This is a genomic window from Rhizobium tropici CIAT 899, from assembly GCF_000330885.1.
GTDB lineage: Bacteria > Pseudomonadota > Alphaproteobacteria > Rhizobiales > Rhizobiaceae > Rhizobium > Rhizobium tropici.
Window position 1 is genome coordinate 461,373 of the sequence record NC_020062.1, and the last position, 113,820, is coordinate 575,192.

The window sequence follows — 113,820 nt, forward strand, 5'->3', positions numbered from 1 at the left end:
GTGACGTCTATGTGTCGACATCACGCTGGGAAGGGTGGTCGTTGGCAATATGTGAGGCGTTGCGATTTGGGCTGCCGGTCATCTCGACCGATTGTGAATTTGGCCCGAGCGATATATTGGTCGATAGACGCCTCGGCCTTCTCGTGCCGGTTTCCGGAGGCGAGGAGCTCGTCAGGGCGATGCTTTATTATTGCGACCATCTCGAGGAAGAGCGTGCGCATGCCGAATTTCGGCAAAACTTCATTGATATTTACGACACAGAACGCGTCGTGGATGTTCACGCAGATGCCTTGCGGATAGCCGCCATGGGACCTGCACCGCTGATTGCCTGAAAGATGACGGCATCATGAAACCCGGCGCCCCCGGGTCTTAGGGATATCATGCATAGACCCGCATGTAGTCGACACGCATGTGGGTTTGGCGATCCTGCGGCTGCAAAGGATCGGGGAAGGGGACATCCGAGCGCAGAGCAAGCGTCAGGAGCGGCCAAAAGACATCGTTCTGCGCGTCCATCTCTGCCGCGCGTCCGAGCGTCCACTCGATGAGCCCGCCGGTCTTTGGATCGGCGATTTGCTTGCGTTCGAAATAGAAGCGGCAGCGTGCACCTTCGATGAGCAGGCCATAGCGGAAATAGCCGGTTGTGATATCGACATCCGTGGGAACGCCCACGCCTTCGTGATGCTCGCCGGGCTTGCCCCATTCATGCAGATAGGCGCCGTATAAATCATGCTCCCAGCCCTTCTGCTCGACTATGTCGAGTTCGTTGCTCGTTGCGGGAAACAGAATGCTTCTGCCATTCATCAGCCAGAAAGCCGGAAAGCTCAAGGGATGGGCAGGAAACCACATCCGCGCCTCGAAATAGCCCTGTCGCCAACCCTTCAGGATCGTACCGTCAGGCTTCGCCGTCTGGATATTGCCCGATATCCATTGATATTCGGGAAGATTGTTGCCGTAATAGTTCGGCACCTGCATAGGGCGCCCAATATATTGAGCCGAGATCTGCAGTGCCTTGCCGTTGCTGGCGGATGGATCGTCGACGATCGCATAAGGATCGAACCCTTCCTCGCCACCGAAGCGGCTGAAGGCCGATCTGCCGTAAAAGCCGCTGTCGAAGGTTGTCGCCTTGGCCCCGGCATGCCAGATCGTCTGATCGAGCGCTGCGAAGTTTTCGTCGAAGATGACGGTGCGGCCTTCGGTCGGGTCCTGCTGTACCTGTGCCGCCGGATGACGGTTTGCAAGCAGCAGGCCGCCGGCCGCTGCCAACGATGCCGTGCCTATCAGCACGTTGCGCCGGGATGTCAGGCTTGGCATTGCTGCTTCTCCTCGATCGATTGCATCGTCCCTGACGGTTTAAGTTACGCGGCGACGGCTGCGTTCTTCGAGCCGGCTGCAAGAGCGCTGCCATAGATATCAAGCGTCTCATGGGCAACGCGGCTGATCGTCAGGCGGTCGAGATGAACTTGGCTCTTATCCTTCCACTCCTGCATTCGGGCGGGTTCCCCAAGCAGTTCGCAGAGCACGGCTGCCAAAGCGGGTGGATCGTGCGGCGGCACCAGTATTCCTGCCGCCCCGTATTCCAGGAGCTGCGGGATCCCGTCCACTTTGCTGCCGATAACCGCGCATCCTGCCTCGCGGGCTTCGGAGAGAACCAGCGGAGCCGGATCGGCATGTGACGGCAGCACAAAAATATCCGCCGCCGCCATCCAAGGGAATGGATCCTCCTTGGCGCCCAGGAAGGCGACGGCCGAAGCGCACTCCATCTTTGCCACCATTTCCATGTAGTTGGTTTGGAAGGGCCCTTCTCCGACGATAACAAGTCTGGCCTCGGGATGCTGTTCATGTGCCAGGCGAAAGGCCTCAAAGAGATCGGGCAGGCCTTTCCTCGGATGTAGGCCGCCGACAAAAAGGATGCTCGGAGATGGCAGATCGACCGGCGTTCTGCTGCGGCCTTCGGAGCGGACCGAGCCGATCGTCCCGTTAAGGACCACACAAAGCTTCGATGACGGTATACCCCGCCTGAGCATGGAAGCGCGCACGGCCTCGCTGACTGCGATGACGCGGTTTCCAAGGCCCATCAAGATCGCGCTCTTTTCGAATTCATTGTGAACAGTGGTGATGAGCGGAGTGCCCGACAATCTGCAAATCGGCCACGCCAGAACTGCACTTGTCATCATATGGGCATGAACGATATCGGGCTGCCATGCATGGACGTGCTTGCGCAAGGCGAAGGATGATTTCAAGAGATTGACCGGCTTTCGCTGGTGGTCAACCATTGCCGTTGCGACATTATTCTTGTGCAGCAGCGGGTCGAAATCACCGCCGCCGCTTGCAATACATACGTCATGTCCCAATTGGGCCTGTGCACATGCCAGATCGACTGCTGCATGGACATGTCCATTCAGCCTGTTCGTGTGATTCAGTATATGCAAGATCCGCATGAATGCACCTTATATAAGTGTGATAAATATAAACACGATATATCGAGGATGCTGACGTAGTATGCTTTAGCTGTCTCGGCATGGCAATGATAGAGCATCGTGTTTATATTATAGAATTCGCTGCTATCTCGAATGGTATTTCCAATTATACCGGAGTGCTGTTGTCAATGCTTATGGTATTGGCCTTTGCAGTGCTGCTTCTGCTTCCACCGTTGAAGCCCGTGCTGTTGGCTGATAGTTGAAGCCACCCTGACGGCCTAAGGATTCGAGGCCAAAAGCAAGGAGTTGTTGCATTGCTTGGGCAGCATGGCCAGCAGCACCCTTGCTATAGATGGGATATGCTTCTCCCAGCATGTCGCTTCCTTCCAATTTGAGATCACCCTCAAAAAGGCCGTTGGCGTAAACATGATCCCTGAAGTCACTCTCGGCGCGTTCTATCGAGCAGCCGATCTGGTTGCCGATGACCTCGACTGTGAAATAATCGCGATCATCGACCCGACCGTAGAAATCGGAGTACATCGTCAGGCGCTTCCAGGCGCCTTGATGCGAGAAATTATAGATGATTGGTTGCGAAAAGCCGCGATTGCCGGAAAAGCTGAAATAGAGGGAGATGAGGGTGATCGTCTCAAGCTTCCGGCCGGAATCGAGGCCACACAGCTTTTCGGCCATATGAATGGGTATGGTCGAGATAACACGATGTGAAGCCACGACCCTGTCTTGCAGTTGCAGGTGAAGCTGATCGTGGACCTTGCGGATCGTCTGCATGTCCGCTGCCAAATGAAATTGCGCGCCACGCCGCTCCAATCGTTCGACTGCAGCCCGGTAGAGGAATTGAAAACCTTCCTTCGGGCGAGCCATCTGCCGGTTTTTCGGTCCTTTGTGACTGCGTCTGAATGCCCGCGCGATCTGATTTTTCAAGGAGGCATGCTCGCTGATCCAAAGCATCCGCTTGCGGGCGAGATCGATGTCTATGCTTTCGACGGCAGCTCCATAGAAACGCTTCATGTAGGATTCCAGGCCGGAGCGATGCAGCAGGCGGCTCCCGATCCAAAAGCGGGCAAATTCTTTCGCGTTGCGCATCTTTCGCTGAAAGAGCCGCGCGAAAATGACCGAGGAGAAAATTCGGACTACTTCAGTGGCGCCGGCGCTGAAAATGTCATCGCGTACCGAAATCGGATAGGCAGTGATCATTCCCTGAGGGTTCAAGCGCGCCCATGTCGGTTCGATCGGAACATAGAGCGGCAGCAATTCCGGAAAATGGGCAAGCAACGGGGAGTCGTCCTGAAAGATCAGGCTGCCGATATCGAATGTATATCCTCCATGCGACCAGTCGATGTGATTGCCCCCGACATGGCCGTAGGTATCGACGATCAGGATACGCTGATAGCCCTGCTTTTGGAGGACCGAGGCGGATACCAGCCCAGAGATGCCTGCCCCGAGCACTATGGCATCAAATCTCTCTACTTCGGCGATAACATCGTTGGCGGCATAATGACCCGCATCGTTCATGGAAGCGTCCCCTGCTGCGGCTTTTCATGCACTAGATTAAATTTTGCTTATTGAAAGTCTAAGTCGAAAAGTGCTCGGAACTCACTTCATTAATGGTGTATCACAAATCTGTGTAAGTTCTATATGGAACAAAAATTCGAGTGAATACTCAATCTATATTGCAATTTTACTTGATATATCCGTATTTGTGTAGTTAGATCATCGGCGGATCGGCTCGTCTTCTGATGAGCGCCAGGTTTGATTGCGAATAAATTACGACTGTGTCGATTATTACTATTCCGGTGAACGCCGAGGGAGTTATCTCGTGCTGCGGCCAAGCCTCGACGATGTCTACAAGAATCTTGGCGAAATCGACCTGATTTCCACCGATGTATTCGACACACTGCTGTTGCGTCGCGGAACGTCGCAGCGTTCGCGCATTGCCGCCGGCGAAACCCGGTTTGCCCGCCTCCTGAAAGAAAAGGGACTGTTTGTCGAGAAGGCTGAACTGGTCAGGTGCCGCCTTCTCGCGCAGAAGTTCGCCTATCGTGCGCTCAACATGGGCGGCGGGGTTGGCGAAGTGCAACTGAGCGACATTATCTGCAGGCAGCTCCAATTGCTTGGCTTGCCGGACGATCTTGTCGGAGAGCGCATCGCCATAGAGCTTTCGGTCGAGAAGACGGCTCTTCGCGCAAACGCCTGGCTTGCCGCCCTGCTGCGGCAGTTTCGCGAGGCGGGAATCCGTATCGTCGCCGTCAGCGATACAGCGCTTTCCGCTGCAGAGCTTACGGTGCTGATCAATCATTTTCATGGCCCAGGCCTGATCGATCGCGTCTATTCAAGCGCCGACGCCCAGGCAAGCAAGCGCTATGGCGCATTGTTCGCCGCCATGCTCGAGAACGAGTCCGTTGCTCCATCTCGCGTCTTGCACATAGGCGATGACGATATCGCCGATTTTCGAATGCCGGCCTCGATGGGGTTGCGCACACTTCACCTGCCCAAGAGCCGGTTGGAACGCTACGCCTCGCGCCTGGACGGCGCAAAGACCGAGGCGATCAGTCGATTGGGGAGGCAGCCTTGGCGGAACGTCCCTCCGCCACCCACTCTAAGCGACAAGGTCTTGTTTGGCCGAGATGTCTTCGGACCGATCGTTGCAGAATTCTGCCTCTATATCTGGCTCTATGCTGCGCAGGCCAGACTTGGGCATGACACCGCGCTGCTCTTCTGCGCGCGCGGCGGCATCGGCATCCGCGAGGCGTTCGAGCGCGTCGTGCAAAAGCTGGGGCTTCCCCTCGATCTCAAGCGTGACAATATCCAGATTTCGAGGCTTGTCGCCGCGCGCTCGGCGGTCGTCCTTCGAAGCCCCGCGGTCCTGGATGAGCTTGGACGCGAATTCCAGGGTGGAAGCTTTGCAGATGTGGCTCGCGCCCTGGGCGGGCGTGCCTATGAATTGCCTGATACCTGGCGCCATATATTCGATCCCGCGCGGTTCTTCGCCCTTCTGGACACGGATGCTGGGCGAGACGTTCTCGATGACATTCGCAAGCAGAACGCTCTCTTTGCTCGCCACCTGGAACAGATCTCTGCCGGAGCGCAGCGCATCATACTTTGTGATACCGGCTTTTACGGCAGCACGCAGCGCCTGCTGTCTGCGGGGTTTCCTCAACAGCGCTTCGAGACGATCCAGTTTGCCCGGTGCAACTACAAGGGTCTGAGTGAGGATCATTTTCCCAGGGTCGCCGGCCTTGTCGTCGAGCAGAATCTCTATAACCCTTTCAAGCCGGAAACCGTCATTCTACGGTACTGGCAGATCATCGAAAGCCTGTTCGAGCCGGCACTCTCTTCCGTTCGTCATTTCAGTGAGACAGCCGAGGGTGCCGTCGTCTCCAATGCCGGGGATATCCGGTTCGGCGCGGTGGATCCGTCGGCCGGAAATCCGCTTCTGACTGGCGCGCTGCAATATATCGAACAGGTCGAGACGGGAGGCCAGGTTCTGCAGGATGCCGGGCGTGCGTGGCTTCGTCTGAAGCAGGCGATCATCAATCCAAGCCCCAGCGATGTTGTCGCGCTCGACGTCGGCGCCCGCTCCGTGGATTTCGGCCGCTCCGATCTTGTTCAAGTGCTCAATCATTCGCAGAAAGTCGCCCTGGCCGCGAAGCTGATGTCGGTGAAATCCCATCTTTGGCGCGAGGGCGCCATCGCTCGTGATTTTCCCCGCTTCAAGCCGCCGCTGCTTGCGGCGCTGGAAATGGCGCATGTGCTGCGAGGGGTCTCGGCCCGGCTGTATCGCTGAACAACGGAGGCTGCCAAGGATATGTACATGAGTGATATGGCGCATAACTGTCTCTCTAGGAGAGCGACGGATCCCGGATGGGGAACGGGGATCGTTCCGGCTCGCAAAGCCTCGGAGCGGCCGTCAGCGATGAGCTGCTTTCGACATCAGGTCTATGCGTTGCGCCGTCGCAGCCGCGGGCCGGGGCCCAGACAGACGGAGCATTAGGATCGCATGCTTGCGTTCAAAGCCTTCAAGGGAGCCGGTTGGCTCGTCGTTTCACGCTTTATCGGCCGCCTCGTCGATTTCTGCACGCTTCTGCTCTTCGCTCGTATCCTGACACCCGCCGATTTCGGCTTGGCGGCACTGGCAATGTCGCTTGTCGTGGTTGTCGATACGGTGTTGGAAGTGCCTGTCACGCAGGCGATGGTTCGGCTCGATATGGTCGACAAGAGTCACCTCGATACGGGCTTTACGCTGAGTGTCGTAAGAAGCGGCCTGATTGCGCTCATCGTCCTGGCCGCCGCCTGGCCCTTCTCGTTGATCAATCACAATCCGCAACTCACTCCGCTGATTGCCGTTCTGGCGATCGGGCCGATTGCCAGGGGTTTCTGTAGTCCGGCGATGGTACATTTCGTCCGGGAGCTCGGCTTTCGTCAGACCTTCCTTCTGGAATTCAGCGGAAAACTATGTGCCTTTGTCATTGCGATGATCACGGTCTTTTCGGGAGGCAGCTATTGGGCAATCGCCGCGAATTTCGTCACCAATTCAGTGGCGGCTGTGGTAGTTTCCTATCTGCTTGCACCATATCGGCCGGCGTTTTCGCTGCGGCGTCTCTCGGATTTTGCCGGATTCGTGGGATGGTTTAGTTCCGCACAATTGATTTCGGCGCTCAACTGGCAGTTCGATCGCTTTCTCATCGGTGCGACGACCGATAGCACGACGCTTGGACGCTACGCGGTTGCCAGCGATGTCTCCGTTGTTCCAACACAGTCTCTCATCGGTCCCGCACTGCAGCCAGTCATGGCTGCATTCTCGCTCATAACTTCGGATCGGCAGCGAATGCGTCTGGCCTTTCTAAAGGCGGCTCGGTTTGCAATGCTCATTTCCGTCCCGGCGTGCATTGGAATATTTCTGACGGCAGATCTCGTTACCGATCTCCTTCTCGGAGAGAAATGGAAAGATGCTGCTCCCTTACTGAGCCTTCTATCCTTGTCCGTGATCCCCATACCTTACTTTCAGACGCTGTATTCGGTCAGTCTCGCGCTTGATCGCCCGCATGTCCTCTTCCGGCTCAACAGCATCGATTTGTGCCTGCGGATCACACTGATATCGATTGGCTTCTATCTTTTCTCGATCACGGGCGTCAGCGCAGCAAGAGTGCTCCTTTCAACCATCATGTTCGCGTTCTATCTGCGTGAGGTGCGGCGGCAGCTGGAGCTTGGAATAGGGACCCAGCTGAAGAATCTCTGGAAAATCGGCGTTGCCGCCGCGGTGATGGTCCTATGGGTCGTCATGTTGCGCGACGCATTGGCCGGGCGTGCCTTGAACCACGTTTTCGAGCTTGCCTTCGTTGCGGGAACCGGCGCGGCGGCCTATGTCGGTACGCTGCTGGCGCTCGGCATGCGCCTGATCGCGGGCCAAGGGCGGTTCGAATTGGCCGATCGCCGGTGATCCTTCGCTTGTACCGCGCGTGAAGGATGGCTTCGTTACATCAAAGCCTGCAGAAGTCCGACGGTCGAACGGTTGCCGCCGTTCAGCCGGTAGGCGAGGCCGCGGCGGGCGTTCCGGTTCGGCAATATCATCGTGAGCAGGCAAAATGCCGCAATCGTCCCCTTGGTCTTCAGCGGGTATTGCTGGTGTTGGAGTTTTCGCAGCAGAGAAAGGAAGCACTTGATCGGGGGGCGCCTGCCTTCCGCGATCGCCAGATAGAAATTGCGCTCGATATAATAATAGGCCTCTTCCGGTCGAACGAGCGCGTCTGCGCGTCCGGTTGGCTCCAGAATTCGGCGCAAGTGCTCCATCCTCATAACAAAGCGGCGTAGTTCCTGGCGCAACGGGGCTGGATCGACCGCGCGTCCTAGTCCGGAAAAATTTTTGCCGTGGATGCGGTAGCGCCCAAGCCTTTGCGGCAGGCTGACGATATCGCCCATGAAAGGGGCGACGAAGAGCGGCAATCCGTCGATTGCCGGATCATAGTCCATTTCTCTCAAATACTCGCAGACGTCGCGTCTGAAGACATTTCCCGATGTCGGAGGACTGGTATAAACACCCGTATGCAGCACGCTGTCTGCAATCACGTGGCGATCTCGAAATCCTTCGAGGGTCGTGCCGGCGCCGAGAGTGTCTCCGCGATGATCGATCCGTGTCAGCGAGAATTGAAGTTTGGCAACGTCGTCGTCCAATTCCGACAGGATGGTCGCAAGGGAGCCCGGTGCCAGCTCGTCATCCGCATCCAGAAACAGTACGAAAGGTGCCTGCGTTCGCTCCAGGCCATAAAGGCCGGCCGCCCTCTGACCACTGTTTTCAATGCGATAGGCTGCGACGCCTTCACGTTGGATAACATCCCACGACATATCGGTGGAACCGTCGTCGATGACGACAAGTTCGCATTCGTCGCAATCCTGCGATACGACGCTGCGGATCGCATTCGCCACATAGGTTTCATAATTCCAGCACGTGATGACGACGGCAATTCTTGGCGGTTTCATCTGGATTTATCTTATTGAAATAGCGGGTGCCTTGAAACAAGTTCTACCGGCTTGATTTGACATGCATCATGCCTTTGCCAGATCGATGACCGTGCCGATGACATTGGCGCCGGCGCGTCGCAATTGTAGCAAGGTATCGTTGACTTGGTCGGTCGTTGTCCTGCCGGCGCTGGCAATCACCACCACGGCATCGGCGTGGACAGACAGCGCCACCGCATCCGACGAGCTGCCGACGGGAGGCAACGCCAGGAGTACGTCGCCTCTGGTTCTTGCCGTCTCCACGATCCGTCCCGCCCTTCTGTCGCGGAAATCGACATAGAGATTTGTTAGTGCGTTGGTGGAATGGATCGGAAAACGGGCGATGCCTTGTCCGTCATTGCGTCCGTTGGAAAGCAATATCTGCTCGGGCCGCATATCGTCGACGAGAGCATCTGCCAGCGATGTCATCAGCAGATCATCCGACTCTCGATTGCTGTGGTTGTGCTGGCCCGCCTCGTCATAAAAGAGGGTGACATGCCGGCCGCTTCGGCTGAGGAATTGCGCCAGGCTGACGCCCATCTTCGAGATGCCCTGCCCAGGCTCCCATCCGGTAATCGCAATGATGAGTCCTCGTTCACTTCGGATCGTCGAGCATGCGATCTCGATGGATGTCCTGAGATTGTGAATGGCCATGGCATAGGCGCTGCCCGGCTGATTGACGACAACCGCGGACTTCCTGCTGTAGGTTCCACGCAAGGTGCTCGTCCGGCCAGCCGGATCCGGCAGGCTTCCGAGACAGGGTACTCCCGTATCCCGCGCCAGATCTTTCGCATTGCGAACCTTGCGATCGAAGGCGATATTGAGAACGATGATCGAGAAGCCGAAGAGCACGCCGAGAATGCCGCCCAAAACGGTAATCAAGGTGGCGCGTGGCCCCGATGGACTGAGCGGTACAAGTGCCGCGCCAATAATTCGCGCATCGCCATCGGGCGTCGGTACCGCAGGCAAGGCTCCCAGCTTCATGGCATCGGTCGCGGCGGTAACCTGGGCTGCCAGCGCGTCAAGGCGCCACTGAAGTACCTCGGTTCCCGCCCGAGCCATTTCGTCTTTGAAGCTTACAGCCTGCAGGATGTAGGCGGAAACGGTAGCGTTCGCGATGCGTGCCGCAAGCGTCGGATTGGACGAGGAATAGCTGATCTCGATAACATAGGATTGACCGACACGGCGAGCGTCCAGATGCTGCGTAAAATTCGAGAAGGCTGCTTGGTACGCATCGCCAGCCGAGCTATTTGCCGGTGTGCCCGACGTGGTATCGGAACGAGGGGCTTTCCCCGTGTCAGGGCTGCTTATGGCAGACCACACGTAGTTTATTGCACCCGTTATGTTGCCGATGACAAACGCACTTATGCTTGGCGGCTGCGGGCCAAGCTCCGGGTTGCTGGCAAGATTGAGGCTGCTGAATACGGCCGAGAGCAGACGTTCGGAACGGATGATTTGAAGCTCGCCGTCTGCTCTGTTGAGGTCGAAATTCTGGGCGTCCTGGCTTGAAGTCAGAGTGAGGTGGCGAGGTTCGAGCAAGACGGTGGCCGTCGCCGTGTAGGTGCGCGGCAATGAATGCGCATAGGCTGCTGCCAGGCCGACGCCGACTGCCGTGCAAAGAATAAGCTTCGTCTTGTGCCGCAGCGCGAGCATGCACAGCGATCGCAGCAGCGCGACCGGCCCTTCGCTGGTCTTGTCCGTGGGCAGTTCGTCCAACCGCCAAAGCCGTGACGACCGTTCCAGTAGAGACGGGGCGTTTTGCGTCATCTAGTCCTCACCTCCGACTTGAGTTGTTCTGCGTTGCTTTGCGTCGGCAATTTTGCCGCCCGTTCGGGTTCAAGGCGCCCGTAAAGGAGATCTTTGATTGCAATGAGATTGCCTTTTGCGCGACCCCATCTGTCGATGAACGGTTCCGACCAGACGGCCCGCGAAAAGTTCATGGCCATGTTGCAGAAGATGTGATTGGCGACCATCGGGCCGGTCATCGTTCCCTTACGCAGCATGTAAATGGGGTTGATCACCTGCGAATAACCAAAGCGGTCCCCGCTGACGCGGCCGCTCTTCACGCCCATATGCACCCCGAAAGCTTCCGCACATTTGACGAAGCGCCCCCCGCGCTTGCCGAGGGCTGCAGCAAAGTCGCGATCCTCCAGCCAGCCATAAAGGACAAGACGTTCGTCGAAACGCGTTTCGCCGATCGCTTCCGCCCGGAAGGCCATGTTGCATCCGTAGGGGCTGTAGGGCTCTACCCAGGCCCAGTCGCTCGTTGGGGCGGCCTCGATAAGACGCAAAGCTTCCTCGAAGCCAATCCCCGGGCCGCCGACGCCATCGGCGAGCACCCGGCCGGTGAAGCCCACGATCTGATTGTCATCGCGAAACGCCCTTGCCGCCGCCGCCAGCCAATTCGCGTCTGCCAGGAAATCATCGTCGAAAAAAGCGACGATCTCGCATTCCTCGGGGATGTTCAAAAGCGCGGTATTTCGCTGCTTCGTCAACCCCCCGGGGCCTGTCACCACGGTCACGTCGGGATGACCAATGAGATTGCCGGCATCCGTGGCATCGATACAGGAGACGATGACTGTTTTAGGTTTCAACGTCTGCGTGGCCAGCAGGTGGCGCACGGTCGCGTCTACGGTCGCTGGCCGTCCGCGCGTTGCGACGATAACCGCAATATGGGGGGTGCCGATTCCGGAAGGCTTATAGGTTTTCGGCCGGGCGATGGGTTGAGCAAGCAGCTCCATGTAGCCGGCGGCTGTCTGCGACCAGGAGAAATTCTTGATCTGGTCGTATCCCCGTCCCATCAGATCGATGCGCATTCCCGGGGATTCCTTCAGTGCTCGGATTTGCCGAACCCATGCCGCCGGATCGGTCGGCGAGGCAAGCAGGGCGGCGTCGCCGCAGACTTCCGGTATGCTTGCACTGTAAGAGGCGACGACAGGGCACCCACGCGCCATCGCCTCCACGATCGGCAGGCCGAAGCCTTCCGTTAGGGATGGAAAGGCAAGACAGAGCGCTCTTTCGAGCAGGTAAGCCAGGTCGTGATCCGAAACGCGCCCTATCATATGGACGTTCGGCCTTTCCTTGAGTGCGCCGGGAACGAAAATTCCTGCATCGCCACCGGCAATCACGATATCGATGCCCATCTCATCGAGGCCCGGTGCGGCGTCAACGAGCAGGGCAAGGTTCTTGTGCCGCGCCTTGGATCCGAGTGCCAGGATGAACTGACGATCGCATCGCTCGAAGGTTTCGGCGACGAAGCCCGGCGCAATCTGCGCAAGTGCTGGATTCCAGCCAAATGCATGTTCGTGACCGTTGGGAAGAACGGCGATGTCTTCGATCCGGATCGGCAGATGTCTGGTGATCTGGCGTGCCGCTGCATGCGACACGGTGACGATGCGGGCCGAGCGTTTCACGAGAAGCGGCTGGAGCGTCTGATAGACGATCCGGAAAGCGCGGCTATAGCTATCCGGCGTCGTGAAGACGTTGGCGTCGTGAATGCATACGATTTGATCGGCCTTTGTTGCCGGCGCCGTGTTGCAGAGGTTGAGAAGGCGGCCATGCCATTGAGCCGGCAAGGTGATCTGTTCCCACGGATGGCCGGAAAGCGCTCCGGATTGCATAAGCGGCATATGACTGAACCCCGGATCCGTTGTCCCGGAAGGGGCAATGATCGCCGCCCGTTCATTGGCGGCGGCAAGCGCCGTGTTGAGCGCGCGCACCACATTCGATGCGTAACGCTGCACGCCCGTTGGGTTCTGACCGAGGAAGCGGCCGTTGACCGCAAAAAGGGCGCCAGCGCTCATATGGTGACTACTCCTATAGGGCGACCGGTGCGTATATGTTGTCTGCTGCGTTCCGGCAGGGCCGACGCCAGTCCGGCAAGCATGCAGAAGAATAGACCCTGATCGATGACGGGGCTGACGAGCATATCGCCGACAAGGAGGCCGAAGCAGCCGTTGCAGGCCGCCAGCCGCGCATCCGCGGTAAGGCTGCCGGGGGTTCCACGCTTCCTGATCAATGCTCCGAAGGCGAAAAGCAGATAGAAAATCGTGCCGGCGATGCCGACATTTGCGAGAAGGGCAAGGGCAAAGCTGGAGGTGCGAGCAGTGCCGAGACCGACGCCTACGCCCATGGTGTCAACGACATTCTGGATTGCGGCCATGTTCCAGGAGCCCCGCTCAACGGCGGAGTCGGACGTGGATTTGCCGAGTGCGATGATGTCGATGTAATTATATACGGTCTTCGACACCTCAGGATCTATCGCGATCAGTAGCGCCGCCGCGGTCGCAATCGTCGGTATGAATACGATCGCCAGGGTACTGAAGCGGCGGGCATTCTTATGCCCTCCGACGGCAATTGCCGTTAGGTAAAGGATCAAACCCATCACGGGGGCGCCTACCAGGCCGGTTGAAGATGTTGACATCACAACCAGGATAAGCGACGTCACGGCGACAAAACCAGTGAGATAAGGACGGCGGCCACAGAGCCAGAGTGTGCCGGTGAAGGCAAAGACGCCGAGGGTTGAGCGTGCAAAGGAAGAGGCTTCGGTGAATGATCCAACGATGCGTTTGACGCCGGCAATCTGATCGTCGGTATGGAGAACATACTGGGCATTTCGTATGAAGGCGAGCATGCCTTGTGTGCCCGTGGAATAGGTGGCGACGTCAAGAAATGCAAAGGCAGTGTTGGCAACGGCATAGGCAAGAAGCCCGGTCAAGACCGCGTTAAAGCCGCGCCAATTGGAGGCAATCGCAACCGTCAACGCGTAGCAAAGAAGATTGCCCACCATGTAGACGCTTTGCGTAAGATTGCTCGAGACAGGAACAAGCGGAACCGTCGATCGGCTATCGTCAAATATTGTCGTGCCGAGGGGTACGATCTGGGTGACGCCCGACAGAATCCGCGGCGAAAAGTATGCGCTCAGCACGCCATAAAAGACAAGGAGGGCGAACCAGAAGCCAGGTTCGCCGAATTTCAACGCGTGGAGAAATTCGCGTGTTGCGCGTTCCCGCGTCATGACACCCAATAGTAGGAAGCCGAGCATAACATGGCCGGGTTGAATATTGGCGGCTCCGACGAACATTGCCGCTGCCGATCCGAATACAGCCGCCACTCCCAGGGCTATGACGGTTGCACTATCGCTGAGGAAGAGGCAGAAGAGCCCGCATAGAATGGCAACGATACCGATCGGCTCGATACTCATGGCAGAGCCTCGCGACCACGAGATCGACGCTGGACAGCGTTGTGGTTCGGAGCGCCTCGCGAGTCGGACACGTCGGAGCGAAGCTGCAAATCTGCCGCATCGCAGGCGCCGGCATGGGTTTGCGCTGATGCCATGGATGACTACTCTGCAAGAACGAGAAGAGAGTAGCCGCCAAGGATTCGCACTGCCAAATCCGGATGAATCGAATAAAGCAGCCTGCGCGGCAGCCGCATCAATGTGCTGCTGAAAGCCTGATTGGGTAATTCCAGGCGGCTTGCAGTATATGCATAGTCGATAACGGAGTAGCCGCAGCCCCGCAGGGTAGCCAGCGCCGTATCCTTGAAGAAATAATGTAGATGCCCGACATTATCGCGCAAATTCGCGATCGGCCAAGCACGCAGGACGGACTGCACGGAAAGGTCGAGCGGGATATGGAAGATCTTGTAGCGACCGCAAGAGCGCAGCCCCTTGATGAAGGAAATATAGTCTTCGACATGCTCGATCACGTCGGCAATGACGACGACGTCGAAAGTACTATCCTTCTCCTCAAGTATATCGCTCAGTTGAAAGGAAACGCGACTGGTTTCCTTCGTCTTTGCTCTTTGATAGGCGTGGGGGGAAATCTCATAGCCGGTAAAATGTGCCTTTGGAAAGGAGCGCGACAGATTCAGGAGGATTTCACCTGTACCGCAGCCGACTTCGCAAAGGCTGTCGAAGTTCAGCCGATTTTTGCGAATAATCGCTTCGATCTGATGTGCCTTCCACGGGGAATCCTCCTCGTGCCACGTCGGGTTCAGTTCGGCATATTGGTCGGTGAGATAGATATCGTGCAAAGCTAACCCTTCCCTGCCAGGAGTTATACCTCCTGTCGACTGCCGAGGAGGTTCTGGAAATCTATACTGGGTCGTTTGGTAGCTACGGCTTACGAAAATGGAAGCTTACGCAGCTCGTATTCAATCGCATGTAATATGCATCCGAGGCAGCCGGATCAGTAGCTGCCTCGCGATGACAAGACGGCCGGAATGGTCTTGGCCATGATCACGACGTCGCCCCATAGGCTCTGTTCGGCAATATAGCGCACATCAAGTGCGATGCGCGTATCATAGCTGGTGTCGCTACGGCCGCTGACCTGCCAAAGGCCTGTCAGGCCGGGCCTGACGCGGATATAGTCGGCAAAATGTGCCCCATACAGCTCGGCTTCGCTTGTGACGATCGGCCGTGGCCCGACAAGGCTCATTTCTCCACGTATCACGTTGAAAAGCTGGGGAATTTCATCGACGCTGTTCTTGCGCAGCAGCCTGCCGAATTGCGTGACGCGGGGGTCGTCCTTCAGTTTGCGCGTCGCGTTCCACTCGGCCCTGAGGGAAGGATTGGCATCAAGATGCTGGGCTAGAACTTCCTCGCCATTTTTGACCATCGTTCTGAATTTGAGGCAGGGAAACAGGACCCCATTTTTGCCCACGCGTCGATGCGAATGGAAGATCGGTCGCCCCTGCGTTACCAAAAGAATAGCCACGACCATGACAATCATTGGCGCCAATACAACCAATGCCACTCCGGCCAAGGTGGCATCAACGCAACGCTTGGTGGTGCTGGAGGTTGGAGTTCTGTTGTTTGCCCGACGAATGGACGTGCCGCTGCGGCGACGCGTCCCCAGATCGCTCAGTGTATCGAGCTCACGTCTAACGTTAATTTCCCTCATCAGCTTGCCCCGCATTCGGAAGAAACAAAGAAATGTCGTCAGCAATGTTTAGAAAGGCGCTGTCCCGCGCCGAGATCGAATGTAGTTTGAGATTAACAAATAATAAATAATTTGACAATGTCTTTGTTGCTCTGCAATATATGTGCATTATTTCCGATAAATTCGAGTTATTACACAACTTATTTTTGTATATCTTGATATATATGGCGGTTATCGTCTCTATATATATTTAGTTGTGTGAATGGTGACCGGAACATAAGTTCGCGTTATTTAGTGAGTACTTGTTGGCAGGGGAGCTTAGCGATGGCAAATGCGACCGGACGGCCCACAGAGCCCTTGGTTTTGAGTAAGGAAGAGCGGGATTATCTGGAGCTGCAAGTGCATCGGCGTCGGGCGGCAACGCGCTCTATGGCCGAACGATGCCAGATCATCCTTTATTGCGCAGATGGCATGACCAGCAAGGCCGTGGCGGCGAAGCTTGGAATCCATGAGAACACCGTCGGCAAGTGGCGGCGGCGCTTCTTGAAAAATCGTACTGACGGGCTTCTCGATCAGGAGCGGCCGGGTCGGCCGCGCACGATCGATGACGAGCAGATTGCGGCCATTATTGAGCGCACCCTTCAATCCACCCAGGACGCCACCCATTGGTCAATCCGTTCGATGGCGGCGGCGACGGGATTTTCGCATACGACAATTCGCCGCATATGGGCGGCGTTCGGTCTGCAGCCCCATCGCATGCAGACATTCAAGTTATCAACTGATCCGCTTTTCATCGATAAAGTCATTGATATTCTTGGGCTTTACATGTCTCCGCCCAATCGTGCACTGGTGTTGGGCGTCAATGAGCGCGGCCTTCTTCAGGAGCTTGAGAACGAGCGCCCCGCCACTTCGTCAAGCCACTACGGAACGGAAGCTCACGTCGATTCCGCTCCTTGGCAGGGAACCGTCTCACTGGTCGGCGCCCTCGATATCGTTTGCGGTTTTGTGGTCGATAAATATCACAAGCAGCATGGTGCCGGCGAGTTTCTGGAGTTTCTGAAACAGATTGATGCAAGCGCCCGGCCCGAGATCGATATTCATATCATTTTGGATAATAGCGAGGTGCACAAGAACGCGTTGGTTCAGTCATGGCTGATGCATCGTCCTCGTTATCACCTGCATTTTACACCTACGCCGGTTTTCTGGTTGCGTCAGGTTGAGAGCTGGTTCGGAGAAATGAGGCGCAGGCGGGCTACTCTTGGCGCTCAGGCTTCAGCAAGCCAGTTGGAAGCTGATATGCGGGCTTTCATCGAGCATCATAGCGAAAGCATCAGCCCGTATAAGTGGCTTAAATCCGATACGGCTCATCTCTCCCGGCACACGTTCCGGCAGAAAGGCGCACCGGATATCAAGGCGCTAAGCCTGAATATATCGGAGCGGCTGAATAAATCAGTATAACTCCAGACTATACATGGAATGCAGTATAACTGTTCTGTTCATGGGGTGCTTCATGCGTGTCGCAATCATACATTATTGGTTGGTTGGAATGCGTGGAGGAGAAAAGGTTCTTGAGGCCCTTTGCCGGATGTACCCGGGTGCCGATATCTTTACGCATGTCTACGATCCCTCTGTTATCTCCGAAATCATTAAGAAGCATCGCGTCCATACGACATTCATAGATCGGCTTCCCTATGCGAAGCGGATGTATAAGAAATATCTTCCGTTGATGCCCATGGCGCTCGAGCAGGTCAATCTGAATGAATATGATCTTGTTATCAGCAGTGAATCAGGGCCAGCTAAAGGAATAATACCCAATTCAACGGCTCTGCATGTGTGTTACTGCCATTCACCGATGAGGTATATCTGGAACATGTATAATAGCTATTATGATAGTTCCGGCCTCATGACACGCCTGATGATGCCGCCACTCGCCCATTATCTAAGAACATGGGACGTGGCTACTGCCAATCGCGTCGATGATTTTGCTGCAAATTCGCTGACAGTTGCCCGGCGTATCAAGAGCTACTACCGGCGAGATGCCGAAATCATCCACCCGCCGGTCGACACGTCTGCATTTCATCCTGTGGCTCAGTCGGAAGTCGGCGATCATTATCTTATGGTTGGCGAACTCGTCAGCTACAAGCGACCGGACCTTGCCATCGAGGCGTTCAACCAAATGAAGATGAAGCTTGTCGTTATCGGCGGTGGCGAAATGCTGGAACGATTGCAGAAAATGGCGGGGCCGACAGTGACGATGATGGGGCCGCAGCCGTTTCGGGTTCTGCAGGAGCAATATGCGCGCTGCAAGGCATTGGTCTTTCCGGGCGAAGAGGATTTTGGAATCGTGCCCGTCGAAGCAATGGCGAGCGGTCGACCGGTTATTGCGTTCAATCGCGGAGGGGCAACAGAAACGGTCGTTGCCGGGAAGACAGGCATCTTTTTCGAGTCCCAGACGGTCGATGCATTGATCGAAGCGGTGGAGCATCTCGAGCGTATGGATCTCCGTCCAGGTGACGCCGTTGCGCGCGCTGCGGAATTCAGAACGGAAATCTTCATGAGAAGATTTGCGTCCTTCGTCAACAGATCGACCGGTGAACAGCCAAAAGTCGTTCATGGCTAGGTGTATGATGGGAAGGGCGGCATTCAATAAGGCGCCTTCGCCGTCGAGTAGGAGTGGAAGCCATGGAGCTGAATAGATCGGTACGAAGGGCAGGGGGCCATGGCAATATAGCCGAGAAAAATAATCGGCCTCCCGGATATGGGTTGTCCATTCTGGCTGCGGTTGGCATGGCTTTCGTGCTAGGCTTGTCGAGCGCTCATGCGGATGACTATATCCTCGGCCCTCAGGACAAGTTGCGCATACGCGTATATGAATGGCGTCCGATGGCTGGCTCCGCTGTCGAATGGCAGCCGTTGACCGGCGAATTTGTCATATCGGCATCGGGTAACCTGTCGCTGCCTATCATCGGGACCGTACCGGCAGCCGGCATGACTTCCGAGCAGGTCGCCGAGAGCATCGGCGAGCGGTTGAAGACGCAGGTCGGCATGCAAAAGCGTCCCAACGCCTCGGTGGAAGTGGCGCAATACCGGCCATTCTTCCTGACCGGTCTGGTGGCCAAGCCCGGGCGTTATGATTACAGTCCTGGCCTTACGGTCATTCAGGCCCTCAGCATGGCCGGAGGGACATTCGGTGTCACTGACCCGACGCTTGTCGGTCTGCAGCGAGAGGCCGTGGTCGCCCGGGGTGATCTGCGCTCTTTGGATGTCGAGCGGCTCAGCCTTCTGGCGCGGCAGGCGCGTCTGGACGCTGTCATCGACAACAAGCCCTCGATCAGCTTTCCGCCGGAGTTGATGCAGCGTGCAGACGATCCGCTTATCGCCCGCATGATGGACGAAGAGCAGGATTTGTTCGATACGCGACAGCGTTCCTTGCGCACCGAGACCGATGCGCTGAACCAGGCAAAGCTTCTCGCCAGCAATCAGATCGAAGCTCTCACCTCGAAGGCCGCTTCGCTTGCAAAGCAGATAGAGCTCGCCACCAAGGATGTCGGAACGGTCAACAAGCTGATCTCCCAGGGGTTGACCGTGTCATCGCGCGAGCTTAACGCCAATCAGAACCTGGCCCAGCTCGAAAGCCAGAACCTTGACGTGGCACTTGCCAATCTCAAGGCACGGCAGGACATCGCGAAGGCGGATGGCGATATTGCCGATGTCAGCAATCGTTATCGTACGCAGGCATTGACCGAGGCGGCAGATGTGCGCGATCGCCTCGCAGCCAACAGGGAGAAGTCAGCAACGACCCAAGCTCTGCTCGACAATATTCAAGCGCGTGCCCCCGCGGCTGCGGCAAGTCTGGCAAGCGAGGATCCGCGACGCACGCTCAAGACCACGATAGATCGCATCGTCGACGGCAGCTTACATAGCATGGCTGCGAGCGACAATGATCCGGTCGCGCCCGGCGATGTCATTCGCGTCGAAGATGAAAAGCCGCAGGCGCTGACTCAAACGACAGACAATGGGTTAGGCCCGGCATTGTCTCCGTGACGGCAAAACGGTTCCGTAGATTCGGGCAAATCCAAAAAGGCCTGCAAGCAGAGGATGCTTTTAGAGCGGCTTTCGCATTCTGCGCGTATCGATCGCAGCCAATAATCATCTCAGAGTAGTAATTTCGCTCTCATCGTTAGTCTTTCTCTGAAAATTGGGCGTATAACCGCATAAGCGGGAAATATTCGACTTGTCCCAGAGGCGCAGATCACGGATACTATGAATAGGTATTATTTTTGATCGAAGATGAACTACTCGGAGCTAGACGTTTGATGGCTTGGGGTCTCATTGTCTCTTTCGCGGTCGGGGCTTTATGTGCCCTAAGAGTACCAATTCTGCTTTTTACGATCATCGTCCTCATTGTGATGGTCGGTTATGCACTTTCCAATATCGGCTCTGGTAGCTCTCCACTCGACATCTTAGCATGGTCTTTCATTCTGGCTGCCGTGCTCGAGGCTGGGTATATTTTTCCGCGCATGTTACTTTACGTCATCTACGTAAAAGTGCTCGGACGGGATATCGGCAGGTCGAACTCGAGGAACGGGTCAGACCTCTTCACCAACAACCTGTTTCAGGCCCGTTCGGATGCAAGGCTTTCTGCGAAAGCTGAGCGCGGAGGTGTCGATAAAGCTCGCCCCGGCATGCCGGACTGAAAGAAAAGCCGCGCTGATGGCCTATGCCTTTGTTTCGCGAGGGAGGCCGAGCGTCGCTCAGGATTCAGGCGCTATAATTTGGGGCGTTTCTCCGCTTCTCAGTGTCCGCGAAACATACCAGCCGTCCCATTGCGAGAACTGCGGAAATACGCGTCTGTATCCCTTGCCTTCAAGGAGCGTCTGGATCGCCGTTTCGGTCTTGGGATTATTCTCCACGGAAATGAGCTGAAATTCACGGCTGAAACTATAGGCAGAAAGTATGTCCAGCTCACTGCCTTCCGTATCTATCGAAAAGTAGTCGATGACGGTTGGCGCGTTGTAGGTATCAAGCAGGTCGTCCAGCGATATGGTCTCTACCTCGATCTGTCTCCCCTGACTGCGAACGCCGGAAAAATGATCTCCCTGAGAAAAATCTGCAATGGAGCTCAATTCCGGGTCAGTTTCATCCGTGACGATGAATTTGACTGTCGCGCCGGAACTCGATGATACGCATCGATGCTCGATGGAGGCGGATCTGTTGGCCGCCAGATCGGAATGCCAGATCGGGTTCGGCTCGGCGAGGATCCCATTCCAGCCGAACTTCTTTTCAAGGAGCCAGCTGTTGCTATTCTTCAAGCCATTGGTCGAGCCGAATTCCACGAAAAATCCGTTTCTTTTCTCTGCCAGCTCGAAACAAACCCAGAGATCCTGCATGATCTGCGCGTGCGACCAGCTTCGCCTGGCCAGGCAATAGCTGAGGAACCTGGCATTGTCGTCCAGTATGATGTCGGCTATTTCCGCTCTGTTCAGGCGAATGGCGTTGAAAATAGCTTTTTGCAGAGTTTTATTCTTATGAAACCTGCCAACAGCAGATGATAATCCAGACAGCATGAATTTCTTGGCATCAAACATCTTGGCAATCCAAATATTCTGCAAGGCTAAGTTAGCGCATTATTCGCTCTTAACCAATCGATATTCCTAGTCTTGGGTCCGGTTGTATCGTTTGCCAGGCAATCCGAAGCGGAAGGAGATCATGCATAGACATCATGGGAGGCAATGCGCATGCTCATCGAGGCATCGCGTCGAGCTCCGCGACTCCGTCGAGCAGGCGAGATTTGGCAAATGTTATCTCGAAAGGCGGCCGTACGGCGAATACGGCGCACTACCCTCACGGAAGAACGAACGACGCTTCCGTCGCGGTCTCCCGGCAATAAAATAAGAAAGTATAGGAGGCGCGCCTCAGGGTGCGTCAGCGAGCGGCGCGGTCCGATCGTCTGCCCAGCAAGGAGGCTCGAATGAGTTCCGCTTTGTTCACGACCGGCGGCGGAGGCGGCTCTTCGCGCTGAGCTGTCGCCTTGGCGTGTGTCTGACGCAGCGCGATCAGGCGCTGCTGCGCGGCAAGCCTGTCCTCTGCCGAAAGCGGCTCGATGGGATTGCCGGCGAGATCGTGCCGCATGGAGTCCAATTGAGCACAGGCATGATAGTATCGCTTGGAATGCAGAAACGCGCTGGTGGCGCGACGAAGCGACATGACTGGCACATCAGGCTTCAAAAGCGGACGGATTTCATTCCAGAGGCCCAGCGCAAAGGGACGAATTGGATCACCGGCCTTGACGGGCAGAATGCCGATGGGGCGAAGCAGGAGCGTGTTGATCGCAGCTGCCTTCTTGATGTCGAGCTCCGTCGCCACGATCGGCTCGCGATTGGTCGTCCAGGGTTCTTCCATCAAATCGTTCCTCTGCGTGCAATTCCATTACGGTTTGATTGTGAAGTGATTTTGACGGGACGGCAATGAAATCCGCCGCCGCTTGTTCGCCCTCACGCCAAGCCGACGTCCATATATGAGGTGCGTTGTTCTGCAGCAAGTTTGGTTAACGAGATTTTCATAGTTGGCTGGCTAGTTTTTGCGCCGCCGCGATAGGTAGCGCGTACGCGGCGCATCCTCTCTCAATCTCGAATTCGTAACAAGCGGTCCCGCGAAAATGTCGCAGGGTCTGAGCCCTGGGTGACTCTTGCCGCATAGGTGGCGAAGAGGGTCAATCTTTGCAGGCTCGTCTCTGCAGGGTTCAGTCCTGGCCTGCAGCAGGATGCGGGCGCTAAGCTCGCGAAAACGGCTTCGATCAGTTTCTTTATCCGCCGCGGTTGCGCCATCAAAATAATTTTCTTCCGCCTGTCGGAATCGCCTTCTGTCGGTCGTCCTTGGAGCATCAACCGCTTCAATCTGGAGGAATATCGTGGAAAATGCTCAATCAGTTTGGCAGATTGCCGCCATTCTCGCCGCTCGCTTGATCTTCGCTGCCGTCTTCGTGATGGCTGTCTCGTTCAAATTCATGGATATGGGCGCGACCGCCGGCTATATCGCCGCCGCCGGTTTCCCGTTTCCATTGTTCCTGGCCTGGTGTGCTGCGATCCTTGAAGTGCTGCTCGTCATTGCCTTCTTGACCGGTGCCCTGTTTACCCCGGCGGCGCTCGTTGCAGCCGTTTATGTCATCTTCCTCGGATTCTCGTTCCACGGTCCGGCGCGCTGGGCCGGCAACCAGGCCGAATTCGGCTTTTTCGTGGACCATTTCGTTTTCCTTGCGGGGCTGCTCTTCGCAGCGGTGCATGGGCCAGGCAGCGTGCTTGTCGCAAAGTGGGCACTCCGGCCGGCCAAATATGACGCGGCTTCATAATAATTTGAAGCTTGCCGCACTATTTGCCCTTTTACCTACAGATCGTGATGCGTCGGCGCTGGAAGAGGTGGTCTGTGAAGACCGCAGCTTGCGGCGCCGCTGAATATGCGCGAAGCCGAGTCTCGATTTTAGCGAAGGCTCGGAAGCGCCGTTGATTTACCTGGCAGGCCCCTTTACTTCTCTCGCTGAAAGAAGAGGTCAGCCAGCCATGGATCATGAAACAAGCCTCCGAAACGAGCGCAAGCGCGGCTCCGGCGTGAAGGTGGTCTACGATATCTTGCGCGACGAGATTCTGGATCTGGAGCTGCCGCCGGGCAGCCCCATCGACGAGGTGCAGCTTTCCGAACGTTTCGGCATGTCGCGCACGCCGATCCGTGAAGCCTTGGTGCGGCTGGCGGGTGAGGGGCTGATCGATACGCTGCCCAATCGCTCGACCATGGTGTCGCAGATCGACTTCCTCAACATGCACAGCTATTTCGATGCGCTGGTGCTGATGTATCGGGTCACGACGCAGCTCGCGGCGAAATATCACCGTCCGGAGGATCTGGAAGCCGTGAGGGCTCTCCAGGCTGAATTCGCCAATGCGGTCGAAGCGCAGGACGCGCTTGCCATGATCTCGACCAATGCCGCGCTGCATCTTGCGATCGCAGAGGCCGGGCGCAATCCCTATTTCACCAGCCTTTTCTCGCGTTTGCTGAACGAAGGTCGGCGCCTTCTGCGCCTCTATTATCAATCCTACAACGATCGGCTGCCGCGCCGCTTCGTCGAGGAGCACGATGAAATCATAGCCGCGATCGAGGCGCGGAATACCGAGCTTGCCGAGCGTCTGGCGCGCGAACATGCCGAACAGATCGTCAGCCAGATCCAGAAACTGCTGATGCGCGAGGAGCGTCTGGACGTCAGTCTTTAAGCTGCATATTTCTTGTCGACAAATTAAATACAAAGATATATGAATGCTGCACAGACGGTGAGGCGTGGCGGCGAATGCGGCTGGTTGCCGATCCACTCGAGCCCAAGCCACAAGAGGATAGACAGATGACCGCAAGCATTTTCTCCGGCGTAATCCCTGCCTTGATGACCCCGTGCAAGGCCGATCGCAGCCCCGATTTCGATGCGCTCGTGCGCAAGGGCAAGCAGCTCATTGCCGAGGGCATGTCGGCTGTCGTCTATTGCGGCTCCATGGGCGATTGGCCGCTGTTGACCGATGCGCAGCGCATGGAAGGGGTAGAACGGCTGACCCAGGCAGGCGTACCTGTCGTCGTTGGCACCGGCGCCGTCAATACGGCCTCGGCCGTTGCCCATGCCGCGCATGCCCAGAAAGTGGGCGCCAAGGGCCTGATGGTGATCCCCCGCGTGCTGTCGCGCGGCTCTGTGATTGCCGCGCAGAAGGCGCACTTCAAGGCGATCTTGTCAGCCGCGCCCGATCTTCCCGCCGTTATCTATAACAGCCCTTATTATGGGTTTGCCACGCGTGCCGATCTGTTCTTTGCGCTGCGTGCCGAGCATCCGAACCTCGTGGGCTTTAAGGAATTCGGCGGCCCCGCCGACATGCGCTATGCTGCCGAGAACATCACCAGCCGCGACGATGAGGTATCACTCATGATCGGCGTCGATACCGCGGTCTTCCACGGCTTCGTCAATTGCGGCGCGACCGGTGCTATCACCGGCATCGGCAACGTTCTGCCCAAGGAAGTCATCCATCTCTGCAATCTCGCGCAGGCTGCCGCCAAGGGTGATGTCGATGCGCGTCAGCGCGCGCTCGAGCTGGAGCAGGCGCTTGCCGTCCTGTCTTCTTTCGATGAAGGTCCGGATCTGGTTCTCTTTTTCAAGTACATGATGGTGCTGAAGGGCGACAAGGAATACGAGCTTCATTTCAATGAAAGCGATGTCTTGAACGAGAGCCAGCGCGGCTATGTCGAGACGCAGTTCAAGCTGTTCAACAGCTGGTACGCCGAGTGGAGCAGGCTTCCCGGCGCCGTGGAAAAGTATAAGGCCTAAGCTGTTACAGTCAGCTTAGAGCATGTCGCGCAAAAGTGTGCAGCGGTTTTGCGACAACGACATGCGCAAAATGAAAGACCTAAAGCGCGGGAAGCGAATCTGAAAGATCGCGACGCGCTTTAGGCTTGATACGCGAGAGGCCCCGCGCGGCCTCTTTTTATCTTGTTCTGGCCTTCACTTGCATATCAACGTCGTTCAGGCCACGGCATCGAGGCCAAGCTCCTGCAGGCGATCGAGCTGGCGCATCTCCTCTGATGTCAGTGGGATACCATCCTTTTCCGCACGGGCGCGAGCGTCGAAACGACGTTGCGAGGGCAAGCGCGCGCCTTGGCCGACAATTGCTTCGAACAGCACTTCGGCACGGGCAAGCGGGTTTCCTGGTCGACCCGCCGCAAAAGCCTCCGGCGAGAAGGCGACGATGAGTTCGCCGTGGCGTGGCGCAAACGCGGTCGAGCCGAGATAATCGAGTGCCTCGCGGCTGGTGAAATCACCGATCATGATGCCAGCCAGAAGTTCGATCATGGTGCCGATCGCCGAACCCTTGTGACCGCCAAACGGTAGCATAGCGCCCGCGAGCGCCGCTTCCGGATCGGTCGTCGGCTGACCATCGGTATCTATCGCCCAACCCTCAGGCAAAGGCTTGCCGGCGCGCCGATGCAATTCGATCTCGCCGCGCGCCGCAACCGAAGTCGCGAAGTCGAAGACGTAAGGCGGATTGTCGAGGCGCGGCCAGCCGAAGGCGAATGGGTTGGTTCCCAGCAGCGGCGCCGTGCCCCCTGCGGGCGCGACGGTGGCATAGCTGGGGCACATGGCAAAGGCGGCAAGGCCACGCTCCGTCAGCGCTTCCACCTCCGGCCAGAGTGCTGCGAAATGCGTGCAGTCGCTGATAGCAAGTGCAGCAATGCCGAAATGGCGAGCCTGTTCGGCAAGTACAGGTACGCCGAGCTCGAAGGCGGCATTGGAAAAGCCGCTCCTGGCATCCACGCGAACGATGGCCGAGTCGGCTAGGTGCTCCAGTTCGGGCACTGCATCCGGCCGAGCTTTGCCGGCCTTGACCGTGCGCAGCACGCCTTCGATGCGATAGATGCCATGCGATTTGCAGGCATCCCGTTCGCCCGCGACGATCGTCCGTGCGATCGCAGCTCCCTGTTGTGCATTGAAGCCGGCTTTGGAAAGGATCAATTGGACGCGGCTTTGCAGTGCAGCGGATGTCAGGGTGGTCACATCGGTCAATTTCGGTTCTCCCTTATTATGCTTGCTTGCATCATAAACATGGAAATTATAAATACAAAAAGAATACAAAAAATCGACATGCGGGTTAGCTGTTCCGTCTCGTATTTCGGTTTGCCATAACACTTGACGATAATTGCTTAACCTATCGATATCCGCGCTTGATCCCGTACCGGGAGGAGGGATGCCCATGATCAGCCTTAGCTCTGGAATAGCGTTTGCCGGCGGAGCGACGCAGATTGCGGAAATACAGAGATGAGCAGACCGGACGTTATCGTCATCGGGGCCGGCGTGATTGGTCTTTCCACTGCGATCGCGGCTCAAAAGCGCGGCTTGCAGGTTGTGGTCCTCGATCGCGAGGGACCGGCCGCAGGCGCATCGGCGGGGAATGCCGGCGCTTTCGCCTTCACCGATATTCTGCCGCTTGCCTCTCCAGGTATCCTGAAGAAGGCGCCCAGGTGGCTCCTCGATCCGCTAGGGCCGCTCTCGGTTCCCCCCGCCTATGCGCTGCAGATCGCGCCTTGGATGTTCCGGTTCTGGCGGGCCTGCCAGCCGTCGCGTGTTGCCCATTCCATCGCGGCCCAGACAAGCCTCATGGATCTGTCCAAGGCGGAACTGGAGCCTTTCCTTGCTGCCACCGATACGCTCTCGATGCTGCGCAAGGAGGGCAATCTGCAGGTCTATGAAAGCGAGGCGGAATTCCGTGCTTCGCTGCCCGGTTGGGACGCACGCCGCAATCACGGCATCGAATTTCAGCACCTGAAAGCCGACGAGATGACGGCGATTCAGCCCGGTTTGGCGTCGCGCTTTATACTCGGCACCTTCACGCCCGGTTGGTATTCCATCGCCGATCCCAAGCTTTATACGCTAGCGCTTGCAGAGCATTTTCGCGGCTGCGGCGGTGTCATCGAGATGGCGGATATCTCCGCACTCCGCGCGATCCCGGCGGGTGTCGAAGTGGCGGCATCGGATGGAAAGCTACGCCAGGCCGGCAAGGTCGTTCTGGCCGCCGGCGCCTTCTCGCATCGGATCGCTAAAACGCTGGGCGAGCGCATCCCGCTTGAGACCGAACGCGGCTATAACACGACGCTTCCTGCCGATGCCTTCGATCTGCGCACGCAGATAACGTTTGGCGGCCATGGCTTCGTCGTCAGCAAGCTTTCCACCGGCATCCGCGTCGGTGGTGCGGTGGAGCTGGGCGGACTGGAGTTGCCTGCGAATTTCCGCCGCTCCGAGGCCATGCTTCAGAAGGCCAGCACTTTCTTGACCGGTTTCAAACCGGAGGGCGGGGTGCAGTGGATGGGCTTCCGGCCGTCGCTGCCGGATAGCCTGCCCGCTATCGGCCAGGCCAGGGTTACGCCGGATGTGATCTATGCCTTCGGCCACGGCCACCTCGGCCTGACCCAATCGGTCGGCACCGCACGTCTGGTCGCCGATCTTTTAACGGGGCAGAGGCCGGCGATCGATCTGGCACCCTTCTCGCCGCAACGTTTCTGACAGAGCCGCAGGAACATGCCTGCTGATCTATTGGGGCAGACGGCGATCGACCCCTCGCTTGCCGTCCACCGTCTGAGTTTTCTTGTAGGCCGGTCGATGCCGCCGGGACTTAGCCCGGCGCGTGAGCGCCATGTTCCTGTCTTGCAAGCAGCCTCAGCCAGGGACCGCAATGAAACAGGCTCATGAGCAGATACATCGGCACCATTCCACCGAGCGTGGAACCGTCGGCTGCCGAGCAGATTATATCGCCATTTGCGCCATAGGCCGATAACAGGGTCATAAAGGCGAAGCTCGGAGCTGCCGCCAAAGCCAGCCATCGGCTGGCGGTGACAGGCAGGTTACGGACAGCGGGATGTGCGCCGGCCCCTTTGTTGCTTTCGGATAGGCGGAACATCAGTTTGCCCCGTAGCGATCGTGGTGCTTCCACCATACGCCGGTCTCGTTACGGCCGAGCGGAGCGCGGTCGAGCCACTGATACATGCCCCAGAGACCGTCGAGCCCGCGGGCATAGGATGAGTAGGTATGATAGACGTCTCCGTCCTGCATGGCGAAGGCGCTGACGCCGGGCCGGTCACGCGTGTAAGTCGCGATATCCGTCCCCGTCATTGACGCCATCAGTTCGACCGGGCCTTCGCTGCCGCGCAGCTCCCATTGCTGTATCGTCTTGCCCGCCTGAGCATCGAGCATTGGCGGCTCGCGGCGATAATTATATTCGATTTTGCCGCCGCTCTGTTCCTCCGGCGTGAACCAGACATTGAAATCATGGTTGAAATCACTGTTTGCCGAAGAGGCCCAGTCGAAAGTCCAGCCCATGCGCCGCTTGAACTCCTGCAGCTTTTCGAGCGGTGCCCGGGAAATGGCCGAGAAGGCGACATCGTGATTTTCAAGATGCACGGCGATGCCGTTGAAGCCGTCTGCGATCGATGAGCAGGATGGGCAACCGGCCGTATAGTCCGGCCCGAACATGAAATGATAGACGATAAGCTGCGAGCGCCCCTTGAAGAGACCCGAGAGCGGAACGACACCTTGGTCGGTCTCGAGACGATAGTCCTTTTCCACCTTCACCCAGGGCAATTCCTGGCGGCGGGTTGCAATCTCGTCGCTGCGTCGCGTCAGCTCCTTTTCCTGCTCGAGCAGGGAAAGTCGTGCCGAAAGCCAATCTTTGCGTGTTCCAGTCGCGTGCATCGTCATGGTTGATCTCCTCTTGTCAGCGACATCTATCCTGTCGGCGCTGCGTCTTGCCTGCCGATGTGCGATACCTTACGGCTGGAGTGCGAAGGGGTGGGAGTTACAAGTGTGACGGGATTTCGATGGACTCGCTGATCGTCGCGGCCGCCCAGGCGCTTGCTGCCGGAGATGTGCTGGGCGCGCTGAAGCGCGTTGCACTGCGCGACGATGCTCCGGCGCTGGCACTTCGCGGCATCGCCATGGCCCAGCTCGGCGATCTCGCCCGCGCCAAGACCCTTCTGAAGAGTGCGGCGCGCGCCTTCGGTCCGCGCGAGGCCGTGGCCCGCGCCCGCTGTGTGGTGGCCGAGGCAGAGATCGCCCTTGTCTCACGCGACCTTGGCTGGCCGGAAAAGGCGCTGGAGACGGCGCGGGCCGCTCTCGAAAAACATGGCGACCGCATCAACGCCGCCCATGCCCGCAATTTGCAGATACGCCGCCTGCTGCTCATCGGTCATCTGGACGAGGCGGAGCGCTTGCTGGCGAGGCTCGACCCATCGCCACTGCCACCGGCCGTAAGGGCAAGTCATGAGCTGGCGGTTGCCGGCATTGCCATCCGCCGCCTGCGTATCGAGCCGGCACGTGCCGCTCTGACGCGCGCGGCGGAAGCGGCACAGAAGGCAGGAATCCCAGCACTCATCGTCGAGGTGCAGGATGCGGCGCGCTTACTCGACGAGCCCGCCGCGCGCCTGGTGGCTAAAGAAGGCGAAAGACCCTTGTCGCTGGATGAGGTCGAGGCGCTTCTGGCGTCCGACGCCTTTGTCGTGGACGCCTGTCGCAACGTCGTGCGCCGTGCTGGAGACATCATATCGCTTGTGAGCAGGCCTGTGCTTTTTGCCCTTGCGCGCGTGCTCGCTGAAGCGGCTCCTGCCGACGCGCCGCGGGCGCTTTTGCTTTCCCGTGCATTCGGTGCCCGCCATGCCGACGAATCCCACAGGGCGCGGCTGCGTGTTGAGGTCGGCAGGCTTCGCGCCGCCTTGGAGCCGCTCGCAGAGATCAGCGCGACGGCGGAAGGTTTCGTGCTGACGCCTCGGCTGCCAGGTGATGCCGTCGTGCTGGCGCCGCCGGTCGAGGTCGAGCATGCTTCTGTGCTTGCCCTACTTTCGGATGGCGAGGCTTGGTCGAGTTCGGCATTGTCGATTGCCCTGTCGACAAGTCCGCGTACCGTGCAGCGTGCGCTCGACGCGCTTGCGACGGCAGGCATGGTGCAAAGCGTCGGCAACGGACGGGCCTGTCGCTGGATGATGCCGCCCGTCGTCGGCTTCCCGACAACATTGTTACTCCCTGGACCGCTGCCGAGCGACTAGGCTTCTTAATTATCGACGCTCAACCGATCCCGACCGGAGGATGGAAGCATGAAAAAGTTGCAAGCGGAAATCATTCGCGAATACGGTCCCTTCGACAATGCGCCGCGCGTAAACGGCGTCACCTTCGACGGCCAGCACGTGTGGTTCGCCTCCGGCGAGAAGCTGCATGCCCTGAACCCTGAGAGCGGCGAGCAAGTGCGCACGATCGACGTTGCCTCGCACGCCGGCACCGCCTTCGACGGCCGTTACCTCTATCAGATCGCCGAAGACCAGATTCACAAAGTCGACCCGGAAACCGGCAAGATACTCTCCACGATACCGGCGCCCGGCCATGGCGGCGATTCAGGCCTTGCCTGGAGTGAGGGCAGCCTGTGGGTCGGGCAGCATCGCGGCCGCAAGATCTATGAAATCGATCCCGAAACAGGCGCCATCCGGCGCACCATCGAATCCAACCGCATCGTCACGGGCGTGACATGGGTAGATGGCGAGTTATGGCACGGCACCTGGGAGGGCGAAGAAAGCGACGTCCGCCGCGTTGATCCGGTGACCGGCGACGTTTTGGAGCGGCTGGAAATGCCGGAGGGTACCGGCGTTTCCGGCCTGGAATCCGATGGCAAGGACCGCTTCTATGCCGGTGGCGGCGGCAGCGGCAAACTGCGGGTGATCCGCCGTCCGCGTTGAGCGGTTTGCAGTGGAGATATCTTGTGTCCGGCGCCGGGCGATCGGCCCCGGACTTGTCGTTTCAGAAAGAGCAGACTTACGCCTCTGGCTCAAACGATTGCAGCCGGACCGCGACTGGATGGCGCGACTTTAAAATCGTCGAGTATAGACGAGACTTCAGGCTGGGTCCTGCGAGCGCCGACACCCCATCTCATGCATGGTGAACCAACAGCAATGCCATGCGTTTCCAACATGGAAGCCATGCCTTGCTGCTTCGCGTGCTCATCGCCATATTTTACTTACCAATCGCATTCCAATCATTTCCACGTTGTGAGCCGCGCCGATACCGACCGATGCCGTGGGCAATCGTGCGCGCCAAGGAGAAGCCATGAATGAGATCACGAAAAGTCTTGGTGAAATGAACCTGCAGGAGCGGGCTGATCTTATGGCAGCCGTTGCGGATGTACTGCAAGCCACTGCCGAAGAGGCCGAGGAGGACGGCGATACGCTTGCCGTCACCAATTCCCTGTTTCTGGCTTGCAATCTTCGCGGCTGTTCGTCCGATCTCGGCCCGAATGGTCTGAAAGCGGCCGAACTGCTGCTGGAGCAGGGGATTACTTTCATTCACCTGCTGAACGGACGCAAGAAAAGCCGTGGACCCGTGCACTGACGGTTGCGACCGGCGAAGGTCAGTCTCCTATCCGCTTATCAGGTCCAAAACGGTCCAGGCGCGAAGCAGCTAGAAAATGCCGTGGACTGCTAAAAGCCTCAGGCGGAACATCATGGATGTCCCGCCCTTCCGGTCTTGTTGTGCTTGTGTCGGCAGAAATCTTTTCGCCGCGCCTGCTATCTCAATCTTCCTGGATGGCGCTGTCTCGGGCCGTATCCCGCATGAAGAGATAGACGATGAGCGAAATGCCTATCATCGCCGTCACATACCAGTAGAAACCCTGTTCCCAGCCGCTGCTCTTGAATTTCAGCGCCACAAATTCGGCTGTGCCGCCGAAGAGCGTATTGGCGAGGGCATAGGGCAACGCGACGCCGAGAGCTCGGATATGGGCAGGAAACAGCTCCGCCTTTACCACTGCATTGATCGATGTGTAGCCGGTGACGATGACCAATGCGCCCATGACCAGCAGCCCGGCGATGAATGGATCCCTCGTGGTTTCGAGCGCCGAGAAGATCGGATAGGTAAACAGGACGCCACAAAGGCCGAAGCCGATCATCAGCGGCTTGCGGCCGATCCTGTCGGAAAGCCCGCCTGCGATCGGCTGCAGCAGCATGAAGATGAACAGCGTGATTGCGTTGATTTCGCTCGACGTTTCGCGGCTGAACCCGGAGGTATTGACCAGGAATTTCTGCATGTAGATCGAATAGGCGTAGAAGGCGAGCGTGCCGCCGGCCGTCAGCAGCATGACCAGCGCGGTTTCCTTGGGGTGCCGGGTGATCAGCATCCAGAAGCCGGACTTCTGCCTATCGCTCGCGCGCAAATTCTTGAAGCTCTCGGTTTCGGCAAGGCCGCGCCGCAGCCAGAAGACCACGACTGCAAGCGCTGCTCCCATGAAGAAGGGAATGCGCCATCCCCAGGCGTTCAACGCTTCGGTCGTCATCACGGCCTGCAACAGGATCAGGAGCGCGATTGCAAGGAGCTGGCCCGAGATCAGCGTGACATACTGAAAGGACGAGAAGAAACCGCGACGCTCGCGGCCGGCCATTTCGGAAAGATAGGTTGCCGAGGCGCCGTACTCGCCACCGACGGAGAGGCCCTGCATCAGGCGAGCGAGGACCAGAAGTGCCGGTGCCACAACGCCGATGGTTTCATATCCCGGCGTCAGCGCGATAATCAGCGACCCCGCGCACATCAGCGTCACCGAAAGGGCGAGGCCGGCTTTGCGGCCCTTGCGGTCGGCATACAGCCCCATGATCCAGGCGCCGATCGGCCGCATGACGAAACCCACGGCAAAAACCGCTGCCGAATTCAACAGCTGCGCCGTCTGGTCGCCGGCCGGGAAGAAATGCGGTGCGAAATAGAGCGCGAAGGCCGCATAGACATACCAGTCGAACCATTCGACCAGATTGCCGGTGGAGCCGCCGATGATCGATTTCAGACGTTGACGCCGCGCGGCTGCTTCTGTCGCTGCCGTCGTCGTGATGGGCTCCAGTGTATTCAGCATCGTTCCTCTCCTCCCGTTCTTGCTTCGGATCGTCGTTACGCAGCGATGGCGTTGCACACGACGGGTTCGCCAGGGAAGGCCTTGCGCATTCGAATGGCTGGCGGCAGCTATCAAGGCGATATCCGCAATGCCATTGCCCGGCCGACATCCGAAGGTTCTGCGTATTGAAGGCCCACTCTCCCAGTGGCGCTATTGATACGTGGGGAAAGCGCGGTGCACGAGATTTAAGGGCCACTCAGGATATTCCATTGATATATTTCATTTTTCTCAGGATGAGATCGTCACTCTTGGAAAACTTCGCGCAAGATTCTGCATGGCCATTTCGCAGTTTGTGCAATATTCTGCACAAATGAAAGGAACAGGTCTGAAGCGAATTGTGCTGCTGGTAGTGGCCGGTTTAGCCGCTGCCGCGGGCATTTGGTATGCGGCGCTTTCGCTTGGGCGTCAGGACGCTCTCAGGCGGCTGGATGCGGAGGCGAGCGGCCTTGCGGTACAGCATATCCGCCTGCTCGACAGTGAGCTGGCGCGCTTCCGGCTTCTTCCAATCGTGCTCGGCGAATATCGCGATCTTGGCGAGGCGCTCGCGAGCCCCACAACGGATGCCGCCCGCCGACTTGACGACAAGCTTGGTTTCCTGGCGCGGGAAACCGGCGCCTATATCATCTATCTCGTCGATCAGAAGGGACTTGTCATTTCCGCGTCGAATGCGGGAACGGAAGACAGTTTTGTCGGCAAGAACTTCAGCTTCCGCCCCTATTTTTCCCAGGCGTTGAAAGACGGCACGGCGGAATATTACGGCGCTGGAGCCATCAGTGGCCGGCCGGGCCTGTTTCTTGCCCGTAGGGTCGGCGATGCCGCCGCTCCGGCGGGCGTCATCGTGGTCAAATTCGAGTTCGACGCGGTGTCGCGGATCTGGGCGAACGACCGCGGAAAAACGTTTGTCGTCGACGAGCATCAGATCATCCTTGCGGCATCCGACCCGTCACAGGTGCTGACGACGCTTGCACCTCTCTCGCCCGAAGTCCGGGCCGGCATCGCCGCAAGCGGCCAATATCGCGACGCCGCCCTTGCGCAGGGGAATTACCACGTCGAGGATGCCGGTCGCATACACGGTCCGCGAGGCCGGATCATGATCGCTGCGGAGCAGCCGGTGGCCGGGACGCATCTGCGTCTGCTGCACCTTCTCGACACCCGCGCGGCGCTGCTGGAGGCGCAGGCGCAGGCCTGGCTGCTGGCTTTGCCCGTCATCGTCGGTTTGGCAGTCATCGTCACCGCGCTCTGGTGGCGGATGACTCGAGCGGCCAGGGCAGCGGACGATCGGCGAGCACTTGAGGAGGCCGTCGCCGCACGCACGGTCGAGCTGCACGACGAGATGGCTGAACGTGCGCGCGCCGAGGATCGATATCGCGATGCCCGTGAGGAACTTGCCCAGGCGAACCGGCTTGCTTCCGTCGGTTCGATCACGGCGGGGTTGATGCATGAGATTAACCAGCCTGTCGCGACCATCCGCACCCTTGCCGAGAACGCACGCCATCATCTCGCGGCCAATCGCCTCGATCGCGTCGGCGCCAATCTGGATGCCGCGGTCGAAGTGACGGCGCGGATCGGCACGATCACGCAGGAGATGCGGCGTTTTTCACGCAGGGGGCGGCGCGCAGCCGGAGCGGAACCGCTCGATGCCATCATCGCGGGCGCCTTGCTGCTGGTGGGGAATCGGTTTCGCAAAGCCGGCGTGCGGCTGGATCTGCCGCCGCAGGGCCAGCCGCATGTGCTTGCCGAACGGGTGCGGCTGGAGCAGGTCATCGTCAATCTGCTGCAGAACGCCATCGATGCCGTTGCCGGTATCGAGGATCCGCATGTTGCTCTGCTCGTGGACGCTGCCGGAAAGGATATGGTGAAACTGACTGTCGCCGATAATGGTCCCGGTATCGATCCGGCACTGGCCAAGGAAATATTCCGTCCATTCGTTACCGGCAAGCCAGATGGACTTGGTCTCGGGCTCGGGATTGCCCAGGACATCATGAATGATCTCGGCGGATCATTGACCATCGGCCAATCGCCGCTCGGTGGCGCGGCTTTCGTAATGACGGTGAGGCGAGCATGACCCTGGAAGCGCCGCAGAAAGTTCTTCTGGTCGAGGATGACGGCCCCTTCAATGCCGCACTTACGGATTCCTTCGCCATAGCGGGCTTCGACGTGGAGACGCATGGTGACGGGCAATCGGCGCTGGCAAGCCTTGCAACCGCATTGCCCGGTGTGATCGTGAGCGATATCCGCCTGCCGCGCATCGACGGGCACGATCTTCTGGAAGCCGTGCTGGCGCGCGATCCGGACTTGCCGGTTATCCTGATGACTGGCCACGGCGATATCGCCATGGCTGTCGGGGCGTTGAAACAGGGCGCCTATGATTTTATTGCCAAGCCCTTTGCCACCGATCATCTGATCGCATCGGTGCGCCGGGCGCTGGAAACGCGCCGCCTGGTGCTGGAAAACCGGCGTTTGCGGCGGGCGGCTGCCGAGGCGGAGGATGCATCGCCGCTTCTCGGCCAGACGACGGTTATGGCACGGTTGCGCGAAACGATCCGCCAGGTCGCAAATGCCGACGTGGATGTTCTGATCGAAGGCGAAACGGGGACCGGCAAGGAACTCGTGGCCCGGCTCATCCACCGCTGGAGCAGGCGGCGTGCCCGCAGTTTCGTCGCGGTCGATTGTGCCGCCTTGCCGGACGCGATCGCCGACGAGGCTCTGTTCGGAAACCGCGTTCGGCGCGGACGCATTGCCGAGGCCGATCGCGGCACGCTGTTTCTCGATGAGATCGACAGCATGTCGCCCATGCTGCAGGGACGGCTTCTGCGCGTCGCCGAGGAACGCGAGCTGCCTTCGGCAAGCGGCGAGCCGACCCCTGTCGATCTCCGTATTGTCGCTGCCACCAAAAGCGATCTGCATGCTGCCGTCGCCGATGGCCGTTTTCGGGCCGATCTGCTCTATCGGCTGGAAACCGTGAGAATCCGCATTCCGCCGTTGCGGGAGCGCCGCGCCGATATCGGCCTGTTGTTCAGCGCCTTCCTCGACGAGGCCGCCCGCCTGCACGGCGTGCCGCGCCCTCCCATCGATGCCGCGATGGAGGCACGGTTTCTGACGCACGATTGGCCGGGCAATGTCCGGGAGCTGCGTAACTATGCGACCCAAGCGGCGCTAGGCCTCTCCTCCGTTCGCAGTCAGCCTGCGCTGGAGCTTGGCCTCTCCGAGCAGATGGATCATTTCGAGGCAAACATTCTCCGGGCCACGCTGGAACGTTTCGAAGGAGATATTGCCGAAGTCGCGCAGGCGCTCAGACTGCCGCGCCGCAGCCTCTATGCACGCCTGCAGCGCCACGGCATCAATCCGTCCGCTTATCGCAAGTAAGTTAGCTTGCGCACCGATGGTTGCCGGCCGCTTCCGGGCCGTTCAAGGCGCTATGGTGAAACTGTAGCTCCCGTTGGTCTTGTGGCCATCCGTGGAGAGCACGTGCCATTCGACCGTGTACTTCCCCGGCGCAAGCTTGTCGGCTACCGGCACCATGAGCGTGGTGCCGCTATTCATCAGCATGGCCTCACCGGTCTTGGCGGTTGCCTTGTCGGGCCCGGTTATCTTAACGCCGCTGAATTTCACATTGAGACTTTCGGAGAAGGTCAAGTCGAGCTCCGACGGGGCGCTCTTGACCGTGCCGTCGGCCGCCGGAACGGCGGATTTCAGATGGGCATGTGCCATAGCCTGGCCGGCAAGGGCGATACTGATTGCAGTTGCAGCGAGAAGCAGTTTCTTGATAGGGGGCATTTGATTTCCTTATCATGTTGGTGATCCGGGAAGGCCCGCGGATCGCGTGATGGCGATCGGTCGATCACCGATATCCGTTGCCGCAAGGGCGGACGGAATTCCCATTCCCGGAGCCGCACCTCGGAATTAATCCTGCTGCAGCAGATTTCGGATCTTCTGCAGGGCGACGTCGGTATTTTCCTGGTAGGCGATCGTACCTTTGAGATTGCCGTCGGCATCGACGAGCAGCACGGACGCCGTGTGATCCATGGTGTATCCGCCGTCCGGGCTGGGCACTTTCCTGGCATAGATGCGCCAGCCTTTGATCGCCTTCTGCATCTCACCGGGATCGCCCGTGATGCCGATAATCCGGTCGGTGAAATTGCCGGTGTAGCTGTGCATGATCTCCGGCGTGTCCCGTTCCGGATCGACGGTGAAGAAATAGACCTTCAATCCGTCGGCCTGAGTTCCTAGCGTCTTGAGCCAGCCGGCCATGTCATAAAGCGTTGTCGGGCAGACGTCAGGGCAATGCGTATAGCCGAAATAGACGAGCGAGGGATGGCCCGACAGGGCCTTTTCGGTGATGGGTTCACCGCGATCGTCTGTCAGCGTGAAGGTTGCGCCGACGTTGCCGGCGGCCCGGACCTTGGGTGCCATCAGGAAGGTTGCGTAGCCGATGGCACCAGCGCCGACGACAAGCGTCAGGGCGACGGCCGTTGCCGCAAAGCGTCGTCTATTTGACATGGGATGCCTCCTTGTTTGCCGCGATCGATCCGACGGGGAAATCGACTTCGGCCGTACCGGCTTTTTCGAATTTGAGCGATGTCCTCACCGTCTGGCCCTGAAGGAAGGGCGCGGCGACCTTCATGAACATGAGGTGGTAGCCGCCGGGTTTGAGTTCGATGGTTTTGCCAGCCGGTATTGCTAGGCCGCCGGCAAGCTCGCGCATGATCATCACGTCGTTGTCCATCTTCATCTCGTGAATCTGGACCGTTGCGGCGCGCGGTGAGCTCGCAGCCACCAGCCGGTCGTCGGTGCCTCCCGTATTCGTGATGGTCATGTAACCACCACCGACGGGAGCTCCCGGCACCATGGCGCGAACATAGGGTGCGGAAATGGTGAGGTTGCCGATTTTGACATCGTCGGCGGAAGCGAGAGAGGAAGACAGGAATGCCAGCCCGAAAGCGGCAAGGGCAAAAATCGGTTTCAGCATGATCGATATCCTTGATCCGGAAGAGGAGCAGGCGGGCGAAGCCTCTGGCTCCGCCTCACCTCGTCAGGAGAAGAAGCGCCGGAGAGGCGGTACGAAGCGAACCAGGAGCTGGTCGAGGAGCAACATCGCGACGATGGCGGCACCCGTCAGCGGGAAAGCCATGCCGAAGACGATGGCAATGAGCCAGAGGCCGACATAGACAGACTTCTGCGGCGGCATCGGCGGCACACCGAGACGACCCGATGGCCGGCGCTTCCACCACATGGTCGCTGCCGTCACGCAGCAAAGAATGATGGCGAGACACGCGGCCAGCATCAGCAGCTGGTTGAAGAGGCCCCATTCCTGCCCCTGATGGACATTGATGCCCCATTCGATTGCCTTGCCGAGCGCCGGATACTGCTCGTAGGAAATATCGACGAGCGGCTTGCCGGAATATTGGTCGATATGAACGGTTCGTTCCTTGCCGAGGTCGCCGAAGTAGTGGCTTGCCGTATAAACGCCCTTCTTGTCCGAGGGGATCGCAAGATCGGCGCCGGCGATCATGCCGAGCCCATGCATGACGTCGACGGCCTTATCGAGACCGATCGGCTTGGCCGATTGCGCCGCGATATCGGAGAGCGGAACGGGCGCGTTCTCGACGACCCAGCCGGGCCGGCTGACGATATCCTGTGTGACCTTTGTCGATTTCGGAACGTCGTCCCAGACTGCTGCCGGCGTGCCGAGATTGTTTGCGGTCAGCCAGGCGTTGACGTTGGCGCCCCAGTAGCCGGACCACGGCATGCCGCTGAAGGCGAGAAAGAAGATCAGGATGCCGGCAAGCGCTCCCGTCACGGCATGCAGGTCGCGCCAGAAGACGCGGCGTGATGGGGTGCCGCGAATGGTGAGCACGCCGCCCGTCTGCTGGCGCGGCCACCACAGATAGATGCCCGTCACGACGAGCACGAGGGCAAAGCCCGCGACGATCTCGATGAGGCGATTGGTCCATTTGCCGAAATATTCGAGGCTGTGAATGCGCTTGACGACCCAGCCGAATTCCTGCTTCGAACCCACCGACCCCAGGATGCTGCCGTCATAAGGATTGACGTAGACGATCGTCGATTGTCCATCCTTGGACAGCGTTATCCAGGCCGAGCGGTTCGGAGCCGACGCTTCATGATAGGAGGTTGTGCGGGCGCCCGGAAAGGCCGAGAGCGCCGCGTCGGCGATCTGCTGCGGCCGCAGCATGGTGCCGGCCTCGGTGACGAGATAGCGATGCGAGTAGAAGGTATCGGCAATCTGGTCCTTGAATAGATACAACGAACCGGTGATCGCCAGATTGAGCATGAAAGGGATGACGAGCAGGCCAGCGAAAAAATGCCAGCGCCAGATCGCGCGATAGAGCGAGATATTGTGGGTCGCTGCGGCTGCAGGCTCTGCAGCGGTAAAGGCAGACATGAAATCCTCCGAAGATCGGCAGGCTGCCGCAAGGGGCGATCTGAGGAGGGGTGCGGCGAGATGGTTCGCCGTTTGGCGTGAGCCTGCTTTCCCTGGGCAGCCGACCAATCGGCCTGCTTCGTTCGGCAAGATGCAGCTGTGAACACCAATCCTCAGATGTCGCGACGTCATGGTCGCGCAAGCGGCAGCATTGACGGCGGGCATCGCGACGAAAGCCGCAATGCCGGTTCAGCCAACGATGTCGGGGAGGGGTGGTGCTCTCGGGCCTGTATTCGGCGGATAAAGTTGGCGGTGGAACACCTCCGATCTTGCGACGACGGTCTCTCCGCGCGGGGAGGCGAGGCGCTCACAAATGTCGGTCGGAGGCGCGGGCAGCATCGCGGCGGACGCAATCCGGCATGCTTCGCATCCGGGTGCGTAGGCTTTCCCATGCACCTTGCCATCGGCATCCTTATAGGTGATGCAGAGGATGGGCAGCGATCCGTCCGGCAGCCTGTATTGGGCGAGCTCGATCGGGGATATATCGTCGGCAGTTGCGACGATCGGTTGATGGGCGAAGCCGACGAGCAACAGCGCGACGGCGCAAAGAATGCGCGCGCTCCACTGAAATCTTCGCGAAATCGTCTTCCGCATGCTTGTCCCCACCACCGCATTCGCGGATAAGGTTTCAGTCATAGGGCAGGCCTATCGCAAGCGCAATGCGTCAATTCGTGCCGCGCTGCCGTTCGATGAGGGGCATATAAACTATTTTTAGAGATCGCATGGTATCTCGTAGGGACTTCGACCATGCCGCCGCCGCTCATCCGTTGCGACGCGTTGCGAAGACTGGGAATAGCCATGGAAATCGAAACACATTTGATCTCGCTAATACGTGTCCTCGGCCAGGTGGCGATTATTGTTTATGCCTATTCCTGGGTCATCCGTATCGTCGAGCGCGGCGCTTTGAAATCCGTGGCCGTCGGGTTGTTGTTCGGGCTGGTCGGCATCCTATCCATGGGCGATCCCATCCAATGGATGCCAGGTGTGATCCAGGATGGCCGGTCGATCCTCCTTGTTCTTACGCCGATCTATGGCGGCCTTTTGGGAACCATTGTCGCCGCGGTTATGATGGCCCTGTTTCGGTACATGGTGGGCGGCATGGGCGCCGTGGTCGGCGTGGCCGGCATCATAATCGTTGCGACCGCGGGCTATGCGCTCAGTCTGCTGCCGCGGCAATGGACCGGTACGGGCTGGAGGCGGTCGGCTCTGTTCGGTCTGGCGACCTGTTCATCCATTGTGGTTGTCTTCCTTTTTCCGTGGGCGGTTGCGCGCGCCCTTCTTATCTCGGCGACACTTCCGGTGACGATCGTCAATATCCTCGGTGTCATGTTGTTGTCGGATCTCTTGCAGCGGGAGCAATATCGCATTGGCATCCAGCGCGCGCTGGAGAATGAAGCGAGCCTCGATCCGCTGACAAGGCTTCCCAACCGCCGGGTGCTGCAGCGCGAAGGCGATCGATGCAGCAAGGAGGCGGGTATGCGGCGTATCCCCTTCTCGATTATCATGCTCGATATCGATCACTTCAAGAAGATCAACGATAGCTGGGGCCATTCCTTCGGTGACACCGTTCTGGCGCGGTTGGCCGATGTCATCAGGCAAACCGTCCGTAAGACCGATATTGCCGCCCGTTATGGCGGCGAGGAGATCGTCGTGCTGCTGCCCAACACCGATACGCGAGCCGCCGCCGCCGTGGCGGAGAAAATTCGCAAGGATATCGAGGACACGACCTTGATGTTCGAGCAGGAGGCCGTCCACGTCACGGTCAGCATCGGCATCGCCTGCTCTCTGGAACCGACGACGGATTTCAAACATGTGCTTGAGGCCGCCGACAAGGCGCTCTATCGGGCGAAGGCAGGCGGGAGAAATCGCGTGGAACTGGCAGAGGCCGTATAGGCTCGACGCCTTTCAATAGCCACGACCTGCTCTTTCTCATTTCTCGTCCTTGACGGAAAGGGGCAGTCCGGAATAACTGGGCGTGACGGTTCCCCAAGGAAGACTCCGCGGGGATTAATAGGGAACACGGTGAGGATGACCCAAGCGGGACCTAGACCGTGGCTGCCCCCGCAACTGTAAGCGGATTGCCGATCATCCGGGAATGACCAGCCTGCTGGTTCCTTCCTGAGGCTTTGAGCCGCGCCACTGCAAGCATGCTTGCGGGAAGGCCGATGATCGTCACAGATCCGCAAGCCAGGAGACCTGCCGTCGATCACGATCCAATCAGCCGGGCGGGGATGCCCGGAAAGGACAGAGAATGATTGACCTGCGCCTTCGACATTATCCGACACCTATCGGCCTTGATTGGGATCTCCGCAGCCGGCGGCCGTCTTTCTCAGCGCGATCGCGCTGACGCCGCCCCGTTTCCTTAATCCTATCGAGATCTTTCATGCGCCATTTTTTGACGACCATTGCATTTGCATTTGGGCTGATTAGTTTTGCTGGCTCCGGCTTTGCCGCTACCCAATATCCTCTCACCATCGATAATTGCGGTCAGAAGGTCACTTTTGAAAAGGCTCCGGCCAAGATCGTTTCGATCGGACAGGGCATGACCGAAATTCTCTTTTCGCTCGGCCTTGCCGACAAGATTGCCGGAACGGCGGTCTGGGTCGGCCCGGTTCTGCCGCAATATGCCGAGGCGAACAGCAAGATCCCGCGGCTTGCCGATAACGATCCAAGCTTCGAATCCGTCGTTGGCAAAGCCCCGGATCTCGTCGCCGCCGAATTCGAGTGGCATGTCGGCGCGCAGGGTTCCGTCGGCAAGCGCCAGCAATTTTCGGAGCTCGGGATCAATACCTATGTTGCTCCGGCCGATTGTGTCGCCAAGGTCAATACCGATGGCGGCGATGGTGTGCGCAAGGAGCTTTTCACGATGGATCTGGTCTACCAGGAAATCGCCGAGCTCTCGCAGATCTTCGACGTTAGGGATCGCGGCGATGCCCTGATCGCGGATCTGAAAAAGCGCGAGGCGGATGCAGTCGCTTCGATTGCCGCTGCCAAGGCCAAGGATCTTCCGATCGTGTTCTGGTTCTCCAGCAAGGAAGTCAATGGCGATGCCTATATCGCCGGCAAGAACAGCGCGCCGGCCTATGTCCTGAAGACGCTCGGCGCCAGAAACGTGGTGACGACGGAAGAAGAATGGCCGATGGTCGGTTGGGAAACCATTTCGCAGGCCAACCCGGCCGTGATCGTCATAGCCACCATGGACCGCCGCCGTTATGCGGCCGACGATCCGAAGGTCAAGGTCGATTTCCTCGAAAAAGATCCAGTCACCAGCCAGCTCGACGCCGTTAAGAACAAGCATTTCGTCATGATGGATGCGCAATCGATGAACCCGACCATCCGCACCATCGACGGCATTGAAGTATTGGCCAAGGGCATCAAGTCTTTCGGCCTGGCGCAGTAAGATATGGGTCTCGTCGCAAAACGCAGGACATGGTGGGCGCTCTTGGCGCTCGCCATGGCTGCCGTCATTCTTCTGGCCTTCATGATCAGCCTCGCCGTATCGATCGGCGAGATTTCGATCCCGCTGTCGACCACAGTAAAGGCCGTCTCGAACCGGTTGTTCGGAACGAGCTTCGAACTCAGCCGGATCCATCAGGGGATCGTCTGGGATTATCGCCTGAGCCGCGCGCTCGTTGCTGCAAGCACCGGTGCGTCGCTTGCCTTGAGCGGGGTGGTGTTGCAGGCGTTGCTGCGCAATCCGCTCGCCGAACCCTTTGTGCTGGGCATTTCCGCCGGCGCCTCCACCGGGGCGGTCTGCATCATGATCCTCGGTCTTGGCTACGGCATTCTGGGCCTTTCCGGCGGCGCCTTCCTCGGCGCGGTTGCAGCCTTTCTTTTCGTCGGCCTGCTTGCCGCCGGGGTCGGCGGCACGAGCGAGCGCATCATTCTATGCGGCGTCGCCGGTTCGCAGCTTTTCAACGCGCTTACCTCCTATATCGTCACCACGTCGGCCAATGCGGAGCAGGCGAGGGGCGTCATGTTCTGGCTGCTCGGCTCCATGAGCGGTGTGCGCTGGCCGGACGTTTATCTTTCCGGGCCGGTCGCCATCATCGGCTTCGCCGTCTGCATGGCGCATGTCCGCGTGCTCGATGCCTTTATCTTCGGCACGGATGCTGCCGCATCGCTTGGCATTGCGGTCAAGCGCGCCCAAGTCGTTCTGCTTGGCGTGACGGCTTTCATGACGGCAGCGGTCGTCAGCATCGTCGGCTCCATCGGTTTCGTCGGGCTCGTCATTCCGCATGCGGCCCGCTTCGTCGTCGGGCCGAGCCATGACCGGCTTTTGCCGGCAGCGGCTCTGGCCGGCGCCATCTTCATGGTCGCGGCCGATATCATCTCGCGGGTCATCGTTCCCCAGCAGATTTTGCCGATCGGCGTCGTCACGGCCTTGTTCGGGGCTCCGGCCTTCGCCCTCATTCTCTATCGAGCCCGGAGGACGGCATGAGCATTGCTGTGGACACGGTAACCTTTGCAGCCGGCAATAGTCTGATCGTCAACGGCGTCAGCCTGACGGTGGAAAAAGGCAAGGTACTCGGGCTCCTTGGGCCGAACGGCTCGGGTAAATCCAGCCTGCTCAGGCTGATCTGCCGGTTGCGGAAGGTCAAAAGCGGGGTCATCCGGCTCGGTGGCAGCGATATTGCCTCGATCTCGCGGAGCGATATCGCCCGCCGCATCGCGCTGGTCGAGCAGCAGGCGACGACCGATACGCAGGTCACAGTGATGGACGTCGTGCGTCTCGGCCGTACGCCCCATCGCGGTCCCTTGTCGGCCTGGAGCGCTCACGACGATGCGGCGGTTTCCGATGCGCTTGCCCGTGTCGGTATGCAAGGCCGCGCCGGTCAGCCGTGGCAAACTTTGTCGGGTGGCGAACGACAGCGCGTCCATATTGCGAGGGCGCTTGCCCAGACTCCGAGCGAACTGCTGCTGGACGAGCCGACGAACCATCTCGATATCCAACATCAGCTCGATATTCTCGGCCTGGTCTCCAAGCTCGATGTCACCTCCATCGTGGCGCTGCATGATCTCAATCTGGCGGCCATGTTCTGCGACAGCCTTGCTGTTTTGCAAAATGGCGAGGTCGTTGCGGCCGGGCCGCCGGAAGAGGTGCTGACGCAGGAGCTGATCGAGCGGGTTTTCGGCGTGCGCGCGCATGTGCAGAAATCCTCGGTCCACGGCCGCTGCAACATCCAATATATGGCGGGTTGAGTGGCATCTGTCGCGATCGCGGAATAAAATGGATCGCCCAGTCTGAGCAATTTCGACCGGGGCGCATCATATTACTGGATCGTGCAAGTTCGCCTCAGCCTTCGAAGCCGAACCGCTCGACGTCGAAATCGTCGCCATCATAGCTGATGGCTCCGGCTTGGGCCTCCGCCATGTCGTCGTGCATCGGAATGGGCGCGCTGACGAGGCCTGGCAGCGTCATGTCGACGGCCATGCCTGGCGGACGCAAAGCCCAGGCGACGATCGCCCCTGTCGACATGTCTCCTACACCGGCTGAGACATCTTGCGCAGCCGCCGAGGGAAGGGCAGCGATCGGCTGCATCTTTGCCATGGCGCTCTCGGCCGTATTCTCCACATTGTCAGACACGACGAGCTTTCCAGCGTTGCTGCGTCCCACGACCAGGCTGGCGAGCACGGCAGTGGGAGCTGGTCTTTCCGGCGCGGTCGTGGGGATGACGACGATGCTGCTGGTCGGCCGCCACGCCGGCAGCGGAACGGCATAGGCCGCGAGGTCGGCAAAGGGTTGGGTCTTGCTTTCCTCAGCCACCCGCTTGCCAAGCTGAGCTTCCAGTCCATCCACGGCCCGGCTTCTGGGGGTTGGCAGCATGCTGGTCAAAAGGCTGCGGTCGGGTTCGACGTTGTGAGACGCTGTGAATGATCCGGCATCGTCACTGTCGTCATCAACGGCCGTGATCTTGCTCGCCATCTGCGAAGGGCGCTTTTTGGATTGTGTGACCGCTACGTCGTAACCCGGCAGTGGCCTGCCATCTGCCGGCACGTGAAGCGTCTGTCCATTGGGGAAAAGCCGCGCAAGCTCCTGGCGCGACATTCTCGGCCATGCGCGCACTCCGCCAACATCCAGATGCACGAAGGGCGAGCCGGAATTGGGATAGAAGCCCACGCCGCCGATCTGCATCTGCATGGCGATTGCGCGCAAGCTCGCGAGCTTCACGCCGGGAATGTAAAAATCCATTGCCTTGCCGAGCGTATGCTGGCTGTGCTTCGCAACGCCGGAGCTGCGCGAGCGGTTGCGCAGCATGCTGTTGGTCGACGGAGAGCGGTAGGCCGAAACCACGTGAATGGCCTCCTTGGCGCCACTGCGGCGGTAAACGTCCCAGACGAGATCGAGCAATTCCGGATCGATCCTGGTCGGCTCGTTCTTTCGCCAGTCGCGCAAGAAGCGGTTGATGTGAGCAAGGCCGCGCGGGTCATATTTGCCGTTACGCTTGAAGACGATGGTCGACCTTTCCCCCGTATGCGTGAAGAAGAGCTTGAGTGCCCTGTCCTCGGCCGCCGCCGAACCGGCAAAGGCGCCGAGCGCCAGCATCGCGATCAGCGCCACACGGAAAGCGATGAACGAGAAAGTCGTGGCGAAAAATGCCGCCGGAATGGAAAAGATCGCGTGATGCACGGATACGACTTTCGCCCTTGCTAAGAGAAACAGAAATCAGAGGCGCCGCGCCTGCGGCATCGCTATACCCTCCAATTATGGTCAACAAATCCCTAACGGACCGTTTAAAGGCGGAAACGGAAAAATTTCGTTGGTCCGAGGATATTTGTGAGCGGTTGAGGTCGCTAGCTTTGCCGTTGCAATTTTGTCTGGGGTCAACCCTTGCCTGCAAGGCGGTTTCTTCCAAAAGATAGGTAAAACCAGCTTTGCAAACGTTTTCGCGTGGGTTGCAAACTGTCTTCCAAGACATCATCATCCCGCCCCATGAGTGGACAGAATCGATTTGCTCCCCCGTCGAGCGGGCAGCAAACAATCAAACGTAGCGACCTATTGCGGCAGCTCCGGCGCGCCGGGCTGCGCCGTTTGACGACCATTGTCGCACCTGCCGGCTACGGCAAGACGTCGCTCGCCGTCCAGTGGTATGAGCTGCTGAAGGCCGATGGTGTCAAGCTCTGCTGGGTGTCGCTCGATGCCGAACACACCAATCAGGAAGCCTTTCTGCTTGCATTGATCGATGCCTTGCAGACGCTGCTTCATGAAGATGGGGCCGATGCCGGCAATCTTCCGGCTGCAGCATTGCTTTCGGTGCTGGCGACCCGCCTGCGCAAGATCGAAGGACCGCTCGTCGTCTTTCTCGACGATTATCATTTCGCGCAGACGGATGCGACCGAGGCGCTGATGGCGAAGATTCTCGCCGACCTCTCGCTCGAACACGTCAAGCTGGTGCTGGTCAGCCGCAGCCCACCACGCTTTCCGCTCTCGGCCTTGCGGCTGCGTGGTGAGTTCAAGCAGTTCGGCGTTACCGAGCTAGGCTTCAGTGATGCCGAAGCTGGAGAGCTTTTTGCCGGGAAGGGCACACATCTGACGGAGGAGCAGATCGGTTCTTTCAATCGCCGGACCGAAGGCTGGGCGGTCGCACTGCAGATGGTGAGCCTGCTCGTATCTGAATCGGATGAAAGTGACAGCATCCTTGCCTCTTTCGATGGCGGCGATACGGATATGGGCTCTTATCTGTCGGAGCAGGTGTTCGAGCATCTGCCCGAGGATATACGCCAGTTTCTCATCGACACGGCCGCCCTTCCGGCATTCAATCATTCTCTGCTCGAAGCGGTGCTGGAAAGCAGAGAGCGTGCCGACCTCTGCGAAAGCCTGGCCGAATACGCGCTTCCGGTGACCTTGCTTGCCGGCCCCGGCAACTGGATGCGGTTTCACCCCGTTTTCAACGAGTTCCTCAAGAAAACCGCCGGTCGCAGAGGTGTCGATGCCAATCGCGCTCTTAATCGTGCGGCACACTGGTTCGAAGCCCGGGGCGACATAGACCGAGCGGTTCATCATGCGCTTTCCGCGGGCGATGCCAACCTTGCTGCGCGAATTGTCGAAACCGCCGGCGGATGGCGGCGCGTCTATGCCACCACCCGCGGCGGCGCAACATTGTTTCAGGCCTTGAGCGGACATGCCTCGGAAATCGATCTGGCCCGTTTTCCACTTGCGACCCTCGGCCTTTCGATCTTCAACGCCAAGGCGGCGCAGCTTGCGGCGGCCAATCATTATCTCGCTATCGCCGATCGGGTGGCCGCCGGCGATCCGATCCTGGCAAAGGATGTGCGCGTGGTGCGCATCCTCCTGGCGCTTTATACCGACCATTGGGCGAGTGCGGCCGACCTTTCCGCTCTTGAGGACGATCTGCGGCAGCCGGATGGAATGGAGCTCATTCATCGGGCGCTTGCGCTCAACATGCTCTCCTACAATTTTCTGATCCGCAGCGAGCTTGACCGGGCTCTGCATTACGGGCATCTGGCCATTCGCGCCTTTCGCGACGGCGGCGCCGATTTCGGCGCCATGCATCTTTATACCCATATCGGCCAAGCTTTCTTTCTATCCGGCGATTGTGCGAGCGCTCTGTCGGCCTACGAGGAACTGATCTGCGAAGCCCAGACCAATATTGGTCCAGGCAGCGATCTCGATGCCGTCGGCCAGGTATTGAAGGCCGAGGTTCTGTCGATGCGCGGTGAGGCGGAAGCCGCGGCGGAGATGCTCGAATGGGCACTGCCGCATCTCGAGCTGCACGATACCTGGTTCGATCTTCTGGCTGCCGGCTTCATGGCCGAACAGCGGGTTCTGCGCATGCGTGGGGATCTGCTCGCGGCCCATGCAGCCATGGACCGCATCCGCGCCACTGCGAGACGCCGTAGTTTCGATCGGCTCACGCGGCTGATCGATGGGGAGCGCGCCATGCTGCTCATGGCCTCCGGCGATCTCGATCATGCAATCCGCCATGCCGAGGCCAATGGTTTTGGCATGCAGGCAGTCGCTTCGGATCGCGCCAATGCGCTGGCCATTCATTTGCGCGGAGCTACGCCGGCTATCTTCTGGACCCGCACCCATCTGGCCCTTGGCGACAAGGCCAAGGCGCGCGAGATCTTCAACCAATTCATGATGCGCCAGACGCAGCGCCCGCATGTTCCGCGTGCAATCGAGCTTGCCCTCATCGAAATCGAAATTCTCCTGGCGGAGGGTCAAAGCGAACCCGCCGCCGCCCGCCTATCCGATCTCGTATTGACGACGCCGCTTGCCGATTATCGCAACCTGCTTCGTTTTGGTCACCCGGCAGCGCTTTCAGAGCTTCGTGCGCTTGCCAAACATCCGACCGTCGCAGCGATTACCCGCCAGCGCCTTCAATCGCTATTTACGGATGCGGACGTATCGGAAGAGCCGGCGGTCGGCAGTGAAGATGGTTCTGTTTTCACAGGCCGGGAGCGCACGGTGCTGGAATTGCTGAGCTCGGGGCTTTCCAACAAGGAAATCGGCCGGATGCTCGCCTTGTCCGACAATACGATCAAGTTTCACCTGCGCAATATCTTTGCGAAGCTCAACGTCTCGACTCGGACCGCGGCCGTGACGGCAGCGCGTCAAAAGGGCATGCTCGATCGATAACCTACCCATTCGGGTGGGTTTTGGCATCTCCGCCCACCCATCGGAAAGGCTATCGATAGACGAAAAAACACCTAATCTGCACTCGTGCGAATATAGTGATGAGAGGTAGATTCGTGATCGTCGTCGATCCGGTGACGCAGGAGATTATCGAAGGCAAGCTGGCAGCCACCGTCGACGAGATGGGCGTGGTCATGGCCAGAACCTCGATGAGCCCTGTGATCTATGAGGTGCTTGATTTTGCCTGTGGTCTTCTCACCCGTGACGGTGAGCTGGTGGCGCAGATGAATGGCATCACCCTTTTTACCGGCACGTTCGGCACGCAGGTCAAATCGCTGATCGCACTCTGTGGCGACGATCTGGAAGACGGCGACATCCTGCTCACCAACGATCCCTATTCCGGCGGCACGCATGCGTGCGATTTTGCCATCGTCAAACCGATCTTCTTCGATGGCCGGATTCTGGCCTATGCGATCAATGTTGCGCATTATCTCGATGTCGGCGGCTCTGTTCCGGGCTCGCTTGCGCCGAATGCGACCTCCGTTTTTCAAGAGGGATTGAGGCTGCCGGGCGTGAAAGTCGTGCGCAGCGATCGCTTCTCGGGGGAGATCCTGCGCATCATCCGCGAGAATGTCCGTCTGCCCGAAGTCGCGATAGGCGATCTCACGGCGCAGGTTGCGACCGTCCGCGTTGCCGCCAGACGCATGGCCGAGCTTGCGCGCAAATATGGCACCGATGTCGTCGAGGCCGCATTCGATCACCTTCTGTCGGTGAGCGAGAAGCAGGCCCGCACCGCCATAGCTGCATTGCCGGACGGGATCTATGAGGCGGAAGATATCATCGACGGCGATGGTGTCACCACCGATCCTATTTCGGTCAAGGTTGCCGTCACGATTTCTGGCGATCGCCTTACAGCGGATTTCACCGGTTGTCCGCCCGCGGTTGCGGGCCCGATCAATTGCGCGGCCGGTGCGCTGCAATCGGCGGTACGTACCATTTTCAAGGCGCTGGTCGCGCCGCAGGCGCCGTCCAATGAGGGCTGGTTCCGGCCGCTCTCCGTCATTGCACCGACAGGTTCGGTTTTCACCGCCGAGAAGCCTTCTCCTACAGGCTGGTATTACGAGGGCTCGGTGCATGCCTCAGAACTCGTCTGGAAGGCTCTTGCCAAGCTGATGCCCGAGCGTTTCTCCGCCGGCTCCTATACGAGCCTCTGCGTCGTCTATGTTTCCGGCAAGGACGAGGCGGGGCAGCCATTCATCCATATCGAGCCGCAGCATGGCGGCTGGGGAGCGAGCAGGGACGGCGACGGCGCCAATGCGCTGATCGCGCTCACCGACGGCGATACCTACAATTACTCCGTCGAGGTCATCGAAGCGCGTTTTCCGTTGCTCGTGCGTCGCTATGGGCTCAACGTCGAGGGTGGATCAGGGGCCGGGCGCCGCCGCGGCGGTTTCGGCGTCATTCGCGATTATGAAATCCTCGGAGACGGCGCTTCCGCCTATTGCAGCTTCGGGCGAACGGATACGCCGCCCTGGGGCATAGAAGGCGGCAAGCCCGGCAGCGTCAATCTTCTCCAGGTGGAGGAGAACGGCCGGAAAGTCCGCGATTTCGGCCGCGAGCCACATATCGAGTTGAAGCGCGGCGATCTCGTGCGGATCATCACCGGCGGCGGCGGCGGTTGGGGCGATCCGCGCGCTCGTGAGCCGGATCAGGTCCGCCGCGACGTCGAAGATGGTTACATCACTTGGGAGGTAGCGCGCAGCCTCTATGGATATGAAGAGGGCATGGCGTCATGATCAGGCTGGCGACGGATGTAGGCGGTACCTTTACCGACCTCGTCGGTTATGATGAGCGCACGGGCGAGATTTTTACCGCCAAGAGCCTGACGACCGTCCACGACCAATCCGAAGGTGTGCTTGCGGCAATCGAGCTTGCCGAGAAGAAAGATGGGCTTTCGGCGCGCGATGTGATTTTCTTCGCGCATGGCGGGACAACCGTCATCAACGCGATTACGGAGCGAAAGGGCGTCCGCACGGCGCTCGTGACGACCGCCGGCTTTCGCGACGTCTTGGAAATCGGCCGCGGCAATCGCCCCGATCTCTACAATCTGCAGTTTAAGAGTCCGGAAGCCTTCGTGCCGCGCAGCCTGCGCTTCGAGGTGCGCGAGCGTATGGATGCCAAGGGGCGGGTGCTGACGCCCATCGAGCTTGGGGATATCGAGCCGATCGTTCGCGAATGCCGCGCTCGTAATGTGGAGGCGGTCGCCGTCGTCTTTCTCCATAGCTATGCCAATCCCGAGCATGAGATCGCCTGCGCCAAGGCTATCGCCGAGGCGCTGCCGGATGTTACGGTTTGCGCCAGCCACGAGGTTTCCCGGCAATGGCGGGAGTATGAGCGTTCCAATACGGCCGTGCTTAACGCCTATGTGCAGCCGATCATCAAGCGCTACTTTGCGCGGCTCGAAAGCGCGTTGACTGAGCGCGATCTCACCTGCCCCTACTATGCCATGCAGTCGAACGGAGGCATCTCCACCTTCGATCAGGCGCAGATGAGCCCGCTGACGCTGGTCGAATCCGGCCCGGCCGGCGGTGTGGCGGGTGCTGCGCGCATCGGCACAGTGCTTGGCGAATCCGAAGTCCTGTCGCTCGATGTCGGTGGCACGACGGCAAAATGCTCGCTGATCCATGACAGCCGCCCGACGCTCGACAGCGAATACAAGCTCGAACATACCCGTATCGCGCCCGGTTATCCGGTTCAGGTGCCGGTGGTCGATATCGTCGAAATCGGCGCCGGCGGCGGCTCGATCGCCCGCATCGACGAGCGTGGCGCGCTCTGCGTCGGCCCGCAAAGTGCCGGATCGACACCGGGGCCGGCCTGCTATGGGCGGGGCGGCGAGAAGCCTACGCTTTCCGATGCCCTGCTGACGCTCGGCATTTTCGATCCGGCAAGCTTCGCCGGCGGCCAGATGCAGCTCGACAAGTCCAAGGCTGCGGCCGCGATTGCAACGGTTGCCAAGCCGATGGGGCTATCGGTCGAGGATGCGGCGCTCGCAATCGTCGAGATCGCGCATGCGTCGATGATCAATGCGCTGAAGCTGGTGACGGTCCAGCGTGGGCATGATCCGCGCGATGCCGCTTTCGTCATTTCCGGGGGCGCGGGACCTGCGCTTGCTGCGCGTCTCGGGCGCGATCTTGGCGTGAAGATGACTGTCGTGCCGCCGCATCCCGGCATCTTTTCGGCCTGGGGAATGCTGGCGGCCGAACCGCGCGCCGATTTCCGCAGCACATGGTTCGCTCCCCTTGGTCCGGAAGCCGTCAGCAATCTCAAGCGCCGGTTCGACGAATTGAAGCGCGAGGCGGTCAAATATTTCTCCAAAGGCGATGCAGCCGAGATACGGTATGTCTGCCGCGTCGAAGCCCGCTATCGCGGGCAGGAGCACGGCGTCTTCGCTCTTTTCGAAATGCAAGACGATGCCGAAAGCTTTGCGGAACGCTTTCATGCCGCCCATGAGCGCGCCTATACCTTCTGTCTGCCCGGTTCGCCGGTCGAGATCACGATGATCCATCTGGAGGCTGTGCTCCACGGCCCGGTCATCGCCATCCCGAAACTCGATCGTGCAGGTCGATCGCTGGATGCAGCCTTCAAGGGGCGCCGCGAAGTCTATTTCGGCGGCACGACCGGCTGGGTGTCCTGCCCCGTCTACGAGCGTACGCGACTGCCGTCCTCCCAGAAAATTGCCGGCCCTCTCATCATCGAGGAAGCGACCGCGACCTCGCTCGTGGTGGCCGGGCAGGAGCTTGAAGTGAGCGAGGAGGGCTTGCTGCTCATCCGTGAATGCGACGGAGGAAGCGTCTGATATGGCGATAGCGATCGGTCTCGACCATATCGTCAGAAATTACGGGCCGACGCGTGCCGTCGACGACGTGACGCTCGACATCCGAGCCGGGGAGTTCTTTACGCTGCTAGGCTCGTCCGGTTGCGGCAAAAGCTCTTTGCTGAAGTTGATCGGCGGCTTCGATAGGCCGACATCGGGACGTGTGCTTTTCGACGGAAAGGACATGGCTGATGTTCCTGCCAATCGCCGGCCGGTCAATACCGTTTTCCAGTCGCTCGGGCTCTTCCCGCATATGAATGTCGCTCAGAACGTCGGCTACGGCCTGAAGTTGCGCGGGTTGTCCGATGCTGCCTTGAAAACGAAGGTCGACGGCGCGTTGGACCTGATCGAACTTTCGGGTTTTGCGGATCGCGACGTCAATCTTCTCTCAGGCGGCCAGCGCCAGCGCGTGGCGCTGGCGCGCGCGCTCGTCATGGAACCGGGTATCCTTCTGCTTGACGAACCTCTGACCGGGCTGGACGAACGGCTGCGCCAGCAAATGCGCGACGAGTTCGGACGGCTTCATAAACGGACCGGCGCGACCTTCATTCTCGTCACCCACAATCAGGACGAGGCACTCAGCCTTTCGGATCGCATGGCCGTCATGCACAAGGGGCGGATCGAGCAGACCGACGTGCCGTCGCGCTTCTTCGAGGCGCCGGCCAATGCCTTCGTTGCCCGTTTCGTCGGCATCGATACGCTCCTCAAGCCCGAAAGCATCTCGATTTCAGGCGGCACGGCTCTCGTTATGATTGCCGGACAGCGCATCAGTGCCAGCTTCTCCGGAGCGATGCCCCCAGCCGATGCGCTCGTCGCAATCCGCCCCGACCGGGTTGAACTTATCCCAGCTGGCGAGGAAGTGGCCGAAATAATTGAACTTAAGGTTGTCGAAAGCATCTATCGCGGACTCAGCCATGACGTTACGCTCGCTTTCGCCGACGGCCAGCGTGTGGTTTTAACGACCGGCGCGGACGCAATTCCGCCCTCTCCGGGGGAAAGCGTGCGCGTTTGTTTGAAGCCGGGTGCTGCGCTCCTGATCGATCATTCCGGAAGAACGGCCTTGGCTGGAGGCGATGAGTAGAACCCGAATAGCTGAACTAAGCAAAAAATGAGGGAAGGGAATGACACGATGAATAAAAGCAATGATTTCGCCTCCTCCGCCTTGAGGAGCAACATGCAGCGCCGTGACATGCTCAAACTAATGGGCGCAGGTGCGGCTGCGCTCTCCTTTGGTGGATTGGCTGCCACGCAGGCCATGGCCGATGATGCAACGGTAGCATTCTGGGCTACCGCCACGCTCGATATCGGCGACAAGTGGCAGGAATTTACCCGGCAGAGCGGCGTTTCGCCTGAGTTCACCGACAACGGCAATGATGTCGGTCCGGTGGTCGCACGTCTTGCCGCCGGCAATGCCAACGATCTCTTTGATGTCGGCGGCTTCCAAGGCGGGGCCGAACGGGAACTTGCCAAGCAGGGCCTGATTGCCCCTTGGGACGTCTCCAAGATCCCGAATTTCGCGGGCATCTGGCAATGGGCCAAGGATATCCCGACCTTGACCTATGAGGGCAAACAGTACGGCATCCCAACGGTCGTCAATGCCGACTCCATCATCTATCGCCCCGACAAGCTCGGCAAGGTCGATAGCTACGGCGTCATCTTCGATCCGAAGCTCAAGGGCCGGGTCGCGATGGAAGATGCCTGGATCAACAGCGCCATCTTTACGGCCATCTACCTCAAGGAAGCCGAAAACAAGCCGATCAAGGAGCCGGGCAACCTGACGGAATCCGAGCTTGGCCTCGTCATGGAGTTCCTGATCAAGCACAAGAAGGATGGTCAGTTCCGCACCTTCTGGAACGGCTGGGAACAGGGCGTGCAACTGGTGGCGAACGAGGAAGTCGACGCCATGACCGGCTGGGAGCCGATCGTCTATGAAGGCCGCAAGCGCGGACTTCAGGTGGAGTATGCAGCTCCCGTCGAAGGCTACGAAGGCTGGGGCAACAATACGGTGCTGCTCAAGGGTGCCACGGAGCGCGGCAAGGGCGACGTTGCCCACAAGTTCGTCGATGGCTTGCTTGCCGGTCTCTATGGCTGCGAACTCGGCAAGGCGCGCGGTTATCTCGTGCCGACCGACAACAACCTCGCCTACGCGAAGGCCCATCCGGACGAATACAAGGCCGACGATGTCGCCAAGCTCGCCGACCATGTGAAGGCCAAGTTCTCCGGAAAGGTCTACTGGCAGAATTGCCGGCCGGACAACTTCCAGCTCTACGAAGAGTGGTGGCAGAAGCTGCGCAACGCATGATGTAACGCAATGGACCGGGGCTGGCGCATCTGTCGAAGGACAGGCCGGCCCCGAGCCGATGGGATCAACGCCGAGAGAAGGAGGGTTAGACGATGAAGACACTAGTTCTATTGCTTGCTGCTCCGCTTGCGGCGATCCTCGTGCTCGGCCTTGCGCCGCTCATTCTCGTCATCGTCTGGAGCTTCTGTGCCTGGGATTCCGCCACCTACTGGATCAAGCCGGAATTCAGCCTTGCCGCTTACGGCGCCATTCTGGAAGCCGGGCGCTGGAGCGTGTTCCTGTCCACGCTTGGCAAGGCGTTCCTGACGTCAGCCATCTGCCTCGTCATTGCCTATCCCACCGCCTACGCGATGTACTTCCTGGCTGGCCGCACCCTGTCTGTCGTGCTTGCGGCCCTGCTTACGATCCCGTTTTTCACGTCCTATCTCATTCGCTCCTTCTCCTGGCGGCTGCTGCTCGGCCGCACCGGTGTCATCAACACGCTTCTCCAGCAGGCCGGTATCACCGATGCGCCGCTCGATTGGCTCTTGTTCAGCGATTTTGCTGTCATCGTCGGACTGGTTGCCTCCTACCTGCCGTTCGCAACCTTCCCCATCCTGCTCTCCATGCGCCGTGTCGATCCGATCGCGCTGGCGGCATCGCGCGATCTCGGCGCCGGGTTCTGGACGATGGTCCGCACCGTGCTGCTGCCGCTGACATATTCGGGCGTCTTCGCAGGCTTCCTGTTCGTCTTCGTCATGGTTGCCGGCTCCTCGACGGAGGTTCAGATGCTCGGCGGTGCCGGCGCTTCAATCGTCTCGGTGATGATCAACGACGTCATGCGCGTCGCCAATTTTCCGCTCGCCTTTGCGATTTCGACGCTGATGCTCGTTATCGTCTTTGGGCTGGTGCTGATCGGGGATGCCCTATTCGGCCTCTCCTCGCTATTCGAGGAGCGAGGCCAATGATCGTCAGGGAAGGAATGGCCCCGCGCATTGTCATCTGGACGTTGACCATCTTCGGCCTCATCGTGATCTATGCGCCGCCGCTTTATTTGCTCGGTGTCTCGTTCAACCCGGCGCTGCAGCCGGGTCTGCCGCATTTCTCCGACATCACCCTGAAATGGTACCTCGCACTCGGCTCGGAAAGCGCGCTCATCGCCGCGCTCGGCCAGTCGATCGTCATCGCGCTTGCGACGGCCGTCATTGCGACGCTGCTGTCGCTCGGCGCGGTGCTGGCGCATCGCGAGCTTCATCGCAGGCGCAGCCTGTGGTTTTTGACTGTGCTGCTGCCGATGTTCGTCCCAGGCGTCATCCAGGGGCTGGCGCTTTCGACCGTGATCAGCCGCGCCGGCGTGAAGGCATCGCCTTTGACTGTCGTTGCCGGCCATCTGCTATGGGCGATGCCTTTCGCCTTCATCGTCATCCTGACGAGCTTTGTCGCGGTCAAGCGGTCCTATTTGATGGCGGCTGATGATCTCGGCGCCGGTCGCTTCCGGCAGTTCTGGGATATTATTCTGCCGTTGATCCGGCCCGGCCTCGTCAGTGCCTTCATCTTTTCGTTCCTGCTGTCGCTCAACGAGTTCACGCGCGCCTTCTATCTGGCCGGCCGTCAGAACACGTTGCCGGTCGTGCTCTTCGGCAAGATGAATTCCGGCGCTTCTCCGACGATCTATGCGATGTCGGGCGCAATCTTTCTTCTTTCCAGCGTTTGCGTGGTGGCCGTGGCTCTGCGTTCGCTGCTTATGCAACGCCGAATGGGGTGATCAATATGCAAATAGGACTGACCAATCGCAAATTCCGCCCGCCCTTAGACCTCCACCAATGGGAGTACAGAGGATGAAACACGAGTCAAAGCTGATGGCACTGATCCGCGCGGGAAAGAGGCAGGAGGCGCTCGATATGGTCGAGCGGCTGAAGGCGGCGGCACAATCGCTGCCGACTTCCATCAAGGTGGATCGGACGGGCGCCGTCACTTATTATAAGGGAAACTGCCGTTTCGTGAGAAACATCCAGGGCGGCTGGGACCTTGTGCCGAAGAAAAAGTAGATGTCTGCCGTTGATCCGGGCATCGAAGAGGCTGGTGCCGTCGAACGTGCGGTGCGGGCAAGAAGCAACGTTGGGAAGGGAGCATTTCGCTTCACCCCCCCTCCTCGTGCGGCGCCGTGGAAGTTCGATTTGGCGGATGGGCAATACTTGACGGTTGTCGTCGCGAACATTTGCCCGTGCACGGTAATAAGGTCGAATATTCAATATCCTTTAAGATGTAATAATATTAGAAGATATCTTATTTAGAAATATAAAATTAACGTCCAAAGCCTAAGCTCTCCTCGACCGTCATCGCAAGGCGATGGTCATCAAAGGAGACAGGACCATGTATCGTGTTTCTCATTTCAACAGGGAGAAAGAGGGAGCAGCTGCGGTCGAATTCGCACTCATCGCACCGCTTTTTTTCCTTCTGCTTCTGACGCTGATTGCCTTTGCCATCTATCTCACTGCCGCTCATTCGCTGCAGCAATTGACCGCCGACGCCGCCCGCACGGCAATCGCCGGGCTATCGGCAAACGAGCGAAGCCAGCTGGTTCAGAGCTTCGTCACCAATTCGACCATCAACGATGCTTTCATCGACAAGACCAAGTTGACGGTGACCGTCGCCACAGATCCAACCAATGCCAACCAGTTTACGGTCAGCGCCAGCTACGACGCGTCGGATCTTCCGATCTGGAACCTCTATACCTTCGCGATGCCGGATCCCACCATCCGCCGCTATTCGACCATTCGCCTGGGAGGTCTGTAATGAAACAGCTTCTCGGCCGGCTTGCGTCGCTTAAAGACAAGCGAGGAAACGTCGCGATCACGACCGCGCTCGTCTCGCCCTTGATCCTTTATTGCCTTGGTCTCGGCGTCGACTATGGCATGATGACGCTGCAGCAGCGACGCCTGCAGCAGTTGAGCGACATTGGCGCGATATCGGCTGCTTCCAATATTACAAATGCGCAAACTGCACTTTTGAACAATCTGCAAAGCAACGGCACCACGGCGGCCGTCGCCTCTGGCGGCAACTATATGACGAGCAACGGGCTGGTCAGCGCGGCCACGGCCAACTCCGGGCAATATGAGACCGTGGCCAATTTCGTGCTCGGCACCTATACGGCGGACACATCGGTCCCGCTGGCAAACCGCTTCTCGTCGACGGGAGCCGCGCCATATGATTCCATAAAGGTGACACTGACTCAGAAGGCGGTGATGCCTTTCGCTTCCGCCTTTGCTACGCCGCCGACCTTGAGCGCGACGGGCACCGCGTCCAGCGAGCGTCTGGCCGCCTTTTCGGTGGGATCGCGGCTTGCGAGCCTCAATGGCGGTATTCTGAACCAGCTGCTTGGCGCCCTGCTCGGAACCCAGGTCTCCCTGAAGGTCGTCGACTATCAGTCGCTCATCAGTGCGAATGTCAATCTATTGAGCTTTCTTAATCTGTTGGCAACGGATCTCAAGCTTACCGGCGTAAGCTATAACGAGCTTCTGGCAACCGACGTCACATATGACAAGATTCTCGGCGCCCTCGGCAAATCGACGAATCTTTCGGCGGGGGTCGTCACCCTCATCAATAATCTGGGCAAAACGCTCGGTACCACAAAACTGACCGTAAAGCTGCAGGATATCGTCAATCTCGGTCCGCTGGGGCGCAATATTGTCGGCACATCCCCCAATATGACTGCCAATATCAACGTGCTGGATCTCATTTCCACCACGGCGATGGCCGCTAACCAGCAAAGGCAGATCGCACTTGATCTCGGGGTGGCACTTCCCGGAGTCGCCACGGCAAAATTGACGCTGGCGATCGGGGAAATGTCCCAGCAGACGCCGGCCCTGGCCGTGGGTGCACCGGGCACGATCGTGCGAACGCCGCAGGTCCGTGCAGCGCTTGAAGTTGCCGTTACCGGCCTTTCGCTGATCGCCGGGCTGAAGCTCAGGGTTCCCCTTTATATGGAGCTTGCCCCCGCCGAGGCCAAGCTAGCTTCGATCACCTGTGTCGGCGGCTCCATGCCAAATGCCGTCGTCGGAATAGATGCCGTACCCGGTGTTGCCGAAGTGGATCTGGGCGACGTCAACACATCTGCCTTCGTAAATTTCGGTTCCGAACCGCGGGTCACGCCGGCTGCGATCATCGATTCCCTTCTTCTGAAAGTGATCGCGAGCGCGCAGGTCGATATCGCCAACATGAGCCCGACGCGACTGACCTTTCAGCCTCCGGAGATTTCGGCCGGCACGATCAAGACGGTTTCTACCAACAGCGTCCTGACATCCACGGTCTCGTCGCTTCTGAAAAACGCCACCATCACCATTCAACTGCTCTTCCTGACGCTCGGGACGCCGAAGGACGTGCTCTCGGCCATTGCTGACACGCTGTCGGTCGTGACCGCGCCGCTCGATCAGGTTCTATACGGCACGCTCGGTCTCCTCGGCATCGGTATCGGCCAGGCTGATGTAAGCGTCACCGACGCGAGATGTACGCAGCCGGTGCTGGTGCAGTAATAGTGTCTTGAACCGCATTATGGAGCGGCTTGCTTCTTGCGAGGCCGGCGAGGCCGGCATGCAGGTCGGCCTCCTGCTGTCCGTCAACGCCCATGGCGACTGCTCGTTGTCGCAGCCTTTAAGTCAGATAGGGACCGATGCGCTCCGCTACGGATGCAATATCCCTGACCCGCATCCCGGCCACGTTGATCCGACCGGAATCCGGCATGTAGATGCCATGCTCGGAGCGAAGCTGCCGAACATTTTCCGGAGAGATCGGCAGCAGGGAGAACATGCCTTCCTGCGAACCGATATTGGCGAGCTCCGGGCGGAACTGGCCAAAAGCCTCGGCAGCAGCCAGGCGGATCTCGACGATGCGCGTGCGCATTTCGCTGAGTTCATCGACCCAGGTCCGGTGCAGTGAAGGGTCCTCAAGGGTTGCGGCGACGATGGCTGCTCCGTGCGCGGGCGGCATGGAATAGCTCGTGCGGGCATAGCTTGCGAGATTGCCTATAGCTTTGTTCAAGGATGCCTGCCGATCCCCGAAGAGATAGGCCGCGCCGGTGCGCTCCCTATAGAGCGAGAAGGATTTGGAGCAGGAGACGGCAACCATGGCCTCGGCGACTGTTTCGATGACATCAATCATGCCGGCCGCATCTTCAACGCGTCCACGCCCAAGACCTTGGTAGGCATTGTCGAAGAGAGGGATCAATCCCTTGGCAGCGATGATGTCGGCAATATCTCGCCAGTTTTGCTGTGACAAAGCGGCGCCTGTCGGATTATGGCAGCTCGTTTGCAGCAGCACGGCATCGCCGGGAGCGGCGTTCCGCAGGGTTGTCAGCATCTCGTCAACGAGAACGGTCTGCTTTTCAATGTCGAAGAAGCGATAGGTTGCGATCTGAAGGCCGACGCTGGCAAAGATTGCCTGGTGATTGACCCAGGTGGGCGTGCCGATCCAGATTTTCCGTCGCTTGTCGAGAGCAAGCAGTTCCGCAGCTAGGCGCAGAGCGCCGGTGCCGCCCGGTGTCTGAATTCCCGCGACCGGCTTGCCACCACGGCGCTCGCCGAAGACTTCGGACGCCAATGTTCTAAGGAAAACAGGATCGCCTTCCGGACCGATATAGGATTTGGATTGCTGCGTTTCCCAGAGATGATGTTCGGCTGCCTTGACGGCTTTCATGACCGGGGTGCGGCCGGTTTCATCGCGATAGACGCCAACGCCGAGGTCGATCTTTCCGGGCCTCGGGTCGGCCGCGAACTTGGCAATCAGTTCAAGCAGGGGATCGGGCTTCTGTTCCGTAAGGCTGTCGAAAAATGCTGTCTTGTTCATTGACTCATCCCTTTCCCTATTGCGGCCAATCCTGCAAAACCCGCACGAATTCCGACAACCACGCGTTCGTCTGGTGACCGTCCAGGGAGCGATGGTCAATCGTCAGGGACACATAGGCCATCGGGCGGATCTGGATCGTATCGGCCCCATCGACCTCCCGAACGATGACACGCTTCTCCAGCTTGCCGATGCCGAGGATGGCGGATTGCGGCTGGTTGATGATGATGGGAGATGCGACCAGCGAGCCGGAAACGCCATGATTGGAGATCGTGAAGGTTCCGCCTTTCATATCATCGGCCTTGAGCGCATTGGATCGCGCCCGGTCCGTCAGATCCTGGAGCCTTGCGGCAATCGCCTCAAGCTGGAGATTCTGCGCCTGCCGAATGATCGGCGCGACCAGGCCCTTGTCGCCCAATGCGATGCTGATCCCGATATTGATATCTTCGAAGATCTCGAGACTGTCATCATGCCATTGGCTGTTGACTTCGGGGACGAGTTTCATGGCCGCAACCGATGCCGCCACGAAATAGGCAGTATAGGATAGGTTCACGCCTTCGGCCTTCAGTCGGGCCTTGTTGCTTTCGCGATGGCGCATGATTGCCGTGAAATCCGCCTCGAAGATCGCGGTGACCTGCGGTGCCGTCGCCAATGATTGAGCCATGTGCCTTGCGATCGAAAGCCGCATGGCCGAATGGGGAACGATCCGAGATTTGCCGTCAGCTGCGACCGCCGGCGGGGTCTGCCCCGTCTCGACCCGTTGCGACACCGGCGCGGATGGATGCGGCTTGGCGGTTTCTAGCGCATGATCCATATCGGCGCGTGTGACTCGCCCATCTCTGCCGCTGCCTTTCAGACTGGCCGGGTCGATCCCGTATTCCTCGGCTGCCTTGCGAACGGCAGGTGAATAATAAGCGGCGGCGGAGGCCGTGGCAGGTGAGGCCGGCTGTATCTGCGACGGAGCCTCGGCCGCTTGCGCTGCAACGCCGTTTGCGCTCTCGGCACGCATTCGTCCCAGGATCGCCCCAGGCATAGCGTTGTCGCCATCCGACATGGCAATTTCGCTCAGAATACCGTCGCAAGGAGCCGCTATCTCTTGGGTGACCTTGTCCGTTTCCAGTTCGACGAGGGCATCACCTTCCCGCACATGATCGCCAATCCGTTTCAGCCAGTTGCGGACAACCGCCTTCGTGCCTTCCTGTTCGATCGGAGCCGTGATCTCAATGATACCAGTCATCCCTAAAACTCCAGGATTTCGGCAACGCGCCGGGCGATCCGCTCGGTTGTGGGCACGGCCCAATCGAGAAGAGCGGGATTATGCGGGCTCGGAATGTCAGGCATGGCGAGCCGAGAGACCGGCGCATCGAGATCCGTGAAGGCCTTGTCTGCAATGACGGCGGCAATTTCCGCGCCGAAGCCTGCAGCTTCGAGATCTTCGTGGACGATGAGGCAACGGTGCGTCTTGGCGACCGACGCGAGCACGGCCTCCTGATCCCAGGGCATCAGTGTACGGAGATCGAGGATATCGGCGGAGATACCCTCGGCTGCCTCCTCACAGCGCTGCACCATTGCACCCCAGGTGACGATGGTGATGGCGCTGCCGGTCCGCGTCAGCTTCGCCTTGCCGAAGGGCAGCGCGAAATCGTCGCCGGGGTAGGGGCGGCGCGCCCAGGCATCATCGAGCATGGCTCTATGCTCGAAGAAGATGACCGGGTCGTTGCCACGCATCGAGGTGCGCAGCAGGCCGACAGCATCCTCTGCATTGGAGGGAACGGCAACCTTCCAGCCCGGCTGGTGGACGAAGGCCACTTCGTTGGTTTGGCTGTGCCAGGGATCGCCGCATTTGAAGAAACCGCCGGGCATGCGAACTACGATGGGGGCCGCGAAGCGATTGTTGGTACGCCAGCGAATGGTGCCGCAATCGTTCAGCTGTTCGGTCGCCGGTTCGGCATATTTCCGAAACTGGATTTCGGGAATGGGGACGAGCCCGGCGAGCGCCATACCGACAGCACGACCGATGATCCCCTCCTCGGATAGCGAAGTATCAAAAACGCGCTCGCTGCCGAATTTTTCCTGCATGCCGAGGGTGACGGCATGAACCCCTCCCTTCAGGCCGATATCCTCGCCGAACATGACGACGCGCTCGTTGATCGACATCTCGTGTTCGAGTGTTCTGCGAATGGCCGTGACCATGTTGATGCGTGGGCCGGAGGCTTCCGGTACATCCGTTGTCGCTGGGGGCTCATATCCGGATGGATGCTGCCCGCCCATCGTCTGCATATCGCCGTCGAAGAATACATGGCGGGTTACAGAGGAGGGGGCGGCGACCGGCCTGTTTTCAGCTTGCGCACGGGCGTTTTCGGCTGTATCGCGCGCTTCGCTTTCGCAGGCATCCCATTCCCGCATCGTCATCACGGCGGGAACGAGGAAATCCTTCAGGCGCGGCAGGGGATCGCGTTCCCATTCGCGCTTCACGGTTTCCTCGCTCTTGTAGGTCTGCGTGTCCTGAAAACTGTGGCCCTCGAGGCGCGGAACCGTGAGCCTGAGAAGCGCGGGCTTGCGTTCGCCCCGAACAAACGAGACGGCATCCTGCACCAGATGCGCGGCTTCGGCCGGGTTGCATCCGTCGCCGTCGAAGATTGCGAGATTTTTCCAGCTCGCGAGATTGGCCGCGATATTTCCGCCTGGGGTCTGTGCGGTCGAGGGAACCGAGATGCCAAAGCCATTGTCCTCGATATAGAACAGCATCGGCAGCGCCTGCGTCGTGGCAGCGGTCAATGCAGCCCAGAAGCCATTCGAGGCAACCGAGCCATCGCCGCCAAGCACAACACCGATGTCTAGCGCATACTCTTCGCGGCCCAATGTGGCGGCATAATATTTCATCGCCTGCGCCCAGCCGGCGGTGGGGGTGTATTGTGCTCCGACGCCACCGCACATGGGCAAGGCCGAGGCGCCGGCATGGTTTGGATAGTTGAAGACGACACCGATGTCGCGGCCGTCGGAATAGCCGCCGGCGCGGCCCATCGCCGAACCGAGCGCATCGGCCGGATCGACGCCGAGCGAAAGCAGGAGCGGCCGCGAGCGATAATAGCCGCAGGTCGCATCGTGCAGGCCCGTCAGCTGCATTCCAAGGAGGACCTGCGCCATGTCGTGGCCGCGTGCGGAAAACTGATAGAGAACCTTCTTTTCCGGAACGAGACGCTTTTCCTCCATCTCGTCGAGAGCCCGGGAGAGGTGAACGAGATAGGCAACCCGGCGCCAGTCGATGCGATCGTCGGGCGAGTTCCGCTCGTGACTTTTGAAGGCTAGCTGGGCCATATGATCCTCCTACAGACGGCCAAACCATTTTAATTCAAACGTCAGCGCTATTCCTTTCAATTTTACAGCTTTTGATGTAGAATTTGGAAGAATTGTTTCATGAATGGCGGATTTGTGAATGGAAGATTTCGATCTTGATCACGTCGACAGAGCGATTCTGCGGGTGCTGCAGGAGGAGGGCGATATCAGCCAGGCGGCGCTGTCAGAAAAGGTCGGGGCATCGCCCGCGTCCTGCTGGCGAAGGATCAAGGCGCTGGAAAGCGCCGGCGTGCTGGGCCGGACGGTTCGCCTTGTCGATCCCGACAAGATTGGTAAGGGGCTGAACGTCTTCTGCCAGGTCAAGATGAAGACCCACGATCCTGCGACCCGCCGCGATTTCGAGCAGTTCATCGCCAGCTATCGCGAGGTGCTGGAATGCTACTCCATGTCGGGGGAGTGGGATTATCTCATCCGTGCCGTCGTCGCCGATGTCAGGGAATATGAAGGGCTTTTGATGCGGGGTATCCTGACCCATGAAGCGGTGCTGAGCTCATCGTCGCACTTCTCGCTGAAATGCGTGAAATACACCACGGCGCTGCCGACGAACGTGTCGCGATAGCTGAGGAGCGCGTGCTTTGACTGCGTTCGCTTGAATACCGATAGTATCTCACGCTAATAGACCCTAACGAATGCAGATGCGGAGCAGGGTTGGAGTGTCGGCTGATAATGTCAAACTCGGCCATGATTTGAGCGAAGCGGTCGCGGCGCTCCTTATCGACCTGCCGATAAAAGCCGCGAGTTTTATCGTGACGATCTACGGCGACGTCATCGAGCCGCGGGGCGGCGTTGTCTGGATCGGCAATCTCATCGAGACGTGCAAAAGCGTTGGCATTACCGAAACGCTGGTGCGAACCGCGGTGTCGCGACTGGTCGCGGCCGGTCAGCTTGCGGGCGAGCGAGAGGGGCGCCGCAGCTTCTATCGGCTGACCGATGCTGCTCAAGCCGAATTCGTCGAGGCCGCCAGCCTGTTCTACGGACCGCAGCCCGCGGTCCGTTGGCAATTTGTCCTGATCAACGGACCTGCGCCGGAAGAGATCATGCAGGGCCTTGAGCGGGCGGGTTTTGCCAGGCTGAACCCGCGTCTCGCGGTGGGAACGCATCCCGCACCGCCCCTGCCGGGCCGCGTCGTTGTCTTCGATGCGCAGTTGGTGAGCGAAAACGGCGCGTTGCGGGAATTCGCCGAAGAGGCATGGAACCTGCCGCGCTTCGCGGAGGCCTATCGCGAATTCACTGCCCGGTTCGGTTCATTTTTCGAACGCGTCGGAAATTGTGCCGCGCTATCACCGTTCGATTGCCTGATTGCCCGGCTGCTGCTTGTGCATCAGTATCGCCTGATCGTGTTGCGCGAGCCGCATCTTCCCAAGTCCGCCCTGCCGGATAATTGGCCGGGCGAGGAGGCGCAGCGCCTGTTTGCCGAGCTTTATTTGCGTCTGTCAAAAAAAGCTGACGCCTATGTCGCTCGCCGTTTCGTGAATGAATCGGGCAAGCTTCCAGAGATGACGCCGGCAAGCCAGGCTCGGCTCGATCACCTCAAGGCCCGCTGAAGGAGCAATCCGCTCAGGTACATAGTAAGAAAGTTCGGCTCGCCACTTGCTTTCACGGCATTGAATGTCACAGAAAGCTCTAAAAATTCATTTGTATTGTGACATATCGCATGCTAATAAATGACCGATCGGTCGGTTAATGCGTTTGCCCCGGATCGCTGTTTCGTGGAGGAGAACGAGAAACAGGCTTATACTGGCGGTGCCGTGAAGCATCAGCTTGGCTGAAGCCTTCAGGGCGACTGCAGGCTTGCGATCATTCTCGATCGCGCGGGAGGCGCGAAGACGGAGGAAAGATCAATGTATGCACAGATGGTGAAAACCGATGGCGCCCGCATCCGTTCCCTCGACGAGATGGATCCTCAGGAGCGCGCCTTTCAGGAGCGCGTCGATGCTGGGCAGAAGATCGAGCCGAAGGAATGGATGCCGGAAGGCTACCGCAAGACGTTGATCCGCCAGATCAGCCAGCACGCTCATTCCGAAATCGTCGGTCAGCTGCCGGAGGGCAACTGGATCACCCGCGCGCCGACGCTGGAACGCAAGGCGATCCTGCTTGCCAAGGTGCAGGACGAAGCCGGCCACGGTCTTTATCTTTATTGCGCCGCCGAGACGCTCGGCATCAGCCGCGACGAGATGTATGAGCAGCTGCATTCCGGCAAGGCCAAATATTCCTCGATCTTCAACTATCCGACGCTGACCTGGGCCGATATCGGCGCGATCGGCTGGCTGGTGGATGGCGCTGCCATCATGAACCAGGTACCCCTGCAGCGCTGTTCCTACGGTCCCTATGCGCGGGCGATGGTGCGCATCTGCAAGGAAGAAAGCTTCCATCAGCGCCAGGGCTTCGACATTCTGATGAAAATGGTGAAGGGCACGCCGGCGCAGAAGGCCATGGTGCAGGATGCGCTGAACCGCTGGTGGTGGCCGTCGCTGATGATGTTCGGTCCTTCGGATGATGCCTCGGTGCATTCGGCCCAATCGATGGCCTGGAAGATCAAGCAGAATTCCAATGACGAACTGCGGCAGAAATTCGTCGACCAGACCGTGCCGCAGGCCGAATATCTCGGCCTGACCGTTCCCGATCCGGATCTTAAATGGAACGAGGCAAAGGGCGGCTATGATTTCGGCGAGCCGGACTGGGAGGAGTTCTTCAACGTCATCGCCGGCAATGGTCCCTGCAATGCGGAGCGGCTGAATGCCCGCAAGCAGGCCTGGGATGATGGCGGGTGGTTCCGCGACGGTCTGACGGCGCATGCCGAGAAAGTGGCTGAGCGCCGCGCTGCCGCAAAGGTCGCCGCCGAATAAGGCGGGCGGAATAGTCAGGGAGTGAGAAACATGTCCAGCGAATGGCCGCTTTGGGAAGTCTTCATCCGTGGTCAGCACGGCCTCAACCATCGCCATGTCGGCAGCCTGCATGCGCCCGATGCCGAGATGGCGATCAACAACGCACGCGATGTCTATACGCGCCGCAACGAGGGCATCAGCATCTGGGTCGTGCGGTCTTCCGAGATCGCTGCCAGCGCCCCTTCGGAAAAAGGGCCGCTCTTCGATCCCTCGAATTCGAAGGTCTATCGTCACCCGACCTTTTTCGACATTCCCGATGAAGTGGGGCACATGTGATGTCGATCGCTACCCTTGAGCCGGCGGTCGATCAGGCCGCTCTTGTCGAATTCCTCCTGCGCATCGGTGATAACTCGCTGATCCTCGGTCACCGCGTTTCCGAATGGTGCGGCCGCGGCCCGGCATTGGAGGAGGACATCGCGCTTGCCAATACGGCGCTCGACCTCATCGGCCAGACGCAGCTCTGGCTTGGTCTCGCGGGCGAGGTGGAAGGTAGGGGTCGCTCGGCCGATGACCTCGCCTATCTGCGGGATGGTTTCGAGTTCCGCAATATATTGCTCGTCGAACGCCCCAACGGCGATTTCGGCAAGACGCTGATGCGGCAATTTCTCTATGACGCCTGGCACTATCTGCTGCTGAAAGCCTTGAAAGGCTCGATCGATCCACGCGTCGCGGAGATTGCGGAGAAGGCTTTCAAGGAAGTCTCCTATCACCTCGATCGCAGCCGCGACCTGATCATCCGCCTTGGCGACGGCACGGCAGAAAGCCACCGTCGCATGCAGGAGGCGCTCGACGATCTTTGGGCCTTCACGGGCGAAATGTTCGTCGGCGATGCTGCCGATACGGCACTGGCGCAGGCCGGCGTGATCCCGGAACCGCAAAGCCTCAAGGCGGGCTGGGACGAGATCGTTTCCGACGCGTTCACTGAAGCGACGCTCGACCGCCCGATGGATGGCTATATGCACAAAGGCGGCCGGCGCGGCGTTCACACAGAGCATCTCGGTTATCTCCTGGCCGAGATGCAGTTCCTGCAGCGCGCTTATCCGGGCGCGACCTGGTAGGAGGCTGATATGGCGACCGCGCTGCATCCTTCGGTCGACGAGGTCTGGCACTGGCTGTCGGAGGTGCCGGACCCCGAGATACCGGTGATCTCGCTGACCGATCTCGGCATCATCCGCGACGTTGGCTGGCAGGGTGATACGCTTGTCGTCACGGTGACGCCGACCTATTCGGGCTGCCCCGCCACGACGGTCATCAATCTGGATATCGAGCGGGCATTGGCCGAAAGGGGCCTCGATCGGGTACGCCTTGAGCGGCAGCTGTCACCCGCCTGGACGACGGATTGGATCAGCGCCGAGGGACGCGAGAGGCTGCGTGCCTATGGCATCGCCCCACCGATCGATGGCACCGCTGCCGATGGCGTGCTGATGAAGCGCATCGATCGGCTTTCAGGCCGCTCGAACCTTGTGATCGCCTGTCCGCGCTGCGGATCGACGAACACGGAAAAGATCAGCCAGTTCGGCTCGACGCCGTGCAAGGCGAACCATCGCTGCACCGAGTGTCTGGAACCCTTCGATTACTTCAAGTGTATTTGACCCCAAAGGACGAGATCCGCATCCATGGCACGTTTCCATCCGCTGACTGTCACCGATGTGCGCCGCGAGACGCGCGATGCTGTTGTCGTCACGCTTGCGCCAGCCGAGGAGGATCGGGCCGTCTTCGATTTCACGCAGGGCCAGTATCTCACATTCCGCCGCAAGTTCGACGACGAGGAGCTGCGCCGCTCCTATTCGATCTGCGCCGGTAAGGATGAGGGCGTGCTGAAGGTCGGCGTCAAGCGCGTGGATGGCGGCTGCTTCTCGACCTGGATCAATGAAAATCTGAAAGCTGGCGACACCCTGGAAGCCATGCCGCCGATGGGAGCCTTTTTCACCGCCATCGAGCCGGATATCGCAAAACACTATCTCGGCTTTGCCGGTGGCAGCGGCATCACACCGGTTCTCTCGATCATCAAGACAGTGCTGGCGCGGGAGCCGCGCTCGGTCTTTACGCTGGTCTATGCCAACAGGCAGATCAGCTCGATCATGTTCCGCGAAGAGCTGGACGACTTAAAGAACCTTTATCTCGGCCGTCTGTCGGTGCTGCACATTCTCGAAAGCGAAGCGCAGGAGATCGACCTTTTCACCGGGCGGATCGACGCGGAAAAATGCAAGGCGCTCTTCAAGAGCTGGATCGATGTGAAATCGGTCGCGACAGCCTTCATCTGTGGTCCCGAGCCGATGATGCTGGCGATCGCCGCGGCGCTGCGCGATCACGGCATGCGCGACGACCAGATCAAGTTCGAGCTTTTCGCCTCCGCGCAGCCCGGCCGCGTGCGACGCAATGTAGCGAGTGTCGCCCCTGCTGATCATGAAACCAGCTGCGAGGCAACGGTCACGCTCGATGGCGCGACGCGCATCTTCAAGTTCCCGAAGCACGGCCAGTGCCTGCTCGATGCTGCGCTCGAAAATGCGATGGATGTGCCCTACGCCTGCAAGGCCGGTGTTTGCTCCACCTGCCGGGCCAAGGTTCTCGAAGGCGAGGTCGAGATGGAGGTCAATCACGCGCTCGAGGATTACGAGGTGCGCCAGGGCTATGTGCTGACCTGTCAGTGCCACCCACTCACCGACCGGATCGTCGTCAGTTACGACCAGTAGGGCCGCATCGAAGGGAGGAATGAGATGTCCGAGACGATGCCGATCGAGCAATATATGCAGGAGGGTGGAATGCTCTCCTCGCCTGACAACGCGCCTCCGCGCTATCGCGGCGAACTCTTGCGTCTGATGGCGAGCTTCGTCGATAGCGAACTGGCGGGTTCCGCCGGCTTTGCCGATATCATCAACGATGCGCCCGGGATTCAGGAGCGCATTTCCGCAGCACGCATCGTGCTGGAAAAGACCGATCATGCCGGCCAGGTCCTACAGGTCATGGAGACCTTCGGCGTCGATGGCGGGCGTTATGCCATCCACCATCCCTGGGCGGCACGGCTTTCCCGCGACGCTGATATCGGCGCTGTCAGGCAGGGTGGTGATATGCGGCTTGCCGTCTTCCATTATCCCCTTGAAGGCTGGGTGGATGCGGTTGTCATGAACGTTCTGATGGGTGCTGCCAGCGTCGTGCAGTTGAAGGAGCTGGCGCGCGTTTCCTATCAGCCGCTGGCAGAAACCTTCCGTGCCATCCTGCCGCGTGAAAGACGGCATGCCGAACTCGGCGCCGCCGGGCTTGTCCGCATCGTCACCGATGACGAGGGCCGGGCCAAGGCACGGGCTTCGGTTGCCTACTGGTATCCCCGCGTTGCCGCGAGCTTCGGTCACGCCGGCTCGGCACGCTTCGAAACATTGTCGCGCTTCGGCCTGCGACATACGCCCAACGAAACTTTGCTTGCCGAATGGCGGGCTGATGTTGATGCGCAGCTCTCTGCGCTTGGTTTGAATTGATCAGTTCAGGAGATACCTGGCGGTTTTCCGCTCGGATCACCGGAAAGATGAAGGAAGGAAATTCGGATGAACATCATGGCAAACCAGCCGCGCCGGCTTGAAAGCTATGTCGGGGGCACCTGGATCGCCGGCGCCAGAGAAGGCGTGCCGCTGCTCGATGCATCGACCGGCGTGCCCGTCGCGTTCATCGATTCCTCGGGTATCGATTTTAAGCAGATCCTGGCCTATGGCCGCGACAAGGGGGGACCGGTGTTGCGGCGCATGTCCTTCCATGAGCGCGCCGCAATGCTGAAGGCGCTCGGGCAGGCGCTGCTTGAGAGGAAGGAAGAATTCTACGCGCTTTCGACTGCGACCGGCGCCACGCGCGCCGATAGCTGGGTCGATATCGAAGGCGGCATCGGAACCTTGCTATCCTACGCTTCTAAGGGGCGGCGCGAGCTGCCGAATGCGCGTGTGCTGCTCGATGGCGACGTGGAGCAGCTCTCCAAGGACCAGAGCTTTTCCGCACAGCATATCCTAAGCCCGCTGCAGGGTATCGCCGTTCACATCAATGCCTTCAATTTCCCCTGCTGGGGCATGCTGGAAAAGGTTGCGCCGACGTTGCTTGCCGGCGTCCCCGCCATCGTGAAGCCGGCGAGCCAGACGGCCTATCTTACAGAGCTGATGGTTCGCCGCATCATCGAAACCGGCCTGCTGCCGGAAGGTGCGCTACAGCTTATCTGCGGCTCGGTCGGCGATCTCCTCGATCATGTCGAAGGCCAGGATGTGGTGACCTTTACCGGCTCTGCCGCGACCGGCCAGCGCCTCAAGACGCACAGGGCGATTATCGAAAATTCCGTGCGCTTCACCATGGAGGCCGATAGCCTCAACGCGGCCGTCCTCGGCCTTGATGCCGCGCCCGGCACGGAGGAGTTCGATCTCTTCGTTAAGGAGGTCGCCCGTGAGATGACGGTCAAGGCCGGGCAGAAGTGCACGGCCATCCGCCGTGTCATCGCGCCCCGTTCCTATAGTGAAGCGCTTATTGCGGCCTTGAACGATCGTCTCGGCAAGACGGCAATCGGCAATCCGGCCGATGAGACGGTTCGCATGGGGCCGCTTGCAAGCCTCGCTCAGCGCGAGGAGGTGCGGGCGCGCATCCGGGATATTGCTGCCGATGCCGAGATCGTCGGCGGCGATCCCAATAATCCGCATGTGATGTCCGGGGATGCGAGCGCCGGCGCCTTCCTCAATCCGGTCCTGCTCTATTGCGACAAGCCGGGCTCCGCGCGTGCCATTCACGATGTCGAGGCCTTCGGCCCCGTCAGCACCGTCATGCCCTATGACACGGCGGAAGAGGCCGTCGATCTGACGCGGCGCGGCAAGGGCAGTCTCGTCGCCTCCGTCTTCACGAACGATCCTCATTTCGCTGAGGAGGTTGTTCTCGGCCTCGCACCATTCCATGGTCGCGTGATGATCGGCAACCGCTCGAGCGCCAAGAGCTCCACCGGTCATGGTTCACCGCTGCCGGGCCTCGTTCACGGTGGCCCCGGTCGCGCCGGCGGCGGGGAGGAACTGGGCGGCATGCGTGGCGTGAAGCATTATATGCAGCGTACCGCGATTCAAGGTGCACCGACCATGCTGACCGCCGTGACGGGACGATGGATGGATGGTGCGGATACCCGCCGCGACAGCGAGCACCCCTTCCGCAAGTCGCTCGCTGAGCTCAAGATCGGCGATCAGCTCGTCACCGCCACGCGCACGGTGACACTCGACGATATCGAGCACTTCGCCCATTTTACCGGCGACACATTCTATGCCCATATGGACGAAGAGGCGGCGAAGGCCAATCCGTTCTTCGAGGGCCGTGTGGCGCATGGCTATCTCATCGTCTCTTTCGCCGCCGGCCTCTTCGTCGATCCGGCTCCAGGCCCTGTTCTCGCAAATTATGGGGTCGACAATCTGCGCTTCCTGACACCGGTCAATCCGGGTGATACGCTCCAGGTGCAGTTGACCTGCAAAGAGATCAATCCCCGCATCAATGCCGAGCATGGCGAGGTGCGCTGGGATTGCAAGGTAACGAACCAGCTGGATGCCGTCGTCGCACAATATGACGTTCTGACGATGGTGGCGAAAACGAGAGAGTGAGCGCATGACGACGACCGAGCAAGACCCGCATCGCCTGGAAATGACCGTGCTGATGACGCCTGACATGGCGAATTTCAGCGGTAAGGTGCACGGCGGCGCACTTCTGAACCTGCTCGACCGCGTCGCCTTCTCCTGTGCGTCGCGCTATTCCAAGCAATATGCGGTAACGCTGTCGGTCGATCAGGTGCTGTTCAAGGAGCCGATCAATGTCGGCGAACTCGTCACCTTTCGGGCCTCGATCAACGATACGGGCCGTACCTCCATGGAAGTCGGCATCCGGGTCGAGGCGGAAAATATCCGCTCCGGCGATCGCCGCCATACTAATTCCTGTTATTTCACCATGGTCGCCGTCGATGAGGCCGGTCGCCCGGTCCGCGTGCCGGAACTGGTGCCGGTCACGCCGGTTGATATCCGCCGGCACAAGGCCGCCCAGCTTCGCCGCACCTTGCGTCGCGAGTTCGCGCAACGGATGGAAGCGGTGGCCGAAACCGGTCGCGATGTGGAAGGTTTGGGAGCCGACTGAATGGCGCAGATCTATTCCTATGACGGCGTGATCCCGGTCATCTATCCCTCTGCCTTCGTGCATCCGGCCGCGACCGTCATCGGAGACGTTATCATTGGCCCCGCCTGCTATGTCGGGCCGGGCGCGGTGTTGCGCGGCGATTTCGGGCGCATCGTGCTGGAGCGTGGCTCGAATGTGCAGGAGACTTGCGTCGTCCACAGTTTCCCGAATCTGGAAGTTGTGATCGGCGAGGCGGGGCATGTCGGCCACGGTGCGGTGCTGCACGGCTGCCGCATCGGCGCCAATGCCATGGTCGGCATGAATGCCGTCATCATGGACGAAGCCATTATCGGCGAGAATGCGATCGTCGCGGCCATGGCGTTCGTCAAGGCCGGAGCCGAAATTCCGGCAAATAGTCTTGCCGTGGGAGCGCCAGCTCGCGTGGTTCGTGAGTTGACGCCGGAAGAGATCGCCTGGAAGCGCGAGGGCACCGCCATCTATCAACGGTTGGCGCTGGAGGCGAAGGAGAAGCTGGTGGCCGTCGAGCCGCTGCCGGCACCTGAGCCGGATCGCCGCCGCATCCGCGCGCCGGAATATGATCCGCTTGTCCTTGAGAGGATGAAACTCGGCAACTGAACGACCGCGTCAGCGGCGTCTCAACGGACGGCCTTGACCCCTTCGAGGATGAGGGTGGTGGCAATGTCGGCATATTCGTCGCGTGTGATTGGCCCGTTGGGCCTGAACCACATATAGACCCAGTTCATCATACCGAAGAGCGACATGGTAACCGGCATCAGCAATGGCTTGTTCTTGTTGAGGTCCGGATTGAGATCCTCGATGACGATGGAGAAGCGCCGGACGATGCGCCGCTCGATCGTCCGCAATTCCGCCAACTGCTGCTGCGACAGGGCATGCGTGCCGTTCAGCTGCACCTTGTGCTCGTTGTCGGCGCCCTCATAGTTCCTAAGCACGGCTTTCACCAGCAGGCGCAGCCGCTCCTGTGGTGTCACGTCTGTGCGGTCTGCTGCTTCGATCGCGCCCTCCAGCTCCATCAGATGCGTTTGCACGATGTCGAAGATCAGCGCGTCCTTGCCGGGATAGTAGTGATAGAGCAGGGCTTTCGAGACGTTACCGTGCGAAGCGATCATCGACATGGACGCTTTTTCCATGCCCACCTCGGCGAAAACAGCCGCGGCACTCGCCAAGATGCCACGCTGCTTTTCCTCGAAATCAACTGCGCGTGTGCGTGCCATATGATCCTGCTTTGCTCATTCCCGATTGACTTGACCGTGCCTTGCGGCCGATCCTCCCCATATACAATCAAATGCTTGCCAGGCTATCCCACTAGATGCCGATCATTCTTTCGGGCGGTTGTCCACGATGCGTTTGGCCTTGCCTTCCGATCGCGCAACGCCGCCTGGCGAGTGCACCATGACCTTCGTCGAGACACCGATCACGCTCTTGACATGGTGGGTAAGTTCCCTTGCCGAAGCATTTCGCGCCGTTTCGTCCGCCGCCTCCACCGTGCACTCCACATGAACGGTCATGTCGTCCATGCGGCCGGAGCGTGTCAGTTCGATCTGGAAGTGCGGCGCGAGCCCGCGGCATTTCAGGATCTGCTCCTCGATCTGCGTTGGAAAGACGTTAACGCCGCGCAGGATCATCATGTCATCGGAGCGGCCGGTTATCTTTTCCATGCGGCGCATGGAGCGGGCGGTGCCCGGCAGCAGCCGCGTCAGGTCGCGCGTGCGGTAGCGGATGATCGGCAGGCCTTCCTTGGTCAACGTCGTGAGGACCAGCTCGCCGATCTCGCCATCTGGCAATGCCGCGCCGGTGACCGGATCGATGATCTCCGGATAGAAATGATCTTCCCAGATGTGCAGCCCATCCTTGCTCTCGACGCATTCGCTGGCGACGCCCGGCCCCATGACCTCCGACAGGCCGTAAATGTCGACGGCGTGCATATCGAAGGCATGCTCGATTTCCTCACGCATGGCATTGGTCCACGGCTCTGCCCCGAAGATGCCGACGGCGAGCGAACTTTCTCTGGGGTCGAGGCCCTGGCGGCGGAATTCGTCGAGGATCGAGAGCATGTAGGAAGGCGTCACCATGATGATGCGCGGCTTGAAATCCTGTATCAGCGCCACCTGCCGTTCTGTCATGCCGCCGGAGACCGGTACGACGGTGCAGCCGAGTTTCTCCGCGCCGTAATGCGCGCCGAGGCCGCCGGTGAAGAGGCCATAGCCGTAGGCGATATGCACCAGATCACCCGCCCGGCCGCCGGAGGCGCGGATCGAGCGGGCAACGAGGCTCGCCCAGGTGTCGACGTCCCTGGCGGTGTAGCCGACGACGGTCGGCTTGCCTGTCGTGCCGGAGGACGCGTGGATGCGGGCAAGCCTTTCGCGCGGCACAGCGAACATGCCGAATGGATAGGTGTCGCGAAGATCTTTCTTGGTCGTGAAAGGAAATTTGGTGATGTCCGATAAGGTCTTAAGATCGGAGGGATGCGCGCCCAACTCGTCGAAACTCTTGTGATAGAAAGGTGAGTTCTCATAGGCATGGGTGAGCGTCCATTTCATGCGCTCGAGCTGCAGCGCGGAAATCTCGTCGCGGGAGGCGGTTTCGATTGCTTCAAGCTCACCCGCACGCGGCGAAAGATTTTCCATCAATGTCTCCTCCAGAAAAGCCGGTACTTCCGGCGCGCGAATTCTATTCCGGCAAAAGTGCGCCCTTGACGGTTCGCGAGTGGCCACGGAATTCCGCAATCTGCTCGCCATGCTGATTGGTAATCGCGACATCGTAGATGCCGCCTCGTCCTCGGCGCGACACCTCCCGCGCCGTCGCCGTCAGCCGGTCGCCATTGAAAGCCGGCGCAATAAAGGTCACCGAACAGTGCTGGGCGACAGTGCGCTGGTTGTAGCTATTGCAGGCGAACGCGAAGGCGGAGTCGGCGAGCGTGAAGAGGTAGCCGCCGTGGCAGGCGCCGTGACCGTTGGTCATGGTCGCCGCAACGGTCATGGCGATGGTGGCTTCGCCGGGCGCGACGGACACAAGCTCCATGCCGAGATGGCGCGTGGCGTTGTCTTCGTCCCACATGGCTCTCGCGCAGGCTTCCGCGAGCGCCCGCGGCGAAAGGCTCTCCGCGGCGCTCATTTGCCCTTGAACTCCGGCTTGCGTTTTTCCAGGAAGGCGGTGACGCCCTCGGCATAGTCGGCGCTGCGGCCGGCTTCGCGCTGCAGGTCGCGCTCAAGATCGAGCTGCTGGTCAAGCGAATTCGTCGCCGCCGCCTGAATGGCGCGCTTCGTCAGGCCGAGGCCTTTCGTCGGGCCGGCGGCGAGCCTGGTGGCAAGCGCCGTTGCCTCATCCATCAGCTTGTCATCGTCCACCACTCGCCAGATCAGACCCCAGCCGGCGGCTGTTTCCGCGTCTAGCGGTTCGGCCGTCAGCGCCAGCGCCTTGGCCCGGGCTTCGCCGATAAGCCGAGGCAGGTTCCAGGTGCCGCCGGAATCCGGCACGAGGCCGATCTTCGCGAAAGCCTGGATGAAGCGGGCCGAACGGGCGGCTAGCGTGATGTCGCAGGCAAAGGCGATATTGGCGCCGGCGCCGGCTGCCACACCATTGACAGCGCAGATCACCGGCTTTTCCAGGCTGCGGATGAGGCGGAGCAGCGGATTGTAGAAGATCTCGATCGTATGACCGAGATCGGGGGTGCCCTTGCGCGGGTCGCGATCGCCAAGGTCCTGGCCGGCCGAGAAGCCGCGGCCGGCGCCCGACAACAGAACTGCGCGGACATCTACATCCCGATGCGCGCGCTCGAAGCCGGCGCGCAGCGCAAGATGCATGTCTTCGTTGAAGGAATTGAGTTTGTCGGGTCGATTGAGCGTAAGCATCAAGACGCCGTCGGCAAACGCCGACAGAACGGTGCCGGATTCAGACATGTTTCCTCCCCGCCGCCGTTCCCACGGCGACCCCCGCAATTCTTGCATAAACCGACCGGTCAATCAATTATAAAAGCAATGAAAGATAATGGCCGGCAGATTGCGACGGAGTGGCTTTGCATCGTGCTTGGTAGCACGCATTTCCATCAGTTACCTCCTCGGAAACCATAGTTTCGCGGAAAGGTTGATAACGGAGGCGTGTGACTTCCCGCTTGCCCTGCTTTTGATATTTATCGCGATTTGATAGGTATCGCTTCGGTCGACGCCATGATTGCGGGAAGAAAACAGATGACAGACAGGCCTGAAAGCGATGTCGTCGATTTATCGGTTGACGAAGCCTTTTTCGAACTTCTGACCGGCAGTTTTCAACGCATTGTCGGCCGTCCACTCGTCAATCCGCAAGCAGGGCCTCCTTGGCTCTATAATGAGGCGCCCTTCGTGGTCCTTGCCCACAACACGGATGCCGATCCGCGTTTCGTCTACGCCAACAAGGCTGCTCAGAATTGCTTCGAATATCCCTGGGATGAGTTCGTGACGCTTCCCTCGCGACTTTCAGCGGAGCTTCCCAATCGTGCGGAGCGTCAGCAACTGCTGGATGCGGTGACGCGCAACGGTTTCATCTCCGACTATCGCGGCCTGAGGATTGCAAAATCCGGACGGCGGTTCTGGATTGAGGAGGGTATCGTCTGGCAGCTCGTGGATCGCGAAGGCAATTTGCGCGGGCAGGCTGCGACATTTTCCAAATGGAAAGACGCATAAGCCCGCGACAAGGCCGTACTGGCGTCTGGGCATAAGGCGATGTCGTAGCAGCGCGCCATCAATTGTTCCCGAACGTGAGACAGGTTCCTTAATTCGTGGCGTACGGGCGCGTTGGCCGCTGCCGTTGTGATGAGCCTTGCAAAAGCGGCATGGCTATCCTGCAGGCATGTGCATTTTATTTAGGCGGGTAAATGCCTATGTCTTGCGCGAAAACATAGGAGATGGCAAAAATGAAAGTATTGGAGAAGATTAAGCGCTTTAGCGAACAGCGCAGAGCAATGCGCGAGCTTTCCGCCCTGGACGATCATGTTCTTCGTGATCTCGGCATTTCCCGCTCGCATATTCCGTTCGCCGTCAAGGGAGCTCGCGGCAACTAAACCTTCCTTTCGCGCGCATACCCTTGAGGTATGCGCCGCCGCAACAGCTATTGGGTCGGCGTAGCTTTCTATGAAAAGTCATAGCCGATGGACGCCGCGCGTAGCGTTATTTGGCCGCCTCCAACCCGACGATCGGCACAATTCTCCTGCTGCTATTCTGCCGAATAATATAACGAAGATTTAGGCTGCTTGATCGCAGCTGTCCCTTGTGTCCCGTTTCGCGCAATATTCAAGTTCGATCTCGAGCAGCCTCGTTGCATTGGCAAGTGCTTCCTCTGCCTCCGCGAACGATTGTGGGCTATGGCCCATTCTGGTCTCACCGTAATTTCTGGCACGCAGCAACACGAGTTCGGCCAATTCGATGCATTCGGACGTCGGTCGGACGAGGTGCAGGCAATACCGCAAATTGATCGCAACCTGGAGCGCAAATTCGGCTGCCGAGAAATCCAATATTGCCCCCGGCGGTATGGCCCGAGCCAGATAGATCCTCCAGTGTTGGGTCATCGCATTACCCCCTCTTGTCGGATGATTGCACGGACGACGTCGAGTGGCGTGCCGCTCTTACGGAGACGCTGTTGGCTCTCGACCGGCTGATCTTGTGCCGGCGAGGCTTCGGCGTGCCCGCAGTCATATTGACAAGCTGAAGTCGGTTTCAATAACGCGATGATGCAATTGGGCTTCGGTCCGGCGCTTTCTCCGACCTTGGTCTGACGCTGCCACGGCGAAAGGTCATGACGTGGATTGCTGAAGTCCAAATGCTGTACCTATCCGTGGGATAAGACTTGACCCTTCGCGATGTAGCGGCGATTTGATATGGATCGGACCCTTGCCAATCGGCGATAGCCGAGGCGCTTCGAGCCCATGGAACGTTGGGCGCTCGTCGTTGGAGCCTCAGGAGGCTTTAGGTGTTATTACGTCGAAAGCTTATTGCTGCTTTACCATGCCTGATGCTGACCTTGGTCAACACGGCACTTCCCTATACTGTCAAAATTCACGGTGCTTCCACGATATTCGCCCAGCAAATGGCCGAGGCCAAAGGTGGCAACGGTAATGGTGGCGGCAACGGCGGCGGAAATGGCAATGGAGGAGGCAACGGTAACGGGGGAGGCAACGGTAACGGGGGAGGCAATGGGAACGGCGGCGGCAACAGCGGCAATGGAGGTGGAAACGGCAGCGGTAACAATGGCAACGGGAATGGCAACAACGGAAACGGCAATGCTAATGGCCGATCGTCCGCCACCAAGAGCGCTACCCAAAGCCAGGTCGATTCCGACCAGTCCACCGATGATGGCGGTGGCTCGATTAGCGTTCAACACAAGGATGGCATGAGCGAAAATATACAGAGCGGACGTTATGTGATGAAGGATTCAAAGGGCCGCACCATCATCAATCGCAATGCGACAACTGCCGACGAGCAGCGGCTCAAATCACTCCTTCACTGACGCCGCCTTTCGAGTTCATCCCGGAATGCCATCGCAGCTTCCGTTCTATTGCTCACCTCCAGTTTGGCGAAGATTTGGGTCATGTGATGCTTGATGGTCTTTTCATGCAGATCGAGCTTCAGCCCGATATGTTTATTGCTCAATCCAGCAGAAGCCAGTTCCAATACTTCCCGCTCGCGATCCGTCAATGCGCTGAAAGGATTGGGCCGGGAACCGGTTCCGTTTTCGGAGATCAGACGCGCCGATAGCGTCGGTGCGACATAGCTGTCACCGGCAGCGATACCGCGAAGGATATCGGCGAGCGTCCGTGATCCGACGCCTTTCAGAACATAGCCCTTCGCGCCGCTTTTGAGCGCGGTCATCACATCGTCGCTTGCCTCGGAGACTGTCAGCATAACGATCTTCTGATCGGGTATCTGGCTGAGGATGAGAGAGAGGGCATCCAGTCCTCCTCCCGGCATGGAAATGTCGAGCAACAGGATGTCCGGGCGCTGCTGCACCGCTATGCGCAGCGCGTCCTCCTTGCTGCTGCCTTCGCCGACGATGCTAAACCCATCCATTTCGGTCAGGCTGCGAATAACGCCTTCCCTGAAGAGAGGATGGTCGTCTACGACCGCCAAAGTGATTGCTGCTGTCATGTCTGCTCCATTTCCTCGATGTTCAGGGACATGCGGACGATGGTGCCCCGGTCCGACGACAAAAGCTGGAACATGCCGCCGAGGCTTTCGACCCGATCTCTGAGGCCGGCAAGACCAAGCTTCTGCGGGCCGACCTCTTTCGGATCAAATCCCGGTCCCTCATCGGCAACCTCGATTACGACCTGGCCGTCTTTGAAGGACTGCACGACCCTTTGCCCGATTCCGCCGGCGTGACGATAGCCATTGTTCAAGGCTTCCTGCACAAAGCGATAGACGCATATTTTTGCCGACGTCGAAAGATCTGTCGGCGCTGCTCCGACGAGAAGCGCGACGGTGACGCCGGTGCGCTGTTCGTGGGCACGGATTGCCCGTTTTAAAAGATCGGTCAAATTGTCTGTCTCGATGTGCGGCAGCATCAGGCCGCTACAGACGCTCCGGATTTCGGCCATGGCGTCATCAAGGCTGGATTTGATTGTCTCCAGCGACGCTTCGCGCTCCTCTGGCGAGACGGTGGGGCTGATGAGGGTCTGGCTGTCCAGCCGCAAGGAGGCATAAGCGACCAATTGGGCGGGACCGTCATGCAGGTCGGCACCGATACGGCGCAAATAGCTTTCGTTCAGCGCGGCGGCGCGCTGGGTCGCGCGTTGAACGCGCGCGCGCAGCGCCTCATTCTGTTGAAGAAGCGCCGACAATTCGCCGATGCGGCCGTTGAGCGCCATGCGCTGACTGTCGATGGTGCGGCTGCCGCGCAGGACGATGATCGATAGAAGAGCGAAGAATGTCAGCGTGAACACGGCAACGACAAGCCAACTCAGCAGGCGGGCCTGCGTAAGGCTCCATTCGAAATCGTTGGCGACCTCGTAGAATTCAGAGACTGCCACGACCTTGCCGGACCAAGGTTGAAGCACTGGATTGTAGATTTCCAGAAGCGGCTTGCCGCTATTGCGTTCGGCCACGCTTTCCATGTCGTCGATCCGATTGAATTTGGCGACCATTCGGCCCGAAAAGGCCGTCTTGAGACTGTCCGAGAGCGGAAATCGCTTGCCGGAAAGATCCTTGTTATTGGAGTAGAGGATCGTCCCGTCGTCGCGCCAAAGCCGGAAGGAAAACAGCCGTGTGCCAAGCGCGCCCTGGCCCAGGGTCTCATCAAGGGCGCGTGTCACCGTATCGTCAAGAGCCTGGGTGGTTTGCATATCGGGCAGGAGCGGGGCGATGACGCTGTCGACATAGAGGGCCGTCGTTGCCGCAGAATTACGCGTCACTGCATTCTCGATCAGATTGGCCACGAAGGCCCCGACAACAAGCATCGCACAAAGAGCGACGAAGCCACCGGCGAGCAGGAACTGTCTGGCCAAGGATTGTGAGTTCCAGCGTTCGATAAGACTTGCTGGAGAGAGCTTGTATTTATGATTTGCTCGCGGCACTGGCATAATCGGCACTGATCTCCCAACCCTCTATAGCTATCCCAGCAGGATGGAGTGTCAACTGTTGGGTCGTCGACACCGGCCGCGTTGTCCCGAGCGTGGTACTGCCGTCTGGCGCCCGCAATTTAAGCGACCAAAGGGTTGGATCAATCAGACTATGGTCCTAACCCTCAAGGCATAGGTCGGAGCGGGATAGAAAGCTGGGATTTCGGCAATATTCTAGTGCGCATGATTTGCTGGATATGGCCGCTGCTGCAGGCGACGGGCATGTTACGAAGGAAGTGCACATGAAAATCCATTCCATCATTGGTGCGACAAGCCTCGGCCTGGTGCTTGCGCTTGCGCCCATCGGAGGCGCTACCGTCGGTTTCGTACAGACGGCATTCGCCAAGGGCGGAAACGGCGGCGGTAATGGCAATGGTAACGGCGGCGGCCATGGTGAAGGAAACTCCGGCCATGAAAAGTCCGGAGGCGACGATACAAGCAGCCCTTCGACGAATGCGGCTGCTGCACAGGGCACTTCATCGTCGGTGCTGGGGCATCATGCGGATAAACACTCCAAAGCCCATAATGCAAGTTCGAAGAGCCATGTCTCAAAGCCCGGTGCAGGTAGCCTGAGCTCGCTCAAGCGGGACTATCACGCCTACCTGAACTCGAGAGATCCGAAGATGGCGGCGCTTTCCGCTTATGTGAAGGCCTATGCGGAATTCGAAATCCAGTATGGAACGACGGCAGTGCCGACGGACCCGGCCCTCAGCGACAGCGCCTTGCGTTCGGCGCTGGCGCAGTTGTCTAACAAGCCGGTGACGAACCAGACGCTCACAGAAGCAAAGAGCATCCTCGGAGTTGGAACAAATACGGGAAAAATCGCGGAAGTTCGTGATGCGCTGGAAAAGAAATCCGAAACCGCAACGCCATCTGAGGGCACGCAGCTAACCGACGATTGAGGCGCTGCCTTAGCATTGCTTTGTGAACTTGGGGATCGATAGGCGCGCATTGCGGCGGCCTTTCTGCTTCGATTTATGAGTTTGGCGCCAGCGGGCGCCATTCGCTAGCCGGTCCGCCCACCGGCTCTATCGCCGGGTCGGGTCTTCCGCCCCAGACGCTGCCCGATCCGGCGATAGGCAATTTGCCGCACGATCTGTATGATCAGGTACAGAATATGGTGCGCGACAGGGGGGGGCGCGGGATGACCGCGTGCGGAAGCCAGTGCCAGGAGGTTCGGGATCTCGGGAAAATCGGAGACCGGCCACTCTCTCCTTGCGATCAGTAAGATATGGCCAAGCCAGGCAGAGAGAGGGGTGGAGAGCGGCTTCCCGCTCTCCACGATCGTTAGTTCAGAATCTTGATAACCTTGCGCGAGGAAGGCTCGACAATCACGCGTTCGTGGTTGACGATCGCGTAGGCATATTTCGGATTTTGCGGAACGGTTCGCACGACGATCGTTTCCGGCAAGGGTCGGCCGACGACTACACGCTCGCGGACAACCGTTTCTTCTTCGGGCAGGGGCTGTTCGCGTACGTAGGTGACCACCTTCTGCGGCGGCGGATCGATGGCCGTGCCGACAATGGCGCCAGCGACACCGCCCACGGCGGCGCCAACCGGGCCACCAACTACGGCTCCGGTAACCGCGCCACCTGCGGCGCCGGTGACGGTCGAAGATTGGGCAAAAGCACATCCGGCGGTCAGGCCAAGCGCGAGTGCCGCAACACTAAGTACCTTCGTTTTCATCAGAATCTCCTTTCACCTTCTATTCGTCCGTCGTTGACGGAGCTGTCGGTAAAACAGAGCTTCGCCGCAGTCTGTTCCTTTCCTTAGGCTTCAGTCACGTGGATTTGCGACATGGGTCGCAGTGAACATCAGACCAAAGCCCTACGCGCGTGGCTTCGATCGGGAATATGGAGGATACGTCGCATTCAGGGTTGGGTGCGGTGGACAAAGCAGAGATTGAGCCAATGCAGCTATCGCCTTCGCAACTGCCAGAAGCCACTACGCGATGCGGCAGGTCGATCCGATAAAGGTTTTCGATCGCTTCGCGTGGGCAGTGGAGTGATCTCAATCGGTCAATGTCGGGCCTGGTTCGAAGAGGCCACCGATGTGTTTCGCTCTGCGGTCCAAGTGCTGGGCAGGTTGGCACATATGATACCGACCAGCAGGATGACGGAAGCCAGACCGATCAAAGTCTCCCATGATTGCCGACGAAATGGGAGCGGCCAGCGCGATCGGGATATGTTCGGATCATATCGCATTTATCAGTTCCACACCCGCGGGAAAGCCGCCAACGTTCCGGTGGAGATCAAGCCCGTGATCGCTGTTATTTTCCGCTGTATGTTCATCCGGTAAATCTATGTCCGTCGAAATCCGATTGTCTAGTACCTTGATCGACAATATCTGGTAACGGAGACCCTGGCGATTGTCAGAGCTGCCAAATTAACCGGATTATGGAGAAAATATTTCCGGCAATACCGGATGATGCAGTGGTACAGCGACAGGCATGCCCGAACTCAGTCACACTCCGAACCAGACCCATCGGAAGCTTTGATCGCGTTCAACCATCCACCCAGGCGCCGGGTGTATCAAGTGCCGTCGACATCATGCGACTCTGCTCGTAAAGCCAGTCGCAGAATTCTTTAGGCCCTGATCTCCCGTCATCATCACGGATGAGTGCGAAGTGCCAGTCGGGACCGTCAAGCGTCTCGTCGAAGGGCGCGATCAGCACGCCTGATTTGACGATGGGCTCGAAGAAGCCGGGCGGCACGAGCGCAACGCCTTCACCCGCGCAGGCGGCATTCACATTTAGCTCATGGTTCGGATATTCCACGCGAGTGAAGTTCAACCCCGGCGGGACGCGACCGATTGCGCTCACAAACCATCTTTCCCAGTCTGGATGCGGCAACAGTGGCAGAGTTGCAAGCGTCTCCGGTGTGAGAGGTTCCAGCGCTGCAGTAAGCGATGGAGCCACAAGCGGCGTTAGTTGTACGGGAAATAGTCGAAAGGCCCGCAGACCCGGCCAGTCGCCGGCGCCAGTGCGGATGGCAACGTCGAAATCTGACGGATCACGAATTTCGGTCGAAACATCGAGTTCGATCTCGCAGCGCTGATAGCCGGAAAGGCGCGGCGCAAGCCAGCGGCTTGCGAGGGTGGGAGGCGCGGTCACCCGCAAGGGAGGAGATGCCGCTCCGAAAGCCGCCAATGCGGCGTCGATTTCGTCCAAGCCGCGCCGCACACCCTTCGCAAGCAGCATGGCTTTCGGGGTCGGCGCTACACGCGGTCCTCGCCGAATGAAAAGGGGCTCACCTAATTCCTCCTCAAGGGTGCGAATGCGCAGGCTTACTGCCGTAGGGGTCAGAAACAAACGCTCAGCCGCACGGGCGAAACTGCCGGAAGCGACGCAGATCTCAAGGACTTTCAGGGCGTCGAGTGAAGGGCGCATATGTAGTTTCGCTTATGATAATAGTAAGGAATGCCCGTTTTGCGTACCGATATTATAGCAGTTTAATGCGCCCCAGAAGTGGAGGCGATCACGCTCTCCATAAATGGAGAGCCTCTCATGGAGCTGCAATCGCGTCCTCTATTTACGCTGTATCTCGAACTTCATCCAACGATCGATATAGGACCATGTCCCGCGGGCGTCCGCCGTATCTTTCCGGTCTCTGGCGGCCATTTCGAAGGAGAGCGTCTCAAGGGCAGGGTCTCACCACTGATCGGATCGGACCTGCTGGTCACTCGGCAGGACGGAACATTCCAGCAGGATGTGCGGGTTCTGCTCGAGGTTGAGGATGGCGCCTACATTCTGATGACCTATCGTGGCGTTCGCCACGCATCGGTCGAAGTTTCCGAGCGCTTGGGACGCGGCGAAGCTGTCGACCCTTCGGAATATTATCTTCGAACAACGCCCTATTTCGAAACCGCTTCGCCTGCACATGCTTGGATCAACGCGATCGTTTGCGTTGGAAAGGGCAGCCGTGTTCCGGGCGGCGTAAAATATGACCTGTTCGAAATCCTCTGATGCCAGAGAAATGGACGGGATTGGCTTGATTCCACTCGGTTCTCTGTCCACCGAGCAATCTTGCGGTCGTTCGTTTGACTTGCAGTCCGAAATGCCGCTGAGGTAATATTTCTAAAGTTTTCATTGCAAAATCTGAAATAGAGCCTAGTTTGGACTTATCGACCATTGCTTGTGACGTCGCTTAAGGGCCTATGCTCTTCCTCGGATTCCCTCTCAAATAATCGATCTAATCCCGCAAGGTATCGCGGGGCAAACAACGATTGCTATGAAAGGAAATCGTTATGAACACTGGTACAGTTAAGTGGTTTAACTCCACCAAGGGCTTCGGCTTCATTCAGCCTGATGATGGCAGCACGGACGTTTTCGTCCATATCTCCGCGGTAGAGCGCGCCGGCATGCGTTCGCTCAACGATGGTCAGAAGATCACTTACGACATCGTGCAGGATCGCAGATCCGGCAAGAGCTCGGCCGATAATCTTCAGGCGGCTTGAATTTGTCATTCACACGCGCTGACCACGGATGTACTGGCAGTGCGGATGGATGATGCTGAGAGGTCGGGGTAACGCCCGGCCTTTTATTTTGGCCATGGGAGAACGATATGCAGGACCCGCGCTACCAGATTGGTGACACGATCGCTTTGAAGCGTGGCACTCTTGGAAGCTTCGGCCCTTCCGGAACAGGTCGAATCGTATCGCGCCTGCCTGAAGCCGATGGCGCCACGCAATATCGCGTCCAGTTCGAAGGCGAGAATTTTGAACGCCGTGTAGTCCAGCCGGATATTGACGTTGAAGCGTCGACATCAAAGGCCCTGAATATTGGCTTCGCAGCAGAATCAAAGTCTTCCAGCTGGATCAATTCGACGATGATCACCCTGAGAAAGCGGTAATTGAAGGAGCAACTTTGCAAGTAGACGTCAGGGACAACAACGTCGATCAGGCGCTCCGGGTTTTGAAGAAGAAGATGCAGCGCGAAGGGCTTCTTCCAGCGTCCAAAAAGAAGGTTGCACGGTCGCGCTGATCGTACCCTCTTATCATTCGTCAGGAGACATCATGGCCGCCACCAAAGAGAAGTTTTTCAAGCAGGGTAGGCAAACTCTTCAAGACAAGGCATCGGCGACCGATACGGCTGCGAAGCAGATCACTGCGGCCGAAACCGCCGATCGCGAGAAAAAGACCGAGAAGCTCCGCGCGCTTCGATTGGCGCGGCCCGAGGCAGAGCCGATCAAGCCATCGGCGAAACGCGGGCGTAAGACGAAATAGCAGAAGCACGACCGCAAAAACATAGCACAGCGCGAGAAGCTGCATTCATTGGCGCCGGTAAAACGTTACTATACGGCTACCCGGTTTTGGCCGAAAATCTCGAGTTGCGAAAGGTTAATGGCTTCGCTCGCTGCCGAGGTGTTGCCGATGAATTCGTCGATCAGGAATGCCACGTAGCCTCCAGTCATCTTGACGATGGCGAGTTCGCAGCTCCGTGAGGGCCTGTTGCCCATTTGGGCGGCCAAATCGTAAACCGGCACCAATTCGCCGCGATATGAGGTATGACCGAGGGCGCGGCGTGCATCGTCGCTATCGCGAAGCGGGCGCCAGTTATCTGCACGCGCGACGATCGTTCCGTCAAGGAACGTACATAGGGTGTCGTGCACGCGGACCGCCATTGCTGCGCGGCGGCGAAGAAATGCTGGTAGAGGCATTGAGCACTTTGTCCCTTCAGGGACTCCCGTTCAAAAGTGCAAACGTCTGAGGCGAAACCCGGCTGGGGAGAATGCCTTGGCACTGTCATGGTGCCGCCGAACGCGGTTCGGCCGGACAAGCCCAAGGTAGAGTGATTGTCTTGATGACTGCTTTTCGGTTCGCCTAAAATTCTAACGATGCCCCACTTTCAGACTGGCCATAAGGCTCAAATCCGAATGAGATTGAGGCCAAAACGATCGCGTTTTAGCTGTGTCTGCCACGTCGAAAGGGCCGAATGAGAAACTCGGTCAAGTTCTGCGGCTCGCGGATATTGGATAGGCCGACATCAGGCCACTCTTGGGCTTTCGGATAGTAGGCCGTCCCGAACAGAATGTCCCAGATGGCGGAGCCACTGCCGAAATTCCGGTTGAAATGCCGTCGTTCGATCGAATGATGGATGCGGTGAAATCGGTTGTCGGGAAAGATGTAGCGGACCCAACCCAGGTTCAGACGCGTCGAGCTATGCTCGAAATAACCTTGCCAGCGAACGAAGAATACCCAGATCCAGGGAACATAGTCCTGCTTGAAATCGAAAAGCAGCGAGACGGGAATGATCAGGAACGGGATCCTGAAGATCTCCTCGCTGAAATGATGGTTGCTGTTGAAGGCACTCATTTCCTCTAGCGAATGATGCTCGGCGTGGAAACGCCAGAAGAACCTGTTGCTATGCTGGAGCCGGTGGAACCAATAGTAGAAGAACTCGCTGACCTGCAGGACGAGAAAGGAAGCAGCTATGGCACCCAACAGATGCAGCGGCCATGCGTTCGAAAACCTCGAGAGGAATGTCAGGTCGATCGCAAACAACGGCTTTACGCCGATGCCAGCCCAAAACCAGTAGAAGAGGGTCAGGCTTGCCTTGGTTATGAGGATGTTTGTCACGCAGAAGATCATGCCGCGAAGTTTCGATACATAGCTATAGCGAGACTTCGGAAAGACGACCTCGGCTGCGAGCAACAGCAAGGCAACCGGAAGAACGCGGTCGGTATATTCCTCCATGAATTCAAGCAAACGAAGCAAATTTTCCATTGTCAATTTGCTATCCATGGAACGATGGAGGGCGATGCTCCTCCTTATCCGAGGATAGGTGTCGCTTCAACTTGATGATTAAAAACTGGTTAAGGGCATGATGGTCGCGGCTAGGTTGGTGGTCCGAAAACGGCCACGCTCCAGGGCAATCAGCCTATCCGCGGGCTTTCAAGGCAGCGATCAGCGGCAGCCGGCTGGCGGCAAGTGCCGGAAGCGCGCCACCAAGGAGTCCGATTGAAAGGCCAAGCATACCGCCGGTCAGCATGACTTGCGGCGTGACGGTAAGCTGAAAAGCCAAGGTGGCATCATTGGCCCCTATGGTGCTGGCGCGCCACCCTTCGATGACAAGCCGCGATGCCAAGACGCCGACGCCTGCACCGGCCGCAGCCAAGAGGGCGGCCTCCAACCAGGTTGCGAGAAAAGCGGATAGGCGGCTGAAGCCGAGTGCCCGCATGGTCGCGATCTCGACCGTTCTGTCGGAAATGGAGCTCATCATCGTATTGAGTGCCCCTGCGGTTGCCCCGATCGCCATCAGCAAGGCGATGGGCCAGCCGAACAGGCGTATGAGATCGGCCATGCGCCCAGCCTGCGATGCATAAAGTCCAGCCTCGGAAACGGCCGTCAGCGGCGTCTCCGTAATCGTCGCCAGCTTGGCGTTCAACTTGGCAAGGGAGGATGGATCGGCAAGCCGCAATCGCAGGCTTTGCACGTCGCCCTGCCGGTCGAAGGCGGCACGCACCGCATCGATATCGCCCCAGATTTCCGATTCGAATGCGCTGCCATTGGCAGTGAAGTGTCCGACCACGGTCCAGTCGACGGTGCCGAGCCGCACCTTTGCGCCAAGGCCGAAGCCGGGATAATCGCGGGCGATGCCTGCTCCGACGACAATCTCTCTGGCGCCGGGCGTGAACAACCTCCCCTGCGAAAGGGCGATACCATTCCGGATCGAAAGACCGCTGCCATCCATGCCGCGCAGGGCGAAGGTCCTTACGCGTTCATCTCTTCCGGCCGGGCCATCGACGCGGATTATCAGTTCGCGGGATGCAAGAAGATCTCCGTCCGAATCTCGTAGGACACCGATATCGTCGGCACTGGCCTTGAGGTTGCGGATCGCATCGGCTGATATATCGGAGCCGGTCTCCTGGTTCGTGCCACCGCCGAGCACGACGGCGACCAGCGGCGAGCCCGCGCCGCTCAACGCCTTCTCGAGGCCGCTCGCCATTGCTAGGAAGCCTATGAGCACGATGACGACGAGCGATACCGACAATGCCATGGAGAGCGAAATCGCCAGGCGCCGCTTCATGCTGCCGAGTGCGGTTCTTGTCGCAACGATGATCTGTCTGATTTGGATGGACATATCGGTCACCTTGTTCGGAAGGCTTTCATGATGGGGGTTCGCATGGCGTTGACAGCCGGCACGAGGCCGGTTGTGAGTCCAAGGACAAGCACGATCGCCGTTGCATGCAGCAGCACGACCGGAGAGAAGACAAGACCGAGCGACGGGCCGGCAAATATCGCTCCGGCTCTCGCCAAGGCCAGCCCGATGGCGCCGCCGATGATGAACATGAACAGTGTTTCACCGAGGACGAGGGTGAGGATCGTCATGCGCGAGATGCCCAGCGTTTTCAGGACGGCGATTTCGAATGTTCGCTCGCGCACGGCGAAGGCCATGGTGTTGATGACGATCATCAGCAGCGTGACGAAGGCAGCCCCTGTGACCAGATCGACGATGAGGCCGATATCGGCATACTGGCGCAGGAAGGCTTCGAGAAACTGCTTTTCGGACTGAGTGCGCGTGGGCGCCGCGGAGTTGGCGAAGAGCGCGTCGATATGGGCAGCCAGAACGCCCGGCGAAACGCCGTCGCGCGGCTTGATGATGAAAGCATCCACCGTGTCCTTGTCTTTTGCGCGGGCGGCATTGACGTAATCGTAGCGGGCGATGGTGAAGTAGGTGTCGGTGCTGGCGCTTTCGCCCTCGAAGATCCCCGCGATCACGAAGCGCCAGTCGCGGCCGCCGTCCTGCTTCGCCACCTGAAAGGTGGTGACGGTGATGTTTTGGCCAACAGACCAGCCTTCGGCTTCGGCGAGCGCCCGTCCGACCAGCACCCGGTCGCGGCCTTGACCGATCGCCTCGAGCAGATCGGGTGTAAGGCCGAGTTCCCGGCCGTTGGTTTCCATCAGCAACGCCGGATCGACGGCGCTGATTGGCACGACATTCTTTTCGACATCGATGAAGCCGCGCAGGCGCGTCATGTAACCGACCGCTGCGACATCGGGATCGGCCGCAATGCGGGCGCGGTGGGCCATCGGCAATGGCTGCCCGCGCCCGCTGGCACTCATGACGCCGAGAATATTGTCGCTCGCGGCCGACGCGCCCTGCGAACCGGCAAGGAAGCTGGCGGTCAGCCCATGGATGAGAAAGGCGACGGCGATGCAGACAATGAGCAGAGTAGTGCGCAGCGGCTTTCGCCAGGCATTCTTTCGGGCGAGGTCGAGGAAGGTCATCAGGCTGCCTTCTCCGCTTCGATGAACTGTCCCTTGTCGAGATGCAGCGTCCGTCTGGCCGAGGCTGCGGCCCGGGGATCGTGGGTCACCATGATAATGGTCTTTCCCAGTTCGCGATTGAGGAAGTTGAGCATCTGCAGCACATCGTCGGCGGAGGCCCGGTCGAGATCGCCGGTCGGCTCGTCGCAGAGCAGCAGGCCGGGATCGGAAACAATGGCGCGCGCAATGCCGACGCGCTGCTGCTGCCCGCCCGACATGGAAGAGGGATATTGCTTTTCCCTGCCGGTGAGCCCGACGAGATCGAGGACCTTGCCGACCCGGTCACGCCGTTCTTTTGTGCTGAGGGGCTTCAGGAGGAGCGGGAGTTCGACATTCTCTGCCGAGGTCAGCATCGGCAGCAGATTGTAGAACTGGAAGACGATGCCGATATTGTGCGCTCGCCAGGAGGAAAGCGCCCGTTCGCCCATCCAGTCGAGCCGATGGTCGCCGATGCTTACACTTCCGGCATCTGGCCGGTCGATGCCGGCCAGCATGTTGAGGAGTGTGGATTTCCCCGATCCGGACGGCCCCATGATGGCGACGAAATCGCCTTGCGGAATGGCAAGGTCGAGGCCCGAGAAGATGGAGATATCCTCCTTGCCGATACGATAGGCCTTTCGCACCTCTTTGAGCTCGATATAGACGTCCTGGGTCATGGCTTGCTGTCTCCATTCTTGGCGATCGTGTCTGGAAGGGGGATACGGATGCGGGCGGCCATGTTCGGCCGAATGCCTTCCGGCGGATCGATGAGGGAAAGGCGAACCGTGATTGTGCCCTTTTCGACCGAGGCGATAGGCGCGAGCCGCACCACCTCGACCGCAAAGGCCCGATCGGGAAATCCGTCGAGCACGGCCTCGCCCCGCAAGCCCGGTCTGAGAAATGCGATATTGGTTTCCGCCACGTCGGCGTCGATCGCCATGCTGGTCGTATCGGTGATGGCAAGCAGGCTCTGGTTTTCGCGCACGCTGTCGGCACGGGCAAGCACGGTGTCGCCGACATGGGCGCTCAGCCGTGTCACCGTGCCGGCAAAGGGCGCGCGGACCATCAGTTCCGCCAGGGGCTCCTCGGCGGAGCGAACGCCGAGCGCGGCTGTCGTGAGATCCTGCCGCGCCTGCGCCAGAGCGTTGGATGCACGGGCAAAGGCCGTTCTCGATTCTTCCAATTGCTGCCGCGAGGCCGCATCGCGGCTGGCGAGGCTCTCGAGGCGGTCGAGCGATGCACGCGCCTGAAGGAGATCGATGTCACGCGCCTTGACCGTCAGATCGGCAGCGGCGCGCGCGGCTTCAGCCTTTTCCAGCGCGATGTGGGCGACCGCATCATCGAGTGCAATCAGAACCTGCCCGGCTTCGACCCGGTCGCCGGGCTCGACGGCGACATCGGTAATTCTGGCTTCATATTTGGAGAAAACGGTCGTGCTGCGCGGAGCAACGACAATCCCGGCGCCGGTTATTTCGCCGACCTGTCTTTTTATGACACCCTGCTTGTTGTCCCTTTCATCTGTGTCTTCAACTAGGGCGGTTTCCGTCGCGCGTGGCTCGCTCCGCAAGGCCGGTATGGAAGAGAGAGGCGTTCCCGACGGGTGGAATATACGGGGACGATAGATGACGATGATCAGGCTGGTGGCCGCAACCAATGCCAGGCTCAGGAGAGGAATGGTCCGCCGCCTTGGGGCGTGGGGCGGATCCTGTGTTATGTGCCGCCGCTCAAGGGAGAGGGAGGTCAGCGTGGCGGCAAGTCTCTGGTCGTGATCGGTGAGGGTGCTCATGAGGAAGAGCATGGCCATCCGACGGGGAAACGGAGACCTCGAACATGATCCGGATCGTGCTTAATCGCGATTTAGTCAGTCTTTGCAGTGGCCGAAATCAGCTGGAAGGTTTGCGCGACCTGTCGCGCCATTCGAGCGGCGTCGTATCGGTAACGCGCCGGAACTCGCGATTGAAGTTCGATTTGGTCTGAATACCGACATCGAACATGATTTTCGTCACCGGCTTTTCGGTTTCTGCCAGCAGCAGGCAGGCCTCGGCGATCCGGTGCTCGTTGACATATTGCGAGACATTCTTACCGGTTGCGCGGTTGATGGCTGCGGAAATCTGCCGAGCGGGAATTGCAAGCTTGCGCGCCAACCGGTCCAGATTGAGATCGACATCGCGATAGGCGTGCCTGTCTTTCATCAAGGCCTGCACCGCCACAAGCGTCTGTGCGTCTTCAAGGAATTCTGGCGGACGAACGTTTTCCGTCTTTTCGGCGGGCGCATGGCTGCGGCTGGCAGCGGCAGCGGCCATGGCCAGAATTGCCAGTCCGATGAGATTTCCGAAGCTGATGACCTTCAGTGCATATATGCCGCCGGCCCAGGCAAAATCCAGCCAGATGAACGCATCCACCGCTGCCGAGAGCAGAAGCGCGCCTGCGGCAAAGAGGATGGCCCTATAGGTCGGGCCGGCATTTTCGAAAGGTGCAAGACGGAGGGCGTCCGTGCCCGAGCGCATGAGAAGCAGGATTGCTGCGGCATAGCCGATATCGATAAGGATGATCCCGATATCGATCGCGTCGCGCCATATCGCGACCAGCACGCCAATAAGCCCCGCCGGAAGACCATGCAGGCATATCTGCTGAATTGGCGATAGAGCGCTTTTGCGCGCCAGCCTGGAGATCCCCAGATAGGCAAGCGGCGGCACCATCGCAGCTGCGACCGGCATGGCGTACATGACAGGCAAAACGGCATAACCCCAACGCAACCCAGACAGTACGGACTGAAAGGCGCTGAGAAGAATGAGCGCCTGGAAAGGAAGATTGGGTGAGGGACTGTCGTCGCGGCTCCGGACGACGCCGAAGAGAGTGACGAGCAAAATGGCGACGACGAATGGAAGCGGAATGAAAATCATCGATCGTTCGGAGCAGGACCTGTCTGTATCTCCAGCCGATCATGCCGAAAGACGGGCCGCACCGCGACCTCAATCATGTTTCAGGTCGTCAAAATTCTGGGGAGGGAGGCCGGTTGTCGTGGCATGTCACTCCGCTGCGGCGGCAAGACATCCATCGATGATCCCGCTGATTTCCGCACGGCAGGAACCGCAATTGGTTCCCGCATTCGTCGCAGCGCCGACAGCTTCGACGCTGTGACATCCATTGCGAATGGCGGCGACGATGCTGTTGACGCCGACCGAAAAGCAGGAGCAGACAGTGGCGCCCGGGTCGGGCTGATCGGCGCCCGGGCGTCCGGCAACGATGAGGAAGCGCTTGCGCAGATCGGAGTGAACAGCGGTGAGTTCAGCGGCTGCCCAACTGCGGGATACGGCAACCGGCTCGCGGGCAAGGAAGAATGCAGCAAGCAGGCGCTCGCCGTCGAAGAAGGCGAGCCGCAAATCGCCGGTCTCATGATCTGCATATCCAAGCGGCTCGATTTCGATCGGAAGCGCAAATGTGCGACGACACCATGCGATCCAATCATCGATGCGATCGGTCGCCTTGAAAGCCAGCTCGATCCGCCAGCCACCCTCGGTTCGGCCAAGCGCCCAATAGGCGGTTTCGGCAGCAGGCTTGGTAGCGCTTACCGCAAATCCGTAGAGCGCTGCATCGAAGGGGCGGGCCGTGATGGCAATGTTTTTCGAAGCCGGCTGACCTGAGACGGGATCGGTCACAGCCGGGACTAGCGCGTCGATGCGGGCTTTGGCGGCGAACTGGTCATTCCAGTGCATCGGCACGAAAATGCTGCCGCGTGCCTGCCGTTCGGTGATCAAGGCCCGGACGACCACACTGCCATGCGGGCTTTCGACCTCTACCAGAGCGGCACTGCGAATGCCGCGCTCCATCGCATCGCGTGGATGAATTTCCGCGAACGGCTCGGCCATGTGACCGGAAAGTCTCGCGCTTTTGCCGGTGCGTGTCATCGTGTGCCACTGGTCGCGGATGCGGCCGGTATTGAGGGTCAAACCAAAGCGTCCATTTGTGCGGGACGTTTCCGGCGCCTGGATTGTCATGAACCGCGCCTTGCCGTCTGGATGGTAGAAATCGCCATCGGCGAAGAAGCGTGTCCGGGTCGTTCCCTCTCTGGAAACCGGCCATTGGAAAGGGGCCAGATCCTGGTAGGTGTCACCGTCTATCCTTGAGAAGGCGCCGATATCGAAATCCCTGCTCCCCTCGTTTTCAAAGGCGGAGAGCGCGGCGTGCTCGCCGAAGATGTCCGCAGGCGAGCGAAAATCGAAACCTTGGAATCCCATCCGACGACCGACTTCGGCCATCTGCCACCAATCCGCCTTTGCCTCGCCGGGCGCAGGAAGGAAGCGGCGTTGCCTGGAGATGCGCCGTTCCGAATTGGTAACCGTACCGTCTTTTTCACCCCAGCCGAGGGAGGGCAGCAGGATATCGGCATGGCGCGTCGTATCCGTCTCACGCAGGACGTCGGAGACGACGACGAAAGGACAAGACTTGATGGCTGCCGCAACTGCGTCGGCGTCGGGCATCGAGACGACCGGATTGGTCGCCATGATCCAGAGCGCCTTGATCCGCCCCTCAGCGACGGCTCGAAACATGTCGACTGCCTTCAGGCCCGGCCTTTCGGCGATGACAGGCGATCCCCAAAAGCGCTGTACGCGATCCCGGTCTTGGCGGTCTTCGATGGCCATGTGGGCGGCGAGCATGTTTGCAAGCCCACCCACCTCGCGCCCACCCATGGCGTTCGGCTGCCCCGTCAGAGAGAAAGGTCCCATCCCGGGGCGACCGATGCGGCCTGTGGCGAGATGGCAATTGATGATGGCGTTGACCTTGTCGGTTCCGGAAGCCGATTGATTGACGCCCTGGCTGTAGCAGGTGACGCTCTTTTCCACCGTCTCGAACAGCCGGAAGAAGGCGCGCAATTGCTCCGCCGCCAAGCCGCTGCGTTCCATCACGTCATCGAAGGAAAGACTTGCCGCTGCGGTGACCGCATTCTCGAAACCCGTCGTATGGGTGGCAATATAGGCTCGGTCGAGCGCATTGCTTTCGGCGAGGTGAGCAAGCAGGCCCATGAACAGGGCGACATCGCCATCGGGGCGGATCGCAAGGTGCATATCGGCGATGTCACAGGTCATCGTCCGGCGCGGATCGATGACGACAATCTTCATAAAGGGCCGAGCCGACTTGGCGGCTGCAAGCCGCTGGTAAAGGACGGGATGACACCAGGCGAGGTTCGACCCCGTGAGAATGACGAGATCCGCGAGCTCGAGGTCTTCATAGGTGCCGGGCACCGTGTCCGAGCCGAAGGCGCGGCGATGGCCGGCGACCGAGGACGACATGCAGAGCCGCGAATTGGTATCGATATTGCCCGATCCGATGAAGCCCTTCATCAGCTTGTTGGCGACATAATAATCTTCCGTCAGCAACTGGCCGGAGACGTAGAAGGCAACCGAGTCCGGGCCATGCTCGGTGACCGTCTCGCCGAAGCGTTTCGCGACCAGATCAAGCGCCTCGTCCCACTCTGCACGCTCTCCGGCGATTTCCGGAAATAGGAGCCGGCCGTCGAGATCGATGGTCTCCGCGAGCGCCGAGCCTTTCGAGCAGAGCCGCCCGAAATTGGCGGGATGGTCGGGATCGCCTGCGACGGAGACCTTGCCGGTATCATCGACCTTGGCGATGACGCCGCAGCCGACGCCGCAATAGGGGCAGGTGGTTTTGGTTTCAATGGACATGGATTGGGTCCATGAAGGTTAGAGCGTGAGAGAACACCCCCCTCTGTCCCTGCGGGACATCTCCCCCACAAGGGGGGAGATCACATGGCGCCACTTTCGTCGGCTTTTTCGTTTCGGCTCGGTAAAGCTGGCTTCTTGCACCGACCAATCTCGCCCCTTGTGGGGGAGATGTCAGCGAAGCTGACAGAGGGGGGTGACTTTTCCCGCGCGCTGTCATCCTCACTCCGCCGCCATCATCAGGCTTTCGAGTGCGATAAACAGCGCGCCATCTTCGTTGCGGACGGGAATGGTTCGCACCTCGCCTTGATCGGCCCCGAGCGCCTTGCCGGTTTCGAGCGAGATTACCCAGTTGTGCAGCGGACAGGTCACGGCTGTGCCGTGAACGATGCCCTGGGAGAGTGGCCCGCCCTTATGGGGGCAATGATCCTCGATGGCGAAGACCTCGTTTTCCGCCGTACGGAACACGGCGATCTTGCCTTGTGGCGTCTTTACGCAGCGGGCGCCCCGCAGCGGAATGTCCGAGATATCGCCGATTGCGTGCCAGCCTTCCTTTGGCCAGTTCATGTCCATCTCCTTACTCCGCGGCCTGCGGGAAGCCGATTGTCGCCATCGGCCGGAATTCATGCTTGTCCTTGCCGGAAACGCGTTCCGACCACGGATCGACCTGTGCGAACTTCTGGCTGAAAACGAAGCGCTCGTAATAGGCCCTGCGCTTCTCGTGATCCTGCATGATCTGGCGGCGGATCTCGTCAAGGCCAATGCGCTTGGCCCATTTGTAGATTCGTTCGAGATAGCGACCCTGCTCCCGGTACATCTGTGTCAGCGCCACGATATGTTCGAGCGCTTCATCCTCGCTTTTGACGAGGCCGAGAACCTCTGTGCCTTTGATGTCGAGACCAGCGGCGCCGGCAAAATGGATCTCGAAACCCGAGTCCACGCAGATGACGCCGATATCCTTGCAGGTCGCTTCGGCGCAATTGCGTGGACAGCCCGAGACCGCCATCTTGAGCTTTGCCGGTGTCCACGAACCCCACATGAATTTTTCGATGCGGATGCCGAGGCCGGTGGAATCCTGCGTGCCGAAGCGGCACCAGTCGGAGCCGACGCAGGTCTTCACGGTGCGCAAACCCTTCGCATAGGCCTGACCGGAAACGAAGCCCGCCTTGCCGAGATCGGCCCAGACACCCGGCAAGTCTTCCTTTTCGACGCCGAGAAGATCGATACGTTGCCCGCCGGTAACCTTCACCATCGGGATCGCAAACTTATCGACCACGTCGGCGATGGCACGCAGTTCCTTGGAGCTGGTCACGCCACCCCACATGCGTGGAACGACCGAATAAGTCCCGTCCTTCTGGATATTGGCATGGACGCGCTCATTGATGAAACGCGACTGGTAGTCATCAGCATATTCGTCCGGCCAGTCGCAGACGAGATAGTAGTTGAGCGCCGGGCGGCACTTGGCGCAGCCGCAGGAGGTTTTCCATTCGAGTTCCTGCATGACGGCCGGAATGGTCTTCAGACCCTTGGCCTTGATAAGCCGACGCACGTCGTCATGGCCAAGCTCGGTGCAGGTGCACATCGGCTGGACGGCAGCGGGATTGTAGCTGTCGCCCAAGGTCAGCACCATCAGCTTCTCGACGAGGCCGGTGCAGGAGCCACAGGAGGCCGAGGCCTTGGTGTGGGCGCGCACGTCATCGAGCGAGGAAAGCCCCTTGGCTGATATGGTCGAGGTGATCTTTCCCTTGCAGACGCCGTTGCAGCCGCAGATCTCCGCATCATCCGGCAAGGCTGCAACGGCCGCCATAGGGTCCAGCGGAGTTCCTCCCTGATAGGCCTGGCCGAAAATCAAGGTGTCACGCATCGGGGAAATATCGACGGCCCTCTTCTTCAGGTCGTTGAACCATGCCCCGTCGGCTGTTTCGCCGTAAAGAACCGTTCCGATGATGCGGTTGTCCTTCAGCACCAGGCGCTTGTAGACGCCGGCAGTCGCGTCGCGCAGCACGATCTCCTGCCGGTCATCGCCATCGGCGAAATCGCCGAGTGAATAAAGGGCGATGCCGGTAACCTTGAGCTTGGTCGGCGTGTCGGAGTGCACGAATTCCGGCTCGCTGTTGCCGGCCAGGCGCGCAGCGGCAACGCGCGCCATCTCGTAAAGAGGCGCGACGAGGCCGTAGACCATGCCGCCGACCTCCGCGCATTCGCCGAGGGAAAGGATATTGCCGTCGGAGGTCTGCATGCCGGCATCGACGACGATGCCGCGGTTGACCGCAAGGCCGGCTTCTTTTGCGAGGCCGATATTCGGCCGAATGCCGACTGCCATGACGACCAGGGTTGCGGGCACGATTGTGCCATTGTCGAGCTCGACACCCTCGACCCTGTCATTGCCGATAATGGCCTTCGTATTGGCCTTGCAGATGACCTTTATGCCGCGCTCCTCGACCGCCTTCTGAAGGAGGTAGCCGGCGGCGGGGTCGAGCTGACGCTCCATCAGCGTCGGCATGACATGCAGCACCGTGACGTCCATCCCGCGCTGGGCAAGGCCAGCCGCCGCCTCGAGGCCGAGCAGGCCGCCGCCGATGACGACAGCCTTTTCGCGCGATTGGGCGGCAAGCAGCATGGCCTGCACGTCGTCCAGATCGCGATAGGTGATGACGCCGGGAAGATCTTTGCCGGGAACCGGGATGATGAAGGGAACGGAGCCGGTGGCGATCACCAGCTTGTCGTAGCTCTCCGTGACGCCGTGATCAGAGGTGACGGTCTTTGCCACCCGGTCGATGGCGACGATCTTGTGCCCCTTGTAGAGGGTGATGCCGTGCTTGATGTACCAGCCATCGCCGTGGATGATGATCTGCTCGTAGTCCTTCTCCCCGGACAGGACCGGCGACAGCATGATGCGATCGTAATTGACGCGCGGTTCGGCATTGAAGATCGTAACGCTGTAGCGACCGGGTGCCTGTTCGAACAGATGCTCCAGCATGCGCCCTGGCGCCATGCCGTTGCCGATGATGACGAGTTTTTCAACGCGTGATTCTTGCATGGGTTCTTACTCCGCAGCTTCGACGAAGCGATGGCGTTCGTAGAGGAATTTCAGCACCGCCTCGCGGCACTTGAGGTAGGTCCGGTCCGAGGCGAGCGCGATGCGGTTGCGTGGGCGCTCGATCGCGACCTCGAGCACGTCACCGATGCGGGCGGCCGGACCGTTGGTCATCATCACGATACGGTCGGACAGGAGCACTGCCTCGTCCACGTCGTGAGTAATCATCACCATGGTGTTGGCGAGCCTCGAATGGATCTCCATGACCGCATCCTGCAGATGAGCGCGGGTCAGCGCATCGAGCGCGCCGAAGGGCTCATCGAGCAACAGGATCTTCGGCTCCATCGCCAGCGCGCGGGCAATGCCGACGCGCTGCTTCATGCCGCCGGAAATTTCCGACGGGCGCCGGTCCTTGGCGTGTGCCATCTGGACGAGGTCGAGGTTGGCCATGACCCAATCATGCTTTTCGGCTTTTGATTTTGCGGACTTGAAGACTTTGGAGACGGCGAGGTGGACGTTTTCGTAAACCGTCAGCCAAGGCAGCAGCGAATGGTTCTGGAAAACGACGGCACGTTCCGGCCCAGGCGCATTGACTTCGCGGTTTTCAAGGAGAACGGCACCCTTGGAGACTGGCGTCAGCCCGGCGATCAGATTGAGCAGGGTGGACTTGCCGCAGCCGGAATGGCCGATGATCGAAACGAATTCACCCTTTTCGATCGTCAGGTTGATGTCCGTCAAAACTTCTGTCCGCACGCCGGCGCGGTCGAAATGCTTGTCGATATGATCGAGCTTGAGATACGCGTTCATCATATCCTCCTCAGTTTGCCGAAGCGCCGCGGGTGACGATCTTGCCGGCCGCCGCCACCAGCTTGTCGAGGGCAAAGCCGACGACGCCGATATAGGCGAGGGCGACAATGATGTCGGGAAGGCGCGACGAGTTCCACGCATCCCATATGAAGAAGCCGATCCCGACGCCGCCGGTCAGCATTTCGGCCGCGACGATAGCAAGCCAGGAAAGCCCGACGCCGATCCTCAGGCCTGTGAAGATGTAAGGTGCTGCCGAAGGCAGCATGATCTCGAAGAAGAACTCGAGCGGGTTCAGCCGCAGCACCTTGGCGACGTTGCGGTAATCTTCGGGAATGTTGCGCACGCCGACGGCGGTGTTGATGATAACAGGCCAGATCGAGGTGATGAAGATCACGAAGATCGCCGAGGGATTGGCATTCTGAAAGGCGGCAAGCGACAAGGGCAGCCAGGCAAGCGGCGGCACGGTGCGCAGCACCTGAAAGATCGGATCAAGGCCGCGCATGGCCCAGACGGACTGGCCGATGATGGCGCCGATCACCACGCCGACCACGGCCGCCATCCCGAAGCCATAGGCAACGCGCTGCAGCGAAACCAGCACGCGCCAGCCAAGGCCGATATCCTGGGAACCGTTATTGAAGAAGGGAAAGACGATCAGATCGTAGGCTTCCGTCCAAACGACAGAGGGGGAGGGGAGCGAGGCGGTCGGCGACGAACAGAGGACCTGCCAGACGAGCAGCATCACTGCCAGCACTATGGATGGCGGCAAGACGCTGCGCGCCAGCGTGGCCGCGATAGTCCTCGCATCGAATCTTGCAACACGCCTGCCGGAGAACGGCACGATGTTCGGCTCGGGTTTTGCGGATGCGACCGCGGTTAGCTTTTCTTGTTTTGCCAGGGCGGACATCAGCGCGCTCCTTTGAAGGTGTCGAGAAATGAGGCCGGCGCGCCGAGACGCGCCGAAAGCGGACCTCTTACGAGGCGGCCTTGATCGCCAGGCTGTCGAGATAGGCCGACGGGTTCTCCGGATCGAAGACCTTGCCGTCGAAAAACACTTCCTTGCCGCGCGACGGCGAAGCAGGAATGTCGGCTGCAGCCACGCCGAGTTCCTTTGCGGCGTCCCGCCAGACATCTTCCCGGTTAACTTGACTGACCAGCGTCTTGATGTCGGTATTCGGCGCAAACGTGCCCCAGCGGACGTTTTCCGTGACGAACCAGGCGTCATGGCTCTTGAACGGATAGGACGCGTTGTCGCGCCAGAATTTCATGAAGAGATCGGTGGCCTTCACGTCGCGGCCGTTGCCGTAATTGATGTCGCCTTTCAGGCGGCCGGCAACATCCTTCGGCGGCACATTAAACCACTGGCGGCGTCCGAGGATTTCGGCCATTTCATCCTTGTTTTCCATCCTGTCGGCCCATTGCTGTGCTTCCATGATCGCCATCAACAGGGCTTTTGCCGCATTCGGGTTCTTTTCCAGCCATTCGGCACGCAGGCCGAGCGCCTTTTCCGGGTGGTGCTTCCAGAGTTCGCCGGTGGTCGCCGCAGTAAAGCCGATGCCCTGGTTGACCAGTTGCTCGTTCCACGGTTCGCCAACGCAGAACGCGTCCATATTGCCGACCTTCATATTGGCGACCATCTGCGGCGGGGGGACGACGATGGTGGAGACGTCCTTGTTCGGGTCGATACCGCCCGCGGCAAGCCAGTAGCGGATCCAGAGATCGTGGGTCCCGCCCGGAAAGGTCATGGCGACCTTGACTTCGTTGCCGGCGGCCTTCTTTTTCGCGAAAGCTTCCTTCAGCTTGGAAGCATCGAGCTGGACGCCCGTTGCGGCATAGTCCTTGGCAACCGAAATGCCCTGGCTGTCGAGGTTGAGACGGGCAAGGATCGCCATCGGAACAGGTTTGTTGTTTTGGGTCACCTTCCCCGTGTGCATGAGATAGGGAAGCGGCGAGAGAATATGGGCGCCATCGATGCCGTTGGCCGCGCCCCCTAGGACCAGGTTGTCACGCGTGGCGCCCCAGGATGCCTGCTTGGCGACATCGACTTCAGGCAGTCCGTGCTTTTCGAAGAGGCCCTTCTCCTTGGCGACGATCAAGGGGGCCGCATCCGTCAACGCAATGTAGCCAAGCTTGATGCCCTTGACTTCCGGGCCAGCGGCCGCCGCAAAAGCACCCGAAGGAAATGCCGACCTGACCGCGCTGACGAGCGCAGCCGTTGCGGTAGTCTTGAGCATGCTGCGACGGCTGATGGCGGTCGTCAAAAACTTTGTCATTCGCAGGTTCCCTCTGCTGATCTCTCTTGATTTTGGACATAAAAAAACGCCGCTCGGTGATCGCGCCTGCGGGACGGAGGAAATGTCCCGGGCAGCAAAAACCTTGCGACGTCGATGTCTTTTGCGGGCGCCTATGGTGCACCCGGCTGCTTCGGTCGCCGTTGACCGATGCAAAATTTATGAAGCAAACGGCATGCCAAGTCTGGGTAATGCAGATAAGCCGTTGAGATGACTTATGAATTTTCCTAGCGGGACGCCATTGGCGGCTCGGCTATTACATCTCGCCTGCAACATTTTTGTGCGCCTGCAAAATTTGGCGCGCAAACTCTATGCAGTGCACACCCTTAGCTCAGATTTCCTCGCTATCGGTATTTTGGCGAAGATCGCTGCGGACGGTGAAGTTTCGGACATAGGAGAAGATGTCCGCGGGATCGAAAATGTGATCGTCCATAAATCGATCCGTCTGACTGTCGCCCTCGATACCGATGTCCAGCTCCTCGGGGCCGATGCCGAGCGCTGCCCGGTAGAGATCCGGCCGGTAGGCGCTGGTCGCCAAACGCACGCCCTCCTCGCTGAGAGCCGTCTGCCCCCAGCGGATCATCTGGCTGTAGATCCATAAGGCATGGCCGGGTTTTGGGTAGTTTGCAAAGTCATGATGAAAATTGAAATAGCCGGGAATGACGCGTCGATTGCCCCTGGCGTCCAGACTGAACTCTCCGGCCAGTACATGCCGGATGATATCGACCGGCGCCGCGATAAGGCGCGGATCCGCGAGAGCTTCTGCAAGCGCGTCATGATTGCCTGGGTCGTCGCACCAGCGGGCGGCGGCGTCCAATGCTACAATGAGGCGCGAGACGGTCTCGGGCTGGCTTTCGGCCCATTCCGGGCGCATGGCGATGACTTTTTCCGGAGCGGATGGCCAGATATCCTGCTTGGCGGCAACGATGCGGCCAACGCCGCGTTCGCAGGCGACCATGTTCCACGGGGCGCCGACGCAGAAGCCATCGATGGCGCCGGCAGCGAGCGCATCCGACGTCAGGGGCGGGGGGACTACGACAAGTTTCACGTCGCGATCCGGGTCTATTCCGCCCGCCGCCAGCCAGTAGCGGAATTCGTAATTATGTGACGAGAAGGGATAGGTAACGCCGAATACTGGCATGGCTTGCCCATGCGCCTTCATGACATCAAGCACTTTGCAGAGTGCCCTTGCATTCTCCAGGGCGCTAGCCTGTTCGGAAATGCCGGTGGTTTCACGCATGCGGTCGAAGAGCCGCGTCGAGAGTGTTATGGCGTTTCCGCCGCGTCCGAGCGAAAAGGGCGTTATGGTCGGGGACGGATTCGAGCCGAGCCCGAGCATGGATGCGACCGGCATCGGCGAAAGCATGTGGGCAATGTCGAACTGGCGAAAAGCCAGCCGGTCGCGGACGTTCGCCCAGGAGACGTCCTTGACGAGATCGAGCGTCAGACCTTCCTTCTTTGCAAATCCGAATTCGGCGGCGGCTATCAGCACCGAGGCATCGAGAAGCGGAATGAAACCGGCGCGCACAACCTTGGAGCCCGCAGTGCCGATGCCAGCCGGCGCGGCGAGCTTGCCCTGCGACTGCTTGATTTTACCGATCATGTTCACTCCGGCTTTCTCCCTGCCTTGCCCATCACATCAAGAGCGCGGCCGCGGTCACGACGCTCTGGGCAATTTCGGACATCTTCTTCTTTTCATTCATGGCGGTCTGGCGCAGCAGCGTGAATGCCTGCTCCTCCGACAGGCCACGCATTTTCATCAGAATCCCCTTGGCCCGCTCGATCACCTTGCGCTCCTCGAGCGCCGATTTTGCCTCCGCGAGCTCTCGTTGCAGCCTGCTGAAAGCGTTGAAGCGGCTGACCGTCATATCGAGGATCGACTTGACGCGTTCCTTCTTCAAGCCGTCGACAACATAGGCCGATACGCCGGCCTCGATCGCCGCTTCGATCTGCGCGGTATCGGAACGGTCGACGAACATGGCGATCGGGCGGCTGACGCTGCGTGTCAGCTGGAACAGGTGTTCCATCATGTCGCGATTGGGATTTTCTATATCGATGATGATCACGTCGGGCTTGAGCGTTTCGATGGTGCGCGCCACGCCTTGAACCTCATGAATGACCGTCACATTGGTGTGGCCGGCCTCGAGCAGCCCCTCCTCTATGATGGAAGCCCGTATCGCATTTTCGTCGATAACCAGGATTGTCAGGTCTGAATAGTTCATCGTCACCTTCAGCCGAAGATACCGTGCATGTAAATCGCAAAGGCGATCGCCGAAATAGGTAACGACCATTGGGCGGAAAGCCGTTTTCCCACGATCCATGCGAGAACGGCGCCGGCTCCAATGACCGCAAGGCCGACGAGTAGCTGTCGGTCAAGAAAGGCCAATCCGATTGCCGACACGCAAATACTTGTCGAAGCCGTCGCGAGAGCAATTTGCGTTCGCGACATCTGCGGCTCCAAGCTCAACGTAGACAAGCAGCCGTTCCAGCTGAACCCCATGGCGATGCAGAGGAGGACAAGAAGGAATGATATCATGATGCGGTGCCTCTCTTTGATGAAAGAGCCGAAGCAATCATCATGCCACTTCGCGAATTGCCGCTATTTCAGGCCTTGCGCCGAATATGAAGCTAAAGTTTGAGCACTCGCCCAATTCATTTGCGCTCTGGCAGCTATCTCCGGCGCACAGGCGAGGTCTGCACGCGTCGTGGCTTGGCGCGATCTTTACTCCCTCATCGATCTCTCGCGGCCTCGGCGGATGTCATGCCCGTGGCATCCGATATTGGTGACAGGAAACAGAAAGGCTTGTCGCGGGTTCTTTGCAGGAGGTGAGGATCTTCATCATGGCCATAAGCCTGGAGATTCAGGAACCAATTCGATCGCGAGGCAGTTAGAAAACAGACGCGGGAAAGAAAAAGGAGAACACCATGTCGAATGTTTCGCGAACAGGAACTGACGATGTCAACAATGCAACCAGCCGAACCACCTTCGGGCGATCCGTCGAGAGCAAGGCTCAGTTGCGGGATGCGGCGGCGCTCTCCTCACCAGGCGATGGCACGGAGACACTGAATATCTATCGTCTGGAACCCATCGCTGCCCCGGACGATCCACGTTGGGACAATGCTCCCAATCAGGGCACGATCATCGTGGCGGCCAGAAGTTCGGGCGACGCGCGCATCGTGGCGACGGGCAGGGAGCTCGACTTTATGGAGGTCGATGCCGCCCCTGCCGAAGATGTTACCACCAGTAACGCGAGCGCGTTTCGCGATGACAAGCTTTACACCGTGATCGAGATTTCTCGCGGCCGAACCGGTTTGAAACGGGGGGTGCTGGAGGGCGAGGTGTCCGTCGATACGATCCTTCCCACGCAAGTCGATCGCTGACCAGTCGATTTGAAGCCAGGAGGCGGAGCGCTGCGAAAAGGGCCGTGTGCTGAACCCGGCGTATCTTCCGTCAGCTTCGAGCCACCTTCCAATCAGCTTGCGCGGTATAGAAGATTGAGAGCTTGGCGTTCTTCCTCCGGCATGTCCCGGCTGAAAGAAGCAATGGCCGCTAAAGCGCCGAGCTGATGAAGGTTGGTGAAATCGACCGCGCCACCGCGATAAAGCTTGATAAGCTCCAGGGCAAAGGCCTCGCGATTGAAATCATTCAAATCGAACCATGGTTGAGCGATCAAAACGTCGAAAATCCGTTGAAGCCGATCGATCTCCTCCGGCTGGAGAACGCCTTCGACAAGATGATGGTAACGGCGCATGCCCTTACTCCCGCCATGAGGAACGGTGTGTTGTCGCGCTCATCGGATCTCGGCAAACGGACTTGCCATTCGCCGTATATAGGGAGCGCCGGTGGCGTGATCGAGCTGTTGGAACAAATCTTCCGAATCGCCGTTGCACCAAGTGGGAGCCTTTTAACCGGCCGCCTGCATTCACTGAGCATATTCCGATTTGATCTGTTGTTAACGGAGCGAAAAATGCCCGAGCAAAATCAGTCACCAGCGGTTCAATCCTTGCGAAAGGAGCAGAGGCAGCAAAGAAGCAGGCCGGCAAACGAACTGGACAAAGCGCTTGAGGATACGTTTCCAGCCTCGGATCCTGCTTCCCTGATGCATACCGCCGTCGCTGGCGGCACCGGCCTTGAGGAGGACCGGTCCGGCCCTCAGGAACAATCGAACAACAAACTTGAAGCCTTTGCAGTCGAGCGGCGAATTCGCGAAAGGCCGATTGCTTCGCTCTTGGCGGCCGCGGCCATCGGATTTGTTTTTGGAGTCACGCGTTGACGACAAGCGAGCCGATCAATAGACGGCCTCGGGTCCCAGACGCGGAGTTGCCTTGAACGAAGTCTCGGCTTTCATTGAGTTTGATCGAGAGCATGCGGGGACGTCGGGCCCGGCCTTTGAGGTTCGCCGCGATAAAAGACTATGCCGCCGATTACCAGCGCACATGCCACCACCACGATCAGGATAATATACACGGTCAATGCATTGTATTTGCCGTTGTCGGACGCTGGCATTGTCGTTCTTCCTCTGCGATCTACGTGTCCGCATCCCAACATCGGCGGCGCCCCAAGGTTCCCGCCTGCGTGAGCGGTCGCGCGATCCACATCTTTTCCTGATGCGATCGACAAATTCCGGTGTTTTGGGAACATTGCCGCATGTCGGCTGTTCGGCGCAGGATCCGATATCGGAGAAAATGGGAACAGCGCCATGCCTAAATCGAACAATCCCGGTGAAAGGAGCAGGGGCGACCCTGCTCAAGATGCAAAGGGTCAAACCCGGCGGCTGGTGAAAAGCAGCCGCAATAACGGTGTGGCAAGCGCCAAGCCGAAGGTCATTACGGGATCGGACGATGCAACCATGAACAAAGAGCCGCCCGGAAAGACCGAGCCAGAGAAGGATTGGGATCTCAATTATGATCCGCGAGACATGAACGAGGGCAAGTATCGCGGCTGAAGCACGTTCGCCGCGGATCGATAAAACGGTATCCGGATGAGGACCTGGCTGCATCTTTGCATCGATATGCAACGCATGTTCTTCGAACAGACGCCATGGCATGTGCCCTGGATGGCGCGCACCCTGGATCAGGTGGTCGAGGTCGCCGGGCGATTTCCCGAACGTACGCTCTTCACCCGCTTCATTCCACCGGCCCGGGCGGACGCCATGCCGGGGAAATGGCAAGATTACTACGAGAAATGGGAGATGATGACCGCCAGTCGGCTTCCTCACGAGTTGATGCTGCTTATCGATCCGCTGCAGCGTTTCGTTCCGCCGGCCCGCATCTTCGACAAGCTCACTTATTCGCCCTGGACCGATGGCCGCCTTCACCGAAATCTGGTTCAGGAAGGCATCGATACCCTGGTGATCAGCGGCGGCGAAACGGATGTCTGCGTGTTGGCCGGTGCCTTGGGTGCAATCGAGCTTGGATATGGAATCATCGTTTTGAAGGACGCCGTCTGCAGCGGTGACGACGATGCCCACGAGGCCGCGCTCACGCTGCTGGAGCGCCGCTTCTCCGTTCAATCCGAAATCATGACCGTCGAGGAATTTCTGTCCGCCAGATGACGGAAGCTGCCCGCTTCTTGATTTGCTGCGATGGTCCGCTACATCCGGCTGCATAGGATTCGGAGGAGATTGCCATGCCTCATCGCGCCCCCACAGGAAGCGAATACCGGATGCTCGCTGAAGCTGTATTGCAATGGTATAGCTTCTATGAGGTGCCACCAGATGACAAGGCTTCGAGCACTCTCGTTTCAGCCGCTCTCGAGTTCTTTCATGACGGCCATCACACGGCAGAGGACTTGGCGGTTATGTTGATCGGGACCTATGTCGGCATCTGGTCGACAAAGATAAACGCGCCCACTTCGGCTGCCATTCACTGATCGTTCTTCTCTTCGACTGCAAGCCAGCCGCCGAATGCGGCTGATGCCGGTGTTTTGCCATGACGTGAGCCTGGCTATAGGCAACGAAGCGGGCTATTCCCGGCGCGTGCGAAAGTGCCGGGAATCGTGCTTGAATTATCGCAAATTCTAAAGCTGGCTCTGGAGGAAGGAGGATCCTCGTCGGGCCGCACAAGGCAACATATATGTTGCTTCAGCACTTCTTTTTCTGGAAAACGATGAGCCTTGCGGTGAGGATAGCGCCGGACGACTCGCTGCGGCGGTTTGAGAGCAACAGGTGGCGAAAGCAGGATTGCAATGAGTTCAGCACTGGCTCCCGATCAGCTTGGCCCGACGGTCTGCGTCGGGGAAATCCTCGTGGAAATCGTCGCCACGACGGTCGGTGACGGTTTCAGGGAGGCACAGCCGCTCATCGGTCCTTTCGCCAGCGGTGCTCCGGCAATCTTCATTTCTCAATGCGGGCGGCTCGGGGGCCACACGGCGATGATCGGCGCCGTCGGTGCTGACGATTTCGGCCGCGTGAATCTCGAAAGGCTCAAGCGTGACGGCGTCGACATCTCGGCTATTTCGGTCGATCCCGATTATCCGACGGGCAGCGCCTTCGTCCGCTACCGCAAGGACGGGTCTCGCGACTTCGTCTACAATATCGCGACCTCAGCAGCCGCGCGTTTCGGCTGGAGCGATGATGTCAGCAATCTCATCGGTCGTGCCGGGCATCTGCATGTCATGGGCTCGGCATTGTCGGTTCCGAGTGCGCGCGAGGTAATCGACAAGGCCTTCGACATCGTCAAGGCTCGCGGCGGTACGCTGTCCGTCGATCCCAACATCCGCAAGGAATTGAAACTCGACGACGACACCGAACGCCGGTTTGCCAGGCTTGTTGCCGCCGCCGATCTGCTCTTGCCTTCCGGAGAGGAATTGGAGCGTGCGGCTGGCGTCGAGGGCGAAGCCAATGCGGTCCGACGTCTGTTCGAGATCGGCGTCAAGGAGATCGTGCTGAAGCGGGGAGCGAATGGCGCGACCTATTATGGCTGCGACGGCGAGCGCGTCGATGCACCGGCCTTTGTCGTTACGGAGGTCGATCCGACCGGCGCCGGCGATTGCTTCGGCGGAGCCTATCTTACCTGCCGCCGTCTGGGCATGCCCGTGAAAGACGCCTTGACCTATGCCGCCGCTGCCGGCGCGCGCAATGTTACCGTCATCGGCCCGATGGAGGGTGCGGGTACCAAAGAACAGCTCGACGCGTTCATCGCAGCCACTGAAAGGCGTTCCTGATGCAGATCCATCTCAGCGAACTGGCGAGGCTGAGGGCCGAAGGCCGCCCAACGGGGGTGACCTCCGTATGCTCGGCCCATCCGCTCGTACTCAGGGCTGCGCTCCGGCATGGCCGGCTGCATTCAAGCACGGTGCTGATCGAGGCAACCTGCAATCAGGTCAATCATCTGGGCGGTTATACCGGCATGACGCCGGCCGATTTCGCCGCGCTGGTGCAACATATCGCCGAGGAAGAGGATTGCCCGTCGGAGCTGGTTGTCCTGGGGGGCGATCATCTGGGACCAAATCCCTGGCGGGATCGCCCCGCCGAAGAAGCCATGGCCGATGCGGAAAAAATGGTAGCCGCCTATGTCGAGGCCGGCTTCCGAAAGATACATCTGGATGCCTCGATGGGCTGCAAGGACGAACCGATCGCGCTCGACGACGAGACAACGGCCCGTCGCGCCGCACGCCTTGCCGCCGTGGCGGAGGCTTCCGCCAGGAGAAGCGGCGGGGCTATGCCGGTCTATGTGATCGGCACCGAGGTTCCGCCGCCGGGCGGGGCGGATCACGCCTTGACCACAATTGAACCGACTGCGGCCGCCGCCGCCCGCAAGACGATAGAAATTCACCGCCGCGTGTTCGAGCAGGCGGGATTGAGGGAGGCGTTTACGCGCGCCATCGGACTGGTCGTCCAGCCCGGTGTCGAGTTCGGCAATCACAATGTCATCTTTTACGATCGCAGCAAGATCGCCGAACTGAAGTCGGTCCTGGCCGACGAGCCTCAGTTCGTCTTCGAGGCCCATTCGACCGACTATCAAGGTACGACATCGTTGACCGCTCTCGTCGAGGACGGCTTCCCCATTCTGAAGGTCGGTCCCGAGCTGACATTCGTATTGCGCGAAGCCCTTTACGGATTGGATCTCATTGCTTCCGATCTCGTGCCCGACTATGGCGAACGGCCGCTCTTTGCGGCCATGGAAGCGCTGATGCTCGCGCATCCGAAAAACTGGAGCCAGCATTACCACGGAACGGAAGCGGAGAAGCGCTGGCTGCGGCATTATTCGCTGTCCGATCGCATTCGCTATTACTGGGCGTCATCCGAGGCGCAATCCGCTGTCGAGAGATTATGCGACGCGTTGCGTGGCAAGACGGTGCCGCTTCCGTTGTTCTGGCAGCATATGCCGGCCGCGCGGCATTTCGCGGATGCGCCATTGGAGCCGGAGCAGGTCTTGATATGGCGTGTCACCCGCAGCCTTGCGGATTATCACGCAGCCTGCGGAGTCATCAAACGATAGCTAGCTGATCGAAGGAGGAGATCATGGAGGAACTGAAAGGGAAGATCGCCGTGGTAACCGGCGCGGCATCGGGGATCGGGCTCGCCTCGACAGAGGCTATGATTGCCGCCGGAGCGAAGGTCGTTCTCGTCGATCGGGATGAGAGAGCCTTGGCATCGGTGTGCGAGCGTCTCGGCGACCTTGCCATTCCGCTTGTCGTCGATCTGCTCGATCCGGAGCAGTGCGCCGCGCTGCTGGAGGGCATTCTTGCCAAGGTCGAGCATCTCGACATTTTTCATGCGAATGCCGGCACCTATATTGGCGGCGACCTAGTGGACGCCAATCTCGACGCCATAGACCGGATGCTCAACCTGAACGTCAATGTCGTCATCAAGAATGTCCGCACCGTCGCGCCGCATATGATCGGGCGCGGGACGGGCGATATCATCGTCACGAGCTCAGTCGCAGGGCATTCGGTGATCCCTTGGGAGCCCGTCTATTCGCCCTCGAAATGGGCTATGACCAGTTTCGTTCAGGCTATGCGGCGCCAGCTTCTGAAGAGCGGTGTTCGAGTCGGCTCCGTTTCTCCAGGTCCGGTCATCAGCGCCCTGCTTGCCGACTGGCCGGAGGAAAACCTCCGCAAGGCCAAGGAAGCCGGCGCCCTGATCGAGCCCAAGGAGGTTGCCGACGCCATCATCTTCATGCTGACGCGCCCGCGCAACGTGACGATTCGCGATGTTGTGGTTCTGCCGAGTGCCTTCGACATCTGAGGAACGAAGCATACGATATCAGGTAAATTTCGGCGATAGCGAGCGCGCTGGGCGCTGTGGATGCCCGGGAGGAGGCTCTTATTTGTCGCCGGAAGATGTCTCACAATCACGGAGCCGGCCTACTATATCTGGTCGAGCCTTGATCCCGCGAGTGTCGGGCACCTTTGTAATCGCGATTGAGTTTACTCAACCTTGATGTCGCAAATGATCTGGATATTTTACCAGATTAAGTAGTACGCTTTCGACATCGATAGGGGATTCTTCGCGACCCTCAGGTCAGGAGATCACCGTCGAGGAAACGATAAACAGGTAGTTGTCATGTTTCTAGAAGCAGCTCTTTCCCGTTTGATCAAAATCGGAACGCTTACGGTCACTTTTCCGGACGGTTCCACGCGCAGTTTCGGTACGGGAGCGGAACCGCGTGCAGCGATGAAAATAAATACCGCCCGCGCCAAGCGGCGTCTGCTCCTCAATCCTGCCCTGGGGCTAGGTGAAGCCTACATGGACGGCGAAATCGAGCCGGGATCCGGCGATCTCTATGAAATGGTAGACCTGCTTGCCCTCAACTTGATGGAAGGGGGGACCCATCCTTTCGAGAAACTGATGGAAAAGATCCGCTGGCTGCGGCGAAATCTCGACCAATTGAATTTTGCGGATCGTTCGAAGCGCAATGTGGCGCATCACTACGATCTCGATGCGCGGCTCTATTCTTTGATGCTGGATGAGGACAGGCAATATTCCTGTGCCTATTTCCCCATTGGTGATGAGACGCTCGAGGAAGCGCAGCTCAAGAAGAAGCGGCATATCGCGTCGAAACTCATGCTCGATCGGCCCGGCCTGGAGGTTCTGGACATCGGCTGCGGATGGGGCGGTATGGCGCTCTATCTTGCCAAGGAGTTTGGCGCGCGCGTGACGGGCCTGACCCTTTCGGAGGAGCAATTGCTGGCTGCGAAAGCCCGTGCGAAGGACGCCGGGCTCGAGCATATGGTCACGTTCGAACTGCTGGATTATCGCTCCTGGACGCGCCCGGTCGACCGCGTCGTGTCGGTTGGCATGTTCGAGCATGTGGGGATCAACCACTACAAGACCTTCTTCGACAAGATCCGCTCCGTACTCAAGGAAGATGGCGTCGCGCTGATCCACGCAATCGGCCGGGCCGATGGTCCCGGCAGCACCAACCCGTGGATTGCGAAATATATCTTCCCTGGCGGCTATTCGCCGGCGGTGTCCGAAGTCCTGTCCGTGGTCGAGAAATCCGGTCTCTGGACGACCGACATCGAAA

106 protein-coding genes, 1 pseudogene and 1 riboswitch (2 of these 108 running past the window's edge) are annotated in these 113,820 nt (G+C 59.3%); of the genes and pseudogenes, 59 read left to right on the plus strand and 48 right to left on the minus strand.

The genetic code is table 11. The features are described 5' to 3' along the window. Positions 1-332, plus strand: partial view of a glycosyltransferase gene (locus RTCIAT899_RS24245; RefSeq protein ID WP_015342449.1) — the final stretch only. It extends 826 nt beyond the left edge of the window; the window shows 332 of its 1,158 coding nt (coding positions 827-1,158); its start codon lies beyond the left edge, outside the window; its stop codon occupies positions 330-332. 46 nt (positions 333-378) lie between these two features. On the opposite strand, the gene RTCIAT899_RS24250 is transcribed toward RTCIAT899_RS24245, so the two are convergent. The 3 genes from RTCIAT899_RS24250 to RTCIAT899_RS34675 form a co-directional block, all read right to left on the minus strand. Continuing rightward, the gene (locus RTCIAT899_RS24250; protein ID WP_015342450.1) at positions 379-1,311 is read right to left on the minus strand and encodes a glycoside hydrolase family 16 protein; all 933 of its coding nucleotides are present in this window, start codon (positions 1,309-1,311) and stop codon (positions 379-381) included. Between the two features lie 44 nt (positions 1,312-1,355). Then, positions 1,356-2,438: a glycosyltransferase family 4 protein gene (locus tag RTCIAT899_RS24255; protein ID WP_015342451.1), complete on the minus strand. Its 1,083-nt coding sequence runs from the start codon at positions 2,436-2,438 to the stop codon at positions 1,356-1,358. Between the two features lie 171 nt (positions 2,439-2,609). Further along, complete coding sequence (locus tag RTCIAT899_RS34675; protein ID WP_015342452.1) at positions 2,610-3,947, minus strand: NAD(P)-binding protein; 1,338 nt, start codon at positions 3,945-3,947, stop codon at positions 2,610-2,612. A 304-nt stretch (positions 3,948-4,251) separates the two neighbouring features. On the opposite strand from RTCIAT899_RS34675, the gene RTCIAT899_RS24265 reads away from it, so the two are divergent. Both RTCIAT899_RS24265 and RTCIAT899_RS24270 read left to right on the plus strand, forming a co-directional pair. Further along, on the plus strand, positions 4,252-6,219 hold the full coding sequence (locus RTCIAT899_RS24265) for a hypothetical protein (protein WP_015342453.1): 1,968 nt from the start codon (positions 4,252-4,254) through the stop codon (positions 6,217-6,219). Positions 6,220-6,432: 213 nt separating this feature from the next. Then, entirely contained in the window at positions 6,433-7,872 is a 1,440-nt protein-coding gene (locus RTCIAT899_RS24270; protein WP_015342454.1) for a lipopolysaccharide biosynthesis protein, read from the plus strand. A gap of 35 nt (positions 7,873-7,907) precedes the next feature. Here the strand turns inward: RTCIAT899_RS24270 and RTCIAT899_RS24275 are convergent, their stop codons facing one another. The 6 genes from RTCIAT899_RS24275 to RTCIAT899_RS24300 all read right to left on the minus strand — a co-directional run bounded on the left by RTCIAT899_RS24275 (position 7,908) and on the right by RTCIAT899_RS24300 (position 15,832). Next, positions 7,908-8,909, minus strand: a complete 1,002-nt coding sequence (locus RTCIAT899_RS24275; protein WP_015342455.1) for a glycosyltransferase family 2 protein — start codon at positions 8,907-8,909, stop codon at positions 7,908-7,910. 66 nt (positions 8,910-8,975) lie between these two features. Then, on the minus strand, positions 8,976-10,694 hold the full coding sequence (locus RTCIAT899_RS24280; RefSeq protein WP_041678141.1) for a Wzz/FepE/Etk N-terminal domain-containing protein: 1,719 nt from the start codon (positions 10,692-10,694) through the stop codon (positions 8,976-8,978). Next, positions 10,691-12,730, minus strand: coding sequence for a glycosyltransferase (locus tag RTCIAT899_RS24285; protein ID WP_015342457.1), 2,040 nt, complete (start codon positions 12,728-12,730; stop codon positions 10,691-10,693). Before RTCIAT899_RS24285 ends, RTCIAT899_RS24280 begins: the two co-directional genes overlap by 4 nt. Continuing rightward, a complete protein-coding gene (locus tag RTCIAT899_RS24290) occupies positions 12,727-14,130 on the minus strand; it encodes a hypothetical protein (protein WP_015342458.1) in 1,404 nt (467 codons plus the stop codon). The genes RTCIAT899_RS24285 and RTCIAT899_RS24290 overlap by 4 nt, the downstream gene beginning before the upstream one ends. Before the next feature lie 140 nt (positions 14,131-14,270). After that, positions 14,271-14,963 (minus strand): class I SAM-dependent methyltransferase, encoded by a 693-nt coding sequence (locus tag RTCIAT899_RS24295; protein ID WP_015342459.1) that lies wholly within the window; start codon positions 14,961-14,963, stop codon positions 14,271-14,273. Positions 14,964-15,118: 155 nt separating this feature from the next. Continuing rightward, complete coding sequence (locus RTCIAT899_RS24300; protein ID WP_081598452.1) at positions 15,119-15,832, minus strand: sugar transferase; 714 nt, start codon at positions 15,830-15,832, stop codon at positions 15,119-15,121. Between the two features lie 303 nt (positions 15,833-16,135). Between RTCIAT899_RS24300 and RTCIAT899_RS24305 the strand changes: the two genes are divergently transcribed. The 4 genes from RTCIAT899_RS24305 to RTCIAT899_RS24320 all read left to right on the plus strand — a co-directional run bounded on the left by RTCIAT899_RS24305 (position 16,136) and on the right by RTCIAT899_RS24320 (position 20,508). Beyond that, positions 16,136-17,269: an IS630 family transposase gene (locus tag RTCIAT899_RS24305; protein ID WP_015342461.1), complete on the plus strand. Its 1,134-nt coding sequence runs from the start codon at positions 16,136-16,138 to the stop codon at positions 17,267-17,269. Between the two features lie 52 nt (positions 17,270-17,321). Further along, positions 17,322-18,431 carry a glycosyltransferase gene (locus RTCIAT899_RS24310; RefSeq protein ID WP_244441550.1) on the plus strand — a complete coding sequence of 370 codons (1,110 nt, stop codon included), beginning with the start codon at positions 17,322-17,324 and terminating at the stop codon, positions 18,429-18,431. Between the two features lie 143 nt (positions 18,432-18,574). Continuing rightward, complete coding sequence (locus RTCIAT899_RS24315) at positions 18,575-19,855, plus strand: polysaccharide biosynthesis/export family protein (RefSeq protein WP_015342463.1); 1,281 nt, start codon at positions 18,575-18,577, stop codon at positions 19,853-19,855. A 272-nt stretch (positions 19,856-20,127) separates the two neighbouring features. Beyond that, positions 20,128-20,508, plus strand: a complete 381-nt coding sequence (locus RTCIAT899_RS24320; protein ID WP_015342464.1) for a hypothetical protein — start codon at positions 20,128-20,130, stop codon at positions 20,506-20,508. 57 nt (positions 20,509-20,565) lie between these two features. On the opposite strand, the gene RTCIAT899_RS24325 is transcribed toward RTCIAT899_RS24320, so the two are convergent. Next, entirely contained in the window at positions 20,566-21,399 is an 834-nt protein-coding gene (locus RTCIAT899_RS24325; RefSeq protein ID WP_015342465.1) for an FkbM family methyltransferase, read from the minus strand. Positions 21,400-21,736: 337 nt separating this feature from the next. Then, entirely contained in the window at positions 21,737-22,213 is a 477-nt protein-coding gene (locus RTCIAT899_RS24330) for a ProQ/FINO family protein (protein ID WP_015342466.1), read from the minus strand. A 508-nt stretch (positions 22,214-22,721) separates the two neighbouring features. Here RTCIAT899_RS24330 and RTCIAT899_RS24335 point away from each other — a divergent pair. The 3 genes from RTCIAT899_RS24335 to RTCIAT899_RS24345 all read left to right on the plus strand — a co-directional run bounded on the left by RTCIAT899_RS24335 (position 22,722) and on the right by RTCIAT899_RS24345 (position 25,157). Then, positions 22,722-23,159 (plus strand): DoxX family protein, encoded by a 438-nt coding sequence (locus RTCIAT899_RS24335; protein ID WP_015342467.1) that lies wholly within the window; start codon positions 22,722-22,724, stop codon positions 23,157-23,159. Between the two features lie 208 nt (positions 23,160-23,367). Further along, positions 23,368-24,069, plus strand: a complete 702-nt coding sequence (locus RTCIAT899_RS24340) for a GntR family transcriptional regulator (protein WP_015342468.1) — start codon at positions 23,368-23,370, stop codon at positions 24,067-24,069. 125 nt (positions 24,070-24,194) lie between these two features. Then, positions 24,195-25,157 (plus strand): dihydrodipicolinate synthase family protein, encoded by a 963-nt coding sequence (locus tag RTCIAT899_RS24345; RefSeq protein ID WP_041678143.1) that lies wholly within the window; start codon positions 24,195-24,197, stop codon positions 25,155-25,157. A 195-nt stretch (positions 25,158-25,352) separates the two neighbouring features. Here the strand turns inward: RTCIAT899_RS24345 and RTCIAT899_RS24350 are convergent, their stop codons facing one another. Then, positions 25,353-26,390 (minus strand): Ldh family oxidoreductase, encoded by a 1,038-nt coding sequence (locus tag RTCIAT899_RS24350; RefSeq protein ID WP_015342470.1) that lies wholly within the window; start codon positions 26,388-26,390, stop codon positions 25,353-25,355. Positions 26,391-26,642: 252 nt separating this feature from the next. On the opposite strand from RTCIAT899_RS24350, the gene RTCIAT899_RS24355 reads away from it, so the two are divergent. Then, positions 26,643-27,884 (plus strand): NAD(P)/FAD-dependent oxidoreductase, encoded by a 1,242-nt coding sequence (locus RTCIAT899_RS24355; protein WP_015342471.1) that lies wholly within the window; start codon positions 26,643-26,645, stop codon positions 27,882-27,884. Positions 27,885-27,993: 109 nt separating this feature from the next. Here the strand turns inward: RTCIAT899_RS24355 and RTCIAT899_RS24360 are convergent, their stop codons facing one another. Together RTCIAT899_RS24360 and RTCIAT899_RS24365 are read right to left on the minus strand one after the other, a co-directional pair. Next, positions 27,994-28,278, minus strand: a complete 285-nt coding sequence (locus RTCIAT899_RS24360) for a hypothetical protein (RefSeq protein ID WP_015342472.1) — start codon at positions 28,276-28,278, stop codon at positions 27,994-27,996. Continuing rightward, positions 28,278-29,075, minus strand: coding sequence for a DUF899 domain-containing protein (locus RTCIAT899_RS24365; protein ID WP_015342473.1), 798 nt, complete (start codon positions 29,073-29,075; stop codon positions 28,278-28,280). Before RTCIAT899_RS24365 ends, RTCIAT899_RS24360 begins: the two co-directional genes overlap by 1 nt. Before the next feature lie 119 nt (positions 29,076-29,194). On the opposite strand from RTCIAT899_RS24365, the gene RTCIAT899_RS24370 reads away from it, so the two are divergent. From RTCIAT899_RS24370 to RTCIAT899_RS24380, 3 genes are all read left to right on the plus strand, one after another. After that, the gene (locus tag RTCIAT899_RS24370; protein WP_015342474.1) at positions 29,195-30,415 is read left to right on the plus strand and encodes a hypothetical protein; all 1,221 of its coding nucleotides are present in this window, start codon (positions 29,195-29,197) and stop codon (positions 30,413-30,415) included. A 48-nt stretch (positions 30,416-30,463) separates the two neighbouring features. Next, complete coding sequence (locus tag RTCIAT899_RS24375; protein ID WP_015342475.1) at positions 30,464-31,096, plus strand: Vgb family protein; 633 nt, start codon at positions 30,464-30,466, stop codon at positions 31,094-31,096. A gap of 367 nt (positions 31,097-31,463) precedes the next feature. Then, a complete protein-coding gene (locus tag RTCIAT899_RS24380; protein WP_015342476.1) occupies positions 31,464-31,745 on the plus strand; it encodes a hypothetical protein in 282 nt (93 codons plus the stop codon). Between the two features lie 181 nt (positions 31,746-31,926). Here RTCIAT899_RS24380 and RTCIAT899_RS24385 read toward each other — a convergent pair whose 3' ends face one another. Beyond that, positions 31,927-33,249, minus strand: a complete 1,323-nt coding sequence (locus tag RTCIAT899_RS24385; protein ID WP_015342477.1) for an MFS transporter — start codon at positions 33,247-33,249, stop codon at positions 31,927-31,929. Between the two features lie 376 nt (positions 33,250-33,625). On the opposite strand from RTCIAT899_RS24385, the gene RTCIAT899_RS24390 reads away from it, so the two are divergent. Together RTCIAT899_RS24390 and RTCIAT899_RS24395 are read left to right on the plus strand one after the other, a co-directional pair. Then, complete coding sequence (locus tag RTCIAT899_RS24390) at positions 33,626-35,353, plus strand: sensor histidine kinase (protein ID WP_244441551.1); 1,728 nt, start codon at positions 33,626-33,628, stop codon at positions 35,351-35,353. Continuing rightward, a complete protein-coding gene (locus tag RTCIAT899_RS24395) occupies positions 35,350-36,654 on the plus strand; it encodes a sigma-54-dependent transcriptional regulator (protein ID WP_015342479.1) in 1,305 nt (434 codons plus the stop codon). Before RTCIAT899_RS24390 ends, RTCIAT899_RS24395 begins: the two co-directional genes overlap by 4 nt. A gap of 42 nt (positions 36,655-36,696) precedes the next feature. On the opposite strand, the gene copC is transcribed toward RTCIAT899_RS24395, so the two are convergent. The 5 genes from copC to RTCIAT899_RS24420 all read right to left on the minus strand — a co-directional run bounded on the left by copC (position 36,697) and on the right by RTCIAT899_RS24420 (position 40,324). After that, the gene (gene copC / locus RTCIAT899_RS24400; RefSeq protein ID WP_015342480.1) at positions 36,697-37,065 is read right to left on the minus strand and encodes a copper homeostasis periplasmic binding protein CopC; all 369 of its coding nucleotides are present in this window, start codon (positions 37,063-37,065) and stop codon (positions 36,697-36,699) included. Positions 37,066-37,191: 126 nt separating this feature from the next. Continuing rightward, on the minus strand, positions 37,192-37,788 hold the full coding sequence (locus RTCIAT899_RS24405; protein WP_015342481.1) for an SCO family protein: 597 nt from the start codon (positions 37,786-37,788) through the stop codon (positions 37,192-37,194). Then, the gene (locus tag RTCIAT899_RS24410; RefSeq protein WP_015342482.1) at positions 37,778-38,257 is read right to left on the minus strand and encodes a copper chaperone PCu(A)C; all 480 of its coding nucleotides are present in this window, start codon (positions 38,255-38,257) and stop codon (positions 37,778-37,780) included. Before RTCIAT899_RS24410 ends, RTCIAT899_RS24405 begins: the two co-directional genes overlap by 11 nt. Positions 38,258-38,320: 63 nt before the next feature. After that, positions 38,321-39,691, minus strand: coding sequence for a PepSY-associated TM helix domain-containing protein (locus RTCIAT899_RS24415; protein ID WP_015342483.1), 1,371 nt, complete (start codon positions 39,689-39,691; stop codon positions 38,321-38,323). 228 nt (positions 39,692-39,919) lie between these two features. Next, positions 39,920-40,324: a hypothetical protein gene (locus RTCIAT899_RS24420; protein WP_041678144.1), complete on the minus strand. Its 405-nt coding sequence runs from the start codon at positions 40,322-40,324 to the stop codon at positions 39,920-39,922. A 204-nt stretch (positions 40,325-40,528) separates the two neighbouring features. Between RTCIAT899_RS24420 and RTCIAT899_RS24425 the strand changes: the two genes are divergently transcribed. From RTCIAT899_RS24425 to RTCIAT899_RS24440, 4 genes are all read left to right on the plus strand, one after another. Next, positions 40,529-41,623 carry a GGDEF domain-containing protein gene (locus tag RTCIAT899_RS24425; protein ID WP_015342485.1) on the plus strand — a complete coding sequence of 365 codons (1,095 nt, stop codon included), beginning with the start codon at positions 40,529-40,531 and terminating at the stop codon, positions 41,621-41,623. Positions 41,624-41,692: 69 nt separating this feature from the next. Further along, positions 41,693-41,948, plus strand: a riboswitch (cobalamin riboswitch). A gap of 165 nt (positions 41,949-42,113) precedes the next feature. Further along, the gene (locus tag RTCIAT899_RS24430) at positions 42,114-43,130 is read left to right on the plus strand and encodes an ABC transporter substrate-binding protein (protein ID WP_015342487.1); all 1,017 of its coding nucleotides are present in this window, start codon (positions 42,114-42,116) and stop codon (positions 43,128-43,130) included. Between the two features lie 3 nt (positions 43,131-43,133). Next, positions 43,134-44,171 (plus strand): FecCD family ABC transporter permease, encoded by a 1,038-nt coding sequence (locus tag RTCIAT899_RS24435; RefSeq protein WP_015342488.1) that lies wholly within the window; start codon positions 43,134-43,136, stop codon positions 44,169-44,171. Beyond that, positions 44,168-44,932: an ABC transporter ATP-binding protein gene (locus tag RTCIAT899_RS24440; RefSeq protein ID WP_015342489.1), complete on the plus strand. Its 765-nt coding sequence runs from the start codon at positions 44,168-44,170 to the stop codon at positions 44,930-44,932. The genes RTCIAT899_RS24435 and RTCIAT899_RS24440 overlap by 4 nt, the downstream gene beginning before the upstream one ends. A gap of 94 nt (positions 44,933-45,026) precedes the next feature. On the opposite strand, the gene RTCIAT899_RS24445 is transcribed toward RTCIAT899_RS24440, so the two are convergent. Further along, positions 45,027-46,361, minus strand: coding sequence for a peptidoglycan L,D-endopeptidase MepK (locus RTCIAT899_RS24445; RefSeq protein ID WP_015342490.1), 1,335 nt, complete (start codon positions 46,359-46,361; stop codon positions 45,027-45,029). 402 nt (positions 46,362-46,763) lie between these two features. Between RTCIAT899_RS24445 and RTCIAT899_RS24450 the strand changes: the two genes are divergently transcribed. The 10 genes from RTCIAT899_RS24450 (at position 46,764) to RTCIAT899_RS24495 (ending at position 60,018) form a co-directional block, all read left to right on the plus strand. Continuing rightward, positions 46,764-49,334, plus strand: coding sequence for a winged helix-turn-helix domain-containing protein (locus RTCIAT899_RS24450; protein WP_244441552.1), 2,571 nt, complete (start codon positions 46,764-46,766; stop codon positions 49,332-49,334). Positions 49,335-49,432: 98 nt separating this feature from the next. After that, complete coding sequence (locus RTCIAT899_RS24455) at positions 49,433-51,127, plus strand: hydantoinase B/oxoprolinase family protein (protein ID WP_041678147.1); 1,695 nt, start codon at positions 49,433-49,435, stop codon at positions 51,125-51,127. Next, entirely contained in the window at positions 51,124-53,187 is a 2,064-nt protein-coding gene (locus RTCIAT899_RS24460; protein WP_015342493.1) for a hydantoinase/oxoprolinase family protein, read from the plus strand. Before RTCIAT899_RS24455 ends, RTCIAT899_RS24460 begins: the two co-directional genes overlap by 4 nt. A gap of 1 nt (position 53,188) precedes the next feature. Further along, positions 53,189-54,286, plus strand: coding sequence for an ABC transporter ATP-binding protein (locus RTCIAT899_RS24465; protein WP_015342494.1), 1,098 nt, complete (start codon positions 53,189-53,191; stop codon positions 54,284-54,286). Positions 54,287-54,334: 48 nt separating this feature from the next. Beyond that, the gene (locus tag RTCIAT899_RS24470; protein WP_015342495.1) at positions 54,335-55,507 is read left to right on the plus strand and encodes an ABC transporter substrate-binding protein; all 1,173 of its coding nucleotides are present in this window, start codon (positions 54,335-54,337) and stop codon (positions 55,505-55,507) included. A gap of 92 nt (positions 55,508-55,599) precedes the next feature. Continuing rightward, entirely contained in the window at positions 55,600-56,454 is an 855-nt protein-coding gene (locus RTCIAT899_RS24475; RefSeq protein WP_015342496.1) for an ABC transporter permease, read from the plus strand. Then, positions 56,451-57,251 (plus strand): ABC transporter permease, encoded by an 801-nt coding sequence (locus RTCIAT899_RS24480; RefSeq protein ID WP_015342497.1) that lies wholly within the window; start codon positions 56,451-56,453, stop codon positions 57,249-57,251. The genes RTCIAT899_RS24475 and RTCIAT899_RS24480 overlap by 4 nt, the downstream gene beginning before the upstream one ends. Before the next feature lie 73 nt (positions 57,252-57,324). Beyond that, the gene (locus RTCIAT899_RS24485; protein ID WP_015342498.1) at positions 57,325-57,534 is read left to right on the plus strand and encodes a hypothetical protein; all 210 of its coding nucleotides are present in this window, start codon (positions 57,325-57,327) and stop codon (positions 57,532-57,534) included. Between the two features lie 325 nt (positions 57,535-57,859). Beyond that, on the plus strand, positions 57,860-58,282 hold the full coding sequence (locus RTCIAT899_RS24490) for a TadE/TadG family type IV pilus assembly protein (protein WP_015342499.1): 423 nt from the start codon (positions 57,860-57,862) through the stop codon (positions 58,280-58,282). Next, on the plus strand, positions 58,282-60,018 hold the full coding sequence (locus tag RTCIAT899_RS24495) for a pilus assembly protein TadG-related protein (protein WP_015342500.1): 1,737 nt from the start codon (positions 58,282-58,284) through the stop codon (positions 60,016-60,018). Before RTCIAT899_RS24490 ends, RTCIAT899_RS24495 begins: the two co-directional genes overlap by 1 nt. Positions 60,019-60,136: 118 nt before the next feature. Here the strand turns inward: RTCIAT899_RS24495 and RTCIAT899_RS24500 are convergent, their stop codons facing one another. The 3 genes from RTCIAT899_RS24500 to RTCIAT899_RS24510 are packed head-to-tail and all read right to left on the minus strand — an operon-like array spanning position 60,137 to position 64,642. Further along, positions 60,137-61,327, minus strand: coding sequence for an aromatic amino acid transaminase (locus tag RTCIAT899_RS24500; RefSeq protein WP_015342501.1), 1,191 nt, complete (start codon positions 61,325-61,327; stop codon positions 60,137-60,139). 16 nt (positions 61,328-61,343) lie between these two features. Continuing rightward, positions 61,344-62,561, minus strand: a complete 1,218-nt coding sequence (locus tag RTCIAT899_RS24505) for a dihydrolipoamide acetyltransferase family protein (RefSeq protein ID WP_015342502.1) — start codon at positions 62,559-62,561, stop codon at positions 61,344-61,346. Between the two features lie 2 nt (positions 62,562-62,563). After that, positions 62,564-64,642: a transketolase C-terminal domain-containing protein gene (locus tag RTCIAT899_RS24510; RefSeq protein ID WP_015342503.1), complete on the minus strand. Its 2,079-nt coding sequence runs from the start codon at positions 64,640-64,642 to the stop codon at positions 62,564-62,566. 118 nt (positions 64,643-64,760) lie between these two features. Between RTCIAT899_RS24510 and RTCIAT899_RS24515 the strand changes: the two genes are divergently transcribed. The 11 genes from RTCIAT899_RS24515 (at position 64,761) to RTCIAT899_RS24565 (ending at position 74,301) form a co-directional block, all read left to right on the plus strand. Next, a complete protein-coding gene (locus RTCIAT899_RS24515) occupies positions 64,761-65,240 on the plus strand; it encodes an Lrp/AsnC family transcriptional regulator (RefSeq protein WP_015342504.1) in 480 nt (159 codons plus the stop codon). A 94-nt stretch (positions 65,241-65,334) separates the two neighbouring features. Beyond that, positions 65,335-66,225 carry a phenylacetic acid degradation operon negative regulatory protein PaaX gene (gene paaX / locus RTCIAT899_RS24520; RefSeq protein WP_015342505.1) on the plus strand — a complete coding sequence of 297 codons (891 nt, stop codon included), beginning with the start codon at positions 65,335-65,337 and terminating at the stop codon, positions 66,223-66,225. Positions 66,226-66,522: 297 nt separating this feature from the next. Further along, the gene (gene paaA / locus RTCIAT899_RS24525) at positions 66,523-67,527 is read left to right on the plus strand and encodes a 1,2-phenylacetyl-CoA epoxidase subunit PaaA (protein WP_015342506.1); all 1,005 of its coding nucleotides are present in this window, start codon (positions 66,523-66,525) and stop codon (positions 67,525-67,527) included. Between the two features lie 30 nt (positions 67,528-67,557). Then, complete coding sequence (gene paaB / locus RTCIAT899_RS24530; protein ID WP_015342507.1) at positions 67,558-67,842, plus strand: 1,2-phenylacetyl-CoA epoxidase subunit PaaB; 285 nt, start codon at positions 67,558-67,560, stop codon at positions 67,840-67,842. Next, complete coding sequence (gene paaC / locus RTCIAT899_RS24535; protein ID WP_041678148.1) at positions 67,842-68,624, plus strand: 1,2-phenylacetyl-CoA epoxidase subunit PaaC; 783 nt, start codon at positions 67,842-67,844, stop codon at positions 68,622-68,624. Before paaB ends, paaC begins: the two co-directional genes overlap by 1 nt. A 9-nt stretch (positions 68,625-68,633) precedes the next feature. Beyond that, positions 68,634-69,158, plus strand: a complete 525-nt coding sequence (gene paaD / locus RTCIAT899_RS24540) for a 1,2-phenylacetyl-CoA epoxidase subunit PaaD (protein ID WP_015342509.1) — start codon at positions 68,634-68,636, stop codon at positions 69,156-69,158. 24 nt (positions 69,159-69,182) lie between these two features. Further along, positions 69,183-70,259: a 1,2-phenylacetyl-CoA epoxidase subunit PaaE gene (gene paaE / locus RTCIAT899_RS24545; RefSeq protein WP_015342510.1), complete on the plus strand. Its 1,077-nt coding sequence runs from the start codon at positions 69,183-69,185 to the stop codon at positions 70,257-70,259. Positions 70,260-70,283: 24 nt separating this feature from the next. Then, on the plus strand, positions 70,284-71,039 hold the full coding sequence (locus RTCIAT899_RS24550; RefSeq protein ID WP_015342511.1) for a Phenylacetic acid catabolic protein: 756 nt from the start codon (positions 70,284-70,286) through the stop codon (positions 71,037-71,039). Between the two features lie 66 nt (positions 71,040-71,105). Then, on the plus strand, positions 71,106-73,163 hold the full coding sequence (paaZ, locus tag RTCIAT899_RS24555; RefSeq protein WP_015342512.1) for a phenylacetic acid degradation bifunctional protein PaaZ: 2,058 nt from the start codon (positions 71,106-71,108) through the stop codon (positions 73,161-73,163). A 4-nt stretch (positions 73,164-73,167) separates the two neighbouring features. Continuing rightward, positions 73,168-73,686 (plus strand): acyl-CoA thioesterase, encoded by a 519-nt coding sequence (locus RTCIAT899_RS24560; protein ID WP_015342513.1) that lies wholly within the window; start codon positions 73,168-73,170, stop codon positions 73,684-73,686. Further along, complete coding sequence (locus RTCIAT899_RS24565) at positions 73,687-74,301, plus strand: transferase hexapeptide repeat family protein (RefSeq protein WP_015342514.1); 615 nt, start codon at positions 73,687-73,689, stop codon at positions 74,299-74,301. 20 nt (positions 74,302-74,321) lie between these two features. Here the strand turns inward: RTCIAT899_RS24565 and RTCIAT899_RS24570 are convergent, their stop codons facing one another. The 4 genes from RTCIAT899_RS24570 to paaG form a co-directional block, all read right to left on the minus strand. Next, positions 74,322-74,918: a TetR/AcrR family transcriptional regulator gene (locus RTCIAT899_RS24570; RefSeq protein ID WP_015342515.1), complete on the minus strand. Its 597-nt coding sequence runs from the start codon at positions 74,916-74,918 to the stop codon at positions 74,322-74,324. 102 nt (positions 74,919-75,020) lie between these two features. Beyond that, positions 75,021-76,331, minus strand: coding sequence for a phenylacetate--CoA ligase PaaK (gene paaK / locus RTCIAT899_RS24575; protein ID WP_015342516.1), 1,311 nt, complete (start codon positions 76,329-76,331; stop codon positions 75,021-75,023). Between the two features lie 43 nt (positions 76,332-76,374). Then, positions 76,375-76,818: a hydroxyphenylacetyl-CoA thioesterase PaaI gene (paaI, locus tag RTCIAT899_RS24580; RefSeq protein ID WP_015342517.1), complete on the minus strand. Its 444-nt coding sequence runs from the start codon at positions 76,816-76,818 to the stop codon at positions 76,375-76,377. Continuing rightward, entirely contained in the window at positions 76,815-77,603 is a 789-nt protein-coding gene (gene paaG / locus RTCIAT899_RS24585) for a 2-(1,2-epoxy-1,2-dihydrophenyl)acetyl-CoA isomerase PaaG (RefSeq protein WP_015342518.1), read from the minus strand. Before paaG ends, paaI begins: the two co-directional genes overlap by 4 nt. A 288-nt stretch (positions 77,604-77,891) precedes the next feature. Between paaG and RTCIAT899_RS24590 the strand changes: the two genes are divergently transcribed. The 3 genes from RTCIAT899_RS24590 to RTCIAT899_RS33985 all read left to right on the plus strand — a co-directional run bounded on the left by RTCIAT899_RS24590 (position 77,892) and on the right by RTCIAT899_RS33985 (position 80,181). Next, a complete protein-coding gene (locus RTCIAT899_RS24590; protein ID WP_041678149.1) occupies positions 77,892-78,362 on the plus strand; it encodes an MEKHLA domain-containing protein in 471 nt (156 codons plus the stop codon). A 230-nt stretch (positions 78,363-78,592) separates the two neighbouring features. Then, positions 78,593-78,739 (plus strand): DUF1127 domain-containing protein, encoded by a 147-nt coding sequence (locus RTCIAT899_RS32625; protein WP_112337003.1) that lies wholly within the window; start codon positions 78,593-78,595, stop codon positions 78,737-78,739. A 947-nt stretch (positions 78,740-79,686) separates the two neighbouring features. Continuing rightward, complete coding sequence (locus RTCIAT899_RS33985; protein ID WP_015342523.1) at positions 79,687-80,181, plus strand: hypothetical protein; 495 nt, start codon at positions 79,687-79,689, stop codon at positions 80,179-80,181. On the opposite strand, the gene RTCIAT899_RS24605 is transcribed toward RTCIAT899_RS33985, so the two are convergent. Continuing rightward, entirely contained in the window at positions 80,175-80,819 is a 645-nt protein-coding gene (locus RTCIAT899_RS24605) for a response regulator (RefSeq protein WP_015342524.1), read from the minus strand. The genes RTCIAT899_RS33985 and RTCIAT899_RS24605 overlap by 7 nt on opposite strands. Beyond that, positions 80,816-82,249: a sensor histidine kinase gene (locus tag RTCIAT899_RS24610; protein WP_015342525.1), complete on the minus strand. Its 1,434-nt coding sequence runs from the start codon at positions 82,247-82,249 to the stop codon at positions 80,816-80,818. Before RTCIAT899_RS24610 ends, RTCIAT899_RS24605 begins: the two co-directional genes overlap by 4 nt. A gap of 281 nt (positions 82,250-82,530) precedes the next feature. Here RTCIAT899_RS24610 and RTCIAT899_RS24615 point away from each other — a divergent pair, with 281 nt between their 5' ends. After that, the gene (locus RTCIAT899_RS24615; protein ID WP_041678151.1) at positions 82,531-83,190 is read left to right on the plus strand and encodes a hypothetical protein; all 660 of its coding nucleotides are present in this window, start codon (positions 82,531-82,533) and stop codon (positions 83,188-83,190) included. Positions 83,191-83,575: 385 nt separating this feature from the next. Here the strand turns inward: RTCIAT899_RS24615 and RTCIAT899_RS24620 are convergent, their stop codons facing one another. Further along, entirely contained in the window at positions 83,576-83,974 is a 399-nt protein-coding gene (locus RTCIAT899_RS24620; RefSeq protein WP_015342528.1) for a DUF1236 domain-containing protein, read from the minus strand. Positions 83,975-84,791: 817 nt separating this feature from the next. Beyond that, positions 84,792-85,676, minus strand: coding sequence for a LysR substrate-binding domain-containing protein (locus tag RTCIAT899_RS24625; protein ID WP_015342530.1), 885 nt, complete (start codon positions 85,674-85,676; stop codon positions 84,792-84,794). Positions 85,677-85,793: 117 nt separating this feature from the next. Between RTCIAT899_RS24625 and RTCIAT899_RS24630 the strand changes: the two genes are divergently transcribed. The 5 genes and pseudogenes from RTCIAT899_RS24630 (at position 85,794) to RTCIAT899_RS24645 (ending at position 87,511) form a co-directional block, all read left to right on the plus strand. After that, positions 85,794-86,252 carry a DUF3237 domain-containing protein gene (locus tag RTCIAT899_RS24630; protein ID WP_015342531.1) on the plus strand — a complete coding sequence of 153 codons (459 nt, stop codon included), beginning with the start codon at positions 85,794-85,796 and terminating at the stop codon, positions 86,250-86,252. Between the two features lie 281 nt (positions 86,253-86,533). Next, on the plus strand, positions 86,534-86,743 hold the full coding sequence (locus RTCIAT899_RS24635; RefSeq protein ID WP_015342532.1) for a cold-shock protein: 210 nt from the start codon (positions 86,534-86,536) through the stop codon (positions 86,741-86,743). A 107-nt stretch (positions 86,744-86,850) separates the two neighbouring features. Continuing rightward, positions 86,851-87,138 (plus strand): hypothetical protein, encoded by a 288-nt coding sequence (locus RTCIAT899_RS24640; protein WP_015342533.1) that lies wholly within the window; start codon positions 86,851-86,853, stop codon positions 87,136-87,138. A 14-nt stretch (positions 87,139-87,152) separates the two neighbouring features. Beyond that, positions 87,153-87,257 (plus strand): annotated as a pseudogene (gene rpsU, locus RTCIAT899_RS32640) (30S ribosomal protein S21); the annotation flags it as partial. A 44-nt stretch (positions 87,258-87,301) separates the two neighbouring features. Next, entirely contained in the window at positions 87,302-87,511 is a 210-nt protein-coding gene (locus RTCIAT899_RS24645) for a hypothetical protein (RefSeq protein ID WP_015342535.1), read from the plus strand. A 68-nt stretch (positions 87,512-87,579) separates the two neighbouring features. Here the strand turns inward: RTCIAT899_RS24645 and RTCIAT899_RS24650 are convergent, their stop codons facing one another. The 15 genes from RTCIAT899_RS24650 to RTCIAT899_RS24720 form a co-directional block, all read right to left on the minus strand. After that, a complete protein-coding gene (locus tag RTCIAT899_RS24650; protein WP_015342536.1) occupies positions 87,580-87,945 on the minus strand; it encodes a chemotaxis protein CheW in 366 nt (121 codons plus the stop codon). A 244-nt stretch (positions 87,946-88,189) separates the two neighbouring features. Next, the gene (locus tag RTCIAT899_RS24655) at positions 88,190-89,011 is read right to left on the minus strand and encodes a sterol desaturase family protein (protein ID WP_015342537.1); all 822 of its coding nucleotides are present in this window, start codon (positions 89,009-89,011) and stop codon (positions 88,190-88,192) included. A gap of 154 nt (positions 89,012-89,165) precedes the next feature. After that, positions 89,166-90,368 carry an ABC transporter permease gene (locus RTCIAT899_RS24660; protein ID WP_015342538.1) on the minus strand — a complete coding sequence of 401 codons (1,203 nt, stop codon included), beginning with the start codon at positions 90,366-90,368 and terminating at the stop codon, positions 89,166-89,168. Between the two features lie 5 nt (positions 90,369-90,373). Continuing rightward, the gene (locus tag RTCIAT899_RS24665) at positions 90,374-91,516 is read right to left on the minus strand and encodes an ABC transporter permease (protein ID WP_015342539.1); all 1,143 of its coding nucleotides are present in this window, start codon (positions 91,514-91,516) and stop codon (positions 90,374-90,376) included. After that, the gene (locus tag RTCIAT899_RS24670) at positions 91,516-92,211 is read right to left on the minus strand and encodes an ABC transporter ATP-binding protein (RefSeq protein ID WP_015342540.1); all 696 of its coding nucleotides are present in this window, start codon (positions 92,209-92,211) and stop codon (positions 91,516-91,518) included. The genes RTCIAT899_RS24665 and RTCIAT899_RS24670 overlap by 1 nt, the downstream gene beginning before the upstream one ends. Next, positions 92,208-93,320, minus strand: a complete 1,113-nt coding sequence (locus RTCIAT899_RS24675) for an efflux RND transporter periplasmic adaptor subunit (RefSeq protein ID WP_041678362.1) — start codon at positions 93,318-93,320, stop codon at positions 92,208-92,210. Before RTCIAT899_RS24675 ends, RTCIAT899_RS24670 begins: the two co-directional genes overlap by 4 nt. 97 nt (positions 93,321-93,417) lie before the next feature. Beyond that, entirely contained in the window at positions 93,418-94,437 is a 1,020-nt protein-coding gene (locus RTCIAT899_RS24680) for a helix-turn-helix domain-containing protein (RefSeq protein ID WP_015342542.1), read from the minus strand. A gap of 126 nt (positions 94,438-94,563) precedes the next feature. Continuing rightward, complete coding sequence (locus tag RTCIAT899_RS24685) at positions 94,564-97,218, minus strand: nitrate reductase (protein WP_015342543.1); 2,655 nt, start codon at positions 97,216-97,218, stop codon at positions 94,564-94,566. A 219-nt stretch (positions 97,219-97,437) separates the two neighbouring features. After that, the gene (gene nirD, locus RTCIAT899_RS24690; protein ID WP_015342544.1) at positions 97,438-97,788 is read right to left on the minus strand and encodes a nitrite reductase small subunit NirD; all 351 of its coding nucleotides are present in this window, start codon (positions 97,786-97,788) and stop codon (positions 97,438-97,440) included. A gap of 4 nt (positions 97,789-97,792) precedes the next feature. Beyond that, entirely contained in the window at positions 97,793-100,255 is a 2,463-nt protein-coding gene (gene nirB / locus RTCIAT899_RS24695; protein ID WP_015342545.1) for a nitrite reductase large subunit NirB, read from the minus strand. 6 nt (positions 100,256-100,261) lie between these two features. Next, positions 100,262-101,059, minus strand: a complete 798-nt coding sequence (locus RTCIAT899_RS24700) for an ABC transporter ATP-binding protein (RefSeq protein WP_015342546.1) — start codon at positions 101,057-101,059, stop codon at positions 100,262-100,264. A gap of 10 nt (positions 101,060-101,069) precedes the next feature. Then, entirely contained in the window at positions 101,070-101,963 is an 894-nt protein-coding gene (gene ntrB / locus RTCIAT899_RS24705) for a nitrate ABC transporter permease (protein WP_015342547.1), read from the minus strand. 67 nt (positions 101,964-102,030) lie between these two features. After that, a complete protein-coding gene (locus RTCIAT899_RS24710) occupies positions 102,031-103,329 on the minus strand; it encodes a CmpA/NrtA family ABC transporter substrate-binding protein (protein WP_015342548.1) in 1,299 nt (432 codons plus the stop codon). Positions 103,330-103,678: 349 nt separating this feature from the next. Next, complete coding sequence (locus RTCIAT899_RS24715; protein ID WP_041678153.1) at positions 103,679-104,950, minus strand: CmpA/NrtA family ABC transporter substrate-binding protein; 1,272 nt, start codon at positions 104,948-104,950, stop codon at positions 103,679-103,681. 31 nt (positions 104,951-104,981) lie between these two features. Continuing rightward, positions 104,982-105,569 (minus strand): ANTAR domain-containing response regulator, encoded by a 588-nt coding sequence (locus RTCIAT899_RS24720; RefSeq protein WP_015342550.1) that lies wholly within the window; start codon positions 105,567-105,569, stop codon positions 104,982-104,984. A 703-nt stretch (positions 105,570-106,272) separates the two neighbouring features. On the opposite strand from RTCIAT899_RS24720, the gene RTCIAT899_RS24730 reads away from it, so the two are divergent. Next, positions 106,273-106,728, plus strand: coding sequence for a hypothetical protein (locus RTCIAT899_RS24730; RefSeq protein WP_015342552.1), 456 nt, complete (start codon positions 106,273-106,275; stop codon positions 106,726-106,728). Between the two features lie 185 nt (positions 106,729-106,913). Further along, complete coding sequence (locus RTCIAT899_RS34535; protein WP_312862798.1) at positions 106,914-107,621, plus strand: hypothetical protein; 708 nt, start codon at positions 106,914-106,916, stop codon at positions 107,619-107,621. Positions 107,622-107,692: 71 nt separating this feature from the next. Here the strand turns inward: RTCIAT899_RS34535 and RTCIAT899_RS33565 are convergent, their stop codons facing one another. Next, a complete protein-coding gene (locus RTCIAT899_RS33565) occupies positions 107,693-107,854 on the minus strand; it encodes a hypothetical protein (RefSeq protein ID WP_154660808.1) in 162 nt (53 codons plus the stop codon). 193 nt (positions 107,855-108,047) lie between these two features. Here RTCIAT899_RS33565 and RTCIAT899_RS33700 point away from each other — a divergent pair, with 193 nt between their 5' ends. The 7 genes from RTCIAT899_RS33700 to RTCIAT899_RS24775 all read left to right on the plus strand — a co-directional run. Then, on the plus strand, positions 108,048-108,293 hold the full coding sequence (locus RTCIAT899_RS33700; RefSeq protein ID WP_041678155.1) for a hypothetical protein: 246 nt from the start codon (positions 108,048-108,050) through the stop codon (positions 108,291-108,293). A 36-nt stretch (positions 108,294-108,329) separates the two neighbouring features. After that, entirely contained in the window at positions 108,330-108,902 is a 573-nt protein-coding gene (locus RTCIAT899_RS24750; protein ID WP_015342557.1) for a cysteine hydrolase family protein, read from the plus strand. A 74-nt stretch (positions 108,903-108,976) separates the two neighbouring features. Beyond that, entirely contained in the window at positions 108,977-109,219 is a 243-nt protein-coding gene (locus RTCIAT899_RS24755; RefSeq protein WP_244441554.1) for a hypothetical protein, read from the plus strand. A 315-nt stretch (positions 109,220-109,534) separates the two neighbouring features. Beyond that, positions 109,535-110,512, plus strand: a complete 978-nt coding sequence (locus RTCIAT899_RS24760; protein ID WP_015342559.1) for a tagatose kinase — start codon at positions 109,535-109,537, stop codon at positions 110,510-110,512. Further along, a complete protein-coding gene (locus RTCIAT899_RS24765; RefSeq protein WP_015342560.1) occupies positions 110,512-111,789 on the plus strand; it encodes a D-tagatose-bisphosphate aldolase, class II, non-catalytic subunit in 1,278 nt (425 codons plus the stop codon). Before RTCIAT899_RS24760 ends, RTCIAT899_RS24765 begins: the two co-directional genes overlap by 1 nt. Positions 111,790-111,812: 23 nt before the next feature. Beyond that, positions 111,813-112,538, plus strand: coding sequence for an SDR family oxidoreductase (locus RTCIAT899_RS24770; protein ID WP_015342561.1), 726 nt, complete (start codon positions 111,813-111,815; stop codon positions 112,536-112,538). A gap of 318 nt (positions 112,539-112,856) precedes the next feature. Further along, on the plus strand, positions 112,857-113,820 hold the 5' portion of the coding sequence (locus RTCIAT899_RS24775) for an SAM-dependent methyltransferase (RefSeq protein ID WP_015342562.1). It continues 377 nt past the right edge of the window; 964 of the gene's 1,341 nt are visible here — the first part of the coding sequence; the start codon lies at positions 112,857-112,859; its stop codon lies beyond the right edge, outside the window.

Coding starts and splice junctions, on each gene's coding strand:
- RTCIAT899_RS24250 (WP_015342450.1), bottom strand. CDS start 1,311: ATGCCAAGCCTGACATCCCGGCGCAACGTGCTGATAGGCACGGCATCG.
- RTCIAT899_RS24255 (WP_015342451.1), bottom strand. CDS start 2,438: ATGCGGATCTTGCATATACTGAATCACACGAACAGGCTGAATGGACAT.
- RTCIAT899_RS34675 (WP_015342452.1), bottom strand. CDS start 3,947: ATGAACGATGCGGGTCATTATGCCGCCAACGATGTTATCGCCGAAGTA.
- RTCIAT899_RS24270 (WP_015342454.1), top strand. CDS start 6,433: ATGCTTGCGTTCAAAGCCTTCAAGGGAGCCGGTTGGCTCGTCGTTTCA.
- RTCIAT899_RS24275 (WP_015342455.1), bottom strand. CDS start 8,909: ATGAAACCGCCAAGAATTGCCGTCGTCATCACGTGCTGGAATTATGAA.
- RTCIAT899_RS24280 (WP_041678141.1), bottom strand. CDS start 10,694: ATGACGCAAAACGCCCCGTCTCTACTGGAACGGTCGTCACGGCTTTGG.
- RTCIAT899_RS24285 (WP_015342457.1), bottom strand. CDS start 12,730: ATGAGCGCTGGCGCCCTTTTTGCGGTCAACGGCCGCTTCCTCGGTCAG.
- RTCIAT899_RS24290 (WP_015342458.1), bottom strand. CDS start 14,130: ATGAGTATCGAGCCGATCGGTATCGTTGCCATTCTATGCGGGCTCTTC.
- RTCIAT899_RS24300 (WP_081598452.1), bottom strand. CDS start 15,832: ATGAGGGAAATTAACGTTAGACGTGAGCTCGATACACTGAGCGATCTG.
- RTCIAT899_RS24305 (WP_015342461.1), top strand. CDS start 16,136: ATGGCAAATGCGACCGGACGGCCCACAGAGCCCTTGGTTTTGAGTAAG.
- RTCIAT899_RS24310 (WP_244441550.1), top strand. CDS start 17,322: ATGCGTGTCGCAATCATACATTATTGGTTGGTTGGAATGCGTGGAGGA.
- RTCIAT899_RS24320 (WP_015342464.1), top strand. CDS start 20,128: ATGGCTTGGGGTCTCATTGTCTCTTTCGCGGTCGGGGCTTTATGTGCC.
- RTCIAT899_RS24325 (WP_015342465.1), bottom strand. CDS start 21,399: ATGTTTGATGCCAAGAAATTCATGCTGTCTGGATTATCATCTGCTGTT.
- RTCIAT899_RS24330 (WP_015342466.1), bottom strand. CDS start 22,213: ATGGAAGAACCCTGGACGACCAATCGCGAGCCGATCGTGGCGACGGAG.
- RTCIAT899_RS24340 (WP_015342468.1), top strand. CDS start 23,368: ATGGATCATGAAACAAGCCTCCGAAACGAGCGCAAGCGCGGCTCCGGC.
- RTCIAT899_RS24345 (WP_041678143.1), top strand. CDS start 24,195: ATGACCGCAAGCATTTTCTCCGGCGTAATCCCTGCCTTGATGACCCCG.
- RTCIAT899_RS24355 (WP_015342471.1), top strand. CDS start 26,643: ATGAGCAGACCGGACGTTATCGTCATCGGGGCCGGCGTGATTGGTCTT.
- RTCIAT899_RS24360 (WP_015342472.1), bottom strand. CDS start 28,278: ATGTTCCGCCTATCCGAAAGCAACAAAGGGGCCGGCGCACATCCCGCT.
- RTCIAT899_RS24365 (WP_015342473.1), bottom strand. CDS start 29,075: ATGACGATGCACGCGACTGGAACACGCAAAGATTGGCTTTCGGCACGA.
- RTCIAT899_RS24370 (WP_015342474.1), top strand. CDS start 29,195: ATGGACTCGCTGATCGTCGCGGCCGCCCAGGCGCTTGCTGCCGGAGAT.
- RTCIAT899_RS24375 (WP_015342475.1), top strand. CDS start 30,464: ATGAAAAAGTTGCAAGCGGAAATCATTCGCGAATACGGTCCCTTCGAC.
- RTCIAT899_RS24380 (WP_015342476.1), top strand. CDS start 31,464: ATGAATGAGATCACGAAAAGTCTTGGTGAAATGAACCTGCAGGAGCGG.
- RTCIAT899_RS24385 (WP_015342477.1), bottom strand. CDS start 33,249: ATGCTGAATACACTGGAGCCCATCACGACGACGGCAGCGACAGAAGCA.
- RTCIAT899_RS24395 (WP_015342479.1), top strand. CDS start 35,350: ATGACCCTGGAAGCGCCGCAGAAAGTTCTTCTGGTCGAGGATGACGGC.
- copC (WP_015342480.1), bottom strand. CDS start 37,065: ATGCCCCCTATCAAGAAACTGCTTCTCGCTGCAACTGCAATCAGTATC.
- RTCIAT899_RS24405 (WP_015342481.1), bottom strand. CDS start 37,788: ATGTCAAATAGACGACGCTTTGCGGCAACGGCCGTCGCCCTGACGCTT.
- RTCIAT899_RS24410 (WP_015342482.1), bottom strand. CDS start 38,257: ATGCTGAAACCGATTTTTGCCCTTGCCGCTTTCGGGCTGGCATTCCTG.
- RTCIAT899_RS24415 (WP_015342483.1), bottom strand. CDS start 39,691: ATGTCTGCCTTTACCGCTGCAGAGCCTGCAGCCGCAGCGACCCACAAT.
- RTCIAT899_RS24420 (WP_041678144.1), bottom strand. CDS start 40,324: ATGCGGAAGACGATTTCGCGAAGATTTCAGTGGAGCGCGCGCATTCTT.
- RTCIAT899_RS24425 (WP_015342485.1), top strand. CDS start 40,529: ATGGAAATCGAAACACATTTGATCTCGCTAATACGTGTCCTCGGCCAG.
- RTCIAT899_RS24430 (WP_015342487.1), top strand. CDS start 42,114: ATGCGCCATTTTTTGACGACCATTGCATTTGCATTTGGGCTGATTAGT.
- RTCIAT899_RS24435 (WP_015342488.1), top strand. CDS start 43,134: ATGGGTCTCGTCGCAAAACGCAGGACATGGTGGGCGCTCTTGGCGCTC.
- RTCIAT899_RS24440 (WP_015342489.1), top strand. CDS start 44,168: ATGAGCATTGCTGTGGACACGGTAACCTTTGCAGCCGGCAATAGTCTG.
- RTCIAT899_RS24455 (WP_041678147.1), top strand. CDS start 49,433: ATGAGAGGTAGATTCGTGATCGTCGTCGATCCGGTGACGCAGGAGATT.
- RTCIAT899_RS24460 (WP_015342493.1), top strand. CDS start 51,124: ATGATCAGGCTGGCGACGGATGTAGGCGGTACCTTTACCGACCTCGTC.
- RTCIAT899_RS24465 (WP_015342494.1), top strand. CDS start 53,189: ATGGCGATAGCGATCGGTCTCGACCATATCGTCAGAAATTACGGGCCG.
- RTCIAT899_RS24470 (WP_015342495.1), top strand. CDS start 54,335: ATGAATAAAAGCAATGATTTCGCCTCCTCCGCCTTGAGGAGCAACATG.
- RTCIAT899_RS24475 (WP_015342496.1), top strand. CDS start 55,600: ATGAAGACACTAGTTCTATTGCTTGCTGCTCCGCTTGCGGCGATCCTC.
- RTCIAT899_RS24480 (WP_015342497.1), top strand. CDS start 56,451: ATGATCGTCAGGGAAGGAATGGCCCCGCGCATTGTCATCTGGACGTTG.
- RTCIAT899_RS24485 (WP_015342498.1), top strand. CDS start 57,325: ATGAAACACGAGTCAAAGCTGATGGCACTGATCCGCGCGGGAAAGAGG.
- RTCIAT899_RS24490 (WP_015342499.1), top strand. CDS start 57,860: ATGTATCGTGTTTCTCATTTCAACAGGGAGAAAGAGGGAGCAGCTGCG.
- RTCIAT899_RS24495 (WP_015342500.1), top strand. CDS start 58,282: ATGAAACAGCTTCTCGGCCGGCTTGCGTCGCTTAAAGACAAGCGAGGA.
- RTCIAT899_RS24500 (WP_015342501.1), bottom strand. CDS start 61,327: ATGAACAAGACAGCATTTTTCGACAGCCTTACGGAACAGAAGCCCGAT.
- RTCIAT899_RS24505 (WP_015342502.1), bottom strand. CDS start 62,561: ATGACTGGTATCATTGAGATCACGGCTCCGATCGAACAGGAAGGCACG.
- RTCIAT899_RS24510 (WP_015342503.1), bottom strand. CDS start 64,642: ATGGCCCAGCTAGCCTTCAAAAGTCACGAGCGGAACTCGCCCGACGAT.
- RTCIAT899_RS24515 (WP_015342504.1), top strand. CDS start 64,761: ATGGAAGATTTCGATCTTGATCACGTCGACAGAGCGATTCTGCGGGTG.
- paaA (WP_015342506.1), top strand. CDS start 66,523: ATGTATGCACAGATGGTGAAAACCGATGGCGCCCGCATCCGTTCCCTC.
- paaB (WP_015342507.1), top strand. CDS start 67,558: ATGTCCAGCGAATGGCCGCTTTGGGAAGTCTTCATCCGTGGTCAGCAC.
- paaC (WP_041678148.1), top strand. CDS start 67,842: ATGTCGATCGCTACCCTTGAGCCGGCGGTCGATCAGGCCGCTCTTGTC.
- paaD (WP_015342509.1), top strand. CDS start 68,634: ATGGCGACCGCGCTGCATCCTTCGGTCGACGAGGTCTGGCACTGGCTG.
- paaE (WP_015342510.1), top strand. CDS start 69,183: ATGGCACGTTTCCATCCGCTGACTGTCACCGATGTGCGCCGCGAGACG.
- RTCIAT899_RS24550 (WP_015342511.1), top strand. CDS start 70,284: ATGTCCGAGACGATGCCGATCGAGCAATATATGCAGGAGGGTGGAATG.
- paaZ (WP_015342512.1), top strand. CDS start 71,106: ATGAACATCATGGCAAACCAGCCGCGCCGGCTTGAAAGCTATGTCGGG.
- RTCIAT899_RS24560 (WP_015342513.1), top strand. CDS start 73,168: ATGACGACGACCGAGCAAGACCCGCATCGCCTGGAAATGACCGTGCTG.
- RTCIAT899_RS24565 (WP_015342514.1), top strand. CDS start 73,687: ATGGCGCAGATCTATTCCTATGACGGCGTGATCCCGGTCATCTATCCC.
- RTCIAT899_RS24570 (WP_015342515.1), bottom strand. CDS start 74,918: ATGGCACGCACACGCGCAGTTGATTTCGAGGAAAAGCAGCGTGGCATC.
- paaK (WP_015342516.1), bottom strand. CDS start 76,331: ATGGAAAATCTTTCGCCGCGTGCGGGTGAGCTTGAAGCAATCGAAACC.
- paaI (WP_015342517.1), bottom strand. CDS start 76,818: ATGAGCGCCGCGGAGAGCCTTTCGCCGCGGGCGCTCGCGGAAGCCTGC.
- paaG (WP_015342518.1), bottom strand. CDS start 77,603: ATGTCTGAATCCGGCACCGTTCTGTCGGCGTTTGCCGACGGCGTCTTG.
- RTCIAT899_RS24590 (WP_041678149.1), top strand. CDS start 77,892: ATGACAGACAGGCCTGAAAGCGATGTCGTCGATTTATCGGTTGACGAA.
- RTCIAT899_RS32625 (WP_112337003.1), top strand. CDS start 78,593: ATGAAAGTATTGGAGAAGATTAAGCGCTTTAGCGAACAGCGCAGAGCA.
- RTCIAT899_RS33985 (WP_015342523.1), top strand. CDS start 79,687: ATGCTGACCTTGGTCAACACGGCACTTCCCTATACTGTCAAAATTCAC.
- RTCIAT899_RS24605 (WP_015342524.1), bottom strand. CDS start 80,819: ATGACAGCAGCAATCACTTTGGCGGTCGTAGACGACCATCCTCTCTTC.
- RTCIAT899_RS24610 (WP_015342525.1), bottom strand. CDS start 82,249: ATGCCAGTGCCGCGAGCAAATCATAAATACAAGCTCTCTCCAGCAAGT.
- RTCIAT899_RS24615 (WP_041678151.1), top strand. CDS start 82,531: ATGAAAATCCATTCCATCATTGGTGCGACAAGCCTCGGCCTGGTGCTT.
- RTCIAT899_RS24620 (WP_015342528.1), bottom strand. CDS start 83,974: ATGAAAACGAAGGTACTTAGTGTTGCGGCACTCGCGCTTGGCCTGACC.
- RTCIAT899_RS24625 (WP_015342530.1), bottom strand. CDS start 85,676: ATGCGCCCTTCACTCGACGCCCTGAAAGTCCTTGAGATCTGCGTCGCT.
- RTCIAT899_RS24630 (WP_015342531.1), top strand. CDS start 85,794: ATGGAGCTGCAATCGCGTCCTCTATTTACGCTGTATCTCGAACTTCAT.
- RTCIAT899_RS24635 (WP_015342532.1), top strand. CDS start 86,534: ATGAACACTGGTACAGTTAAGTGGTTTAACTCCACCAAGGGCTTCGGC.
- RTCIAT899_RS24640 (WP_015342533.1), top strand. CDS start 86,851: ATGCAGGACCCGCGCTACCAGATTGGTGACACGATCGCTTTGAAGCGT.
- RTCIAT899_RS24645 (WP_015342535.1), top strand. CDS start 87,302: ATGGCCGCCACCAAAGAGAAGTTTTTCAAGCAGGGTAGGCAAACTCTT.
- RTCIAT899_RS24650 (WP_015342536.1), bottom strand. CDS start 87,945: ATGCCTCTACCAGCATTTCTTCGCCGCCGCGCAGCAATGGCGGTCCGC.
- RTCIAT899_RS24655 (WP_015342537.1), bottom strand. CDS start 89,011: ATGGAAAATTTGCTTCGTTTGCTTGAATTCATGGAGGAATATACCGAC.
- RTCIAT899_RS24660 (WP_015342538.1), bottom strand. CDS start 90,368: ATGTCCATCCAAATCAGACAGATCATCGTTGCGACAAGAACCGCACTC.
- RTCIAT899_RS24665 (WP_015342539.1), bottom strand. CDS start 91,516: ATGACCTTCCTCGACCTCGCCCGAAAGAATGCCTGGCGAAAGCCGCTG.
- RTCIAT899_RS24670 (WP_015342540.1), bottom strand. CDS start 92,211: ATGACCCAGGACGTCTATATCGAGCTCAAAGAGGTGCGAAAGGCCTAT.
- RTCIAT899_RS24675 (WP_041678362.1), bottom strand. CDS start 93,320: ATGAGCACCCTCACCGATCACGACCAGAGACTTGCCGCCACGCTGACC.
- RTCIAT899_RS24680 (WP_015342542.1), bottom strand. CDS start 94,437: ATGATTTTCATTCCGCTTCCATTCGTCGTCGCCATTTTGCTCGTCACT.
- RTCIAT899_RS24685 (WP_015342543.1), bottom strand. CDS start 97,218: ATGTCCATTGAAACCAAAACCACCTGCCCCTATTGCGGCGTCGGCTGC.
- nirD (WP_015342544.1), bottom strand. CDS start 97,788: ATGGACATGAACTGGCCAAAGGAAGGCTGGCACGCAATCGGCGATATC.
- nirB (WP_015342545.1), bottom strand. CDS start 100,255: ATGCAAGAATCACGCGTTGAAAAACTCGTCATCATCGGCAACGGCATG.
- RTCIAT899_RS24700 (WP_015342546.1), bottom strand. CDS start 101,059: ATGAACGCGTATCTCAAGCTCGATCATATCGACAAGCATTTCGACCGC.
- ntrB (WP_015342547.1), bottom strand. CDS start 101,963: ATGTCCGCCCTGGCAAAACAAGAAAAGCTAACCGCGGTCGCATCCGCA.
- RTCIAT899_RS24710 (WP_015342548.1), bottom strand. CDS start 103,329: ATGACAAAGTTTTTGACGACCGCCATCAGCCGTCGCAGCATGCTCAAG.
- RTCIAT899_RS24715 (WP_041678153.1), bottom strand. CDS start 104,950: ATGATCGGTAAAATCAAGCAGTCGCAGGGCAAGCTCGCCGCGCCGGCT.
- RTCIAT899_RS24720 (WP_015342550.1), bottom strand. CDS start 105,569: ATGAACTATTCAGACCTGACAATCCTGGTTATCGACGAAAATGCGATA.
- RTCIAT899_RS24730 (WP_015342552.1), top strand. CDS start 106,273: ATGTCGAATGTTTCGCGAACAGGAACTGACGATGTCAACAATGCAACC.
- RTCIAT899_RS34535 (WP_312862798.1), top strand. CDS start 106,914: ATGAAGGTTGGTGAAATCGACCGCGCCACCGCGATAAAGCTTGATAAG.
- RTCIAT899_RS33565 (WP_154660808.1), bottom strand. CDS start 107,854: ATGCCAGCGTCCGACAACGGCAAATACAATGCATTGACCGTGTATATT.
- RTCIAT899_RS33700 (WP_041678155.1), top strand. CDS start 108,048: ATGCCTAAATCGAACAATCCCGGTGAAAGGAGCAGGGGCGACCCTGCT.
- RTCIAT899_RS24750 (WP_015342557.1), top strand. CDS start 108,330: ATGAGGACCTGGCTGCATCTTTGCATCGATATGCAACGCATGTTCTTC.
- RTCIAT899_RS24755 (WP_244441554.1), top strand. CDS start 108,977: ATGCCTCATCGCGCCCCCACAGGAAGCGAATACCGGATGCTCGCTGAA.
- RTCIAT899_RS24760 (WP_015342559.1), top strand. CDS start 109,535: ATGAGTTCAGCACTGGCTCCCGATCAGCTTGGCCCGACGGTCTGCGTC.
- RTCIAT899_RS24765 (WP_015342560.1), top strand. CDS start 110,512: ATGCAGATCCATCTCAGCGAACTGGCGAGGCTGAGGGCCGAAGGCCGC.
- RTCIAT899_RS24770 (WP_015342561.1), top strand. CDS start 111,813: ATGGAGGAACTGAAAGGGAAGATCGCCGTGGTAACCGGCGCGGCATCG.